Consider the following 115343-nt stretch of genomic DNA (forward strand, 5'->3'; position numbering starts at 1 on the left):
GTGCCGCCCCGCACAGGGGCAACGCTAATAGACCACAAACAAAACAAGGAGAGGCCAAAGAAGCCAGAACAAGGCCAACCCCGCAGGCAAACAGACGATAAGCGCCGCGCAACCGAAACCAAAACCAAAACCAAAACCAAAACCCTCTTAAACTACAAAACCACAGCCTCCCCACTCTGCAGCGACTGCCGCAACGCCATCCCAATACGCGTAGCTTCAAGCGCATCGGCCAGCGTGGCCCCCGCTTGCGCACCAGCCCCACCCCCACCCCGCACAGCGGCAACAAACTCCCGCGCCTCATACAAAAACGCCTCCTCGAACCGATCGAAGAAGCTCGGCGTACATTCGTTCCGAATGCCCGTCGCATCATAAATCTCAACACGATTCGCGCGCGGATTACACCCAATGCCCAGCGCCCCCGCCGTGCCAATCACTTCGCTATGCGTATCATTCCCATGCGCCTGCGTGCGCGACGCATAGAACATCGCGAGCTTGCCGTCTTCGAACTCGCAGATCGCCACGCCGTTGTCGACGTCGCCGAATTCACGCAGCCCCTCATGCAATGCGACCGCGCCCGCCGCAAACACGCGTTTAGCCCGCGGCTTACCGAGCAGCCAGCGCGCGACATCGATATCGTGCACGGTGCAATCCAGAAAGATGCCACCCGAGCTCTCCGAGAAACGCACAAAGAAGCCGTCAGTATCGTTCTTGTCGGTAGTTTGCGAGCGCACAAGGAAAGGTCGACCAATCGCACCAGACTGGATCTTGTCGAACGCATCCTTATAGCTCGGATCGAAACGCCGCATGAACCCGATGGTCGCCTGCAAATGCGGATAACGCGCGGCTTCGGCCAATACACGCTCACACTCGGCCAAATCCAGCGACAGCGGTTTCTCGCAGAACACATGTTTGCCGGCGCGCAACGCATCGATAATCTGCTGCGCGTGCAACGACGACGGCGTCACGAGCCATACCGCGTCCACATCGCGATCGGCCAGCAGGTCCGCATAATCATCATAAAGACGCGGTTCGGGCAACGCCTCGCGCGCCCACGCACGCTCCTCTTCCAGCGGACTGCAAGCGGCCACAAGCGACGCTCCCGGCACGCGATACGCCAGATTTTCCGCATGTCGCTTGCCCAGCCGCCCCAAGCCGACCACGCCCAAACGAAGCCGCCCCGTAGTCACCTTCATCACAATGCCTCGCCGAGTTTCACCGCTCGGCCCTCGCGCCACGAACGCGTCGCGGCATCGGCGAGTTCGAGTGCTTTCAGGCCGTCGGCAACCGTGGTTCGCACCGGTTTGCCGTGCGTGACCGCATCGAAGAAATGTGCGATTTCCAATGCGTACGCCGCGCGATAACGCTCGAGGAAGAACGCCTCGGGCACGTCACTCGACACTTCGGTTCTCGAGTAGGCAGTCACCTCAGTGGGCCGCACGTTGCCCGCCTGCAGCATGCCCGTGCTGCCGAGCACCTCGAAGCGCTGGTCGTACCCATAGGCCGCCCGCCGCGCCGTGTTGATCTGGCACAGCCGTCCGCGCTTCGTGCGAATCGTCACCGCAGTCGAATCGATATCGCCCGCGTCGGCAATGGCCGGATCGGAAAGGCAACTGCCGGTGGCGTGCAGCGTGTCGGCTTCGTCGTCGAGAATCCAGCGGAAGATGTCGAAGTCGTGAATCAGCATGTCCTTGAAGATGCCGCCCGAGTGCTTGATGTACTCGACCGGCGGTGCGCCCGGATCGCGGCTCGTCACCACCAGCATTTCCGGCGTGCCGATTTCGCCCGCATCGATGCGCGCTTTCAATGCGGAAAAAGTCGGGTCGAAGCGGCGCTGAAAGCCGATCATGCAAACCACGCCCGCCCGCTCCACCGCCTCGGCGCACGCACGCGTGCGCTCCAAAGTCAGATCGACCGGTTTCTCGCAGAACACATGTTTCTTCTGCGCAGCCGATTTCATGATCAGATCCGCGTGCGTGTCCGTGCTCGAACAGATCACCGTCGCGCCGATCGACCCGTCGCCCATCGCACCGTCAATATCGGCAACCTGCGCGCCGTGCTCGGCGGCGAGCGCCGTAGCCGCCTCGCGATTCACATCGACCACATATTTGAGCCGCACACCCGGCTGCCGGGCGAGATTCGCCGCATGAATCTTGCCGATACGTCCCGCACCAAATACCGCCACGTCGATCGTCTTTACCGCCTCAGTCATCGTATCCTCCAGTCTCTTTGGATTCTTCTACGTTCAGTTCGAGCTTGTACGCGAGCGCGATGAACAACGCCTGGCACAAACAGATCGTGCTGGTCAGCGAGCGGAACGCAAACGCGCTGCCCTCTTTCACATACAGTTGCGTGGTGGCGTAGCGCGCCAGCGGAGAAAGTTGGCTATCCGTAATAACCAGCGTCTTGGCCTGGTGATGATGCGCGACACGCAGGCAATACTGCGTTTCCTTGCCGTAAGGCGCGAAGCTGATCGCGATCACCACGTCGCCCTTCTTCACGCTGCGAATCTGTTCGCGGTACATCCCGCCAAAGCCGGACACCAGGTGCACGCGCTTTGGCGTGTGCTGCAATGCGTAGACGATGTAACTCGCCACCGGAAACGAACGCCGCACGCCGATCACGTAGATGTTGTCGGCCTGTTGCAGCATCTTCACGGCTGCATCGAACTGCTGATCGTCGAGACCGGCTTCGAGTTCTTCGAGTCCGCCACGTGAGGCCGCGATGAATTCGCGCGCCACCGAGCCTCCCGATAACGCGCCGGGTTTCTCGTCGATCAGCTTGCGAATCCGCTGCTGATAACTCGGCGAAGACGTACCCTGACCCGTATAAGCCTGCCTGAACACCGACTGCAAATCGGAGAAGCCGGAAAAACCGAAACGCTGCGCAAAACGCACCACCGCGGACGGATGCACACCGCAGCTCGCGGCGATGTCGCTAGTGCGATCCACCATCACGCTCGAACGATGCTGCTCGATATACGTCGCGACATTCTTCAACTGACGCGGCAGCGTCTCGTAGTTTTCCGCGATGCGCTGCATCAATTCTTCGACGCTCGGCAAGTCTTCGGTGCTCTCTTCCGCCATGGCTCTCTCTTCGTTGCTTTATTGCAGTGCAGAAGGCATTTCCAACGCCCGCCGCACAGGCTCCTGACGCTGCCGATTATAGGCAGGCGTCGCGTCAAATGGAACGTATTTTCCATTTTTATTTGTCATGAAATTTTCATTGCAACGCTTCGGAAGATGGCCTAATCTTGATCGTGAGCGATGGTGCAACGGCTAACGCATGCCGCAACGCACGCAATCGGAAGGCCGCCCGCCAGACGCTCCCTTCAATAACGACAGACCGAGAAAGGTGGAGACAATGAGACTTTGCAAGGGCAAGGCTACGCTCAGGATTCTGGCGACGGCATTGACGTTGACGATGGGATTCGGTGCGGCATCGGCTGCCCGCGCGGCTGACGCTCACTTCGTGCTGATCAGCCACGCGCCGGATTCGGATTCGTGGTGGAACACCATCAAGAACGCCATCAAACAGGCCGACGAGGATTTCAACGTCGAGACCGACTACCGCAATCCGCCGAACGGCGACATCGCCGACATGGCGCGCCTCATCGAACAGGCGGCCGCGCGCAACTACGACGGCGTGATCGTCTCGATCGCCGATTTCGACGTGCTCAAGAGCTCGATCTCCAAGGTCACGGAAAAACACATCCCGCTCGTCACGATCAACTCCGGCACTGAAGAGCAAAGCGCGCAGCTCGGCGCAATCATGCACGTCGGCCAGCCTGAATATGCAGCGGGCAAAGCGGCGGGCCAAAAGGCGAAGGCCGCGGGCATCAAGTCGTTCCTGTGCGTCAACCACTACGCGACCAACCCGGCTTCGTTCGAACGCTGCCGAGGCTTTGCCGACGCGATCGGCGTCGACTTCAAGACCTCCACGCTCGACGCCGGCCAGGACCCGACCGGTGTGCAATCGAAAGTGAGCGCGTATCTGCGCAACCATCCGAACACCCAGGCGGTGCTCACCCTCGGTCCGCTGTCGGCGGCGCCGACGATCAAGGCGCTGCAGCAGATGGGCCTCGCGGGCAAGCTCTGGTTCGCGACGTTCGATTTCGACAATGACATCGCGAAGGGCATTCAGGACGGCACGATCCAGTTCGCAATCGACCAGCAACCCTACCTGCAAGGCTATATCCCGGTTGCCGTACTGGCCATCGTGAAAAAGGAACACACCACCGATCCGGCCAAGATCCGCCAGATCCTGCAGGCCAATCCGAAGTTCCAGCAACGTCTCACCACGTATGGCCTGCAACCCGCCTATGGGCCGCGCAATATCGGTTCCGGCCCGGGCTTCATCACCAAGGCCAATATCGACAAGGTGATCAAGTACGCAGGGCAGTACCGCTAACGCATTTCGCTGGAAATACGGACACGGGAGAGCCGTTCCGGCAGGTATGAAGAAAGTGGACGCGGCCGGCCGTAACTGGCCAGGCCGCCCCACGTCCGCATCCGTCACGTTTTGTGTGCATTACGCGCCAGGGGCGTCCGACCCGGTCCACCGCGGGCCGATCGCGACTGCCATCCCCAGGCGCATCAAGGAGAGCTTCAATGGGCGTAGCCAACCCCTTCCACCCTCATCCCCGCAAGCAGCCCCCTTCCAGCACCGACGCGGCGTCGACGCCCGGTGGCGCGCCTGCGGCGGCCGATGAGCGCGTGCGTCAGGAATCGTGGTTCCGGCATCTGCTGAACCGTCCGGAATTCGCCGCCCTCGCCGGCACCGTGATGGTGTTCCTCGTGTTCGGTGTGGCGGCCGGCGGCTCCGGCATGTTCAACCTCGACGGCGTGATGAACTGGTCGCAAGTGGCCGCTTATCTTGGCCTGATCGCAGTCGGTGCGTGTCTGCTGATGATTGCCGGCGAGTTCGATCTGTCGATCGGTTCGATGATCGGCTTCTCCGGCATGATGGTCGCGCTACCCACGATGTACTTTCACTGGCCGATCGCGTTGTCGATCCTGTTTGCGTTCGCCGGATCGATGTTGCTCGGCGCCCTCAACGGTTATCTGGTGATGCGCACGCGCTTGCCGTCGTTCATCGTGACGCTGGCGTTTCTGTTCATCCTGCGTGGGCTCACGCTGGCGCTGTCGGTCATGTTCGCCGACCGCACGATCATCTCCGGCGTGGGCGACGTTGCCGCTCACGACTGGTTCGCCCATACCTTGTTCCAGGGTGTCGCGTTCAAGGGTCTGTTCGTCTGGCTCGGCCACATCGGCGTCGTGAAGCTGCTCGACAACGGCAATCCGCTCGTGCCGGGCATTCCGAAAGTGCTGCTCTGGTGGTTCGCGCTGGCCGCGGTCTGCGCGTTCACCCTCGCCAAGACCCGCTTCGGCAACTGGATTTTCGCGGTCGGCGGCGACGCCAACGCGGCAAAGAACGTCGGCGTGCCGGTACGGCGCGTGAAAATTTCGCTGTTCGTGCTGACCGCGTTCTGCGCGTGCCTGTTCGCCGTGCTGCAAGTGTGCGACATCGGCTCGGCTGCGGCCGACCGCGGTCTGCAGGCCGAATTCGAAGCCATCATCGCGGCGGTGATCGGCGGCACGCTGCTGACCGGCGGCTACGGCTCAGTGATCGGCGCCTGCTTCGGCGCGCTGATCTTCGGCGTCGTGCAGATCGGCATTACCTACACGAATGTCGACTCCGACTGGTTCCGCGTGTTCCTCGGCGTGATGCTGCTGATCGCCGTGCTGTTCAATCACTACGTGCGCCGCCGCGTCGCGCAATCGTAACGAGGAGACGACCATGTCCGACATGAATACCGTGAACACCGCGGCGCAACCGCAGGACGACGTGATCCTCGCGCTCGAAAACGTCAGCAAGTATTTCGGCCAGGTCATCGCGCTGAGCGGCGTGACTTTGCGCCTGAAGCGCGGTGAAGTGCACTGCCTGCTCGGCGACAACGGCGCGGGCAAATCGACGCTGATCAAAACGCTGGCCGGTGTGCATCAACCTTCTTCCGGCGAATATCTGGTCGACGGCAAACCCGTGCTGTTCGATTCGCCGAAAGACGCGCTCGATCTCGGCATCGCCACCGTCTATCAGGATCTCGCGCTAGTGCCGTTGCTCTCGGTCGCCCGCAACTTCTTTATGGGTCGTGAGCCGCAGAAGAAGCTGTTCGGTTTCCTTAACGTGATGGACCTGGAAACCAGCGCGATCACCGCGCGCGACAAGCTGGCCGAGATGGGCATCAACGTGCGCGACGCGCACCAGCCGATCGGCACCATGTCTGGTGGCGAGAAGCAATGTCTGGCGATCGCGCGGGCGATTCACTTCGGCGCGCGCGTGCTGATTCTCGACGAGCCCACCGCCGCGCTCGGCGTCAAGCAGAGCTTCAACGTACTGAAGCTGATCCACACGGCGCGCGCAAAAGGCATCTCGGTGATCTTCATCACGCACAACGTGCATCACGCGTATCCGATCGGCGACTCGTTCACGCTGCTCAATCGCGGCAAATCGCTAGGCACGTTCACGAAGGACACCATCAGCAAGGACGAAGTCCTCGACATGATGGCCGGCGGCGCCGAAATGCAGAAGATGATCGGCGAACTCGACGGCGCGACGATCTGATTTATTCGTGCGAGTTTGCGGCGCTTACCGCGCCTCGGGCCCGCGCTCAGCTATTCAGGAATATTCATGGCTCATTCCAGCACATCCAGCGGGACCGGAATCGGAAACGCGAACGGCATTGGCTCCACGTCCGCCTCGGCGGCGACGCCCAGCCGTTTCGCGCCGGACCGCGGCCGCGACATCATCTGTCTTGGCCGTCTTGCGGTCGATCTGTACGCGCAGCAGGTCGGCGCGCGGCTCGAGGACGTGTCGAGCTTCGCGAAGTACCTCGGCGGTTCGTCGGCGAATATCGCGTTCGGTTGCGCACGGCTCGGACTTGCGTCGGCGATGCTGGCGCGCGTCGGCAACGATCATATGGGCCGCTTTCTCACCGAGACCTTGACGAAGGAAGGCTGCGACGTCAGCCATGTACGTGTCGATCAGGAGCGCCTGACGGCGCTCGTTCTGCTCGGCCTGAAAGATCGCGATACGTTTCCCCTGATCTTCTATCGCGAGAACTGCGCGGATATGGCGGTGGATGAAGCGGATTTCGACGAGGCGTATGTCGCATCGTCGAAAGCGCTGCTGATTACTGGCACGCACTTTTCCACCGAACAGGTGAATCGCACGAGCCGCCGTGCACTGGATTACGCACGGCGCAACAACGTACGCACCGTGCTCGATATTGATTATCGTCCTGTGCTGTGGGGTCTCACCGGCAAAGCGGACGGCGAAACCCGCTTCGTCGCGAGCGAAGGTGTGACTGCGCATCTGCAGCGCATTCTGCCTTTGTTCGATCTGGTGATCGGCACCGAGGAAGAATTCCGCATCGCCGGCGGCAAAACCGAGCTTGTCGAAGCCCTCGCCATGGTGCGCGCCGTGACGCCGGCCACGCTGGTCCTGAAACGCGGGCCGATGGGCTGCCAGATCATCGACGGCAAAGTGCCCGCATCGCTCGACGAACTGCCGATTCATGGCGGCGTCGAGGTGGACGTGTTGAACGTGCTCGGCGCGGGCGACGCTTTCGCCTCGGGTTTTCTCTCCGGGTGGTTACGCGATCAACCACTCGACGCCTGCGCGCGTGCGGCAAATGCCAGCGGCGCACTGGTGGTTTCGCGTCACGGCTGCGCGCCCGCGATGCCGACGCCCGCCGAACTCGACTACTTCCTGCGCGAAGCCAAGGCCGATCCACAGCGCATGCGCCGCCCTGACCGCGACGCGACGCTCGCACGCCTGCATCGTGTCTCCCCGGCTCGCAAGCAATGGGACGAAGTACTCGGCTTCGCGTTCGACCACCGCAACCAGTTCTTCGAACTCGCGCAACAGACCGGCGCACACGAGGCGCGTATCGCGCAACTGAAGAGCCTGTTTGTCGACGCCGTCGCGCAGACGGAGACCGCTTTGGGCTTGCAGGGCTGCATCGGCGTATTGAGCGACGACCGCTACGGCCAGGACGCCTTGAACGCCGCCACCGGACGTGGCTGGTGGATCGGCCGGCCAGTCGAACTGCCTGGCTCCGTGCCGCTGGTGTTCGACCACGGCCGCTCGATCGGTACCACGCTGATCGCATGGCCGCAGGAACACATTGCCAAGTGCCTCGTGCAATTCCATCCCGACGAACCGGTCGAACAACGCCTCGAACAGGAAGCCCAACTGCGAGCGCTCTACGATGCGACGCAAGCGAGCGGTCACGAATTACTGCTTGAAGTAATTCCGCCGAAGCACGCGCATCTGCCGCAAGCGCCGGACACCGTCTACCGCGCATTGAAGCGGCTGTACAACATCGGCATCTATCCGGAATGGTGGAAACTCGAGCCGATGGACGCCGCCCAATGGCAAACCGTCGACGCGCTGATCGCCGAGCGCGATCCGTACTGCCGGGGCGTGGTGCTGCTCGGCTTGTCGGCCGGGGTCGAACAATTGAACGAGGGATTTCGCGCGGCGTCGCAATCGGCGACATGCCGAGGCTTTACCGTGGGCCGTACGATCTTTCACGAACCGAGCCACGCCTGGCTCGCCGGTGAGATCGGCGACGACGAACTGATCGCGCGGGTGCGCCGCACGTTCGAAACGCTGATCGCGTCGTGGCGCGCCACGCGCGGCGCGGCACGCGCACAGCCCACCGCGACGAGCCATGCACATCAGGAGCAGGCGGCATGAACCAGCGTGTATTGCATCACGACGCGGCGTCGGCCAACGACGCGACCCAGGCACACGTACCGTCGGGCGGCACCGTTCGCTTGACGACCGCCCAGGCGCTGGTTCGCTACCTCGCGGCACAACGTGTCACGACCGAAGACGGCACCGGTACCGAGCCGCTCTTTGGCGGCGTGTTCGCGATCTTCGGGCACGGCAATGTGGCCGGCATGGGCGAAGCTCTGCACCAGCATCGCGAAGCGCTGCCCACACTGCGAGCGCATAACGAGCAGGCGATGGCGCACAGCGCGATCGCCTATGCGAAAGCGCATTTCCGGCGCCGCATGATGGCCGTCACGACGTCGATCGGCCCTGGCGCGACCAATCTGATCACCGCGGCCGCGCTCGCGCATGTGAACCGTCTGCCCGTGCTGCTGCTCCCCGGCGACGTCTTCATCTCGCGCGCACCCGATCCGGTATTGCAGCAGGTCGAGGATTTCCATGACGGCGGCGTCTCCGCCAACGATGCGTTCAAGCCGGTGTCGCGCTACTTCGATCGTATCGTGCATCCGGCGCAATTGCTCAACGCGTTGCCGCGCGCGCTGCGTGTGCTCACCGACGCAGCGTTGTGCGGTCCAGTCACGCTCGCGCTGCCCCAGGACGTGCAGGCACAGGCATGGGACTTCCCAGCCGACTTCTTTGCGCCGCGCGTCGTCACGTTTCACTCCCCTGCTCCGCGCGCCGAAGAGTTCGACGCGGCGGTTGCCCGTTTGCGCCGCGCGAAGCGTCCGTTGATCGTTGCTGGGGGTGGCGTACTCTATGGCCGCGCGACGGATGAGCTGCACCGCTTCGCCGCCGCGCACGGTATTCCGGTGGCGGAAACGCAGGCCGGCAAGGGTTCGCTCCCATGGAACGATCCGCTGAACGCCGGCGCGTTGGGCGTGACCGGCTCGCCTGCCGCCAATGCGCTCGCCCATGATGCCGACTGCGTGCTTGCAATCGGCACACGCCTGCAGGACTTCACCACGGGTTCGAATACCCTGTTCACGCAGGCCGATGTGATCGCCATCAACGCGAATCCGTTCGACGGCCTCAAGCATCGCGCGCTGGTGGTCGAAGCGGATGCACGTCTTGCTCTGGATGCGTTCGCCGAACCCCTGCAAGGCTGGCACGCGGAGCGCACATGGACCGCGCGGGCGCACAAACTCGCGGCGAGCTGGCGCGATACCGTGGGCACACTCACGCATGCGCCGCAACGCGACACCGTCCTCCCGTACGAAGGCGACGTGATCGGCGCGGTGCAGCGTTCGAACGCGCGTTCCGCGACTGACGATATCGTCGTTTGCGCAGCGGGCACTTTGCCGGCCGAATTGCACAAGCTATGGCGCGCGGGCAAGCCGGGCGCCTATCACGTCGAGTACGGCTACTCGTGCATGGGTTATGAAATCGCGGGCGGCCTCGGCGTGAAGCTCGCGCGGCCGGCGCGTGAAGTGATCGTGATGCTCGGCGACGGCAGCTATCTGATGATGAACAGCGAGATCGCAACGTCGGTAATGATCGGCGCGAAGCTGATCGTGGTGGTACTCGACAATCGCGGCTACGGCTGCATCAACCGCTTGCAGCAGGCCTGCGGTGGCGCGCCATTCAACAACCTGCTCGACGATTGCATGCAGGGCCCGCTCGGTGCGCCCAAAATCGACTTCGCCGCGCACGCGCGCGCGCTCGGTGCGCAAGCTGAGCATGTCGCGAACATCGCTGAACTGGAAAGCGCGCTGCAACGGGCGCGCGCCGCCGATCGCACCTATGTGATCAGTATCGACACCGACCCGGCCCGTACCACTGACGAAGGCGGCTGGTGGTGGGAAGTCGCCGTGCCCGAAGTTTCGGCGCGCGACACCGTGCGCGCCGCGCGTTCGCAATACGATGCGCAGCTCGCCGCGCGCGCCGCGCCCGCCGACCCCGGTGACCGCTCCCGCCATATCGACAACGAATGAGGATGCTCGCATGACTGCTTTCGACGTACGTATCGGCATCAATCCCTTGTCGTGGATGAACGACGACCTGCCTTCGCTCGGCGGCGAAACACCGCTTGACGTCGCGCTGACCGAAGGACGCCAGATTGGCTACCAGGGATTCGAACTCGGCAACAAATTTCCGCGCGAACCGCAGGCATTGAAGGCGCTGCTCGCCCAATACGATCTGGCCTTGGTATCCGGCTGGTACTCCGGACAACTCGCGCGACGCAGCGTGGCAGAGGAAATCGCCTCGGTCGGCCCGCATCTCGAGTTGCTCGCACAGAACGGCGCGACCGCGATGGTCTACGGCGAAGTTGCCGATTCGATCCAGGGCGCGCCCCAACCGCTGTACCAGCGCCCCCGTTTTTTCAGCGAAGCGCAGTGGGCCGCGTATGCCGCGCGCGTCGACGAGTTCGCGCGCTATACGCTGAGCCGCGGCGTGCGGCTTGCGTACCACCATCACATGGGCGCGTATGTCGAAACGCCGGCTGACGTCGATCAGTTGATGTCGCGCACGAGCGACGCCGTCGGCCTGCTGTTCGACGCAGGGCACATCACCTTTGCCGGCGGCGATCCGCTCGCGGTACTCGACAAACACATTGGCCGCGTCTGTCATGTGCACTGCAAGGACGTTCGACCGGCGGTGATGAAGCTGGCGCGCAATCGCAACTGGAGTTTTCTCGACGCCGTGATTAACGGTGCATTCACGGTCCCGGGTGATGGGGCGGTGAACTTCCCGGCGATCATCGATCGATTGAAACGGCACGGTTATCGCGGCTGGCTGGTGGTTGAAGCAGAACAGGACCCGGTGGTGGCGCCGTCGTTTGAATATGCGCAGAAAGGCTTCAGAACGTTGCGATCATTGGTTGACGCGCCGCTCGACGCCGCTGGCAAGACTGAGCAGGAGGCAGCATGAGCTTATTGGTGAAGGCGCAGCGCGAGGGCCAGACGATCGCGCGGGTGACGCCCGAGTCGGCGTGTTGGCGGTATGTGGGATTTGCTGCTTACCGGTTGGGCGCGAGTGAAGTCGTTCACGTGTTCGAGCCATCGCGCGAGGTTTGCATTGTGGTGCTTGCGGGGGCCGTGGATATTGAAACGGCTGACGCCACCTGGAGCTCGCTGGGTTCACGCGATAGCGTGTTCGAGGATGCCGCCCCGTATGCGGTGTATTTACCGCCTGGCGTGCGGGTGACGGTTCGCGCTTGCCGCGATGCCGAGGTTGGCGTGGCGAGTGCGCCTGCCAGGGGCGAGTATCCGGCGAGGTTGATCGAGCCTTCTACGATGAAGCGCTCCACGCGCGGGAAGGGACTGAATACGCGATACGTATGCGATATTCTTCCGCAGACCGAGCTTGCGGAGTCTTTGCTGGTGGTTGAGGTTCGGACGCCCGGTGGGCACGCGTCAAGCTATCCGCCGCATAAGCACGATACGGATAATGTGCCTCATGAGAGTTCGCTCGAAGAGACTTACTATCATCGGCTCGATCCGCCGCAAGGGTTTGCGTTTCAGCGCGTGTACACCGATATGCGCGATATCGATGAGTCGATGGCCGTTGAGAATCACGATGTCGTGATGGTGCCGCGTGGGTATCATCCGGTTGTTGTTCCCTATGGGTATGAGTCTTACTATCTGAATGTTATGGCTGGGGGGCAGAGAGTTTGGCATTTTCGCAATGATCCTGCGCATGAGTGGATTGTTAATAAGGATGGTTGATTGTTTTTTTTGCCTGCGCGGCGCTTGGGTGTTTTATTGTGGTGTTGGTCTTTTCTTGATTTTTTGTGGTCTGTTTTGGCTGTGCTTTTGTGGTTTTGGCCTTTCCTTGCTTTGTTAGTGGTCTGTTTTGGTTGTGCTTTTATGGTTTTGTGCTTTTATGGTTTTGGCCTTTCCTTGCTTTGTTATTGGTTTATTAGCGTTCCCCCTGTGCGGGGGGGCACCTACTTTTCTTTGCCTGCCGCAAAGAAAAGTAGGCAAAAGAAAGCGGCTCAAACCGCCAGCTCATAAGCAGGTCCCCCGCGCAGCCACGGTAGTGGTGCATCTGGAATCCGTGCTCTCGCACATTCCGCGTGAGTGACAAAGGCGTCATACTTCCGGCGGCGCTGCGCGCGCCGATGCCCCCTTCATAAAACCACCGCCTGCGTTTTCGCGATCACGCCTCATCCCGCGAAGTGGCTCGGCCGGTACCCGATCGGTGGCTTCTATGGCCAACATTTCATTCGAAGTACGGACTTCAAACTGTGTGGACCTCCGACTTGCCGGCCAGCCCAGGTAAAGTCACGATATTTCCGAAAGCACTGCAGCACTTGCGCAATCGAGGCACCGCCGAGGCAAAGCCGATGGCTCCCACCACACCGAAACGAAGGGTTTGAATGATGAACCCTGCTGGCGAGCACGTAGTGCGAGGCGGGAAGCATGATTGCCTTGTCACCGGCGCGGAGTACGCGAGAGCACGGATTCCAGATGCACCACTACCGTGGCTGTGCGGGGGACCCGCTTAAGAGCTAGCGGTGTGAGCCGCTTTCTTTTGCCTACTTTTCTTTGCGGCAGGCAAAGAAAAGTAGGTGCCGCCCCGCACAGGGGCAACGCTAATAGACCACAAACAAATCAAGGAAAGGCCAAAAAAACCAGCCCAAGAAAAGGCCAACGCCACAGACAAACAACCACCAAGCGCCGCGCAGGCAAAACCCCACCCCTACTTCCTAACAGCAAGATCAACCTCCAACCCCCCATCCTCCCCCATCCTCACAGTCCCTTTAGAAACATCCCGCCGATACCCATAAAGATCAAACTTCATCACCCCAGAATTCGAACTATCCTTAATAAAAGTCCGAGCATTCGTGACCAACGAATTAAACATCTTCACATCCCCGGACTCGATCCACACAAAACTCTTTGCCGCGCTAGCAGGCGGCCTCGCAGCCACAACCGAACTATCCCGCTTGAACTTCAACACCAACCCTTCATCAGTCACTGTCGCACTAGCCAGCCGCCCCTGCAAAACCGGAGGCGGAAACACGGTGTACTGATCGAACACCAGTTCGTTACCCTTCAACGCAACACCCTTGCGCGTAAAAGGCGTCAACGACGCCAACGGAATATCCAGCGCCCGCAACAAACCCGCCTGCGGCACCCCCAGCACCTTCACCGAGGTCGGCGCATAGACCAGATGCCGCTCATCCTTCGCCATGATCGTGCCGCTCATCGTCGTGGGCAACCACACGCCAGGAAAGTGATTCCACAATTTGATCCCGCCCGTCACTTCCAGCTTGCCGTCCACCGGCTTCAACTGCAAATCGTTCAGCGAACGCGGCGCATAGTCGAGCAGATAATCATTGAACAACGCCGCCATCGCGGGCCACGGCTCGACCACTTCGCCGCCAATAATGCGAATGTCGTACTGGTCGGGATCATCGAGATCAACCGGCTGCCCCGGCTTCTTCGGCACCATCTGCGCATCCAGCCAACGCACATGAAAACCAATTCGACCCGATACGTAAAAATCGACATTCTCAACGTGAATCAAGGGCGCGGGTCCCGGCGAGTGCCGCTCGTCGCCAATCGCGGAACCGGGGGTCGCCATGCTCTGACCGGAAAACGCCGCGCGTGTGCCGACCGGAATCGCGCGCGCAACCGACGCGGTCCGCAAGATCTGCGGCACGTGCTGCCACACAAGACGTGCCCGCGCGAGCGACGCCTGCTGCGCACGAATGAAGCTGTCGTTAAAACGCGCGCCCGCACTGCCCGTCTGCATCGGCGCATTTTTCGCAGCGCTGGCCAGCGTCGGATACGACGGTAAGTGCACGTCCAGAGCGCCCGCTTCGTCGAAGGTGAAGTACCCGGCCGCCATCTGGTCTCGGTAGTGGTAAAGATCGAGCACGAACGGCGCGTTCGTATCGAGCGGGGTCAGCGCCATGTCGATGTTCATCGGCATCGAGCGCATGAACTTCACGTCACCGCCCTGCACCAGCATCCCGCGTGGCGGCATCGTGGCGGGCCATTCGATCTTCTGCACCGTATGGTCGTCGAGTGTGAAACGCACGCCCGCGGCACTGGTGTCGACCCGCGTGATCGTCATGCGCAACGCGGGCGGCGGCGTGAGTCTGGCCACCTGCATCACGACGTCGTCACCGTCGAGACGCGCAATCGGCGTGTCCACTTTCAGCAGGTCGGCCATCCTCACGTGCGCGGCCTGCATCAGCTTGTCGGCGCCGACGCCGGCCACTTCGACGTGATCGGCATGGAACACGAGTTCGTCGGCATTGCGCATCGACAGCGAGCCAGTCAGCACAATCGGGACCCATGTGTCGCGATGCATTTCGCCCGTGATGCGCAACGTGCCGCCGTCTTGCGGTACCACCCGCATGTTGCGCAGCGGCGAGCCCTGATACTGGAACAGGTAACGGTCGAAAATCGCGGTGAGCTTCGCGCTGTCGAGCGTGACCTCGCCACGGTGGACGTTGATCGTCACGCTGGTCGGATCGTCAAACACGATCGGCTGGCCGGCGTGCGCCGGCGTCAGCGTCGCCGCCATGTCGTGAATCATGAAGCCGATCTCGCCGGTCACGCGAAAATCGACGTCGCGCGCAAACATCAACGAACCGTCGATGCCGGAATCGCGCAGCGTCAACGGACGGCTACGCTTCTCAGTCATGCCGCTGGCAGACGGCACACGCCCGGCGACACGCTGTTCGGCAGCCAGTTGTTTGGCCTTCGCAAGTTCGAGCGAGGGACGCGACGCGGAGGCGAGTTGATCGGCACTCGCAGCGGCGGCGTTGGTGGTACTGCCGGCGTCGGTGACGCCGCTGGCAAGTCCGGCGCCGGGCTGCGACTTTGCGGTCAGCGGGCTATCGTTGTTGCTCACGGCGTTCGCGGCCGCGCTCGTTTGTGTCGACGGCGCGGATGCCGCGTCGCCAGTCGTGGAACTCGCGTCGGCGCAAGCGGACATCAGCAGAGCGGCCGTCACCAGCGCGGCGCCCGCCCCCGCGCGCGTACGCCAGGTTTCTCCGAGCGGCGCTCGCGCCATTCGAAGCGTCCGCAGCCCTCGAGGCGATCGCAACGAGGCCCCCGCCTGCACGCCGCCCACCGATTCTTCGCCCAATGCGCCTGTTCTTTTCACGATGTCTCCTCCTTGAGCCGCGGCGCGTCTTTCGTGTGTCCGGCACGGCATGATTGGTCGCACATACGCGGGCTTTAAACACCGCTCCGCCGTTGCGCGCCTTTAACCTGATTGTCTTGATTTGTCGGCGCGCTGCCGACAAGATTTCTGGAGGACGCTCACCAAACGATCAAGCGTTTGAATCGCTATAACGAATCATTGGAGAGCCCCACGCGCCGGGCCTGAGCGAGCGCCGCGCAGACAGGATTCAAACAGCATTCAGGAAGCGATCTGGACGCGCGGCGAGCCGCGCGTGCATCGCGCGGTTAGTGACGTGTACGTCAGGACAACAAAATGGTCGGGATTTCGAATGCGGCGCTGCAATAAAACGCGCGCAGAGGCTCACCGCCTGATCGGGCACATGGCGCACGAAGACGCGCCGACAATGCGCCAGCGGCGTAGCTATCGAGGCCCGCTACGCCACGCTGCGGTACGCCCTGGCTAACCCACGCCGAGCCATTCCTGCATCACGTCCGGCCGCATCGCAAACGACGCGAGCGTGTCATCGAAGACAATTTCGCCATGCCCCATTACCGCAACCCGGCTGGCAATGTCTTGCGCGATCACCAGCCGCTGTTCGATCAGCAGTATCGCCACGCCTCGATCGCGCAGCATCCGCAGACACTGCGCGACCTGCCCCATCACCTGGGCCGCGAGCCCCTCGCCGGGCTCATCGATCACCAGCAGGTCGGGGTCGCCGAGCAAGGCGCGGGCGAGCGTCAGCATCTGCTGCTCGCCACCCGATAACGCGCCGGCGCGCGCGCGCCTTCTTTCGCGCAGGACGGGGAACAGTTCGTAGGCGTCGTCAAAGGTAAAACGCGGGATGTGGCCGCGTGCACGCGGCGCCACACCGAGTTGCAGATTCTCGTGGACGCTCAGCGTCGGGAAAACGTCGCGATGTTCGGGCACGTAGCCGAGTCCCAGGCGAGCGATCTCGAAGGTGCGAAGTCCGCCGAGCGCATGGCCGGCAAAACGCAACTCGCCCTCGCTGCGCACGAGCCCCATGATCGCGCGCGCCAGCGTCGAGCGTCCGGAGCCGTTGCGCCCGACCAGTGCGACCACTTCGCCTGCCGCGATCTGCAACGCGACACCATGCAAGGCCTGGCTTGCGCCATACCAGGCGTTCAGTTGCCCAATGTCGAGCAAGGCGGTCATATAGGGAAACCGTCGCCAAGATAAGCGGCACGCACGGCCGCATCCGCGCGAATCGCCGCCGGCGTGCCGGTCGCGATGATGCGGCCGTGCGCCAGCACGGAAATGCGGTCGGCGATCGCGAACACGGCGTCCATGTCGTGCTCGACCATCAGCAGCGTACGCCCCGCGGTGGTCGCGCGAATCAGTTCGATAGCGCGCGCCGCTTCGGCACGGTTCATGCCGGCGGTGGGTTCATCGAGCAGCAAGGTGTGCGCGCCTCCCGCGAGCGCGAGGCCGAGGTCGAGCGCACGCTGCTCGGCGTAGCTCAGGGTGCCGGCCAGGCGATGCCGCCGCGCGCTCAGGCCGACGGCTTCGAGCACCTGCTCGGCGCGCGCGTCGACCGTGCTTGAGCCGCTGAAACGCTGCCACCAGCGCGTGCGGTCGCGTTCGGCCAGCATGGCCGCGCAGCGCAGGTTGTCGAACACGCTGAGGCGGGCGAATACGCTAGTGGTCTGGAAGCTGCGCGCAAGGCCTCGGCGCGTGATTGCGGCCGGCGCAAGACGCGTGATCTCCGCGCCGAACAGATCGATGCGCCCGGCGTTCGGCCGCACGCCTCCGGCGATCAAATTGAAGAGCGTCGACTTGCCCGCGCCGTTCGGCCCGATCAATGCATGGCGCTCGCCCGGTTCGATCGCCAGATCGACACCGCGCAGAATCCGCGTGGCGCCGAAGCGTTTTTCGATGCCGTAGACCGCGAGGGCGGGGATCATCGCGCGTCTCCGGTAATCGGCGTGACGGCGGCGCGAACGGCGAGGCGTGCGTGTGCGCGAAGCGCATAGCGCGCGGCAAGTGCGCCTGGCGCGGCCAGCATGAACACCACAAGGCCGAGCCAAAGATGCCGGGAACCTGTCTCCAGCGGTACGCCGACGATGCTGAAAAACGCGCCGTCGTCCGCGCCGAACTGCACGGCGTACGCCCATTGCACCGCGAGCACGACGGCCAGCGTCCACAGCGCCACTGAGGCTGCGCCCCATAGATAAGCCTTGCCGCACATGCGCCAGCCGTGGGCAGCGATGCGAGCCGTGTGCCGCTGCGCGAAGCCCGCCAGTCCATCCGGCGACGCCACCACGACGACGATGAAGAACAGCCCCAGATAGAACAGCCACGCCCGAGTAACGCTCGCCACCGCGACGCTGAAAAACGTCAGGACGATCGCGCCCGCGACCGGCCCGAAAAACGCCGCCGTACCGCCAATCACGGTCGCGATCAGCACGGCGCCCGAGCGCATCATGCCCACGCTTTCCGTCGACACCAGTTCGACATTGATCAACCCCAGGGTACCCGCGACGCCCGCAAAAAACGCCGACATCACCACCACGCCAAAGCGGATGCGGCGCGGATAGCAGCCGATCGCCGCGGCGCGCGCCGGGTTGTCGCGCACGGCGTTGGCGAGCCGCATGAACGGTGTGCGCGACAGCGCGAACATCGCCACGCTTGCCAGCACGCACCACAGCGCGATCAGCGCATACGCCTCGCGCGCCGGGCCGAAGCTCCAGCTTCCAGGCACCGGCCCGCTCGCGCGATCGATCGGCACGCCGGCCTCGCCGCCGAACCAGTCGGGCAGCGTCCATGCGGCCGCGGCGACGAGTTCGCCGATACCTAGCGTGATCATCGCGAAAGCCGTCCCGGCACGCCGCGTCGACACAAAGCCGAACACGACCCCACACAGCGCGCCGCCGATGCCGCCGATCAAAGGCAACAGCACCAATGGCACACCAAGGCGATTGAATACTTGCGCCGCGATGAGCGCGCCGAGGCCGGAATAGGCGGCGTGTCCAAAGGACAGCAAGCCGGTTTCGCCAAGCAGCAGGTTGTACGACAGCGCGAACACGATCATCGTCGCGGTCTGCGCGAGATACGCGAGCAGCCAGCTCTGCGGCCAGGTAAAGGGCGGTACGGCAAGGAACAGGACCAGCGCGAGCCACGGCGTGAAGCTACGCAACATCGAGCAAGACGCGGCCGCCGGCGAAGCGAACTGTTCGAGCGGCTCACGCATGTTCGTCACGCCGCCCGAACAGTCCACGCGGGCGCAGCGCCAGCATCGCGACAAGCAGCAGATACGGAATCAGCGGCGCGAGTTGCGCAAGCGTGAGCGTGTCCCAAGCGGGTGGCAGCGCGCCGCCGAATACTGCCGTGAGATCGCCTAGTGACACGGCACTCGCCACCGCAAAGGTCTGCACGCAACCGACGATCAGCGACGCCGCCAGCGCCCCGCTCAGCGAGCCCAAGCCACCAATCACCACCACCACGAACACGATCGAGCCGAGCGACTCCGCCATTGCCGGTTCGATCACGAAGAGCGGTGCGCCGATCACGCCGGCCAGCGCGGCGAGCGCCGTGCCCGCCGCGAACACGCCGGTGAACACGCGCGGCACGTTGTGGCCGAGCGCCTCGACCGCGCTCGCATGCGTGAGCGCGGCACGCACGATCAACCCCGTCTTCGACACACGCAGCACCGCATAGAGCACGGCCAGCATCGCCAGCGACACCGCCATCATGAAGACCCGATAACGTGCGAAGGCCGCGCCGTAGACAGTGAACAGCGGCCCGTCGAGCGCGGCCGGAACCGTGGCGCCAAGCGGACTCAAACCCCAGCCGAGCTTGACCAGTTCGCCAAGCAGATAGGCGGCGCCGAAAGTCAGCAGCAACTCGGGGAGATGACCATGCACACGCACGCGGCGCAGCAGCCAGCGCTCCAGCGCCGCGCCGATCACGCCGACAATCAGCGGCGCGATCACCAGCGCACTCCAGAAACCCGCATGCGCCGCCACCGAAAAACCGACGTACGCGCCAAGCATGTAGAAGCTCGCGTGCGCGAAATTCAGCACGCCGAGCATGCTGAAGATCAGCGTCAAGCCTGCCGACAACATGAACAGCAGCAGGCCGTAACTCACACCGTTCAGCAGATTGATGACGAACGACTGCACGTGCCTATTCCGCCTGCACGGCGACGGCGAGCGGTTCGAGCGCCGCGCGCAGATCGGCGGGCAACGTCACCGGACGGCGCGTCACGCGATCCACATACACGTGCACAAAATGGCCTTGGGCAGCGGGTTGTGCCTCGCCCGCCTTGAAGAGGCCCACTTCGTAGCGCACGCTCGAGGTGCCGAGCCGAGCCACTCGCAGACCCGCTTCGACCTGCTCCGGGAATACCAGCGGCGCGTAGTAATTGCAGTGCGTCTCGACCACGAGTCCGATCGTCGCGCCATGCTCGAAGTCGAGTACACCGGCGCGTATCAGATACTCGTTCACCACCGTGTCGAAGTAGCTGTAATAGACAACGTTGTTGACGTGGCCGTAGACGTCGTTGTCCATCCAGCGTGTTGGGATAACCTGAAAGTGCCTAAATTCATTTCTTTTCAATAATTTAGGCTTAACGAGCCCGCTAGAAGTCCGGCTTTTGTCCATAGATGTCTCGCTGCGCCTGAAACCTTTGCCAGCATTGTCTTCCAGCCGCATTCCCCCTAGACTTCTACCATCGACAAAAATTGTCCATTTTGGCAATCGTCCATGGATCGTCCATCGGAACCACTGGCGCACAAATTATGAGCAAAAAAGTGTCCATTCGAAATCGCCCGAAACTACCGCCCGGAATCTCTTATCACGAGACGTCAATGGGCATGAAGTTCCGCATTCGCATCCGCTCTACTAAGAAGCTGGAACGCATGGGCCGGGTATCAAAGGACAGGTCCGGGACAATTCTATCAGTGCAGGAAGTGGACGAAGTCCACGATACCAGGCAACAGGCGGAGGTCCGGCTTCACAACTTGATCTATTCAACCGAGCGCGCAAAAGAGATCGGCGAACTTATCGAGGAGATGGGGAGCCAGGTGTTCATGCACGAGCTATTACAAACGCACTACGACAAGCAATATGCGAAGCGCCCCACGGCGAAGCAACTGCAAAGCAGAATCAACGTAATCAATAGAACGGTCCTCAGCGGCATCGATCACCGGCCAACGAAGTTCCTAGGGCAGATGTTGCCCTTCGTAAAGAATGACCTCGGCATAGACGAGCAAGTTTTCGGTAATGCCTTAGTCAAAGACTACAAGACAGCGATCGAACAGTTCATCGAGAACCGCCTTTACAAGGACGAGGTAAAACCGCAGACCCTTAGCAACGATCTCACCATCATCTCGTCTGCACTGAAGAACGCTCACCACTACTACACGGAATTCAAAGACGATCCCATCTTGCAGCCGCTAGTTCATGTGGACAAGCGGAAGCTGGAGCCCGTATTGCCGCCGAAGGTTGACAAGAGACTCACGGAGGCCCAACGAGTAGCAGTCGAGAAACTGCTCATCGAGAAAAGCAATAAGGATCACTATCACGAGTTTTTTACATTTTTACTTGAGAGCGGTTGCAGACTATCAGAAGCGCTCAGCATTCAAGCCAATGATGTCGATCTGCCCAACCGAACAATTCGCGTTTCGACATTAAAGAGAAAGAATCAGAGTATTCGGTTCATTGGCATTACGAAGAAAATGATGCCAATTGTGAAAAAGCACATTGACGGAAAGAAGCTTACCGACCGGATGTTCCCTCATAGCAAGCACACGTATGGAACGAAGCTAAAGCAGATGAGGAAGCATTTTGAGGCTGCTGGCGTATCCTTTCACTGGCACAAGACTCGGCATACCTTTGCATCGAACAACGCACCCAGCAAAAACGCTTTCGAACTTGCATATGCTATGGGCATCAACGATACCCAACACCTCGCCAACGAATACTTGCAGGTAATTCATTCCGAAAATCTTGCAAAGAAGAAGGCGCAAGCAGGACTGCTCACCCCGGACGAGCTTCAAACATACCTGGGACACAGCAATCGCAATGAAACACAGAATACTTATGTCCACCTCGATCCGGAGCAAGTATCTACAACAGACCTACTCTTGATTATCAAGCAACTGCAGAGCCAAGTGACGGAACTTAACGCTAAAGTCGGAGGAGGAAAGCCCCAAGCTGACGGCACCACGTCGGACTGCTGAGAACTTCTTTGTGCCACAGGAGGCGAAACTCTCGGCAGACGCGAAAGGTGAGGATATTCGGGATGCCCAACCGGCCGATGCAGTTGCTGCTTGACCATGCATGTCGGACTGTCGGAAGCCTGATACGGCGTGAGTTCGTCCGACGTGTCCAACGTGTCCGGCATAAAACGGAAATTTCGCAATGAATCCTGCTGGCGCGCATTGCAAATAAAATCAGCCCGCGCACAAAAATCGGGCTGAATTCGTTTCGCTAGCTCACGTCGCATCCAATCCTAGAACCTGGGCAGATGCTCAAGATTGTCTTGCAGCATCAAATTGGCTGTCATCGCTTCCTAGTATGCACAATCGGCTTGAGCCTGCTAAGTGGGCAAAGATCTCAAAATAAGACGGACACCGCGGACACCCCGGATACGTTGGACGCGCGCTTATTTGACAAGGGTTTCCGTCGTCCGAGGAACTGACCGGGGAATTTCTCGTCCCGCGTCGCGGGACATAGGCGAAAGGCTACAAGGTGGGATGCACGGTTTTGCTTCTATCAGAACCGTCCTCATCAAGCCAATCAAGTTGCACCGTCAGCTTCGACGGACTTTGCATGCCCACTACAGCAATGAGTTCGACCGACTGAAACCTGTCCAGTGTTTCCAGCGGAAATTTGGCCTCGACCTCTGACTGAAGCACAACTTCGTTGCCGGCAGGAAACGAGATGCGAACATCCCGCGCGGTAGCCTGCCCTTGGTTGAATACTTTCAGCCGGTATTTTGAGCTGCCCAGCTTCATGAATGCGGCGCTCAACTTGGCACGTTTGCCTTCTGCCAGTTCCGACGCTTCCTTGTCAGCCAGTAAAGCGTTCAGTTGCCTCTGACTCTCGATTAGCTGTTCCTGCTTCGTATTGAATTGCAAAGTCTTCAAGGTTGAATAGCAAGACAACGCCAGAGCGAGAATCGCGGCGCAACCGCTGAGATCAATGGACATGGGCCTTACTTGATCGTGAAATTCTTGCTGTTTTTGAACGTGTTTTTCAGCATCTTTTTGAGTTCGTCTGCGACATCCTTGGCTGCCTGCTTCCCGATTTCCTGCACATGTTCATGAATATTCTCGGCGTTTGCTTCCCTCAATTCAGCGCGAGTCATGCTACGTCCACACGATGCACAGGTGACAATGGCTGCATCGTCTTCCGACGAGTCGTCCGATGAGAAGTGAGTTCCTGCGCAAGTGGGGCAATGAACGGGGATCGTTCGGTTGTATTTGGATTCGTCCATTAGGTTTGTCCTCGCTTCAAAAAGGCTCGCCTAGCATACCGTGGATTTACAGCCAATGGTCGCACTAGATCGCGGGCGATACTCACAAGTTTGCTATCCGCATACTGTCGCTACCAACATTATCGATTTATCCTGGACATCCCGGACAGGTCGGACACAACCCTATCTGGCAAGGGTTTGACGTGTCCAGCGTAGCTGGCCGGGGAACTTCTCATTCAGTTTCACTGGACCAGGCGGGCCGGTATTTCGCAACCAACTGGTCCATTTTCATTCGTTCTATGGTGTGCAGTTCAACAACCGCCTGACGCAAATCAACGAACGCATCCCATTGTTCCAATGCAGCCCGGAACGGGCCGTTGATAGCGGTAGCCACCATGCGATACACGCGCTTATCCATATCGTCGTAGACCAGCATGCTCAGCCGCCAGAAGGCGAGGATGCCCGCCAATATCCTGAGCGACGGCGGATTTTCTTCCCTGTATCGGCGCAATGCATCAATCACGTCGCCTTCGCCCTCCGGTTCGTCTGCCAGCCGTTCAACCAGCGCTTCCATCATGCCGATGCGTGTGTAGTGTGGTCTGCCATCCAGCAGGCTATGAGCGAAATTCGGTTGTGCCTCGCATACGACTTCCCAAAGGTCCGTTGATACCTCACCGAAAGCCGCCCAAAGCCTGACCGGTTCACCGTCTTCAAGCGGCCCAATCTCGTAAGCTGCCTGTGTTCCCGGCCACGCCACTTCTACACGCTTCACCGTGTTCGCATTGGGCGACGACTTGCCGTTCGCGTATCGGTAGAAGCGCGGGTCCGACTGCTCACCCCGGACGATTCCCTTAACCGCTTTCAGATAGGCGGATGAAAGCGTTTTGGGCGAAATCTGGTCCTCCCCCTGCGCTATCGCACCGTCTTTACCTGCTTTGTCTGCCTTAACCGTGGCCCCTGCTATAACAGCACGCCGCGCCGCTTCAAGCCAAACCCGAGTGCGACAGGTCGCAATTGCTGAGCGCACCTTGCCCGATCCCGTATCACCGTCGCTCTGTTCCTGCACCAAAGTGCCACCCCCCGTTTTGGTGTTATCACCGCTCATACTATATGAAATAATCGCCGTATATTAAGCAATAACGCTTAATTTTATTAAAGGAAAAATTAAATGAAACTGATTACTTTTGAAATTAAAGCCGAACGGGTAACCCGCTATTCCAGCGTCTATCATGTTGCGGCTGAAACAATGGCTGATGCTGAACGATATTTTATGGCACGGTATCCAGACGGCTGGGCAGAGTATGTAGTAGAGGAAGAGCTAGAAGATGTGGAACTCACCCTGAAAACCATTCAGTGCATTGAGCGATAACCTATAAACGATTAAACGAATTTATACCCGATAACTCTTAGAAAGGAAACCATGAGCACAATTCAAATTGCAAACACCACCATCAAGACCCCGGTCATTGGAAGCATTTCGCAAGCACTGCAACTCGCCCCGACCGCACCGGCCAAGAAAAACATGATGGATGCGCCGGAAATCCGCTATGCGGAAGAGTGTGCGGGCAACAAAAACATCGCGACAGCCGACAAGCAGCTCTACTGTTGGACCGGAAGTCACTGGCACCTGCAATCAGACACGGATGCGATGCAGCATGCCTTGGAATGGCTTCGCCTGAACAACCGCCAACGAGCGACGGCTGATACCGCCCGTAGCTGTATTAAAACCGCGATTCTTCTCGCGAGCAAGTTGCCGCCGAAACCAGACCACATCGTCATTCCGACTGAAAGTGCCTGGTTCACCCTTGACGACCAGTTCGACTGGTGGGCAAACATGCCTAGCCGCCGCATGGGGGTCTGTCATCAGGTCAAGCTCAACGATCAGCCGTTTCCCGGCCTGTATTGGCCGAAGGAAGTGCCCGAGGACTCGCTGTTCGGCCGCTACCTGACGACATCGCTGCCAGACCTTGCCGTTCGTGAACTGGTGCAGGAATACATTGGTTACAGCCTGAGCAATGCGAACTACCAGACCGCCCAGTTTTGGGTCGGCGCAGGCAGCAACGGCAAGTCCGTGTTACTGAACATCGTCCGTGCCTTGCATGAGAAGGCGGTCGCAATGCGACTGGACAAGCTGGACGGATTTGACCTGACAGCCTTGGTCGGGGCATCACTGGCAGTCTGCGACGAAACCCCGAAAGGCAAGGTTAACCAGCAGGCCCTGAAGTCGCTGATTTCGATGGGTGCGATTGAGATCAACCCCAAATACCGCGACTCGTTCACTTACACACCGATGGCGAAGTGGATTATCTGTGGCAACCACCTGCCGTCCATCGGGGACCATTCCGAGGGCTGGTGGCGGCGATTCCAGATCATCGAATGGAATGTGCAGGTCAAGGGCGAAGACATCATCCACGATCTGGACAATAAGATTATCAAGAACGAACTGCACATTGTGCTGGACTGGGCACTTGCCGGTCTGCAACGACTAGCCAAACGCGGTGGCTTTGCTGTTCCCGAGCGGGTTCAATTGGCAAAGCAGGAAGCGGTTCAGGACTCGAACACGGTGGCAAGCTGGATGGACATGGCTGGGGTTCAACTGGATAGCTCTGTCGCCACCAACAAGATGGACCTCTATGCAAGCTATCAGGAATATTGCCATGACAGCGGGTTTCCCGCCTGCAACATGTCGCAGTTCTATAAACGGGTGAATGCCCAGCTTCCGGGTGTCACCGATACACGGGTCACGCTCGGAACGGGTAGCAAAAAGCACCGTGTCCGCTGTGTAAATGTGGCAATGGGACGATTCGATGATGAACAGGCTGAAGCGAATGAACAGGATGTCATGGCGGACTGCCCGTTCTGACAGGTGTAGAAAAGGTGTAGGTCAGGCTGTGGTGTAGGTTCATCATGGCCTTGCAGGAAAACAAACTCTAAATTAAATAAGGATACCAAAATGAGTACTATAAAAAACGAAGATACTATCTGCCGTGCAATTCTCGAAAAGAAGCTCATCGGCTTCTACTATGAAGGGCATCACCGCTGTGTTGAGCCGCATGTCTATGGTGTGGATGATGGCGAAACACGATTGCTCGGCTACCAGGTGAAGGGTAAGAGCAACGGCAGCGGCAACACGAATTGGCGACAGTTCAAGACGGACAAAATGGTCTATGTGCGGGTGTTAGACGAGTCGTTTGAGCAGAGCCGGTTGAAGTCCGAACCGGACAAGTGGGATCGCTACATTGCCATCGTGGACTAATCCAACATGAACCCAGTGAACAAAGAGCCGTGTCCAACGGCTCTTTTTTATTGTCCGGGTGATTCAGCATGCTGGACAGTTGAAACCCCTGTCGCGCTTGGCTGGGTCCGAGGTGCCCAACGTGTCCAGGGTTATTCACTAATGCCCCGACAACAGGGACAGCACCGAGGACTTGATTAGTTCTTTGGCCCCATCTTTAAGAGCATCCTTTCCGACATCGAGGAACACATCGCCGATGCTTCGGTTCCTTTCTTTCAGCGATCTGGGAATTTTCTGAAGCGCCGCGAGCCCCTTGCTTGTCAAGCAGCAGCCACTAACCGGTGTGTATGTCGGGGTAATCGATCCACGGATGTAGCCTTCTTCAAGCAAAAAATATGCTGTGTGATTGTAGAGGTCAACCAGATAGAACCAATGGTTCATTTCATCCTGCCACCGCTGCTCGTCATCCTCTGAGGCGCGCGAATCCGGTGGCATCGGAAAGTCACCGGCGCACAGAGAAATCTTGTTGGGGAAATTGCGATAGAGCTCGGCAAGAATCGTGGCGACGGCAATGTTGAAATCGTCTATGTTGCTGCTCATTTTCGTCGCCAAACTAGGTTGGTGGCCATGGCTAAAATTCATGTATGCTGGATCCTGGAATGCGAGCAATTAAATAAATCCACTGCGCGAAGAAGATCGAAGCATAATCTGATCGGTGAACGCTGGAGACCCAAAATGCAAATGATTCCCGTTAGATCAAGCGCGATTCGCGCGGTGGGCTATGATGCGGCAAGCATGCGGATGACGATATTGTTTCAGCAAGGACACACATACGACTTTTGTCGTGTTCCAGACCAAGTCTATCGCGGATTGATGAGTGCATCGTCTATGGGCAGCTACTACAACAACTTCATCAAGGATAGATACCACTGTTAGCTTTACGTCCGAGCCCTCGCGACGACAAAACGCCTTCAATATGACTGTCCGCTACTTTCTTGACCTGCCCGTCTATCGGATAACAGAAGATCGATACTACAGCGACCGGGCAGCACACGTTGAACGGATACTGTTCCCGCCTGATGCGTCATACAGTGAGCGGCGACGTGCAGACGAGAAGAAGAATCCTGGTTCGCTTGCCGGTATCAGAGACCACTTTGAGAAATCATACGGCGGCTGCTGGCGATACAACGAAATCATCGGCTACATCCGCCTGCATTTTCTGGGGCCACAGGTTCGCGGCGAATACTACGGCGTCAACCGTCGTCGCATTGTGCGGACTCGGACGCGGCGGCTTGAGTATAGAACGTGGAAGCTTGCGCCCGAAATGGACATTCCGCGAGATGCGACAGACGACGATATATTTTCTGCGGTAAAGGAATACGTCAATGACTGCCGCGCCGAAGTTAAGGGGCGGTTTATTGACGATAGTCAGCTAACCATGCTCGGACCACATATCAAGTGGCGAGAGCTTTATCAAAGCGGGATGTAGCGATTGACTTCGACATCGCCCCACGGGCTGACCGATACGAACCTCATCGAACAATGAGCCGCATCCAACGGCTCATCTTCTTTGTCCAATTGATGTTGCTGTGAGACGAACCGTAAGTGCATGTAGACGCTACCTATAACGTCGGCACGCATAACCCAGAAAATGAAGACACTCTTCGAACTCTTCACGTCGCCGCTCAGCGATTGATCCCGGCCCAAACATCCGGTGCATCTCAGGGTGCATGACCGAAATTTCGGCGGTCTTCATAAGACGATTCGCGAGCTCACTCACCTTGGGGTTTGCCTTGCTGCTACGAGCGGCATGGTATGTCTCGACTGCAAGTTCATAGACCCACGGAAAGTCGTCTCGAAACAAGCTGCCCGCCATGAGGATAGCCACCGGATCATCAGGATCTCCACCAGCATGTTCCGCAAGTTCTGAGAGCATCCTTGGGGGCAACCGGCGAAATCGCTTCGTCGGTGGAGGCCTTTCCATACGATGTGCGACGCGACTTGGAAGATCCTGATACATCAACTTGATTTCTTCAAATATCTTGACGACAGACGTCTCGTCGGATTCTGCCTTACTCACTTCAGTTTCAGGCTGATTGCCGTCTAGAATCGTCTTGACCTTGGCCTTAAAGATGACGACTTGGTCCCGGACGACATCTTGGTCCGGCTCTGCATTTGGTATCCGCTTAACGAGTTGGGCAACTAGGCCGATTAAAGAGTGCTCTTCATCATCGCTATTCTGGAACTGAGCAAACGGCCCAGTGCTTGCCTTCGCGATCGGTATTCCCAGAGCCAGGCCATGCACCGGTGTGTCCAACTTACCTTTTGCGACCCCGGCCTCATACAGAATCCATGGTCGGTTCACGCTGGATGGCGTCAAGAGGCAAACCACATCCGATGCAGTCTCAAGCTTCTTCATGATCTCGGGATACCATTCCACCCCGTATTCGATTCCTTGAGTTCCGCGTTTATCCGATGAACGGAACGACTTCAAAACGCCTGCACTCACACTGCTGAGTAGCTTACTAAAAGCCTCTGCAATCGCCGCATCTCGCGTGTCGTGACTTATGAAGACAAGCGCATTTCGGCTCTTCAGCTCTTCGCCAGCACGATTGTCAGCAACAGTAGTTTCGTTCCCCGCCATGTCGGTCATCCCCGTTTTTATGTAATCAAAGCCGCCTGCGTTCAGGTCACCCGGTAGCGGGTATTGGCAATCTACCATAGCTACCATGCATAAACAGCCTGTCCGGGCGATTCCGCCAAGACTTGCGGATGCTACAACGAGAACATCCACCAGCGACTACGAGTCACGTCCCTCAGTCGTTTTCTTGCATCGCGCATCGCAGTCACCTCTTCCTTGAATGTAGTGTCCGCCAATGTTTTCTCGTGAGGATTCAACGCGCCAGACGACTCACCGGCCTCCAGCCTGAGTAGGACCCTTCGAGTCATCTCAATCATTACGGCAACCTGCTTGACCGCATCCACGGATTCAATCTCATGCAAAGGGATTTTGCACAACGTATCGTATGCGAATCTAATTTCCTTTGCGTTCAACGTCACAAAGAAATCGAACGCAATTTCGTCGTCCGGCACGCTCAACCGACGGGTGACGGCCCTGATTCCAAGATCAACGATTGCGGCAAGTCCTTTGATCCTGTTTCTACGTTGTAGTGTGGACTGGTAGTGCAGCAACAACGCACCCGCCAAGATCGCGATAATCGCTCCGACTGCCTGAACCCAAGCTGCCGTCCCAGGATGACATTCAAACCAGCCGCCGCTGCAAACCATGTATACATCCCCTTCTTCGTCTCGTTTTTGGGTTTAAGAATTTTTCGTTGATGCGGTTCGGCCGGTGACAGGATGACCAGGCCGCAACACTGGTTTAAAGGTTCACCTGCACAGCACACGCGAATTCGCTAACACCGAGCTCGGACTGCACTTTTAGATGATGCCCACCCTGTTCGCCGTTGCGAAGCACTAAAATCCTCGTGCCATCTGAAATAGTTGTTCATACCAGACGAACGCATATCCGTTGACTAGCAGGAACGACAGAATGCTTAGCAAAGTCAGCGTGAAACAATTCCTGAGCGGATTCCTATACTTCCTCGTCACAATTGCGAACCATCGCGCGATTGAGCCGGACGAAGAGACAGCAAGGCGCAGCATCGCAAGATAGTGGACGAGCGAAAGCACCATGCGAACCTGCACATAAAACAGCACGAATACACCCGCGACATGTGTGATAAGCCATGTCAGGTCTTTCCACCCGACCCATCGTAAAAACACGCCAATCCGTTCCTGCCTCAATACGTCCTGATACGACCCGAAGGCCTGCGGCGCATAAGTCGGACGCAGTGCGGAATCAAGCAGCACGAAAGACAGGACGCCGACACAGAATGTAAAGAGCAGATACAGGGTCCATCCGCTACGGTCAATCGCATCAATCTTGTGCGCATACAGAGTCGCACCGACGAACAGCCCGATCGAGAAGCAAACGACGGACACAGCAGCCAGCAGAACCTGCTCGCGCCAGTATACGAATCCGAAGCATAGCAACACCATAACGATCTGGCCGAACACCATCGTATCGCTGTCGTCGCCAGACGACGTATTTCTCTGTCGGGTGTAATCGGAACGCGGCACCGGAACTTCAACTACCTTTCCGATGCGGACACTCGCTGCTGGTAGTGTTTCCTGCCTTCCAAGCAACCGTGAATACAATTGCCCAACGGGATAACCCACCAGCAGAAAGAAAAGTCCAATGATGAGGTTGTCCTGGTTTCTGAGTAAGAAATCGAGCATTTGTTTCCCCTAGCCTATTCTGTTTTTCGTCGATGCGTGCGGAAAATCAGTGCGACCGTTGATGATACAAGATCGCCGGACCGATGAGAATTACCGTTTGTCGGATGATCCTTGCAATCACAAAAAAATCCGGTATTGATATAAGAAGCCGAACAGAGCAGAACCTAAGCAAGTTCAACCTTTAACACGATATCCACAGTTTCACAGTGTCATCGTGTTAAAGAATATTTCTGGGTTCCCCAGTCCCATGAACAGCACACCTGCGATACAGGCATGGACAGCGCAACGCACGGCCCAATAACCATAACTACAGGAGCCGAAATGCAATACGAATACAGCGAGGCCGACGCCTCAATCAAGAAACAAGCCGGTCAGTCCGGTATCGACGGAAACATCCACCGAAGAACCAAACGGGTTGAAATCCGTGTCAGCCTGCAAGAACACACGACTCTCGGCGAGAAAGCAATCGCAGCCGGTTACGACAACCTCGCCCAATATCTTCGCGAAACCGGATTAAGGGGCGACGTATCTCACCCGAGCAACGATGAACTCGCATGGTTGCAGACCATCAACCTCATCGGGAATTATGTCGCCGAAATCGCCGTGCAACTGAAGGACGGTCGCGAGCCCGATGAAGAAGTCCTGCTGGTGCTCATGCAAGTTCAGGACATCGCAGAAGAAGTCTGGAAGGAAGTGAAGCAAGGGAGAGCCACGGGCACTGCATGATCGTCCGTGTATTCAAGGCGGGGATTTCGCGCGGCGAGTCCCCTGTCAACTATCTGATGAGTGACCGCGACCATACCGGCCAGCGGCGTGCCGTTGCCCCTGAAGTTTTGGAAGGCAGTCCCGACCTCACTATCGCCGTCATCAACAACATCCAGCGAAAGCATAAATATGTTTCCGGCGCGATTGCGTTTCGCGATAACGAGCAACCGACCCGCGAGCAGATGAAGCAGGTTATCCAGTCGTTCAAGCAGAGCGTGTGCCCCGGCCTTGGACCGAAACACTTCAATTGCCTGTTCGTCATGCATCTGGACAAAGGTAACACCGAGATTCACTTCGTTATCCCCATGACCGAGATGTCCAGCGGCAAGCGAATGAACATCCATCCGCCGGGCAAGCAAAACATACAGCTATACGAAGCCTTCACACAGGTGACGAATCATCAGCTCGGCTATGCCCAGGTCGTGCCCGATCCGCTCAAGCTTGCCCTCAGCGATTTCGAGCGACACACCCCGGAAGGCAAGACCGACCGCAGCAACAAAATGTATCTGCACAAGCGACTGACGAAGGACATCCGTAGCGGACAGATAGCAAACCGCGACCAGTTATGCGAGTTCCTTACCGAACAATACGGCGTTGAAGTCACCAGAAAAGGTCGCGACTATCTTTCGATGAAGTTTCCCGGTGCGGCAAAGGCCAAACGCTTTCGTGGTCCGCTCTATAACGCAAATTCCAACTATGCCGAGCTCGTCACTGCTGCCCGTAACGCGAAGCAGGAGCACCACCTGTCGCCCTCTGAATTCCAGCAGGCATGCACGACATTGGGCCAGCTCGTTGAAGTTCGCCGTCAGTTCAATGTGAAAGCCTACCTGTCACCCCGCGTGCTTCGTAGCCATCGGTTCAAAGCGGCTCGCGAACGGCAAACATACAAACCAATAACAACAAACCGTAAGGAGACCAGCAACATGAAATCACAATTTACCGCCATCAAACTCATCGCTCAGCAGACATTGCAGGAAGCCCGAGCCGTCCACGCAACCCGTCCGACCACCTGGACCACCCGCGACAAGGCCGCCATCATCGGCAGTATGCAAAGCATGCGGGAGCAAGCCATGCACGGTGCCGATACACCATCCGATTCAGGTGTTTTCAGCGATATCGAGGCCGCCATTGGTGAGGTTCAATCAAACATCAACGCGGCGACGGCGGACATGAATTCGGCCAGGACACCGAAGCAGCGTAGCGAGGCTGAACGACGCCTGGCGAAACTGATGGAACAGAAGGCACGGTTGCAGATGCAGCTTGGTCAAGCAAGGATTCGCCAACTGAACAGTCTGTCCGGCATGAAGGGAAATTGACCAACCGACGCCGCGCGGACTGGACAGCGGAAACCTTTATCGAATAAGGCCGCGTCCAGGGTGTCCAACGTGGCCGGGGAAATTCAGAGTCTTGTCGTCATTCGAGTATCATCGCATCTTGATTGCCCTTTCGCCAGAAGCCCGCCAATTTCCGCCAATCGTACCGTTCGGCCGAATGGCGGGTTCAGTCTGGTAGGGTGCATTCCAGCAGCTTGGCCGAACATAATGCTGGGATAAGATGCTTGATTTCTGCGATCCAAAAGGTCTCGGAGATGGTGCCGCCTCAGATTTGCGTATCGATATAATAAAAGCACGCATCAATTTCAATCCGATAACAACGCCGCGTAACACCACGAAAAAGAGGGGCCAATGTCCAGTCTGGAGAATCGCGCTAATGTTCTGGGAGATGTCCGGGCAGAGAATGACCAGCAGATGCTTGATGCGGCGTTCTTCGAATGGCAAGACTATAAGATTCTGTTCGAAGCTGACGATAGATTCGTTGTCGTTGGGCGGCGCGGAACTGGCAAGAGCGCGCTCACTTACCGCCTCGAAAAAGAGTGGCGAGAAAAAAAATATTTTGTGATCGTAGTTGCCCCCGAAGAGGAGGACGTCTTTGGTTTGAGATCGGTCGCCGCGCGATTCGGGACGTCCGTAACTAGGGTTAGAGCAGCGATCAAAACCGCTTGGCGATTCGCCATGGCGATGGAAATCGCTTTGCGGCTTCACAAATATTACAAAACTCAAAAAGCGATCAGCGAGTCAAACGTGCAGCTCCCGATGTTTAAGTGGGAGAGAAGCGGATCGAACATCATTGCCCGCCTCAGAACAACTCTCAAGGAATGCTTGCGACCCGACGAGTCGGCAGACGAAGCCGTAGCGGAGCTTGCGTCGCGGCTTGACGCAAACGCCTTAGTAGCTGAGGTTGACGGAATCCTATCCCGACTGGATCGGAAGGTGATGGTGATCGTTGACAGATTGGACGAGGGGTATGAGTCCGATGACATCGGAATTGGTATTGTTGACGGCATCATATACGGGGCCGACGATCTAAGGAACCGAACCAGCAACATCAAGTCTGTGCTTTTCCTAAGGGACAATATTTTCCGCGCGATACAGGTTGCCGATCAAGACTTCACGCGTAACGTAGAGGGTAGCGTTCTACGCTTGCACTGGGACACACAGGAATTGTTCTACCTCGTATGCAAGCGATTGCGGGTGGGGTTCAGCCTCAACATTGAAAGTGACATTAAGCTTTGGAACAGCATCACATCCAATGAGCTTCACGGGCGAGAAGGCTTCCGGACTTGCTTGAATCTGACGCTGTATCGGCCTCGCGACCTGATTTCACTCTTGAACACCGCTTTTCATAACGCGCGAAAACAGGACCGGCGAACCCTGATTCCAGAGGATTTACAGGTCTCGGCGACCCACATCTCATCGTTGCGATACGACGATCTCCGGAAAGAATATTCATCTGTATTCCCCGGCATCGGCGAGGTCACAAAGGCGGTGGGTCGCTGCGGACCGAAGCTTACGCTTGAGGAGGGTGTCGCAGCGCTCAATGAGCTCACTGAGACAGAGGGCTTAGACCGCGACACGTATCTGCATATGAAGATTCTCGGAGGTTCGGAAGAAGTGTTGAAGACGCTATACGGAATCGGGTTCGTTGGCATAGAAGATGAAATAACGGGCAACTACCTCTTTAGCCATGATGGGAAGAAACCGGAGCGATTGTTCGATCCCCGTGCGAAGTTGCTTGTTCATCCTTGCTACTGGAACGCACTTGGTATACAAGACGACGGTGCTAGTGGCGTAAATGCGCAAGAGATATTTGACGAATACGAGATAACTATTTCTTCCCAAGTTAAGGAGCAACGTGATGTACGAATTGGGAGAATGATTAGTGAACTCAATCAAATTAACACCGGACTGGATGATGCAGCGCAGTTCGAAGACTGGTGCAAACGCGCGCTCGATCTAGTCACTGCGCGACAGCTAAGCAACATCCAACTAAAGCCCAACGGAAATGCGACGTCTAGGCGTGATATCGTCGCGACAAACAATGCGACGGAAGGATTTTGGAGGCGGATTCGCGAAGACTACGGATCGCGTCAAGTAGTATTCGAAGTAAAAAACTACGAACATCTTGGAGTCGACGAGTATCGGCAGGCGAACTCTTACCTAGTCAACGAATATGGACGTTTTGCCTTAATCATCTGCCGTGATAAAAAAAAGGAGCTTTCCAAAGGCGCGGACTTGGACGCATTCCGAGAGTTCTATCAACTTCATAACGCTATGATTATCAAAGTGACTGCAAGCTTTATCGTATCGATGCTGTCGAAGCTTCGGAGCCCACAGAAATACGATACCGCTGATGAGCAACTAGAAAAACACCTTGACACCCACATCCGACTTTATGCTTCTGGACAATCGGATGTTGCTCCGACGAGAAAGAGTCGTCGCAAGGTGTGACCGGCTGCCCAGCATTCAAATCTGCGGGGATCAAGCGTCTGTATTAGGAATTCGGCAGACGTTCAGTTTCAAGCCGTGAGTGACTCCGTTGGGTTGCGGATTCAACCGCTCAAACACAGTCTATCACTCTAATTCTTGAATTTTCCTTGGACACGTTGGACACGTTGGACCCAGCCATATGCAGCAATGCTTTGAGGTGTCCGAGGTAGCCGTCCGGCATAACGAACCGGTTTGTAGTTGGACAAGATAGCGGCGTTCCTTGCCCTCACCACGGCGACCGCCTGTCGCTCTTTCCGAAATGCAGCACGCGATGTTGAGCTTCAGCCACTGCATACACCGGGGCACTTGAAAGCTGTTGTTCGTGCAGATCAAGAATCCTGGTAATCGCCAAACAATCGGCCTCTTCAATGACCCAGATTTCCTTTCTTGCATTGTTTGCGGCAGCATCCAGAATCCGCTCTGCATCCAGATACAACTCGTCGTTCGCAGCACCGAACCCTGCCTCCTGAAGATACCAGGCCAGATAAAGTGCTTTCACCAGTTCCGCGAGCAAATTGCCGTTACCTTTACCGGCCCGAAATGCTGCTAAAGCAAGATGCCAGTGCAACGATTGCTCGCGCACATAAGCAGCCGGATGCGGCAATAGCATGGCCTTGCCCAGCGGCTTTCTGGGCGACTGACCGGTTGCTGGCCGTTTTTTGCGATTCTGTGGCATGGATTGGGCGATCCGGCTCGGGCCGTTTAAAACCGGGCATCGTAATCCATTTATTAACCGAAAGAATGTCTGGAAACTTATCTAACGAAATTTACAGATATGCGACCCGCATAGTCAGATTCAAAAGTTCATGCACCTCACACTTACTGACATTGAATAGCTGGCCGATTCATCTGAAGTTTCGTAAAATCGCGCGATAGCGGGTGGCTTGATTGGCTAACAAGAAGAGGCGGTATGGGTGCACAGGACATCATCGGGGCGATAACTGGCGGACTCGTCCAGAGTGACCGCCTGCTGAAGCTGGATACCTCACTGGGAAATAATGTCCTGGTGCCCCAGCGGGTCGTCGGTCATTCTCGAATCGGCCGTCATTACGAGTTCACGGCGGATGTCGTTTCCACATCCGGCACGGTTGAACTCAAGGCGCTGATTGCCCAGCCGGTTACGCTTTGGGTCCAGCAAACGGACAGGTCTTATCTGCATCATCATGGATACGTGCACACCGCCCGCCGCCTTGGATCCGATAGCGGGCTCACGAGTTATCAGATCGGCTTTGCGTCCTGGATGCATTTTCTTCGTTTCCGCAAGGATGCACGGATATGGCAGGACAAGCCGGCCGACGAAATTCTGACCGATGTCTTCAACATGCATCCGCAAGCCCAAGGTGCATTTCGCTTTGCATTGAGCAAGCCGCTGCCCTCACGTTCATTCTGCATGCAATACGAGGACGACTGGAATTTCGTCCACCGGCTGATGGAAAACGAGGGGCTATTCGGCTACTTTGAGCAGGCGAGCGACGGCAAATCGCATACCCTCATCGTCACGGACAGCCTTGACACGTTCCAGCCTCTTTCACCGCAGACAGTTCAGTTTTACCGCGCCGGCACGAACAGCGAAGCCGATGCCCTGGTTCAGTGGTCGGGCACGCGAACACTGCAAAGCACGACACTCACAACCCGCACCTTTGATTACAAGGCACCCGCCTCCCCCACCTTTGCCAAGGGCACGAACGTCCCGACGCTTCCTACGCAGGGAAACTTGCCCCAGCAGGCTGAAGTATATGAATACACCGGGGCCTACACCTACGGCAAGCAGGATCGGGGCGATGCCCTTTCCAAAATCCGCATGGAAGAATGGGAATCGCGGGCAAAGCGGTTCTCTGGCTCGGGTGGCGTGCGTGGTGCGGATGCAGGTCGCTGGTTTGAGCTTGACGACAACCCCGGCCATGCGACAGACAGCCAGCAAAACCGCCAGTTCGCAATTATCGAGACCAGATGGTTCATCGAGAACAATCTGCCGGTGTCCAGTCAGGCAACCGATTTCCCGCACGGTCTGAAAAGCGAATTCGCCGCTGCGAAAGGTAACCGTGCCGGCCTGAAAGTCACACACGCGGACGGCAGCGAAGGTTTCTTCCTCGTTCAGATCGAAGCCCAACGCAAGGTGGTTCCGTATCGCAGCCCGTTTGAACATAGCAAGCCGGAAATGCATTTGCAGTCAGCGATTGTCGTTGGCCCTGCAAACGCGGAGGTCTATACCGATCCGCTGAATCGCATCAAGGTCCGTTTTCATTGGGATCGCCTCAACGAGGCTGACGAGAAAGCATCGTGCTGGGTGCGTGCCGCGATGTCTGATACGGGCGGTGGATACGGCGGCGTGCATGTCCCAAGGATCGGCGAAGAAGTGCTGATTAGCTGGGTAGACGGTGATTGCGATAGACCACTAGTCACGGGCCGCGTCTACAACGGCCAAACGCAACCTCACTGGCATTCCAACGGCCTGTTATCGGGCTACAAGTCCAAGGAATATCAGGGCAGCGGCTACAACCAGATGGTAATGGACGACGCTACCGGCCAGAACCGCGTTCAGCTTTATTCAACGAGCACGAATGCACATTTGCATTTGGGTTACCTGATCGACCAGACCGGGAACAGCAGGGGCAGCTATCTGGGTAGCGGCTTTGACCTTAAATCGGATGCCTACGGTGCGATGCGTGCGGGCCAAGGTTTGTATGTCACCACGTATCCGGCGACCAGCCAGCCGCTGGATGCACGGCAAACGACCTCGCAGTTAGTGAATTCGGAAAGCGTGCTGGAAGCGATGTCGAATGCCAGCACGACGCATCAGGCAGAAAGTCTCAAGGATGGTTACGACTCTCTGAAGTCATACACGGACGCGACACAGAGCAGCGTGTCGGGTTCGTCGTCGGGCGGAAATACGGCTGGCGGTGGAACCGGGAACGCCAATGCGTTCAAGGAACCGGTCATGCTATTCGGTAGTCCGTCAGGCATTGCCCTGTCCACGCAGAAATCGGCCCATATTTCCGCCGACCAGCATGTCAACTTCGTGAGCGGTCAAAGCACACACATCGCGACCGGCAAGTCGCTGATCGCAAGCGTTGCCGAAAAGCTTAGCCTATTTGTGCAGAATGCCGGGATGAAGCTCTTCGCGGCCAAAGGTAAGGTCGAAATCCAGGCCCACTCGGACGATATCGAACTAACCGCTCAAAAGACGGTGAAACTGCTGTCTGCAACGGAAAAGATTGAGGCGGCGGCGAAGCAGGAAATCCTGCTGACATCCGGTGGTGCATACATTCGCATCAAGGACGGCAACATCGAAATTCATGCACCGGGCAAGATTGATATCAAGGGTGCACAGCATAGCTTCAATGGGCCTGCGAATATGAGTTATGCGTTGCCGTCTCTTCCTCTTTCTTCGGACGAGGAGATCATTGAACAGAGCTACGTATTGCTGGAGAACGGAACCACGCCGGTCGAAGGTTATCACTATGACCTTTATAGCGATGGTGGACTCCATACGAAAAAAGGCCAATATTCTTCCGGCGAAACGGTGAGCGTTTCAGGGCAATCTTCCCTGAAACTAGTCACATGGATCGCAGGCGACTCAGCAAGGAAAAGCGTATGAGCAGTTCCAATCCCTCGGACGCACAGCTACCCGCCAGTGCTCCAGCGGCGGCACAGCCTATCGATGCGCAGACGAGACTACTTGCGGCGATGGCATACGGAGAAGCATCTTTACAGGACAATTCCGATGAAATGATGGCTATCGCTAGCGTGCTCGTGCGGCAACGTGATGCTCGCGGCTATTCCGACATGTCCACGTTTACAAAAAATGATCCAACGTTTTCGTTCGTGGTTGGTGATGGCAACGCTCGCTACAACAAAATGATGAAGGCGACAGAAGTCCAGATCGGGAAGGATCCTGCCATGCAGGCCGCAATCGCCGCCGCACGCAACGCGTTGGCAAACGGCCCAGATAAATCGAACGGTGCTTACTTTTGGGATGGTGCCGACATTAAGACAAATTACGAAAACCATTTTAAAGTACGGCACGGGATAAAAATTACCGATCCGAGTCACAATATTTATGACATCAAGGATTCCACTAAGCTGGTAATTTTATACAAAATTGTAAAGACAAAGGATAAAAAAACCAAAAAGGTGAAAACCGAAAAAGTGGAAACAGGGCGTTATGATCACGTTTATGATTCAACGGCAGGAATTGGCGGCACAATTTTTTGGAAATACAATCAGCAATACTTGGACGTTACGGGCGGGAGTGAGTATCGATGAAGAGCGGATTCGCAGCACTGATCATGGTTGCGTCCAGCATAGGGTGGGCCGCCTCTCCGAGTGAAGACTTGGTTAAAAGCTGCCTTCTGGCGCGGCCGGTTGCGTCCTCTATCACCCTCCGAAACATCAACGCGGACGAGGTCTTGCAAGAGGATGACTACGCAGACGGATTCAATGCAAGCTATATCGTTAAATACAGAGGATCCGATATAGGTTACGCCGAAGGAAAGTCGGATCAGGCGTTGATATACTCTGGGAAGCTCTACCGGCTGTCAAAATCTACACCCATAGGGAATAACAACGAGATAAAGCCAACGGCATTTAATCCAACGTTGGCACAATGGAGTCTCGCCAAAGAAGGAAAATACCAGTATTTATGTGTTGGCTTCAATTTCGACGGACTCGGACAGAGCGGCTCTTTTCAAAACGTGCATGGCGGCTATCTCTTGAATTTGAAAAATAAAGATTTATATTTTGCCGTGCGTGATGTCGGCCAATAATTACGCCACAGAGCCCACACTGAAAATTTCCATGGATACTCGTTCGGCAGTGCCGGAAGCTGCGCGAGCCCGCTGATGGCACTCTGGGACGAATTATTCGGTTCCGTAAAGAAACGGTAGGCGAAAGCATGAGGCGATATCTCATCTTGAATGGCGACAAGACGACAGCCAATGGTACCGTCGAGGCCACGGCAACCACGATTCAACTGAGCGGACAGGATGTCGCACACGAAGGCGATAGCGTGTCCTGCCCAGCCTGCAACACGACGGGCAAGATTCAATGTGACGGCCCCCGCCAGGTGATGACCGCGCCGGACGGAAGGCATGCCGCTCTTAGCGATGATCTTTGTATCTGCGGGTGTCATCCCCCGCCCAAGCTGATTGCATCGCAGAACATGATGTCTACCGAAGCGTAGTGCTGGTTTGAGGACTCGTTTGCAGCAAAAAGTATTTCTGGTCCACGTGGACTCATTCGGTTTCCTTCCCTGGTCACCCCATTGGACATGGGATTTCCTTGTCGCATAAGGCTGCGTCCAAGGTGTCCAACGTGTCCAGGATATTTCCAAAGATTGCTTTAGAAGAACCATCAACTGATTTGGACTGCGAATCTTGTAGGTTGGTATTATTTCGTTGATTCTGATTGGACAGGTTGGACACCCTGGACGCGACCTTATGCAGCAAGGCTTCGAGATGTCCGCGAAGTGTCCGACAAGGGATGATATTGTCCTCGCCGGACTCGGCGAAGAAGTCGGAACTGCTTATCCACCCGCTTTCTGTCTATGACGTTGAGGGCAACCGGACAGCTTCAATCCTTGACGAGAAAGCGATCTCTGTTTTTCGCGTCCTTGATCCATGCCGGAGCGCGACCGCGACCGGACCATGTTGCCCCGGTCTTCGGATCATGATACTTCGGCGGGACATTTTCCGGTGCGGACTTTGCCTGCTTTGCCGGCCGACCTCGCTTGCTACTAAAGATATCCTTTTCGGTAATGCCATATTCAGCCACCTTGATACGGATGTCCGCAACAACAGCATCGAATTCGGCAAGGCGAGTCGCTTCAGTTTGCTCAGAAAGTGCTGCGAGTTGAGCCCTAAGCTCTTTGTATGTCGGCATGGTTACTCATTCAGGCGGGCAAGAATGAAGCGTATGATAACGCGAATGTTATCCGGCTAGCGTGAGAGCTGGCGCGACCAACCGATGGCAGGCGATGGATAGGTAAAACGCTTTTGGCACAAGGGTGCGTCCAAGGTGTCCAACGCGGCCAAGGAAATTCAGAATCTTCGCGTCGTCAGCGTATCGTCGATACTCGAAGGTCTAATAGGTAGCAACCGGCTTGCGCAGCGACATTTCCCCGTTTCCAGCCATCGCCCTGCTGAACAGACGGCCTGACCGATAGCGGTAATCTGGGGCGCCTTCAGTTGGGCTTGGGCCTAGGCTGCAAGCGACAGGCTCCGTCGACGTCTAGTTACCTTAACTGATCAATAAACTAGCGATTAGCTACCAAAAATGTTGAATCCAGAGTTGCCGAGTAGGGACCACTTCGCTCAAGACCCGGCAGGCTATAGCCGTTCTGCGTGGATGCGTTGGGCAATCCTCGCTAACTTGAACGGGAAAGATATCGACCCCTTCCAGTCGCCAACGAGCGAAGATCTCAAAAGTCCACTCTTATGGTTGACGCAGGCTGAAGCGATGACGCATGCGGCTGTGGTCCTTTTGAAGAACGAACCGGGGTTCGACAATATGCCCACGGCATTGCGGGGCATCTGCGACTCGCAGTATTGCGCCGTTGCATTGATGTTGGTCGGCTATAGCCTAGAGGTTTGTCTGAAGGCGATGATCATTCTCAAAGGCGGGGTCGACGCATATACCCAAGCGGAGGGCAAATATCAAAACCACGACCTCGGAAAGCTCGCGTCCTTCATTGACACATTGGGCGCGAAAGAACTTGCAATTCTTGAAGTGCTGACTCACTTCGTTTATTGGGCTGGACGGTATCCTGATCCTGGACGAAGGCATATCGCCAAACACGACCAAGTTTTTTCTATTGCGGAGCAGCACAAAATCTCCGGACCGGACCTTTTTCGGCTTGCCGGAAAGGTGATGGGCCACGTCCGTGCAGTGATCGATAACAATGAGGGCGCGCCGGTCTAGGGATAGTTCGCGATGGAACGCACTGCGCATACAGCAGCATCAACAAATATACAACAGAGTTCGACCATGAAAAGATGTGCGTATTGTAATGTTGCGAGTATCAAATTTACAAAAGAGCACATTTGGCCTGACAATATAATTAAAAAATGCATCCCCCTTCTAACTTACAACCCGCGAAATGACGATTTTTACGAGGGCGATCCGGTTGTTAAAGATGTTTGCGAGCAATGCAATAATACTCATCTCAGTGAGATAGACGTGCATCTAGGAAATGTATTTGATCGTTACTTTTCAAACTACATTGAGGCCGGGCAGTCGACTGAGTTTTCCTATGATTACAATATGCTGGTTCGCGGTTTGCTGAAGATTTCCTACAACTCGACACGTTCGACAAAAAACCAGAAACAACAGAAACTGTTAGCGCGATTCGCGAAGCAAATACTGCGTGGCGGAGCATTCCCGTCTGTTATGGTGCGTTTACAGATCGTAACCACATCGAAGGCTGTTACCTTGATAGGGCATGAGGTTGGAGCTTTGCAGCCGGGCGTATTGCGATGCGCTGTCGTTGCGTATGACGGACGATTTAGCAATAGGTTCTGCATTCGGTTGGTCGGGTTTAGGAGTTATTGGTTTTACCTGGTCATCCCCTATAAAAGCGAGCCTCGCCATATCTGGAAAGAGTTAACTCAAAACATTGAAAATTGGGTGACGCCAATGGGGGTGCAGCTGGATCCAACTGAAAAAATAATATCTATTCCGGCTGACAAAACCACTTGGGTCACGCCTACTCTCCTCAGCAAACTCTCTCGCGGTCTGGAAGAACTCGAACTGTAGCTCTTGGCTCCGATCGCGATTTCGCCAAATTACGCAAATCGCGTGTCCGGCTTAAAAAAATTATCGAAACGGATGAATTAGACGCATTGGGCGAGAGCAAGACCCAAAGGAAAAAAGGAAACGTAATGCCCCGGGGTAACAATGTCATCGCTGAACTGCTCAGGCAAAACGAAGGAAATTCGAAAATGTTTGTTTGTCAACAATGTCTGGGCGACGCAATGCTCAGAATGCTTAACGGACAATTGCACGATGAGAAAGTCTGTGCGGCGTGTGGCAAGCCAACAATGAACGCACTCACACCGGAACGCATTGCGAATTTCATACGAAAAGACCTTCCCAGTCACTTTATCCTGGACGATGATTTGCATCCGGGTTATGCGCTAAGTTTGTCACAAATCGTAAGCGCGGCGATTCACTGTGCGGATGAGTCAGTATGTGAAGGGGTTGCTGCATATCTGGTAGACACCGAAGCAAATGAAGAGGATTTTTACTGGGATGGACAAGAGTACCGACGGACACCCAGTCCATTCGAATCCGAAGAGCATGAACGCTGGTATGTCGTAGGCGACTGGAATCACATCGCATACGAGCTAACTCACGGCCAGAGATTTTTCAACGATAAGGTCAAGAATTTTTTTGATGAGCTCACCTTCGAAGCGCTTCAGGCCGAAGCACCGGATCATCCGGGTAGCCGTCCGGTTATCAGCATGCTGCCAGCAGGCACACACTTTTACCGCGCACGCAGGGCGAACAACGCCGCTGAGGCAAAGGTCATTTGCAAAAATCCGGCGATTGAATTAGGCGCACCGCCCAAAGAAAAATGGACTAACAATCGTATGAACCCGGCGGGCATCCCTCTTTTATACGTGGCTAAAGATGTGAAAACCTGTATCGCAGAGGTCCGCCCCTCTATTGGGGATGAGGTCATAGTAGGACAATTTAAATCGACAAAAAGCCTAACGTTCTTTGACTTCACTGCGCTATCCAGCGGTCTATTTCATACACCTATCAGTCTTTTCGATCCAAAGTTCAAAGAACGAATGCAACGTAGAAGGCTCCTTGATTATCTACATGAGGAAATTTCAAAACCAGCAAGAAAAGACGATACTGATTACGTGGTAACTCAAGCATTAGCTGAATTCATTCGTTATAAAACCTCGCCTACTTTTGACGGGATTGTCTTTCAGTCAGCTCAAAATGAAAAAGGAGTTAACTATGTCCTTTTCGGTCAAAAAGATGATCTAAACAGCATGCTTGCTCCCGACTGGTGCCCTCGATTCGATTTAGAAGTTATTACGGAAACCATTGGTGTCCATACTGTAACTTCGATTGACTATCGGGTCGATGACACACCGCTGTCCTAAATCAGAGATTTCATGGACACGTTGGACACCTTGGACGCAGCCATATGCAGCAACGCTTCTACGATGCCCATCCTCGGTCCAACGAAAAAAACCCACCTCAAAGGTGGGCAAAACTGCGTCCGAGACAGCTCGCAGTTACAACGCCGCACTACATAGGCGGGAACGGCTTATCCACCGTTTTCTAGCTCATGGCCTGCATAGGTGGCCGCTTCGAAAACCGTGGATAAGCCGTTCAGAATGGAACAACCATCCGCATGGCTTCGTTTGCTGCCGATCACGCTAGCTCGCGAACCAGCCCACAGATGCTTGCAGCAGTGTTGCCACGCATTTCCTTCGTGATCGGGACTTTCTTGCCACCGCTCATCATCGCGTAGGCGACAGAATCGGTCATGCTGAGATAGCCACCTTTGCCAGATCGTTGCGAAGCTTCCCAGCCGAAATCGTAGACGTCTTTGTAGCTCAGGGATTGACTGCCCCAGCGGATGCCGACACCTGGTTCAATGACGATCGTATGGTCTCGCCAGTTGAGGCGATGAACCACCAGCATTGGCGTCAGAACCGCCACGGGCATCAGCAGGATGCCAACGAGCAGGTTATCGTTGACGCAGACATAAAGGCACCCTCCAAGTCCTGCAAGAATTGCCCCGATAACGGGCACTACCGTCACGATATCGGCGACAACGAAATTCAGCCGTCGCTGCCGGAACGTAACCGCGACCTTGCCATCAGCCAGTTGAGTGCGCTCATAGGCCGGCCTGGACCCAATCCCATGCTTCGCCGCTTTATCGGAACGTCGCGACAATCGCACAACGCTTCGCGCGGCCTGATAGATAAACCACGGCACGCTGGTCCACCGCAGCAGGTTCATCAACAGGAAATTCAACCCGAAGGGAACATAGCGATCACCATATCGCCCCAGGATCAGCAACGGCACGACGAACGGAAAGAAGCGGAATGCCAGCCGGATCGCCGCCGACGCATAGTCCAGCACCCGCTCAAGACCATCCGTGACATCCATAGCCGGACCTGAATATGCAGCGGAACCGCTTTCGGTTTGTGGCACATTGAATCGATGCATGCCGAGTTTGAAATTGGCGGCGGCTGGTCCATCCGTTGGCAATACGCGAGCCTTGATCTGCTCATCAACGCTTCCGAGCACGCCATCCTGTCCATCGATGTAGTAGCTGCCTGTCTTTGCCTGGTTGTCGTCGTTCTGCATACGGTTCCCCGATGTAAATACCCGTCGCTTCAAAGTGCGGGACAGGTAGCCGCAAGCCCAACCCTTACCGGGCGATGGTCATGTTGCCAATGACAGTCATCGGCGGATTGGCATAGAGCGTTTTCAAGACGGGATAAGTTCGGTCCGTGCAAATTGCGCCGTTGCAGTTGCCACCACTTCCCTGTCCGAAACCGTCAAAGTGATTGGTCAGGCCGAGGGCATGCACGAGCTCATGCTCAACAAGTGGCTCGAAAGGTGCGCAATTGGCATTGCTGAAATCGACGTCCACATTGAAGGTCGGGCGGGGATCGATGAGCGGGCTGGAATCAACTTCAGCTTGCCAGTCGGCAGCAAGCGGCGGATCAATGGAATACGTCGGATCAACCCATTGGCTAAAAATATTCTGACGGTTTGCGTATAACTGGCCGCAGTTGTTCGGCTCGGATGCACTGGCAGTCGGCGGCGTCGCATTGTTGAAAATCACCCCTCGCGTGACCGATGCCGGACTCGTTGACGTCGGGAGCCGGTTGAACACGGTTTTGCCGATCGCCGCTTCCAGATTGTTCAGAGCGGTCGTCACCGTCGCACTGTTGCTCGTGTCCAAGAACGGAATCAGGCCGTCGCGCTCGATGTTCCAGCGATACGAATGCAGACCGTCCACGCCGCCTTTGAAGGGGTTGCCAATTGCGCCAAAAGCCCCTGATGTATCCCAGACGGGCGTGTTAGTCGTCGTGCCTTGGCTGATGGCGATGTCGGCCCGGATTTGTGTGTCGGTCGGAACCACCGCAGAAGGCGTGCTGCTAGTCGCCGAACTTGATTGATTGTTGCCGCTACCGCCCCCGCCACATGCGGCCAGCGACGCCGCTATCACTGCTGCAGTTAATTTGCCTCGCATATCGCACCCGTAATGTTTTGTCGATCAAATGAGCACATCACTGCTCGGGCGGATAATAACGCAAATAGGCCAAAATGGCCTATTCAGATGTAGCAGGGAGCATTGCGGCATGCTTCCATCCGTCCATCATCCCCGTTACAAGGCTCTTCGAGCCCACCTGAAAACTCTGCGGAAAAGCGCTGGGCTTACACAGGTCGACTTGGCCAAACTACTGAATGTCGATCAGTCTTATTTGTCGAAGATTGAGCGCGGCGAACGCTACATGGACATTTTGTTCTATCTGGATTGGTGCCGAGCGTGCGAGATGGAACCAAACGAAGCCGTCATGAAACTGGTGGAAGCAGGAGCTTAGAGGAAAACCTGCCAATCTCGAACCCGAGCTATTCCAGAAGACCAGTCCAGCCCCGGCGGCTTGTCCGCGTTGACCGCTTCCAAAGAGGGCAAACTCGAAATGTTATTAAAATGAAAGAATGTTTGGTGTTTTTTGTCCATTGATGGACAATTTGGCTATCCATGATGTGAACAATATTTCTGTCTATTCAATGACATAAAAATTTGCAACGTCGTTGTCCATCCAGCGCGTGGTGATAACCTGAAAGTGCCTAAATTCCTTTCTTTTCAAAGCATTAGGCTTAAAAACCCCACCGGAAGTCAAATTTTTGTCCATAGATGTCTCGCCGCGCCTGAAATCTTTGCCAGTATTGCCTTCCAGTCATGAACAGCCCCGGGAATGGTGGAGGCTGGTTGGTTCAAGTTAATGCCAGCACAGCGATGGTATTGCTGAATTGCCGGTAGTAGTTTGCCTCAGCTTTAGCGGGCGGGATATAGCCTGGAAGTTCCACTAGCCGATGATGGTTGAACCACGCCACCCATTCCAGCCTAACCAGTTCGACAGATTCTCGAGTTTTCCACGGAGCACGCCGCGCAAACCATGTTGTTTCATCAGCCGCTCGACCGTGCAACGTGCCACCGCAATACCTTCCTGGTTCATCTGCCTCCAGACTTTATCGGCTCCATAGACCTGCATGTTGGCCTGCCAGACGCGCTTGATTCCGGATGCAGACTCATCGCGTTTCGCTCGGGCACAGCGCCGCGACGGGCCACGAAGCTGTGCGGCATGACGCCGATAGCCCGACGGGACAATCCGCAAGACCTTGCAGATCGGCTCGACCTCGAAGCTGTCGCGATGCTGATCGATAAAGGCCTTCAGAACTTCAGGCGGCGGTCGAGCTCCACCGGGGCGAAGAATGCGCTCGCCAGCTTCAGGATCTCATTGGCACCGCGCAGTTCCTTAACCTCACGCTCCAGTGCCTTGAGGCGTTCACGTTCCGGCGTGGTGACGCCCTCACGCTCATCGCTATCGACTTCTCCCCACTTGCCCCATCCCAGCAGTGTCTGGCTCGTACAGCCGATCTTTGGCGCAATGGATTCGATCGCCGCCCACTGTGAGGGATACTCGCCCCGATGCTCTTGCACCATGCGCACCGCACGTTCGCGGACTTCAGCAGGAAACTTGTTCGACTTGTTCATAGCTCTATTCTCTCAAGAGTGGAGCCTCCACCAAATCCGGGGCAGTTCAATATCGCATGCGTTCGGGAAGTCTTCGCGTTGGACGACTCCCGATGGCAGAATCGAGCCACCCGGTTGGCTACGAATGCTTGCGCTACGATGTGGGATAGATAAAAATCAAACAGTCTGGGGTAGATTAGATATGCTGAATTGGGGCACTGACTGTGTTGAGTTAGAGTCATTTCAATATCGACGACAATCAGGTCGAATGCGGGCGATGCAGAAAAATAAGATTACCATCAATTGGATCGCATAAGCATTCATTATTTAATAAAACTTTTTATACGTATATTTCAATAAAATTTAGGAAATTAAATATATGGCCACCTTAAATCCTGCCGCCCCCGAAGAAAAGCTTTTAGCTGACGTGCTTCGCCATATTACATCACGAAATGCAATATTGTTTTTAGGATCTGGATTTTCCGCTTCCGCACGCGGCATAGACAACGAAGAAATGCCCGTCGCGTCTGATTTAGCACAAAAAATTGCAGATCTTCAGAATTTTGATGCTGAAAAAGACTTGCGTTATGCGTCGTCCCGTTATTTAGATAGCGACGGAGATAAGAATGCTTTAATTAAACTCCTTCGCGAGACATTTTCTGTCAGGTCGGTGGAAGATCATCACGTCACTCTTGCATCTGTGCCTTGGCGAAGGGTGTACACCACCAATTACGACATGTGTTTCGAACGTGCCGCCGAAAAAGCTGGAAAAATATTCGACACCGTTGATCTGTCTTCAAATCCTTCTGAGTTTTCAGCACGAAATAATATCTGCGTGCATTTGAACGGCTCGCTTAAAAATTTAAATTCCGAAACGCTCAACAATGATTTCAAACTGACGAATTCATCTTATCTTTCACCTGATTCGTTTTTGACATCGAGCTGGCGTTATCCGTTCCAACGAGACATTGACTTTTGCTCGGCAATTGTCTTTGTTGGATACTCCATGTACGACATCGAAGTTCAAAAGATTCTTCATTCTGACCCTGCATATCGAGACAAGACATTTTTTATCACGCGATCCTTAAAGAAGGGAAGAGATCAATTTACGATCGAACAATTTGGCTCGATTTTGCCAATCGGTGCCGAAGCCTTCGCCAAGGCTGTTGCCGGAGAGTCGGATGTTTTAATTGCCGAGCCGGAAGAACTGGTGCTGGCAAGTCTTTGGGAGTATCAGTTTAGTGAGGAGGATGTTGAAATACGCGATGCTCATGTTGACGCATTTCTCATGCGGGGTGAGGTGTCTGACGAAATTATCGACGCTACCGCAATGGGAGCAAAGGGAGCAAAGGGAGCAAAGGGAGCGCCTATTCTGATCTCCCGTGACGATATAATCTATGCAAAACAATTACTAGATGCGGATGCAAAGGTGGTCGTCATTGCTGAGTTCGGCAATGGGAAATCCACATTTATCCGCGCTCTAAGAAGTCAACTGGCCATGAGTGGCGTTCGAGTGTTTACAGCAGATCAGGCAGACGCGCATCAACACGACGACCTTGAAAAAATTATTAAAAAAGATATTAAAGGATGTTTAATTATCGATTCTTATGAGCAAAATATTGCTTTGCTTAAACACTACGCGGAGCTACACCCTGCGAAACTTAAACTCGTCATTGGCGCACGAACGAGTATCCACGAACGTTTTCGGCCTTGGCTAGTCAAGTCGGGCTTAGAACTAAACGAGATAGCGTTGGATGACCTATCGTCGCAAGAGGCGGACCAGTTCATCGAAATCATGGATAACGTTGGGTATTGGGGTGAGAAAGCAGCCTTACCTCTTTACTCTAAACAATCCATCGTGAACAACGATCATCATAGGCAACTTTCGTTGAATTTATTATCGCTTTTATCATCCCCCCAAATGATAGAGCGCGTGCGAGAGCTTCTGAGCGGTTTGCTATCAAATCCGCAGCACAGGGATACGATATTTTCTATTGCACTACTTTCTGCGAATGACAAACCTCTCACTTCAAGCCTGATTTCCGAAATCGCTTTAAACGACGCGATTTATTCTTCCGAGTTGCGCAGCAACGAAAGCTTTCGACAGATTTTCCAAATTCAAGGGATCAAAATTTCCGCAAAATCGAGCGTATTTGCTATTGCGCTTATTTCCCAGCAATTTCAAGCAACATACATTGTAGATCAACTGTTGAAGATCGTTTCGGCCATTGATGATGGAATGGCTGATCTGCGAGATATCCAAAAAAGCTTATTGCGATTTTCTGTGGTCGAACGATTTTTGCCCGCAAAGCAACGCATGCAAAATCTGGTCCGATACTATGAAAATCTAAAACGCGAAATTTCCTGGCTTAAAGGTGATCCACACTTCTGGTTGCAGTATGGAATGGCTCAGCTTACATATAAACATTATGACAAGGCCCAAGGATACTTCGACCAAGCCTATGCATTGGCAGAAAAAAAACATAATTATCACACTGACCATCTTGACACTCAACAAGCACGCTTATTTCTTCTGCAAGCCGTTTCGGTTGAAGATCCTGCAAGATCATTTCAATTGTTCGCCGACGGTCACAAGCTTCTACGTGCATTAACGGATGACGTTCATAAGTACCGACAAGTTGAAATATACAAAGAGGTTTTTGACAAGAGATTCGCAATATTTACCAAGGCCCAAAAAGCAACATTTGAACGATCATGCAAAAATCTGCTTGCTGAATTGACACAAGTGATGTCGGATATCTGGCCAGGTAGCCGTCCACGTATAATAATTCGAGTCATCGATATGCTTGAAGCGATCCTCAGCAAGATCAACGACGGCAAGAAGTGAGCAAGAAATAGCAATTGACGCTGTATGACTTTCTGTTTGCGTTGAGATGCGTTAGGCCTCACAGCCATCGGTGCCCGCCCTTGGCTGTGCCCCGTCTGAACTGAAGATGGATGGGCAAGCTCATGTCGAGCTGCACTTGTGCCTTCGCATTCTCCTTGACTATTCCAAATGACGACCCGCAAGCGGTCGACCGCGTTGATAAATTCACTGAGTGAGGGCGCAGCGATGTTTCCATGAATCGTATTATCCCGATCCGCCTTATTGCGGACACTTGAACGAGTATCGTCGAACGACCGCACAATCCAACAATTCGCACAAGGCGCTCGATCACAAAAATGGCCGCTGTGACTCTTGGAAGCGGATGTCGGTCAACCAATGTGACGAGCGGCCGAGTCGGGTCGAGGGCAACCGGTCACATTAATTCCTGGACTCCCCCGACACGTCGGACACCTTGGACGCAACGATATACAGCGGACCTCCCCGATGTCCAACCTCAGGTCCAGCGAAAAAAGTCCATCGCGAGAGTGGGCAAAACTGCGTCCAAGGCGATTCGGAGTTACAACACGGCACTACATAGGCAAGAACGGCTTACCCATGGCTTCCTTGCCCAAAGCCGTCGAAATGATTTGTCAGACCGAGGGCATGCACAGGCTCAACGAGCGACTCAAACGGCGCGCAATTGGCGTTGCTGAAATCGACATCCACATTGAAAGTCGGGCAGAGGTCGATGAGCGAGCTGGAATCAACTTCGGCTCGCCAGTCAGCGGCGAGCGGCAGATCAATGGAATAGGTCGGGTCAACCCATTGGTCGGAAATATTGTGACGATTTGCATACAACTGACCGCAGTTATTTGGTTCTGCCGCACTGGCAGTCGGCGGCGTCGCATTGTTGAAAATCACCCCTCGCGCGACCAATGCCGGGTCCGTCGTTGCCGGAAACCAGATGAACACGGTTTTGCCGATCGCCGCTTGCAGGCTGTTCAGAGCGATCGTAACCGTCGCACTGTTGCTCGTGTCCAGAAACGGCATCAGGCCGCCCCGTTACAGGGCTCTTCGAGCCCACCTGAAAACTCTGAGGAAAAGCGCTGGGCTTACACAGGTCGACTTGGCCAAATTACTGACTGTCGATCAATCTTATTTATCGAAGATTGAGCGTGGTGAACGCTACATGGACATTTTATTCTATTTGGATTGGTGCCGAGCGTGTGAGATGGAATCAAACGAAGCCGTCATGAAGCTGGTGGAAGCAGGAGCTGAGGAAAAGCCTGCCAACGTTTCGCGGATCCAGCAATTCAAGAAGACCAGCCAAGCCCCTGCGGCTTATCCACGTCAACTGCTTCCAAAGAAAGCAAACCCGGAACATTATTAAAATGAAGGAATATCCCGAGTTTTTTGTCAATTTATGGACAATTCATATACCCATGATGTCAACAAAATTCCCCTTTATTCGACGACATAAGAAATTACAACGTCGTTGTCCATCCAGCGCGTAGTGATCGGCAGAAAATGCGGGTAGGCGCTGCGCGCGGCGGGAGTGGGTTTGTTCATCGCTTATTGCCCCGGTTTTTCGACAAACTCGAACGGCAAGCCGCGCCGCCGCATCCATTCACCTAGCGCCTGACCGGTACCCGCACGCCACGGACGCAGTTTGACCGGTTCGATCAGCCGGTATTCGAGCAATTCCGGCGACAGCGCGACCGTGCCATACGCCTTCACGTGATACGCGATGATCAGTTCGTTTTTGCGGATGAATTCGTACACGCCGATCAACTCGACCGTCTCCGCGTGCAGCGAGGTTTCTTCCAGTACCTCGCGGGCAATGCCCTCTTCCGGCGTTTCGCCGTTTTCCAGAAAACCGGTGATCAGCGCGAACATGCCTTCGGGCCAGGCGGCGTTGCGCGCGAGCAGGATCTTGCCCTCGTATTCGACGATCGCCGCGACCACCGGCAGCGGATTGTTCCAGTGGACGTAGCCGCATTCCGTATCGGGACAGCTCTGGCGAATCCGGCCGCCTTCATGTTCGGGATCGGAGCGCTCGATCAAAGACTTGGCGCAACGCGGACAAAATTGGTATTCGGTCATGGCGAGTGGGTCGTTTCTTATGTTCTGTGTCTGATTGTCTTGTTCCAGCGCGGACGTCACACGGTTTCAGGCCATGCACGGTACACACACTTCGGCGGCGGCACGCTCGACGGTTTCGGGCTGCGTGTCCCACGCGCACATTAGCCGGCAACCGCCCGCGCCGATGAACCCGGAGGACTTCCAGACGCCGGCATGGTTATCGGACGCGCAATGCTGCATGGCTGGCCGCGCGCCCGGCAACAGGCGCACTGAGATGACAGGAAAGCGGTCATTTTAGTGCGCCGGTGGATTATTTGTTTTCCGGCGATGGGGATTGGCGGGGCGAGCGCCCCTGAGTCGAACGGAAAGGCCGTTAGTTGCAACCGCAGTCGGGCATCCGGCCGCGGCCACGCGGGATGTGCGCCACAATCGTCAAGCCGGCCGCGCCCAGCAGCAACGCTCCCGTCGCCAGCCACAAAGCAGGCGAAAACGACCCCGTGTGTTCGGCTATCGGTGCGGCCACCAGCGGGCCGATGATCTGGCCCACGCCATACGCCGCGGTCGCATAGCCCATCAGACCGGCCGCATTGTCACCGTGCAAACGCCGCGCTTCGCGCATTGCGAACAAGGTGATCGCCGTAAAGGGCAGACCGATCAGGATGCTGCCCAACGAGAAGCCGCCCGCCGTGGGCCAAACGATGCCGCACGCGATGCCGCCTGCCTGCAGCACGTAGCAGCCGGCCAGCAATGTGCGATTGTCCCAGTGCACCGGCAGGCGCGCCGCGAGCAATGCCCCGACGATCAACGCCGCCCCGAACATCGGCCAGAACAGATCGGGCCAGGGCGAGCCTGGCAGCGCGTGGCGCGCGATCACCGGCAGGAACGTCGCAGTGATGATGTAGCCGAAACCGGGCACGCCATATAGCAGGACCAGCCAGAAGGCATCCGCGCGGTGCCGGGGATGGCGTGTGGGAGCGCGTTGACCGGCTGCCGGACTTGCGCTCGACTGATTGGCGGCGCTTGCCTTGCCCGTGGCAGCCGCCGCGCCTCCTGAAACGATATGGGTCACGGTCCCGAACGCGGGCCAAACCACGGCCGAAAGGATCGCGGCGATCAGTCCGAAACCGATCCAACCCACCATGGCGCCGTAACCGCTCGCCGCGCTGACCAGCAAACCTGTCCCGACGATGCCCACGCCCGGGCCCGTATAGATCACCCCGCCCCACCCATGCGCGCCGAGTTCGGCAAGCCGCCGCAAGCCCCACTGCGAGGCGAACACAAAGGTCCAGGCACTGATCGCGCCGGCGACGAAGCGCACAAGGGCCCAGAGCCAGAATTGGCTTGTTACGCCCATTGCCAGCGTCAGCAAGACGGTTGCAACAAGGCCCATGCGCACCATGCGTGCCGGCTCGACCCGCAGCGCCGCACAGGTGAGCGCACCGACGAAATAGCCCGCGTAGTTGAACGAGGCGAGCCAGCCGCCATGCTGGATATCGATCTGCGGTTGACCAAAGACACTGCCGTGAAGCATCAGCGGCAAGAGCGGCGTGAACGCAAAACGCCCAATACCGAGCGCCACGGCCAAGGTGACCATGCAGGCAAGCGCTGCGCGGCGGGCAGCATGACGTTCGGCAGAGGTGTCGTGCGCGCTGGAAGCAAGGTCGTTCATGACATGAGCAGACGGTAAATGGATTCGGGCCGGCGGTCGCCGGCTTCCTCAATCCATATTAGCTTGACCTTTCAATCACGAAAAATGAATAATTAGGATACTAACCATCGTCCCGAGAGAACCATGGATCTGGCCGCTTTGACCATTTTTCGTGCCGTCGTGCGTGAAAACGGCGTGACGCGCGCCGCTGCCAAGCTCAATCGCGTGCAATCGAACGTCACGACGCGCATCAAGCAGCTCGAGGAACAACTGGGGACCGACCTGTTCATCCGCGATGGCCGGCGCCTTGTTCTGACACCGGCCGGTGAGACGCTGCTGCCCTACGCGGAGCGTTTGCTCGCACTCGCCGACGAGGCACGCCATGCGCTGCGCGAGGATCGTCCGAGCGGGCGCCTGCGTTTGGGCACGATGGAAAGCGTCGCGGCGACGCGTCTGCCTGGCCTGCTCGCGCGTTATCACCAGCAGTGGCCGGATGTTGCACTGGAACTCGAAACCGGCACGACGGGCAAGCTGATCGAGCGGGTCCGCGAATTCGAAGTGGATGCAGCTTTGGTGGCGACGCCGCTGGATCCGGCCGCGCTCGGCGAATTGTTCGAAACAGTGCCGGTTTTCCGCGAAGAGCTGGTGATGCTGTCGCCGCGCGGTCATCGACCGATTCACGAAGTGCGGGATATTGCTTTATCGACGCTGATCGCGTTCGAGCGTGGATGTGCTTACCGGTCGTATATCGAGAAGTGGTATCTGGAGCATGGCGTGAGGCCGGCTCGCGTGCTGGAGCTTGGCTCGTATCATGCGATCGTGGCTTGTGTCGCTGCCGGCGCGGGAGTGGCCGTGGCACCGCGATCCGTGCTCGATCTGCAAACCGATGCGAGCAATATCGCCGTTCATGAGCTTCCCGAGATTGGCGTGATCGAGACGCTTCTCGTCTGGCGGCGAGGGCATTTTTCGTCTGCGCTCAATGCGCTGCGGCAGACGCTTGTGTCGGGAGAGGATGCCGTACCGTTACCGGCCGCAGCACCGGTATGCGTGGCTTGATGCTTTGCCTGCGCGGCGGAGAACGCTAACCGCCGCCGCAACCGGCCAACGTGAGGCACGGCAAGGCACGCCAACGAAAAAACAACTTGGGCCACGTGGGACGCAAAAACCACCAGCGCCCCACGTGGCCCACGTGGTCCAATCAAACCCGAATCAAAGCTGGGCTTCGACCCAACCCTTCACGCCTGCCAGCGCCGCAGCAAGATTCGCCGGCTCGGTACCGCCCGCTTGCGCCATGTCCGGCCGCCCGCCGCCCTTGCCACCGACTTGCTGTGCAACGAAGTTGACCAGTTCACCGGCCTTGACCTTCTTGCTGGCGTCCGCCGTCACACCGGCGATCAGACTCACCTTGCCGCCCTCGACCGAGGCCAGCACGATCGCTGCGCTCTTCAGCTTGTCCTTCAGCTTGTCGACCGTCTCGCGCAGCGTTTTCACGTCCGCGCCCTCGAGCGTGGCAGCCAGCACATGCACGCCGGCCACTTCGATGGCCTGACCGGCAAGCTCGTCGCCCTGGCTCGAAGCCATCTTCGACTTCAACGCGCTGAGTTCCTTCTCCAGCGACTTCACCTGATCCTGCACCTGCACGATCCGCTGCGTCAGTTCCGACGGTTGCGCCTTCAACACGGCCGCAGCCGCATTGATCCGCGCGTCGAGATCCTGCACGAAGCGCACGGCGTTATCGCCCGTGATCGCTTCCACGCGACGGATACCGGCCGCCACGCCGCCTTCCATCACGATCTTGAAGAGGCCGATGTCACCCGTGCGATGCACGTGCGTACCGCCGCACAACTCGCGCGAGAAACCGAGGTCGAGCACGCGCACTTCGTCGCCGTACTTTTCGCCGAACAGCGCCATCGCACCGCCCTTCACCGCGTCGTCGAACGGCATGACCTGCACGATGCCCGGTGCGTTCGCCAGCACTTCCGCGTTGACGATTGCTTCGACCTGACGGATCTGCTCGTCGGTCATCGGCGCGTTATGCGCGAAGTCGAAACGGGTCTTGTCCGCATCGACCAGCGAGCCCTTCTGCTGCACGTGCGAACCGAGCACCTCGCGCAACGCCTTGTGCATCAGGTGGGTGGCCGAGTGGTTGCGCTCAGTGCGGGCACGACGCACTGCATCGATTTCCGCCTTCACGACGTCGCCGACCTTCAGCGTGCCCTGCTCGAGCGTGCCGTGATGGCCGACCACGTCCGCCTGCACCTTCAGCGTATCGGTCACCGCGAAGCGCACGCTCGCGTTAGCCAGCACACCCTGGTCGCCGACCTGGCCGCCTGACTCCGCGTAGAACGGCGTGTGATCGAGCACGACGACCGCCTGCTGGCCGTTGTTCACTTCTTTCACCGAAGCGCCGTCGACATACAGCGCGATCACTTTCGCGTCGTCGAAGATGATTTCTTCGTAACCGTGGAACGTGGTCTTCGCGCCCGTGTATTCGAGGCCCTGCGCCATCTTGAACTTGCCGGCCGCGCGAGCCTGCTCGCGCTGACGCGCCATGGCTTCGTCGAAGGCGGCCTCGTCGACCGTCACTTCGCGCTCGCGGCACACGTCTGCCGTCAGATCGAGCGGGAAGCCGTAGGTGTCGTGCAGCTTGAACGCGAGTTCGCCGTCGAGCGTCTTGCCGCCCTTCGCCTCCAGATCGGCCAGCGCGCTTTCGAGAATCGACATGCCGTGCTCGATGGTCTCGAAGAAGCGCTCTTCTTCCTGACGCAGCACGTCGGTCACGCGTTGTTCCGCGTCCTTCAGTTCCGGATAGGCGTCACCCATTTGCGCGACGAGGTCCGGCACCATGCGGTGGAAAAACGAACCTTTCTTGCCCAGTTTGTAACCGTGGCGGATCGCACGGCGCACGATACGGCGCAGCACATAGCCGCGGCCTTCGTTGCCGGGAATCACACCGTCGACGATCAGGAACGAGCACGCGCGAATGTGATCGGCGATCACCTTCAGCGAGTTGTTGGTCAGATCGGCCACGCCGGTTTCGCGGCCCGCGGCCTTGATGAGCGCCTGGAACAGGTCGATCTCGTAGTTGCTGTGCACGTGCTGCAAGACGGCTGCGATACGCTCCAGACCCATGCCGGTGTCGACACATTGCTTGGGCAGCGGCGTCATGTTGCCTTGGGCGTCGCGGCTGAATTGCATGAACACGAGATTCCAGATCTCGATGTAGCGGTCGCCGTCTTCTTCAGGCGATCCAGGGGGGCCGCCCCACACGTCCGGGCCGTGGTCGTAGAAGATTTCCGAGCACGGACCGCATGGGCCGACGTCGGCCATCTGCCAGAAATTGTCCGACGCGTAGCGCGCACCTTTGTTGTCGCCGATGCGGATGATGCGCTCGACCGGCACGCCCACTTCCTTCGCCCAGATGTCGTGCGCTTCGTCGTCTTCGTGATAGACGGTGACCCACAGCTTGTCTTTCGGCAACTGATACACGCCCGTCAGCAACTCCCACGCGTAGTGGATCGCGTCGCGCTTGAAGTAGTCGCCGAACGAGAAATTGCCCAGCATTTCGAAGAACGTGTGGTGACGCGCGGTGTAGCCGACGTTTTCCAGATCGTTGTGCTTGCCGCCGGCGCGCACGCTGCGCTGCGCGGTCGTGGCGCGCGAATACGGACGCGATTCGGCGCCGAGGAACACATCTTTGAACTGCACCATTCCCGAATTGGTGAAGAGCAGTGTCGGGTCGTTACCGGGCACAAGGCTCGACGAACGAACGATCGAATGGCCCTTCGATTCGAAGAACTTGAGGAATTTCTCGCGGATTTCGGCGGCTTTCATAGCGTGCGGGGGACGGGTTTGCCAGTTCCCTGGCTGTTACCGGCGGCATCATGGAGATGCGCCAACTGTTTGTTTCTTAAACGACTGATTATACGGGATCGGCGAGCGTGCGCGGCAGCGCCCCTGCCCCGGCCTCGTCGCGTTAGCCATTCGGCCAGGTTTGGCCGGGTGGCGGGCGACACGCCAGGGCGTGCCGCGCGTCCTATGCCGTTCGGCTGACTGCGCCGACGCGCAGGAATCGCTTAAGATTGCCCACATCCGCGGCGCCATGCGCGCCGCTCTGGCTACATTGGAGACAACGAAAAATATGGGCGCTCTCAGTCATATCCGCGTGCTGGATCTCACACGCGTGCTCGCCGGGCCCTGGTGCGCACAGACGCTCGCCGATTTCGGCGCGGACGTCATCAAGATCGAACGCCCCGAAGTCGGCGACGATACCCGCCACTGGGGGCCTCCGTACCTGAAAACACCAGAGGGCGCCGACACGCCTGAAGCCGCCTATTACCTCGCGGCGAATCGCAATAAACGCTCGGTCACCGTCGATATCGCTTCACCTGAAGGCCAGCGGATCATCCGCGAACTGGCCGCGCAAAGCGACGTGGTGCTGGAAAACTACAAGGTCGGGCAGTTGAAGAAATACGGCCTCGACTACGCGTCGCTCAAGGAAGTGAAGCCGGATCTGATCTACTGCTCGGTAACCGGCTTCGGGCAAACCGGGCCGTATGCGCAGCGCGCCGGTTACGACTTCATCGTGCAAGGCATCGGCGGCTTCATGAGCATTACCGGCGAGCGCGAGGGCCAACCGGGTGGCGGCCCGCAAAAAGCCGGCGTCGCGATCGCCGACCTGATGACCGGCATGTATTCAACCATCGCCGTGCTGACGGCCCTCACGCATCGCGATCGTACGGGCGAAGGCCAGTACATCGACATGGCGCTGCTCGACGTGCAGGTGGCGATGCTGGCCAACATGAATTCGAATTACCTGGCGAGCGGCCAGCCGCCCGTGCGCTGGGGTAACGCGCATCCGAACATCGTGCCCTATCAGACCTTTCAGACGAGCGACGGCTGGATCATCGTCGCGGTCGGCAACGACGGCCAGTTCCGCAAGTTCGTTGAGGCAGGCGGGCGCGCCGAACTCGCCGACGACGAGCGATTCGCCACCAACCCGGCTCGCGTGCGCCATCGCGACGTGCTCGTGCCGATCCTTGCCGACATGGTGCGCCTGCAGGGCAAGCAGCAATGGATCACGGCGCTGGAAGCGGCGGGTGTGCCGTGCGGGCCGATCAACGATCTGGGTGAAGTGTTCGAAAACGAGCAGGTGGTGGCGCGCGGCATGCGGGTCGATCTGCCGCATCCGTCGGGCGGCACGGTCAAGCTGGTGCGCAATCCGATCAATATGACCGGCACGCCGCCTGAAGCCTTGACTCATCCGCCGACGCTCGGGGAGCACACCGACAGCATTCTGCGCGACGTGCTCGGCTATGACGAGGCGCGGATTGCGGCGTTGCGGGACCAGTCGGTGATTTGAGGCGAGCTGAGGCCGCGCCGGTTTTCAGTGAGGCCGGCGACGGTGCCCGCACAAATGAGGGTTCACGTCCGCGCGCCTAACGAAGCCAGCCAGCGCCGCCCCTCGTCCCAATCGCCGAGCCCGCTGTCGGCATTGATGTGGCCGCGCGGGCCGATATCGATCCAGCGGCTGCCCCACGCGCTCGCGCAAGCTTGCGAGAACGGCACGCTGCCGTACGGATCGTCGCTGCTCGCCACCACCATGCTCGCAAACGGCAAACGCGTCAGCGGCACGGGTGCGAAGCCATGGGCGTCTTGCGGAAAATGGGCCCCGGACGGATCGGGCACCGCTACCAGCAACGCGCCCGCCACCTTCGCCAACTGCGCAACGCTCGCGTACTGCGACGCCCAGAAGGCGGCCGTCAGACAGCCAAGGCTGTGTGCGGCGAACACCACGGGCGAGCCGGCTGCGGCGACCGCGGCATCGAGCGTTCGGCACCATGCGTCGCGCGCCACACGCTCCCAGTCCGGCATCTGCACGCGCACGAAGGCGGGATCGAGCGCCTCCCAGCGCGTCTGCCAGTGGCCCAGTCCGGAATTCAGGTAGCCCGGCAGCACGAGTACGTTTAGTTTTTGCCCGCTCATTGTGTTCCCCGTTGCAGTTCGTTTTTCGAGCGCATTCAAAGTGCGTTCACTACGTGTGTTCCCGCAAAACGCTTTACGCTCGGCGGCCCGCTTCCCCAAAAGATCTGCTTCGCCGTGCCGCGCAAACCAAACATCAAGGCATCACGCGGCCCACACCTACGCCACGCGGATCGGCCGCCGGTTCGGGCTTGGCCCCTTCGACGCGAATCATTTGCACGTCGCCGTTGAACGACTGCCCTTCCAGCGTGTAGCCCTCGGCTTTCAACTGGTCGGCCAGTTCGCCCGTGATCGGATGATACGGCTCAAAGTAGATCGTCTTCGGCGGCAGCAGCTGATGATGGAATCGCATTGCAGCCAAAGCGTCGGCCGGCGTCATGTTGAAATCGTACAGGTTGGTCATGACCTGGAAAATCGACGTAAGGATTCGCGAGCCGCCGGGTGTGCCGATCACGAGCGACACCTTGTTGTCCTTCAACAGGATTGTCGGCGTCATCGACGAAAGCGGCCGGCGTCCTGGCGCCACCGTGTTCAGATCATTCGCCGTTGCACCCGGCGGGCTGGCGGCAGCCGGTTTGGTCTCGAAGTCGTCCACCGCGTCGTTGAGCAGGAAGCCGCCACCGTCCACCACCACGCCGGAACCAAACGACCCATTCAGCGTGTAGGTGTTCGACACGGCGTTACCCCACTTGTCGACCACCGAGAAATGCGTGGTTTGCGCCTTCTCCGGCAGCGCGTCGCCGAGGCCGCCTTTGACCGGCGTCGCGCCCGGCACTTCGTCGGGTTTCACTTCGTCGGCGCGTTGCGCGAGGTAGGCGTCACCGGTCAATTTGTCGACCGGTATCGTGTACGAGTCGGGGTCGCCGATGTATTGCCGGCGATCGGCGAACACGCGGTCTTCAATCTGCGCGATCAGGTGAATATACGGCGCGGAGTTCAGCTCGAGACCGTCGAACGCCTGCTTCAGATCGGCTTTCATCTTCAGCATCTGGATCAGTCCGATCCCTCCTGAGCTCGGCGGCGGCGCGGTCACGACGCTGTAGCCGTTCCAGTCGGCGGTGAGCGGTTGGCGCCACACGGCCTTGTATTGGATCAGGTCCTGCTTCGTAACCAGACCGTGGCCGTACATCTGCTGGGCGATCAGATCCGCGGTGCGACCCTCGTAGAACTCGCGGCCGCCGTCGCTGGCAATGCGCGAGAGGGTTTGCGCGAGTTCAGGCTGGCGCAGCATCGCGCCCGCTTTCAAGCTCGAGAAATAGGCGTCGAAGTTGGTCTTGCCGGCGAAATTCTTCGCCGCAGCGTCATGACGCTGCTGCAACCCCGGTCCGACCTGAAAGCCGTCGGTGGCGTAACGGATTGCAGGCGCCAGCACCTGCTTCCATTTCAGCTTGCCGAAGCGCTGCTGCGCTTCCCACATGCCCTCGACGGTGCCGGGCACGGCTACCGCGCGATGGCCGACGAGGCTCATACCCGGCACGAGGTTGCCTTTGTCGTCGAGATACATGTCACGGGTCGCCTGCTGCGGTGCGCGCTCGCGGTAGTCGAGAAAATACGGTTTGCCGTCCATGAACGCCGTCATGAATCCGCCGCCGCCGAGATTCCCCGCGTCCGGACAGGTCACGGCCAGCGTGAAGGCGATCGCGACAGCGGCGTCCACCGCGTTGCCGCCGGCTGCAAAGATCTGTTGCGCGGCGTCAGCGCTGTACCGATCCGGCACGGCAACCGCCGATGCCTCCAGTACGGCCTTGGGCGGGGGCGTTTTCGCGAGCGCGGGGACCGGTGCGACGAAGCTGCCGGCGAGCGCGGCGAACACGGCCGTGGCCGTCACGATCCGGGCGAAAGGCAGAGAGGCGAAAAGCATAGGGACGAAAGGCACGCGAGGCGCGTCATGCGACGGAATGGACATCCGAGAAACTCCGGGAACTGAGGGCGCCATGTTGCTCGAACGGTAGAAGCTCGTGCAAAACGACAAAGGGGAGCGAGACCTGAACAGACTGCACGGCGCAGACTGCACGGCGGCTCCACTGCGCCGCGGCTGCGCGGCCGCGCGCCGCGCGGCAGGACGTGGGCAGCGCCCCGTCAGAAAAGGTAGAGCGGCGCGCGGGTGGCGAGTATGCCGCCCGCATCCTAAGTCGCCGGCGCGTGCGTCAACAAACCGTTTTACCTCCTGTTACAGCAGCTTAAATGCAGCTTGCAGGATCCCGCCCGACCCTAAAAAACAGTCGAAACCGCTCAAACGTTGGCTGCGCGCCGCACTCGCCTGCCGCAGGCGAACGCGTCAGGTAGAATTGACGGATAAGTGGGCGTATTGCGCGCCCCCGGACCGACTTTCACCTTCTCGCATGAATACCGAACGCAACGACGCGCCAGCGGCATCCAATTTCATCCGCAACACCATTGACGAAGACAACCGCACCGGCAAATGGGGTCAGCGCGTCGAAACGCGCTTTCCGCCTGAGCCGAACGGCTACCTGCACATCGGTCACGCCAAGAGCATCTGCCTGAACTTCGGTGTGGCGCGTAGCTACGGCGGCGTGTGCCATCTGCGCTTCGACGATACGAATCCGGAAAAGGAAAGTGTCGAGTACGTCGACTCGATCATTGATTCCGTGCGCTGGCTCGGTTTCGAATGGGAAAAAGACGGCAAGGAACAGCTTTATTTCGCAAGCGACTACTACGACAAACTGTACGAATTCGCTGAACTGCTGATCGAGCGCGGCAAGGCGTATGTCGATAGCCAATCGGCCGAAGAAATCCGCGCGAACCGCGGCTCGGCTTCCGAAGTCGGCACGCCATCGCGCTTCCGCGAGCGTTCGGTGCAGGAGAATCTCGACCTGTTCCGCCGCATGAAAGCCGGCGAGTTCAAGGAAGGCGAGCATGTGCTGCGCGCGAAGATCGACATGTCGTCGCCGAACTTCAACATGCGCGACCCGGTTATCTACCGTATCCGCTTTGCGCATCACTACCGCACCGGCGACACGTGGTGCGTGTACCCGATGTACGACTACACGCACTGCATCTCGGACGCGCTGGAAAACATCACGCATTCGCTGTGCACGCTCGAATTCGAAGACCACCGCCCGCTCTACGACTGGATTCTGAACGAGCTGGCCGAGGCCGGAATCTTTACGCGCCCGCTGCCGCAACAGATCGAGTTTTCACGCCTGAACCTCACCTACGCGATCACCAGCAAGCGCAAGCTGCTGCAACTCGTGACCGAAGGCCATGTCGAGGGCTGGGACGATCCGCGCATGCCGACCATCGTCGGGGTGCGCCGCCGCGGCTTCACGCCGGAAGCGATCCAGTTGTTCTGCGAGCGCATTGGCGTCACCAAGGTCGATTCGTGGATCGACATGAGCGTGTTCGAAGGCGCGCTGCGCGACGATCTGGACGATAAGGCACCGCGCACCGCGGCCGTGCTCGACCCGCTCAAGCTGATCATCGACAACTTCCCTGAAGGCGTGAGCGAACCGTGCAGCGCGCCGGTCCATCCGCATCATCCGGAACACGGCGTGCGCGAATTCCCGATTTCGCGCGAACTGTGGATCGAACGCGATGACTTCAGCGAAGCACCGCCAAAGGGCTACTTCCGCTTGTTCCCGGGCAACAAGGTGCGCCTGCGCTACGGCTATGTGATCGAGTGCATCGGCGCGGACAAGGACGAAAACGGCAACATCGTCGCAGTGCACTGCAACTACTTCCCGGACAGCAAATCGGGCACCGAAGGCGCGAACAACTACAAGGTCAAGGGCAACATTCACTGGGTCAGCGTGGCCGCCGCGTGCCCGGCCGAAGTGCGCATCTACGACCGTCTGTTCAAGGAACCGCAGCCGGACGCCGGTGGCCGCGATTTCCTCGAGGCGCTGAATCCGGATTCGAAGCGCGTGGTCAACGCCTACCTGGAACCGGGTGCGCGCGACACGCTGCCGGAACAACGTTATCAGTTCGAGCGCCATGGCTATTTCGTCGCCGACCGCGTCGATTCGAAACCGGGCAAGCCCGTGTTCAATCGCATCGTCAGCTTGCGCGACAGTTGGGGCAAGCCGGCGTAAGCTGGAGGCACTACGGCGCGAAGCGCGTCTGACGTTGTGCATTTGAACTTGCGCAGCTAACGTGCCTTATCTGACGTTGAACACGGCGTGCATTTCGCGAGCGGGATGCACGCCTTTTCGTTGCATCGATGTTCCATCGACATGTGACAGCGCGGCCCACAGGCCCGCGCCAGTCCGGGAGACACGATGAAAGTTGCAGCCCGCCGCGGGGCAAGAACATGGGCGAGCACAGCACAAGGCACGCATCACGCGCGTACCGTGCCTGCTGCGCGCATGAATCGCATCGCACTCGTTGCAAAAAACACGCGTAGCGCGCTCGTCGCGCTGGCCGCATTCGGTGCGGCGTCGCTCCTCAACCCCGCTCACGCGGACGAACTCACCGGCACGCTGAAGAAAATTCACGACGACGGCGTGGTCGTGCTCGGCGTGCGTGAAGCGTCGATTCCCTTCTCATACTTCGACGGCAAGCGCACGGTCGGCTACTCGCAAACCATCGCGCTGCAGATCGTCGACGAAATCAAGAAAACGCTCGGCCTGCCGCAACTGAAGGTGCACGAGATCACGGTGACCTCGTCGAACCGCACGCCGATGTTGCTGAACAACCAGATCGATCTGGAATGCGGCTCGACCACGCACACAGTGGAACGCGAAAACGTCGCCGCCTTCTCGAACAGCTTTTTCCAGTACGCGGTACGCATAATCGCGCGCAAGAGCAGCGGCATCACGGATTTTCCGGACCTGGCCGGCAAGGCGGTGGTGACGACCGCGGGTACCTCCGATGAACGCCTGCTGCGTCGCCTGAACACCGAGAAACATCTGAACATGCGCATCTCGAGCGCGCGCGATCATCAGGAAGCTTTCACCGCGCTCAAGGATGACCGGGCGGCCGCCTTCGTGATGGACGAACCGATCCTGTACGGTTTCAAGTCAACGGACCCGCACCCTGAAGACTTCGTGGTGACCGGCACGCCACTCGGCTACGAGGTTTACGCCTGCATGTTTCGCAAGGGCGACGAGCCGCTGCGCACGCTTGTGAACGGGGTGGTCGCGCGCGGCCAGACTTCCGGCGACGCGGAGCGTCTGTATAACCAGTGGTTCACGCAGCCGATTCCTCCTCGCGGCATCAACCTGAATTTTCCGCTGTCGGAACAGAACCGCACGCTATTCGCGCATCCGAACGACCGAGCGCTCGACTGAGCGCTTCGGCAACACGCGGGCGTTGCGATTGCCAGTGCAGCCCGCGCTGCGGCGAAAGCGGCACGCGCTATAGCGTTCGATGCAGCTCGGCAAGCGAAAGCGTGGTTTGAAAGAGCCTCGTGAGGCTACGGCTCGCGTACCGCTCGACTTCGTCCAGTGTGACCCAGCGGTATGCGTCCATTTCAGGAATGAGCGTGCCGTCAGAGCGGCGCGGAAACAGCGACGTGCAGGTGCACGCGCTGAGATCGAGTTCGTCGGCAGTTGCACGCACCGCGAACAGATGCAGGTCCTTGTCGCGCCGGTAGACGAACAGTCCGAGGTCTTTCAGGCGCTCAGGCTCGATCACGATACCGGTCTCCTCGACCATTTCGCGCAAGGCCGTGACGTGAGGCGCCTCGCCCTCTTCTCCGTGGCCTTTCGGAACGTCCCAGTGAGATGTTTCGGTGGCGTGTGCGAGCAGCACCCGCCCTTCCGGGTCGAGCAACACGACGCCACACGAGACGACCCGCGCGCTCATCGACGCAACGCGCCGCAAGGACGCACGGCTTCAGTCCGCACCGACGGCAAGCCGGCGCGCATTGTCATACCGGCCCGCATGTTTAATGCTTTTTCTGCAATTGCCAGTTGCCGCTGCCCTGTTTGCAGAACTGCGGACGCAGGTTCATTGACTGCCCTTTCGCATTCAGGACGACACCGACGTCGCGGCAAGTGCGCTCGCCGTCCTTCGCGGTGCTGGCCATGGTGATTGTCGCGTCGATCTTGACGCTGTTGCCAGTGCCTTCGTTGACCCAACTCGCACTTTCGCCGTCCTGCTTGTCATTCAACGCAGTGACGACAGCGCTCTTGATCGAATCGATATCGCGTTGCTTCATGTAGCTAATCGGCGTGTCGTTCAGGAAACCGAGGTTCGCCGCTTGCGCGCCGATGGCGCCGCCGAGCAGCAGGCCACCGACGGTCAAGTGAAACAGGGCACGGGTTCGCATCGACATGAAGGGTTCTCCTCGAAGAGTGGTTCGGCTCTCTCGAGCGCGCTCACGGCGGCTCGTGATCTGGACCTCAAAAGCATAGCATGTCCCCCTCGAAGTGACCGTGCGGATGCGGCCTCGCAGCAACGCGCGGCGGCCAGTTGCCGCCTGTCGGGAACGCACCAGCCGGCGACGCGTGGCACTTTTAGGAGCAGTCTCATATTTTTTAATGAGACGCCTTCTTAAGATAGGTTTGTTGCGCTGCTGCGCTGATCAAGCTTCCAACGGCCGCCTTATGAACCTCTCGTTTGCTCTCGAAACCGTCACTGTCGCGCTGGCGCTCTTTTGCGCCGCGCTGGTGCCGTTCGCCATCGTCCGTGATCCCGGTCTCGCGCGGCGCGTCGTGCAAATGGACAACCTCCCCCGCGCGCGCTGGCCCAATCTGCTGACACGCGTAGGCATGGCATGCGTCATGATGTCGTTCGCACTGCTGCTGGTCGGCTGCTATTACATCCTCGCCGACGCGGGCATGTAACCGCACCCGCGGCGGCGCGGTCACCGCCCGGCGATCAATTCGCGGCTGCTGTATTTTCCGGCTTTTCTTCCGGTTTTTTTCCCGGCTTATTTTCCAGTTTGTATCCATCCGTGAGCGTATTCAGAAACGCCACGACGTCCTTGATTTCAGCCTCATCGAGCGCCGGCTTGTCACCCGGCTTGCGATCGAACGGCGGCTCGGTATTCAGATTAGCCCAGTAACGCTGCGGCAGATCGTCGAACTTCTGTACTTTGCCCTTCGAGACCGGATAGAACTTTTCCGGATTCGTGTCGCGCTGCGCATAAAAGCGCATGACCTGCTCGAGAGAATGGTAGACGCCGTTGTGAAAGAAACTCTTCTTCAACGCGACATTACGCAGCGTCGGCGTGCGGAAGATGCCACAGAACTCGGCGCGGCCCTGCAGATCCTTGCGCTCCGGCCCGCACGCGCCGAGGTCGTAGAAATGCGGATCGCGATTCACCGGCAGCGCGCGATTGCGCGGCACGCCGATCGCAATCAGACCGAAGTCGCTGAACTGCGGCGGCGCGCCGTCCATGGTGCGCTGGCTGATGTGGCAGCTCGCACAATTGCCCTTCTTTTCGTCGTTGAAGACCTCCAGACCGTGTAGTTCGGCCTTGGTCAACTGTGCTTTGCCCGCCAGATACGCGTCGTACTTGCTGGTGTACGGGTAAAAAATCTCGGGGGTCTGCTCGAAGGTTTCCAGCGCCTGCAGCACGGCATTGAAGGTGGCTTCGTCATTATCGAAAATATGCTCGCCGAATGCCGCGCGGAAAGCGTCGGCATACGGCGCGGTCTTCACCGCCGCCGTGACCTTCGCCGGCGAACTGCCCATTTCGAACGACGACAGCAGTGGAATGCGTGCCTGGTCCGAGCCGCGATCAACCCGGCCGTCCCACGTCAAACCGCCGGTCGGCCCTGCATCGACGCTTTCGTCGCCTTCATCGTCCGACTCGTGATAGTGCTCGGCAAACGCCGGCACCGATTGCAGGTACTTGAGCGTCGGCGCGGCGCGCATGCCGGTGCGATGCATATCGTTGCCGCCCAGTTGCACAGACAGCGAATTCGCGGGCGAAAAAGCGTGATCGGGACTGTGGCAAGACGCGCACGCCAGCTTGCCCGAACCGGACAGCGACGGGTCGAAGAACAACTGCTTGCCCACCGCCGTCATCTTGCGCACGGATTCGTAGACTTGCGCGCGGGTCTGGCCCCCTTCCGGGGCAGCCACTTTGACGGCTGAAGCTACGAGGGGACCAGATACAGGCGATGCACTCGTTTTAGCCTCAACGCCCATATTTGCATTGGCGTTCGGATCCGTCCCGGCATTTACCCGCGCATTTATTCCTTCATTATCATTTCTATTACTTTCATTAACATTACTGCTTCCTGTCGACGAACCCGCATCGCACGCCGCCAAGGTCATGATTATTGCCGCGAGCGCGAGCGCCAGCCCTGCGCCTGCAGCCGCCGGCACCCTGCGCCGCAGCGCCTGCGGCTGAATCGCCGTTTTCCGAATCCCCGTGAGACCAAGCCGCATATGAATGATGTGAAGTCGCGATATTGAAGTCCGCGAGCGTATTTCATCTGCATGTCGTTTAAATGACATGTAGCCGACGGAAATTTCAAAACAAAGGCTATTCGTAATTATTTACATCTTTCTGTCAAATTCCTTATTCAAACTTTCGCTCGCGGTCAGTCGTGTAAGCAATGCACGCGACCCATCCCCAACGCGAGAGAGAGAACACATACCCAAATGAACAAAAAACTGATCTGCGCGACGCCTATCGCGATCGCAGCAGCGCTGAGCCTATATGCGTGCGGCGGCGGCGATGTGACCGCTCAGCCGGACATCACGTCGATCAAGACGGTCGTGGTGATCTACGCGGAGAATCGCAGCTTCGACAATCTCTACGGTAACTTTCCGGGCGCCAACGGCCTGCAGAACGTGACGGCAGCAAGCGCCACGCAGATCGATCGCAACGGCACACCGCTCGCCACACTGCCCCAGGTGTGGAACGGTCTGACGCAAACCGGTGTGACACCGGCGGTGACGCAAGCGATGACGGCCAACCTGCCGAACAGCCCGTTCGCTATCGACGATCCGAACGGCTTCAACACGCCGATCACGGCCACGACGCGCGATCTGTATCACCGCTTCTATGAAAACCAGATGCAGATCAATGGCGGCAAGAACGACAAGTTCGCCGCGTGGGCGGATTCCGGCGGCCTCGTCATGGGTCACTACACGCTCAACGCCGACAAGCTGCCGTTGTGGAAGGTCGCCCAGCAGTACACGCTGGCCGACAACTTCTTCATGGGCTCGTTTGGCGGCTCGTTCCTGAATCACCAGTGGCTGGTTTGCGCGTGCACGCCGACCTATCCGAATGCGGACAAGAGCCCGGCGGCCGGCTCGATCTCCGCGGTCGAAAGCGACGGCGTCACGCTGAAGCTCGCGACCAACTCGCCGGCTTCGGCGCTGAGCGGCCCGCCGAAGTACGTGCTCTCGGGCAACCTGACGCCTGACTTCTTTGCGATCAACACGATGCAGCCGCCGTATCAGCCGAGCGGTAACAAGGCGGCATCGGGCGGTGACGCCAATCTGGCCGACCCGGGCGCGGCGACGACCCTGCCGGGCCAGACGCAACAGCACATCGGCGATCTGCTGAACAACGCCAAGGTGTCGTGGGCGTGGTACGGCGGCGCATGGGGTGCGGCTGTGTCGGCGGCGCAAACCGGCACGGCGAACGTGATCTACGGCGCAAATCTGACGGCGCCGAACTTCCAGCCGCATCACCAGCCGTTCAACTATTTCGCCGACCTCGCACCGGGCACCGCGAACCGTTCGCAGCATCTGCTCGACGGCGGTCTGGCAGGTTCCGAGTTCATCAAGGCGATCGACGGTGGCACGCTGCCGCAAGTGTCGTTCTACAAGCCGCAGGGCAACCTGAACGAACACGCGGGTTACACCGACGTCGCGTCGGGCGACCAGCACATTGCCGACGTGATCTCGCATCTGCAGAAAAGCCCGCAGTGGGCCAACATGCTGGTAGTCGTGACGTATGACGAAAACGGCGGCTTCTGGGACCACGTGGCGCCCCCTAAGGCCGACCGTTGGGGTCCGGGCACGCGGATTCCGGCGCTGATCATCTCGCCGTACGCGAAGAAGGGGTTCGTCGATCACACGCAATACGACACGACGTCGATTCTGCGCTTCATCACGCGCCGCTACTCGCTGCCGACACTGCCGGGCATCGCCACGCGCGATGCCGCGCTGGTCAGCAATGGCAGCAAGCCGATGGGCGACCTGACGGCTGCGTTGAATATCAGGCAGTAAATGGCTAGCGATGAACGGACGGCAACCCGCGCCCGGCAGTTGAGCGGCCGGCCTCAAGCCGTTCGCGATTCGCAGACAGACAGAGTCAGTAAGCAACAGTCCGCTCGATGATGGGACTTTGACAGGGCAGCTTCGGCTGCCCTGTTTCATTTTCGTCGCGCGGGGAACAGGACGGCGCAGAAGGCCGCACGCGCCGCGCCACAACTCAAGTAGCGACACAACGCGTTTTCATGAGCGGCGTATGCTTCGACGCAGTACGCGAGCATTCGCGCCGACGGCGGCTCGAAACCCTTCGCAACGCAACGTATTGCGGGTTTGTCCATTCATCCAGGAGTTCGACAGCATGACTGAAAAAACCATCAAGGTCCCCGGGCCCGATCATCCGATCACAGTCGAGCCGGACCAGGCTCGCGTGGTGGTCACGGTCGCCGGCCGCGTGATCGCGGATACGCGCAATGCGCTCGTGCTGCGTGAGGCGTCATATCCGGCGGTGTATTACATTCCGCGCAACGACGTCGAGATGACGCTGCTGGAACGCACCGATCACGCGACTTATTGCCCGTACAAAGGCGACTGTGCGTACTACAGCATTCCGATTGGCGGCGAGCGGGCAGTGAATGCGGTTTGGACCTACGAATCACCCTACGCGCCGGTGAAAGAGATCGCGCAGCATCTGGCGTTCTATCCGAACCGGGTCGATTCCATCGATGTGCAACCGGCGGGATAACGCGCAAAGCGCGCATCGCGGCTGAGAGGCGTCGATGCGCGGCGCAAGGCATTTGAAGTACGGCAGGAGGGACTCGAACCCCCCACCCTCGGCTTAGAAGGCCGATGCTCTATCCAGCTGAGCTACTGCCGTAATGAAGTGAGGCGATGCTACACGAACGTGTACAACGTGCATCGCCCGCAATGGGAACCCGTAACGGGTATTGGAGCCTGTGCAATATCACTGCGACAGGGTCCGTCGGATACCGAAATTCTAACTGACCGGGCCGGAGGCTGTGAAAATCCGATCCGGCTCAACGACCCTGAGCGCTCGTCACGTCACAAAACGAACGGGCCCGGCGAGTAAAGCCGGGCCCGGATTATAACCGATCGCTTCTGGTCCGCCAGGCGCATATCAGCACTCAGCGGACAACTGCGGCCATATCGAGCGCAATCAGACCGGCTGCGGATGCAGCATGAACCAGCCGAGGAACACGATCCCCGCGATCACGCAATACACGCCGAACGACGCCAGACGTCCACGGCCTTCGAAATAACGCATCAGGAAACGCACGCTGAGATACGCGGCGATTGCGGTCAGCACGCCGCCGAGCAATGCATCGGCGAGTTGGTCCGGCGCGTGGAACAGTTTCGGCAATTCGAGAATCCCGGCCGCGAAGATGATCGGCGTGCCGAGCAGGAACGAGAACTCGGCGGCCTTCTCCGTCGTCAGGCCAGCCGCATTGCCGGCAATCATCGTCAGACCGCTGCGTGAGAAGCCCGGAATCAACGCGCCGACTTGAGCGAGGCCGACAAAAAACGCCTGACGGAAGGTCAGCTTCTCCGGCGGCTGATGCGCGCGCGAACGTTGCAGGCGATCACCAAACCACAGCAGCACGCCGTTGACGATCAGCGCGATTGCGACGATGCGCAGATCGTGAAAAATCCGCTCGAGACGCTTCTCGAGGATCAGCCCAACGAGGCCCGCCGGAATCGTACCGATGATGAGCGCCCACATCATGTGCGCATTGTCATTGGGACGGCCGCCGAGCGAAGCGAAGAAGCCGCGCACCAGCTCGCACCAACGCTTGCGGAAGTACCACAGCAGCGCGAAAGCCGTACCGAGGTGCAACGCGACGAGGAACGGCAGCAACTGCGGCGCATGCTTGTCGACATGCATACCGAACAACGCAGGCACGAGCAGCGTATGACCGAGGCTGCTGACCGGGAACAGTTCGGTGACGCCTTGCAGCACGCTCAGGAAAATCAGAAACGACAGGTTCACGCGGCGGTCCTTGTAAGGAAAATGTCGGGGAACAGCGCGCCGCAATAGAAAATCGACAGCGCGTCAAAAGCGCACCGATTATGCCTGGCTGCAAAGTCAGCGCCAAGCGTTTGAGCCACATTCGGGGAAATATTGACGCACCGCGTCACAACTGGAAACCGTTGTTACGCCGCGGAAAAGAATCGGGGCGCCGCCGTCGGCCGCCCCGTCATGACGAGGAACTTACGAGGAATTCGGTGCGCTGAACGCGCTTGACTCGCGCCGGGCCTATGTTGATGGCCCAGCAGAAAATGAAAAGCAGGTTACGGCTGGATCAGCGCTCGAGCTTGTAGAAGAAGTAGACGGTGCTTGCCGCGAACATGCCGAACAGCGCCACACCCATTGCCATTGCCAGATCCATAACACCTCCTCAGCCTGTCTCGCCCGGTCGTCAACCGATCGTCGACGTCACCAGGCAGTCAGCGGATTATCGACAAGGTTAGTGCTTCTCCGACACCCGCAATTTCCCCAGAAGGGTTTCCCCGTAGCGCAAAGCAGCGCAAAATCGTTCCGTCGCGAGTCGCCGTGCGGCGCGTTCGAACGCCCTCTACCCGCGCTCGAGCCGTGCTCAGCTCACGTGTATCGCGCACCCGAGCCGCCTTCAAACCGCATTCAACCCTTCATCAACCAAGCCCATCGACCATGCCCCTCTCCCCGCAACAGGACATCCTCGAGATCGCCCAGGACGCCTCCGTGCTCCGTTTCGCGCCGCAAGCCGGTGGCCGTCTCCTGTCGTGGACCATCGACGACAAAGAGGTCATTCATTGGCCCGAAAACGCCGACTGGAGCCAACCCGCGAGAATTCGCGGCGGCAATCCGCTGCTGTTTCCGTTTCTCGGCCGGCATCGTGTCGACGGCAAGATCGGCTACTGGCGTGACGCACACGGCACGGTGCGCGAATTGCCGATGCACGGCTTTGCCCGCGATCTGCCCTTCGAAGCCCACGCGGACGTGCACGGCGCCGGCTTGCGCATGACCCTCGCCGACAGCGACGCGACACGCGGCGGCTATCCGTTCGGCTTCCGCTTCGAGGCGACGTATCGGCTTGTCGATACGCATACGCTGGACGTCACGCTAAGCACCACCAATACCGGCGACACGCGGCTGCCCTATTACTCGGGCCATCACTTCTATTTCACGCTGCCGCATACACAGCGCGCCGAGACCTCGCTGGAACTGCCGCGCACCGAACGGCGCTATCAGCAAGACGACGGTTCGATCAGCGCGGCCGAGCCGGGCGCGGCGCGCTACACGTTCGACGAGGCGCGCATTCAGGATCGCTTCCATTGTCTCGTCGGTGCGCCGGATCAACCCGTGCGCCTCGTCGCGCCCGGCCTGAACCGGCTCATCACGATCGATCTGCAACGCCCGGACTCGCTGCCCTGGTACGCAGTCACGACATGGACCGAAGCCGCGGAGTCGGACTTCTACTGCGTCGAGCCGTGGCTGGGTCTGCCGGATGCGATCCACAACGGCATGGGACTGCGCTGGCTCGAAGCGGGGCAAACCGAGACCGCGGCGCTACGTATCACCGTCACTGAGAACGTCTCTGGAAACGTCACTGAGAACGCCGGCAAGCCGCGCTGATTGCAGGTTTTCCACCCATGGCGACGTAACGGGTTACGCGCAGATCGCGCGCGTTTGGCCGCGTAACCCACCGTGCGCGCCGCCTTCGTACCCGTTTTTCGGATGCTGCAGCGCAAAACCGTTAGAATCGGACGCTTTGCATCCACCTGCCGCGTGATCAGGATCGGCGCGCGGCAGCGCTTTGCGAGGTCCAATGCTTAACACAACAAGAATGGTGAAACGGCTCGCCTGCGCGTCGTTGTTGGCGGTGCTCGCCGCCTGTGGGTCCGCTCCGGTGGGGCCCGGCTTTTATCGCGTCGAACGGGGCGATACGCTGTCGAAGATCGCACGCAGCAACCGGCAATCGGTGCCAAGCATCGTGCGCTGGAACAACCTGACCAACCCGGACAGCATCGAGGTCGGCCAGGTGTTGCGCGTCGCGCCCCCGGGCAATGCTGCGTCGTCCACCAGCGGTGCGGTTCGCAGCAGCGGCGCAGGCAGCGCGAGCGCTTCGGCCGCGCCGCGCCCGGCGCCCGCCGATAGCACGCCGTCGCCCGCGCCGGCTTCGACAATCTCGCTGGTGTGGCCGGCCGACGGCACCGTAATCCGGCGCTTCGACGGCAGCAACTCGAAGGGCATCGACATTTCGGCGGCCGCGGGCACGCCGGTGATCGCCGCTGCCGCCGGCACGGTGGTCTACGCGGGTAACGGCTTGCGCGGCTACGGTAACCTGCTGATCATCAAGCACAACGCCGAGTATCTGACTGCCTACGCACACAACCGCGCGTTGCTGGTGAAAGAGGGTCAGTCCGTCGCTCGCGGCGAGAAGATCGCCGAAATGGGCGACACGGACACCGATCGGGTCATGCTGCACTTTGAACTGCGTTATCAGGGCCGCTCGATCGACCCGTCGCGGGCACTGCCACCGCGTTAGCCGCCCCGCTTCAGGCACGCGCCCTGCAAAGTCGAGGGAACCCGGCGCGCTGTAAAACGCCCAATCCTATGCACGACGTGGCTTCGCGCCACGTCTTCCCCCGTCATCCGCAAGGAATTTGAAATGAAAAGCGCACTCGCGTCCTTAACAACGGCCGCGGCGATCGGCCTCGGCCTGGCGGTGCTCGGCAGCCTCGGCGGCTGCTCCAGCACCACCACGATGACCTACCTGCCGAGCGGCGACACAGGCTTTGCGATTAACTGCAGCGGCAGCGACGCAAGCTCCAGTTGGGCCGAATGCTACAAACGCGCGGGCGAAGTCTGCGGCAACTATGGTTACGACGTCGTTTCGAAGGACGTCGACAACGGCGCCACCTCGGGCGGCACGGTCGGCGGGATTTTTGGAGCGAACGTCAAGAACCGGTCGATGGTGATTCGCTGCAAGCAGTGAAGGCAAGGTAAAACGCCATAGCAGAAAGCGCTGCGACGCTAGCGCGAGCGGCGCCGCCAGCGTCCCGAGCGCGGGTCGATGCGTGCTGCGAACGCGAGCAGCAGACCGAGCGCAATCGGCCAGACGCCTAAAAAGATGCTCAACCAGGCCATGATCAATGAAAGCAAAAAGTAATTTTCAATGATCCGTGTCGCGTGTGAATCGCTAGTGACGCTGGCTTGAAACTGCTGTGACCGGGCAGAAAAAAAGCCCGGCACGAGGCCGGGCGAACGGGGGTTCGGCGCATATCGGCAAAGGACCGGTTCACCATGCGCCAAAACGAAATCTAACAACCTGCATTTACAAGTGCAATCTATTAATTTCGTGGAAAATGTGACGCGCCGTACGGAATCCGCATTATGTGAAGGAAAATGTCGGAAATAAGCGAGGTAAATACCCCAATCCGTTCCAGGCGAAGCGCCATAAAAATGGCTGGTGAAAAAACCGAACGCCGCTCGCAAAACCTTATGAATCAATCACCTGACCGCACGCTATTGGAAAGGCCTGACAAAAGCCCGCTAGCCGGTTCCCGCCATGCGCGCCCAGCATGAACCAGACGCTTTATGCATTGCGAACCTTTAGTGCGCCAACGCACCATCGCGATGTATTAGCGGATATTGAGCGATGCAAATAATCAACCGTACTTCCTGCACCGCATTCGCGAATGGCGAAGATATTTAAATATCTTCAGATCAACTGACAAATTGCGAAGCTTAAAATCGGCTGCGGTTAATGAATCGATAAATCGGATGATAGGCGCGGGCGGCCATTCGTTCAAGCTGGCCGAATGGCTAAACCCGGCCAGCCTGAACAGCGCTCACATGACTCGCAGGCCCAGTTCGGTCACGAGCACCGCCGCCTGCTGATGCGAAATCGTCGCGCCCTTGAAAAGCGCGGCGTCGACGAGCCGCACACCGCTCAGATCGGCCTCGCGCAGGTCCGCGCCGTCAAAGCGCGCGCCTTTCAGATGCGCATCCTTCAGACTGCCGCCGTCGAAGACCGCCTCGCGGAAATCGACTCCGGCCAGATCAGCGTCGGAGAAATCGAGTTGCTGGAGCGTGGCCTTGCGAAACGACAGGCCGCGCAAATGCGCGCCCACCAGCAGGGTTTCGACGAAGCTCAACCCGAGTGCCGTGCAGGCTTCGAAATTGGCGCCGGTCAGCTTGCAGCTATGAAACGACGCCGAGGCAAGTTTGGTGCGCCGCCAACTGGTGTTGTTCAGATCGCTCGACTGGAACGCTGCGTCGACCAGATCGGCCGACGCGAAATCCGCCTCGCGGCCGCGACAGCGGACCCAGCGCGTGTGTGCCAGCATCGCGCCAAAGAATGACGTTTCGACGATCGTGCAACGATGAAATTCAGCCCCACGCAGATCGAGTCGCGACAAATCAGCGCCTTCGAAATCGCAATCGGTGAAATGAAGCGGCTCTTTGGTCCCCGCCACGCTCGCGGCAATGAGACGCTCTACGTCAGCGCGCGTGAGTGTGGCGCCGGTCAACCCATGAGCTTGCGCGCCCGAAACCGGCGCCGTTGAATCCAGTGACATGAAGGTTCAGAATGAATTTCGAAAGACCTCAAGCGTACCGGAACGCGCGCCGTCATGGCGGTCCGCGCTGATGGTTTATAGTAACGGCCCCGCCAGAACCCGCTTACGATGACTTCCAACGACGCCACTCATAGCCCGCTGTACGCCAAGCTGCTCGGCGAAACCGCCAAAATCGGCTGGGCCGAACTCGAACGCTTTTTTGCGCGCGGCATGCTGCTGCGCGTTGCACGCGACATCGATCTGGTGAGCGTCGCCGAGGCCATTGCCAGCGACGACGCCGCGCAGGTCACGCAATGGCTGTCGTCCGGCCTCGTCGAGCGCGTGCAGGCGGAAACCGCCGCGGATTTCGCCGCGCGCGATCCCGATCTGTGGGCGGTGGTCGTCTCGCCCTGGGTGTGCGTGCAGGAACGTAGTTGAGCGACCCCGCGCACGCCCCGAAGGAAGTCCCCTTGGGGGGCGCCCCGAAGGAAGTCCCGCCGGGGGCAGGCGCACCCGCGACACCTCCCGCCGTTCCCGTACGCTGGCACCGCCGGGTGCTGACGCTGGCATTCCCAATCGTCCTCGCCAATCTCACGCAGCCGATTCTCGGTGCGGTCGACACCGCCGTTGCCGGCCATCTGGACGGCGCGTCCTATCTCGGCGGCGTGGCGCTCGGTGGCCTGTTTTTCAACTTCGTATTCTGGGGCTTCGGCTTCCTGCGCATGGGCACCACGGGTCTCGTCGCGCAAGCGCACGGCGCAGACGACCAGGCCGAGTTGCGCAACAACGTCGTACGCGCACTGTTGCTGGCGGCGGTGATCGGTGCAGCGGTGCTTTTGCTGCAAATGCCGCTGATCGGCTACGCGTTGCGCGCGATCGGCGGCAGCGACGCGGTGCAGCGCCACGCGCAGATCTACTGTCACGCTCGCATCTGGGCCGCGCCGCTCGCGCTCGGCAATTATGTGGTGCTCGGCTGGCTGCTCGGCACGCAAAAAGTACGCCTCGCGCTGCTCTCGCAAGTGTTCATCAACAGCGTGAACATCGCAGCGGTGCTGCTATACGTGTACGGTTTCGATTGGGGCGTGGCCGGCATTGGCGCGGCCACGGCCACGGCCGACGCGCTCGGCTTCGTACTCGGCGCCGCATTGTTGTGGCACGGCAGACCGCACGGCCTGCCTGCGTTGAACCGCGCCGCCCTCTTCGACGCCGCCGCGCTCAAGCGTCTGGTGGTGCTGAATCGCGATATCTTCGTGCGCACGCTTTGTCTGCTTTCGTCGTTCGGCTGGTTCGCCCACCTCGGCGCGAGGCAAGGTGACGCCACGCTGGCCGCCAACGCACTGCTGCTCAATTTTCAGACCTTCATGGCCTATGGGCTCGACGGCTTCGCGCATGCTGCCGAAGCGCTGGTAGGCGCCGCGATCGGCGCACGCGACCGGCACGCTTTCGCGCAGGCTATCAAGGTGACGGCGCTGTGGTCCGCGCTCGGCGCGCTGGGCTTCTCACTCGTGTACTGGGGCGCGGGATCGTGGATCATCGACGCTCTGACCAATCAGGCTGCCGTGCGCGCCACGGCCGAGACTTATCTGCCGTGGGCCGCGCTGTTACCGGTGATCTCTGTGTGGGGATTTCTGCTCGACGGTGTGTTCATCGGCGCGACGCGTACGCATGAGTTGATGGCGTCGATGGCGATGTCGTTTGCCTTGTTCGTCGTGGCTTCGTGGAGCTTGCTGGCGCTGTATGGCAATCACGGCTTGTGGGCCGCGATGCTGATCTTCATGGCAGCGCGCGGCATCACGCTCGCGCGTTTTTTGCCGGGCGTTGTGCGAGGCATGGCAGGCGTCGCCGCCTGATCTTTACTTCAGCGTCCGGCGTGCAGACGCCGCGCACCCGCACTCCCGCACTCGGTTACGGCTTGAAACAAGCGCATACATATCATGCGCGCAGTGCGCTCTAGAATAACCACAGCCCGCGTCGTCCGCGCAAACAGTCTGCGCGGGTCAGAAGCGCCGACGTGCCCGCGCCGGTGCTTCGCTTTCACTCAGAACAGGCGCTCAGGGCGCGGGCGCCATCATTGGCGGCCGGTCGTCGGTGAGTACGCCGTGGTAGTCGACGGGATCTTTCGGCGGCGGCCCGCCATGGTGCCCGGAAGGATCGTTGGCACAGCCGGCGAGTCCAGCAGCCAGCATCAACGCAATCAACAAAACGCGATTCATAGACTCTCGATACAGAATGACAATAACGGCGGCAAAGCGCCGAGAGTCTACCTGCAATTCGCATTCGACGAGATCGACGTAAGCAGTCTCCCCCTCCCATTTTGCTATGCGTGACCTACTATAGAGGCACAGTGCATGTCATAGGAGACTGCCATGGACGCTGAATCGATCGCAGGTCTGATCGGACTTGCAATAGGTCTGCTCGTGTTACTCGCCCTGTCGATTTTTGAAGCGAGAACCTATCGGCGCGAACATGACGGCGAAGGCATGCTGCACCACTGGGTAGCGCACCAGCACATGCCGCACTGGATGCGTCGCCGGCATTGAGGAAAAACCTCGCAGAAACTCTTTTTTCACTCCGGCGCAATTCGTGGTTGACTCTGGCACCTAATGCCACGTAGAATCTCGGATTCGTCGGAGCGTAGCGCAGCCTGGTAGCGCATCTGATTTGGGATCAGAGGGTCGAAGGTTCGAATCCTTTCGCTCCGACCATAGATACAAGGGTTTGAAGTCCTCGGACTTCAAACCCTTTTTCTTTTTCTGCTCCCTCCCGACCTCCAAATGGGCCGCAACGAATTGCGAGGCCCGCCTCCACATGGCGCTGTCCCGCCTTGTCGCCGCACATGCCGTCATGCGACAGTGCTATAAGGCAATGTCGGCTTCCCCGCTGCCGCAAAGACAAGGAGCTCAACATGAATCTGATCCTCTGGCGTCACGCCGAAGCCGAAGACTTCGCCCCGAGCGATCTGGCCCGCGCACTGACCACGAAGGGCCGCAAGCAGGCGCAGAACGTCGCCAAATGGCTACGCGCGCGCCTGCCCGACGACGCCGTGATTCTCGCGAGTCCCGCGGTGCGCACCATCCAGACCGCGGAAACGCTGAGCGACCAGTATCGCGTGGTGCGCGAACTCGCGCCTAACGCCAGCGCGAACGACGTGCTCACCGCCGCCGGCTGGTCAAAAGGCATTGCGCCGACCGTCGTGATCGTCGGCCATCAGCCGACCCTCGGCCACGTTGCCGCGCGCCTGCTCGGCAACAGCGAAGCAAGCTGGCCCTTGAAGAAAGCCGGCCTCTGGTGGATCGAAAGCCGCGAACGCGACGGCGACGACCAGGCCGTACTGCGCGCGGCGATGAGCCCGGATCTGGTCTAAGCCGGTCGCGCGGAAACAACACATCCCGCGAGCATCACTCGCCCGGCCCGCGACATTACAAGCCACGCGCGCGCAGCTTACGGGCAGTCATCTAATCGTCATGGCTTTGCCATGCGAGCGTCACCAGGCGTTACTACATTGGCGAAAAAAGAAATCTCCCTCTTTTCGACCAGGACGCCACATGCGAGAACTGCCGACGCCTACCCTGCCCCTGGCTTCCCTCTTCGAAACGCGCCGTCTGCCACGCGCCGAAGAGACGGTCACTGCCCAGCATCGCCTGCAAGTCACATGGGCCCGCACCGACGAAGAACTGCGCGAAGCCCAGCGCCTGCGCTATCGCGTATTCGCCGATGAAATGGGTGCGCGTCTGACGGGTCCGGCCGGCCTCGACGTCGATTCGTTCGATTCATACTGCGATCATCTGCTGGTGCGCGATCTCGACACACTGAAGGTGGTCGGCACCTATCGCGCACTGCCACCGCATCAGGCCGCCCGTATCGGGCGCCTGTATGCCGAAAGCGAGTTCGACGTGTCCCGTCTCACGCACCTGCGCGCGAAAATGGTCGAAGTGGGCCGCTCATGCGTGCACCCGGACTATCGCAGCGGTTCGGTGATCATGTCGCTGTGGGCAGGGCTTGCCGCGTACATGAAGCACAACAACTACGAGACGATGCTCGGCTGCGCGAGCGTCGCGATGGTCGACGGTGGCCACTACGCAGCGAATCTTTATTGCGCGCTGCGCGACAACGCGCTGACCGCGCCGGAATACCGCGCGTTCCCGCACACGCCGCTGCCGGTCGAAGAATTGCAAACCGGTGCCGACGTCGCCCCGCCGCCGCTCGTGAAAGGCTATCTGCGCCTCGGTGCGAAGATTTGTGGCGCGCCGGCCTGGGACCCCGACTTCAACACCGCGGACTTTCTGACGCTGTTGCGTCTGACGGATATCAACGCGCGTTACGCGCGGCACTTTCTCGGCGACGCGTCGCCGCGCTGAACGGCGCGCAAACCACCCGGCACAGTTAGCCGGAGACGCGAGCGAGATAAAAAAAGCCCGGCGAATTTGCCGGGCTTTTCATTTACAACGCATGAATTTCAATCGTCCGTGTAGACCACGCGATACGGAATGCCAACCTTCTCCCACTCCGCAGCCTCCTGAATCAGGCTGTAATCGGTCAGCGGATTGTTAGCCACCCACTCGTTCGGCAGACGCACCTCATAACCGCCGTTGACCTGCGCAACCGCGATACCCGGCAAGCCGACATCCGCACGCCGGCGGCACAGCAACGCCGCGAGCCGCAAGCAGAACAACAGCGGCCATTCCACTTCGCGCGTTTGCGACAACTTGCCGAGCTTCCCCGCGTGGCCGAGCACTAGCGCGGCGAGCCGCGCCTGGTCGGTGCGCGAAAAACCCGGCATATCGGCGTTGCTGGCGATATAGGCCGAATGCTTGTGATAGGCGCTGTGGGAAATCGACAGCCCGATTTCGTGCAAGGCCGCGGCCCAGCCGAGAAACATATGGTTCTCGGCGCGGCGCTCCTCATCCGGCTCGGCAAACTGGTCGTAAAAGCGCACCGCAAGTTCGCCGATGCGCCCGGCCTGCGCCCGGTCCACGCCATAACGGCGCATGAAGCCTTCCACCGTCAGCGTGCGCATGTCCTCGTGCTGCGCACGGCCCAGCAAGTCGTACAGCACGCCAAGGCGCAGCGCACCATCTGTTGTATCGACGTAATCGACGCCGAGTTCGTCGAACACCGCGATCATGATCGACAGGCCGCCTGCCAGCACGGGAATGCGATCCGCCTTCAATGCGATCAACTTCAGACGATTGACGTTTTCCGCCTTGATCAGCGCGCGCTTGAGACGCTCGAGCCCACCACGCGAGATGCCGTGCGTGACGCCCGGATCATTGAAGCCGTTTGCCTCGACCAGTTCGGCGAGCGCCCGTGCGGTGCCGGACGAACCGATGGCCTGTTCCCACCCGGTTTTCTTGTACTCGGCAGAAATGATCTGGATTTCACGGCTCGCGGCGAGCTCCGCCTGGCGCATCGTGTATTCGTCGACATTACCCGCCGGGAAGAAAGCGCGGCTGTGGCTCACGCAACCGATATACAGGCTCTCCATTTTGATCGGCGTGTAATGCGAGCCGATGATGAATTCCGTCGAGCCGCCGCCGATATCCACCACAAGACGCTTGCCCGCGCTCGCGGGCACGGAGTGTGCAGCGCCTGCATAGATCAGACGCGCTTCTTCGCGCCCGGCAATCACTTCGATCGGGAAGCCGAGCGCGGCTTGCGCCTCGCCGAGAAACTCGCCGGCGTTCTTGGCGATGCGCAGCGTATTGGTGGCGACGGCGCGAACGTGGTCGGGATGAAAATCGCGCAGCCGCTCGCCGAAGCGCTTGAGCGCATCCCAGCCGCGCACTTGCGAGGCGCGATCGAGCATCTTGTCGCGCGACAGACCGGCGGCAAGACGCACCGGCTCGCGCAATGCGTCGACCTGATAGATCTGGCTGCCCGCTTCGGTTTCTTCGACCCGGCCGACAATCAGCCGAAAGCTGTTCGAGCCGAGGTCGACGGCAGCAAGCAGTTGTGGGGTATTGACCATCGAGTAAGCGAACTCCGTGCGCGCGTGAGCGGCGGCGTTGAATGCGGAAGGTGCCAGATGTCCATTCGGCGCCTTGGACGCCTTATGGCCGGCCGCGCGGTTGAAAGACGCCATTCTAAGCGTACCGGGCCTCACGATGTCGCCTCGCAATGATGGGGGTGCCCTATGGTCCCACACACACTGCGTCACAATTACGACACGCGACCAATACGGCGTAGAATTTATAACATTCCGATTGTCATAACAACGTCATCATACTGTGAGAATTTCCGAGCGTCTTTTCGTCTCCCCTCCTGACATTCCATTCTCGCTGCCGATGTCCATCCGCTACCCCCTATTGAATCGCGAGCTGGGCATTCTGGGTTTCAACGAGCGTGTGTTGGCGCAAGCCGCCGACCCCGCCGTCCCTTTGCTCGAACGCCTGCGCTTCATCTGCATCACCAGTAGCAATCTCGACGAATTCTTCGAAGTCCGCATGGCCGGACTGCAGGAACAGATGCGCGACAACCCCGGCGCAATGTCGCCGGACGGTATGTCGTTGCAGCACGTATACGACCTCGTGGTCGAGCGCGCGCAGCGGCTCGTGCATCGTCAGTACACCATGCTGAATGACACGGTGTTCCCGGCGCTCGAAACTGAAGGCATCTATTTTCACGGCACTGAGGCGTGGAACGAAGCGCAGACCGAATGGGCGCGCAACTACTTCTTCGACGAATTGCTGCCGGTGCTCACGCCGATCGGTCTCGATCCGGCTCACCCGTTTCCACGCGTGCTCAATAAGAGCCTGAACTTCGTGGTCGAACTCGAAGGCAAGGATGCGTTCGGCCGTCAGGCGATGATGGGCATCGTGCAGGCGCCGCGTGCCCTGCCCCGGCTCGTGCGCATGCCGCAGGACCTGTCGGGCTATCCGCATGGATTCGTGCTGCTGAGCTCGTTGCTGCAACGCTTTGTCGGCGAGCTGTTCCCGAATCTGGTGGTGCGCACCTGCAACCAGTTTCGCATCACGCGCAATAGCGAACTGTTCGTCGACGAAGACGAAATCACCAATCTGCGCGTCGCGTTGCAGGGTGAACTGCCGGCGCGGCATCTGGGCAACGCGGTGCGGCTCGAAGTGTCGGCGGACACGCCCACGCACGTCGTGCGGCGCCTGCTCGACGAAAGCAGCCTGTCCACCAAGGATTGCTACTTCGCCAACGGCCCCGTCAATCTGGTGCGGCTAATGCAATTGCCGGAGATGGTGGACCGGCCCGATCTGAAATTCGTGCCGCATATTCCCGCGATTCCGGCACCGATCGCCAACAGCGCGAGCATGTTCGACGTAATCGATCAGGGCGACGTGCTGCTGCATCATCCCTACGAGAGCTTTCAACCGGTGCTCGAGTTGCTGCTGCAAGCGGCGAAAGACCCGAACGTGATGGCCATCAAGCAGACCATCTATCGCACCGGCACGGACTCGCCGCTGATGGACGCGCTGATGCAGGCCGCGCGCAACGGCAAGGAAGTGACGGTGGTGGTCGAACTGCTCGCGCGCTTCGACGAGGAAACCAATATCAATTGGGCGTCCCAGCTTGAAGCGGTGGGTGCGCACGTCGTGTACGGCGTGGTGGGCCACAAGTGCCACGCGAAGATGATGCTGATCGTGCGGCGTGTATCGTCGGGCGGCAAGACCACGCTCAAGCGTTACGTGCATCTCGGCACCGGCAACTATCATCCACGCACCGCGCGTCTTTATACCGACTTCGCGCTGATGACCGCCGACCAGAAAATCTGCGAAGACGTGCACCACGTGTTCCAGCAACTGACCGGCATCGGCGGCGAACTGAAGCTGCATGAGTTGTGGCAGTCGCCGTTCACGCTGCATCCGAAACTGGTCGAGGCGATTCGCGCTGAAGCGGTTCACGCGCGCGCCGGCAAGAAGGCGCGCATCGTCGCGAAGATGAACGCGCTGCTCGAACCTACCGTGATTGCCGAGTTGTACGAGGCGTCGCAGGCCGGCGTGAAGATCGATCTGATCGTGCGTGGCGTATGTTCGTTGCAACCGGGTGTGCCGGGTTTGTCGGAGAACATCACGGTACGTTCGATTGTCGGGCGCTTCCTCGAACATCATCGCATTTTCTATTTCTACGACGACGGCAAGGAACAGGTCTATCTGTCGAGCGCCGACTGGATGGACCGCAACTTCTTCCGGCGTGTAGAAGTGGCGTTTCCGATCAACAATCGCCGCCTGAAGCGCCGTGTGATTGCCGAAGGCCTATCGGCGTTTCTCGGCGACAATCAATCCGCTTGGCTCATGCAAAGCGACGGCCACTATCGGCGCCGGCGGCCGGGCAAATCCTCGCGCAATGCGCAGATGAGTCTGCTGGGGAAATTCTGTCCGTAAGCGCCTGATCGTGTTCGTCGCCGTTGCGGCGACCCGCACAAAAAAAGCCCGCCTTTGCCACAGGCGGGCTTTTTTTCAGGGCAACATTTTCAAACCGGCGCCGGTTGCCTGCGTGCCGTGCGGTACACCGGGAAGCGCACGGTGAACGTGCTGCCGCGCCCCTCTTCGCTCTTCACATCGAGCTGCGCATCGTGCCGTTGCAGCACGTGCTTGACGATGGCAAGCCCGAGGCCCGTGCCGCCGGTGTCCCGTGAACGGCTGCGGTCGACGCGATAGAAGCGTTCGGTCAGACGTGGAATGTCCGCGGCCGGGATCCCCAGACCGCTGTCCGTGACCGAAAAAACCGCACTGCCGCCGTTGCCGCGCCAGGTCACCGTGATCGCGCCGCCGTCCGGCGTATAGCGGATCGCATTGGTCACGAGGTTGCCAAGCGCACTGAGTATTTCCGTTTCCACGCCGGTGACGGTGAGCCCTTCGTCGGCATCGAACACGATGTTGTGATGGTCGCTCGACAGGCTTTGCGCGTCGTCTTTCAGATGGCGCAGCACCGCGCGCATGTCGATCATCTGATCGCTCGGCGGCTTGTTGTCGCCTTCGAGCTTCGCGAGCACCAGCAAGTCGTTGACGATATGGCGCATCCGCGAGGCTTGCTGCTCCATCAGTTCGAGGTAGCGCCCGCGCTCGGCTTCGCTTAACGGCAGTTCCCGCATCGTTTCGAGAAAACCGGAAAGCACGGTCAGCGGCGTCTTCAGTTCGTGCGAGACATTGGCGACGAAGTCGCGCCGCATCGCGTCGGTACGCTCCAACTCCGTGATGTCTTGCGACAGCACCAGCTTGCGGTTTTCACCGTACGGGAACACCTGCACCGACAGCACGTTCTGCCGCTTGTCGCCCATGCCGCGCATGATCAGCATCTGTTCGTAGCGCTGCGAATTCAGATAACGCACGAAATCGGGCTGGCGCACCAGATGCGTGATGTGCTGACGCAGATCGCGTTTCGCATCGAGCCCGAAATGCAGTTCGGAGATCGCGTTGCACCACTCGATCTGATCGTGATCGTCGAGCATCGCCACGCCGTTCGGCGAAGCCTGGATCGCCTGGATGAAACGCGAATGTTGTTGCTCGACCTGACGCACCTGCGCATGCCAGCGCTTCGCGAGCTTATGCAGACGGTAATAGATTTCGCCCCAGATGCCGGGGGCGCTCGGCACTTCGCCGTAGACCGGCGCGTCGAGCAAACGCCACAAACGCTGTTTGTGGAAGGTGCTAAAGAGGCTCTGCGCGAGCAGCATGAGAATCGCGAGAACCAGCCCTGCCTTGACGTTCACGAGTGCGCCGACCACCACGCACAGAACAGCCAGCAGCACGACCGACACGATGGAGCGCGCCCAGATGATGTTCATGTTCTAGCGATCGAAGAGAAAGGTGCTACCGCAAACTCAGGCGCTCTTCGCGAGCCGGTAGCCGCTGCCGCGGACCGTCTCAATCATAGCATCGCATCCGGCCGGCTTGAGCGCCGCGCGCAAACGCTTGATGTGCACGTCGACCGTGCGCTCTTCGACGAACACGTGGTCGCCCCACACCTGATCGAGCAATTGCGTGCGGCTGTGCACGCGCTCCGGGTGCGTCATGAAGAAGTGCAGCAAACGAAATTCGGTCGGGCCGAGGTCGAGCTTGATCTCGCTGCCTTCCGCATGGGCGGCGACACGATGCGTTGCCGGGTCGAGCTTCAGACCGTTGATCGCCACCAGGTCTTCGGTCAACTGCGGCGCACGGCGGCGCAACACCGCCTTGATCCGCGCCATCAGTTCCTTCGGCGAAAACGGCTTGGTGACGTAGTCGTCCGCGCCGATTTCGAGGCCGAGCACCTTGTCCTGTTCATCGCCACGCGCGGTCAGCATGATGATCGGAATGTGCTTGGTCCGCTCGTTGTTGCGCAGATCGCGAGCGAACGCGATGCCTGACTTGCCCGGCAACATCCAGTCGAGCAGCACGAGGTCAGGCAATACGTCGCTGATCAGGTTTTGCGCCTGCTCCGCGTTGTACGCGCGAATCGGGCAGTGTCCGGCGTGTTGAAGATTCACCGAAATCAGTTCGGAAATGGCGGGCTCATCTTCAATGACGAGAATGCTGCTGGGCATCGGCACCTCTGATCCTTATAACTGATTAACTGAGTGCTTCGCGTTCGAGCGCGTCGCGCGACTTGTGCCGCACGTCGGTGCCCTTGACGATGTAGATGATGAATTCAGCGATGTTTTTCGCATGGTCGCCGATCCGTTCGATCGCCTTGGCGATGAACAGAAAATCGAGGCCCACCGAAATCGACCGCGGATCTTCAGTCATGTACGAAATCAGCTTGCGAACGAAAGCGCGGAATTCTTCGTCGATCGCCTTGTCGTCGCGCATAATCTGCGCGGCGGCGACCGTGTCCAGACGCGCAAAAGCGTCCAGCGCGCGGCGCAGGATCGACACCGCCATTTCGCCCGACAATTTGATCTCGGCGATATTGATGCTGCGCGAAGCGCCGTCTTCCATCAGACGCTTGGTGCGCTTGGCGATTTTTTCAGCTTCGTCGCCGGCGCGCTCGAGATTCGTGATGGTTTTCGAAATCGCGATCAGGAGGCGCAAGTCGCGCGCGGCCGGCTGACGGCGCGCGATGATGTTGCTGCACTCTTCGTCGATCTCGACTTCCATCGAATTCAGACGGTCTTCAGCGGCAATCACCTGCTCGCATACGTCGAGGTCGAAGTTGTTAAGCGCGATCATCGCGTTGACGATCTGCGACTCGACCAGGCCGCCCATTTCGAGCACCTTCGAGGAAACGAGGTTCAGGTCGGCGTCGAACTGGCTGGACAGATGTTTATCGGACATGTCGTACTCCGTTGTTTTGCTCGGCGGCTTAGCCGAAGCGGCCAGTGATGTAGTCCTCGGTTTCCTTGCGGACCGGCTTGATGAAGATCTTTTCGGTGTCGCCGAATTCGATCAGTTCACCGAGGTACATATAGGCAGTGTAGTCCGAACAGCGCGCGGCCTGTTGCATGTTGTGAGTGACGATCACCACCGTGTAGTCGCTCTTCAACTCGGCGATCAGCTCTTCGATACGGCCCGTGGAAATCGGGTCGAGCGCGGAGCACGGCTCGTCGAGCAGCAGGACTTCGGGGCGGATCGCGATACCGCGCGCGATACACAGACGCTGCTGCTGGCCGCCGGACAAACCGTAGCCGCTCTGGCCCAGCTTGTCCTTCACTTCGTTCCACAACGCGGCCTTGGTCAGCGCCCATTCCACGCGGTCGTCCATTTCCGAGCGCGGCAGCGTTTCGAACATCTTCACGCCGAACGCAATGTTGTCGTAGATCGACATCGGAAACGGCGTCGGCTTCTGGAACACCATGCCGATCCGCGCGCGCAGCAGCGAAATATCGCGCTTGGAGGTCAGCAGGTTTTCGCCGTCCATCAGGATCTCGCCTTCGGCGCGTTGCTCCGGATAGAGCGCGTACATCTTGTTGAGCGTGCGCAGCAAGGTGGACTTGCCGCAACCCGACGGGCCGATGAACGCGGTCACCTTGCCTTCGGGAATCCGCAGATTGATGTTCTTCAGCGCGTGATACTTGCCGTAGAAGAAATTCAGGTCGTTGATCTCGATCTTCGGAGCCGACGGCGCTTGCGCCTGGCCGCTTTGGACGGGATCGAAACCGGCGGGCGCCGTCGGACGCGCGGTCTGATTGAGTTGAGTTTCTGCCATATTCATCGGATTACACTCCGCCCTTACTTATTCGAAAAGATCGACCGCGCAAGGATGTTCAATCCCAGCACTGCGAGCGTGATCAGGAAGACACCGGCCCATGCAAGCGATTGCCATTGCGCAAACGGGCTCATCGCGAACTTGTAGATCGTCACCGGCAGGTTCGCGACCGGCTGGTTCATGTCCATCGAGAAGAATTGATTCGACAACGCCGTGAACAGGAGCGGCGCGGTTTCGCCGGCAATCCGCGCGACGCCGAGCAGGACGCCGGTGATAATGCCCGCGATCGACGCCTTCAGCGTGATCGACATCACCATCTTCCACTTCGGCGTGCCGAGTGCGAAAGCGGCTTCACGCAGTGCATTCGGCACCAGCTTCAGCATGTTCTCAGTGGTGCGGATCACGATCGGAATCTGCAGCAGCGCGAGCGCGAACACACCCGCCCAACCACTGAAGTGCCCCATCTTCGCCACAACCAGCGCGTAGACGAACAGACCCACCACGATCGACGGCGCCGACAACAGGATGTCATTGATGAAACGCGTGATACTGGCAAGCCAGCCCTTCTGACCGTACTCGGCGAGATAGACGCCCGCCAGAATGCCGATCGGCGTGCCGACGAAGGTTGCGAGCGCAACCAGCATCAGGCTGCCGACAATCGCGTTGGCGAGACCGCCGCCATCGGTGTTCGGCGGCGGTGTGGACTGTGTGAACAATTCGATCGACAGGCCGCCGATGCCAAGGCGCAGCGTCGTATAAAGAATCCACACCAGCCACAACAGGCCGAACGCCATGGCTGCGAGCGACATGGTCAGCGCAAGCGCATTCTTCGCGCGGCGGCGGCCTTGCAGACGCACGCGCATCGCTTCGAGCGCAACGGCGTCGTTCGAACCCGGCATATTCAAGGTGGGCTGGCTCATTTCGCGCCCTCCCCTTTTTCGAGGCGAAGCAGCATGATCTTCGAGATTGCCAGCACGATGAAAGTAATCACAAACAGGATCAAGCCGAGCTCCATCAGCGCCGACGTATGCAGGCCCGGATCGGCTTCCGCGAATTCGTTGGCGAGCGCCGAGGTAATGCTGTTACCCGGCGAAAACAGCGAGACGTTATCGAGCAGATTGGTGTTGCCGATCACGAACGTGACCGCCATCGTCTCGCCGAGCGCGCGGCCGAGGCCGAGCATGACGCCGCCGATCACACCGCTCTTGGTGAAGGGCAGCACGATCTTCCACATCACTTCCCAGGTCGTGCAGCCGATGCCGTACGCCGATTCCTTCAGGAGAACAGGCGTGACTTCGAACACGTCGCGCATCACCGAGGCGATATACGGGATGATCATGATCGCGAGAATCACGCCCGCGCACAGGATACCGATGCCGATCGGCGCCCCCTGAAACAGCGCGCCGACGAACGGGATGCCACCCAAAACCGCGCCAAGGGGTTTTTCGAACCACGCCGCGAAAATCGGCGCGAACACCAGCAGACCCCACATGCCGTAGACGATCGACGGGATCGCGGCAAGCAGTTCGATGGCGATGCCGAGCGGACGGCGCAGCCACGCGGGCGCGAGTTCGGTCAGGAAAAGCGCGATGCCGAAGCTGACAGGCACCGCGATGATGAGTGCAATGAGCGAGGTCGCGATCGTGCCGTAAATGGGCACCAGTGCGCCGAATTGCTTGCTAGGTGGATCCCAGTCGGCGGTCCACAGGAACGCGAGCCCGAACTGCTTGATCGACGGCATGGAGGCGACGATCAGTGAAACGATGATGCCGCCGAGCAGCAGCAGGGTGATGATGGCGGCGAGACGGGCAAGGCCGCCGAAAATGACGTCACCGGCGCGGCTGGGAGCTTTCTGCTGCGACGCGCTGCCGGGCGGTGTCGACCTCGACGCGCCAGACGCTAATTGGATATCGGACATGAGAGCCTGATGGACCTGTTTCCAGTTGCCGCATGACACTTGTCGTGCGGCGAATGATGCTGGCGAATGCTGGCTAATGTTCGCTGATGCTGGCTAGTGCCGGGGTAATGCCATTGGCCGTCCTCGACTGAGGACGGCCAATGTCTTGCGCAATGCCTACCGCTTACTGTGTCGCTTAGTCAGCGATAGCCTTGCCTGCCGTGTCCTTCACCTGCGCCTTCCACTTCGTGCGGATTTCCGACACCACCGATTCCGGCAGCGAGATGTAGTCCAGGTCGTTGGCGGCCTGCGAGCCATTCTTGAACGCCCAGTCGAAGAACTTCAGCGTTTCCGTACCTTGCGCCGGCTTGTCCTGCGCCGTGTGCAGCAGCACGAACGTTGCGCCGACGATCGGCCATGCGTTCTTGCCCGGCTCGTTCGTCAGGATCTGGTAGAACGACTTCGACCAGTCCGCGCCCGCTGCCGCTGCCTTGAACGTGTCCGTCTTCGGCTCGACCACCGTGCCCGACGAGTTCTTCAGGCCGACGTACGTCATTTTGTTCTGCTTCGCGTACGCCCATTCCACGTAGCCGATTGCACCCGGCAGGCGTTGCACGAAGGCTGCGACGCCGTCGTTGCCCTTGCCGCCCGTACCCGTCGGCCAGTTGACCGTCGAACCTTCACCGACCTTCGACTTCCAGTCAGCGTTGACCTTCGACAGGTAGTTCGTCCAGATGAAGCTGGTGCCCGAACCGTCGGCGCGGCGAACCACGGCGATGTCGGTATCCGGCAGCTTAGCCTTCGGGTTCAGCGCAACGATCGCCGGATCGTTCCACTTCTTGATCTTGCCCAGGTAGATGTCGCCGAGCACTTCGCCCGACAGCGTCAGTTCGCCCGGCGTCACGCCCGGCACGTTGACAACCGGCACCACGCCGCCGACAACCGTCGGGAACTGGAACAGGCCTTCCTTGGCGAGGTCGTCGTCCTTCAGCGGAGCGTCCGAACCGGCGAAGTCGACCGTCTTCGCGATGATCTGCTTGATACCGCCCGACGAACCAATACCCTGGTAGTTGACCTTGCCGCCACCCGACTTCTGGTAGGCGTCAGCCCACTTCGTGTAAATCGGTGCTGCGAAGGTGCTGCCCGCGCCGGTGATGTCTGCGGCTTGCGCTGCGATCGCGAAAAGCGCGCCAGCGACGCCAGCGAACACGGTTTGCATCAATTTCATGAGACCTCCAAGGGTGTGAGCGGTGTGAGCGAATAACACGAACACCGCGAAGCTTAGGGTCTCTTTGTGACAGTAACGTGACTAACCGTGAAACGGATGTGACAGTAGGATTACTAAGGTGAAAGGCGTTTGCACGGAAAAATTGCCGATCTGGCGGAGTTGCGAGCGTCGTTTTACAGATTAGATGAAAAAGATGAGGCGCGAACGTTTGCGTGCGGGTTGGCGGGCAAACACGGGCCGATTTGCGGGTCGGCGGGCTGAAGGAGCGGTACGGGGTTGGCAGCTCGACTCGTACAGAGATCGGCTAGGTGGCGGATGACGGGTGGCGAGTGGCGGTGCGGCTCACTTGGCCCCGTCCCGCCACCCCGCGGGTATGTGCAGGTCAGACCGTCGCCTGCTTTACCGCCTCGGCAATCGTTTCGGCATGGCGAACCGCGTCGTTGACGTTTTCCGCTTCGACCATTACACGCAGCACCGGCTCGGTGCCGGATGCGCGGATCAACACGCGGCCACGGCCGTTCAACGCTTCCTCAGCCTTGCTGATGGCGCCCCGAATCGCAGCGCTGCCCTTCCAGTCGGCGCCGGGTTGCATCCGCACGTTGATCAGCTTCTGCGGGAACAGCGTGACGCCGTGGAGCAATTCGGCAAGCGTTTTGTCGCTGCGCTTCATCGCGGCCAGCACCAGCAGGGCCGACACAATGCCGTCGCCGGTGGAATGGCGGTCAAGGGAGAGAATATGGCCGGAGCCTTCCGCACCCAGTTGCCAGCCGTGCTCGCGTAACTGCTCGAGCACGTAGCGATCGCCCACCGCCGCGCGGACAAATTTCACACCGGATTCCTGCAGCGCGACTTCGACCGCCATATTGGTCATCAAGGTGCCGACCGCGCCTTCCACTTTGCCGTCGGTCGCCATGCGGTCCTTGACCAGCACGTACAGCAGCTCGTCGCCGTTATACAGGCGGCCCGCCGCGTCCACGATCTGCAGCCGGTCGGCGTCGCCGTCGAGTGCGATACCGAGGTCCGCGTGGTTCGCGCGCACCGCGCGCACCAGTGCATCCGGAGCGGTCGCGCCAAAGCCGTCATTGATGTTGAAACCGTTCGGCGCGACGCCGATCGGGATCACATCGGCACCGAGTTCGTGGAACACGTGCGGCGCAACGTCGTACGCGGCGCCGTGCGCGCAGTCGACCACCAGCTTCAGGCCGCGCAGATCGAACGCCGCCGGAAAAGTGCTCTTGCAAAATTCGATGTAGCGCCCGGCTGCATCGTCGAGGCGACGGGCCTTACCGAGCTGCTCGGAGGCGGCACATGCGAGCGGCAGATCGAGTTGTTCCTCGATCTGCAATTCCACTTCGTCGGGCAGCTTGTTGCCGTCAGCGGAGAAAAATTTGATGCCGTTGTCGTAATAGGGATTGTGCGACGCGCTGATCACGACGCCCGCGGCAAGCCGCAATGCGCGCGTCAGATAAGCGATGCCCGGAGTCGGCATCGGGCCAGCCAGCATGACGTCGACGCCGGCAGCGGAAAACCCTGCTTCGAGCGCAGCTTCGAGCATGTAGCCCGATACCCGTGTGTCCTTACCGATCAGCACCGTGGGCCGCGCACCCGTCCTTGCCCAGCGATCCGCGCCCGCTAGCACTTTACCGGCGGCGTAGCCGAGCCGCAGCACAAACTCCGGCGTAATGGGCCCTTCGCCGACCTTGCCTCGAATCCCGTCCGTTCCGAAATAACGACGTGCCATCTTTTATGTTCCTCCTTGGCTTTTGGGGGTCAGCCACGCGCGCGGCTGTGGTTCGCCGCGTCGCGCATGGCTGCCCATACTTTCAATGCATCCACTGTTTGCGCGACATCGTGCACGCGCAGAATGGCCGCGCCGCGCCCGGCGGCGCACACTGCCGCAGCGATGCTGCCGGCGACGCGCTCCGGCGCCGGCCGTCCAATGACCGCACCGACCATCGACTTGCGCGACATGCCGGCGAGAATGGGATACGGCGGCTCGGCGCGCGGCGCCGTATCCGGCAGGTGCGCAAGCAGTGCGTAATTGTGTTCGACCACCGACTTGCCGAAGCCGAAGCCCGGATCCACGCTGATACGCGCACGGGCAATGCCCGCCTGCCGCAAGCTCGCCACCCGTTCTTCGAGAAACTGCCGCACCTCGCTCACTACGTCTTGATAGTCGGGCTCGCGAAGCTGCATGGTCTGCGGCTCACCCAACATATGCATCACGCACAAACCGCACGCGCTGTCGCGCACGGCATCGACGGCGCCCGGCATCCGGAAGCCCCAGACGTCGTTGATCAGATCGGCACCCGCGGCCAGCGCGCGACGCATCACTTCCGGCTTATACGTATCGATTGACAGCGGCACATTCGCGCCGTGCAACTGTTCGATCAGCGGGATCACCCGCTCCAGTTCTTCGTCGAGCGGCACGGGCGGTGCGCCCGGGCGGGTCGACTCGCCGCCGATGTCGATGATGTCCGCGCCGTCGAGCAGCATGCGCTCAGCCTGCCGCAATGCATCGCCACGCATCGCGTACTTACCGCCATCGGAAAAAGAATCCGGTGTGACGTTCAGGATGCCCATGACCAGGGGGCGTTCAAAGGTCAGCTTGAAGCGGCCGCATTGCAGCGGTTCGGGGATGGGAAGAGAAGGAAATTCGACTTTCGGCACGTAGCGTTCAATCACGTAAAACAGATAAATGCAAAACGGGCCGGTGTGAAACACACCGGCCCGCACTTTCTACTGGTCGCCTATCAGGCCGGCGCGGTCGCGCTGCCCGGCTTGACCTCGGTGCCCGGGCTGCCACCCGACGAGGCGTCGCCAACCGACGGCGGCGAGCTCTTCGGCGAGCGCGGCGGACGGCCTGCCATGATGTCGTTGATCTGATCGGCGTCGATCGTTTCCCACTCCATCAGCGCGGCGGTCATCGCTTCGACCTTGTCGCGGTTCTCGTCCAGCAGGCGCTTCGCGAGGTTGTACTGCTCGTCCAGCACGCGGCGGATTTCCGCATCGACCTTTTGCTGCGTCGCTTCCGAAATGGTCCGCGTGAAGCCACGGCCAAACGGCGTTGCGTCGTTTTCGTCGTCGACGTAGACCATCGGCCCAAGCGCGTCGGTCATGCCGAAGCGAGCCACCATGGCGCGGGCCGTAGCCGTTGCCTTGTTGAAGTCGTCCGATGCGCCGGTGCTGATCAGGTTCAGGAACAGCTCTTCTGCGACACGGCCACCGAACAGGATCGCCAGGCGGTCCAGCAGGTAGTCCTTCGAGTACGTTTCGTTGTCATGTTCCGGCAACTGCCACGTCACGCCCAATGCACGGCCACGCGGAATGATCGTGACCTTGTGCACCGGATCAGCCTTCGGCAACAGCTTGGCGATGACTGCGTGACCCGATTCGTGATACGCGGTGGCGCGCTTCGATTCCTCGCGAATCACGGCCGACTTGCGCTCCGGACCCATGAAGATCTTGTCCTTCGCGTCTTCGAAATCCGCCATCTCGACGATGCGCTTACCACGGCGAGCCGCGAACAGCGCTGCTTCGTTGACCAGGTTCGCCAGATCGGCGCCCGAGAAGCCCGGCGTGCCGCGTGCGATCACCGCTGCGTCGACGTCGTTCGAAATCGGCACCTTGCGCAGGTGAACCTTCATGATGTGCTCGCGGCCGCGGATGTCCGGCAGACCAACGTACACCTGACGGTCGAAACGGCCCGGACGCAGCAGCGCCTTGTCCAGCACGTCCGAACGGTTCGTGGCGGCGATCACGATCACGCCCGAGTTCGCTTCGAAACCGTCCATCTCGACCAGCATCTGGTTCAAGGTCTGTTCGCGTTCGTCGTTACCGCCACCCATGCCGGCGCCACGATGACGGCCGACCGCGTCGATTTCGTCGATGAACACGATACACGGCGCATGCTTCTTGGCCTGCTCGAACATGTCGCGCACCCGAGCCGCACCGACACCTACGAACATTTCCACGAAGTCCGAACCCGAAATGCTGAAGAACGGCACTTTCGCTTCACCGGCGATGGCACGCGCCAGCAGTGTCTTACCGGTTCCCGGCGGGCCTACCAACAGCACGCCGCGCGGGATGCGGCCACCCAGCTTCTGGAACTTCTGCGGATCACGCAGGAAGTCGACCAGTTCGGAGACTTCTTCCTTGGCTTCGTCGCAACCGGCGACGTCAGTGAAATTGATTGCGTTGTTGTTTTCGTCGATCAGACGTGCACGGGATTTACCGAACGAGAACGCACCGCCTTTCCCGCCCCCCTGCATCTGTCGCATCATGTAGAACCAGAAGCCGATGATCAGGATCGTCGGTCCGAGGTAATACAGCGCGGACACCAGCGCATTCGGTTCGTCGTCAGCCTTGCCGCTCACCTGAACGCCATACTTCATCAGATCGCCAACCATCCAGATGTCGCCCGGCGACACGATCTGGTACTTCTGGCCGTCTGCTGGAGTGACCGTGAGGTTCCGCCCCTGGACAATGACGTTCTTGACTTTGCCGTTCTTCGCGTCGTCCATGAACTGCGAATAGGAAACACCTTCCTGGACACGGGGCTTGTCGAACTGCTTGAACACCGTAAACAGCACCAGTGCGATAACCAGCCACACTGCTGCCTTCGAAAACATATTGTTGTTCAAAGCACCACTCCTTCACTTAGACGGGCGCCTACATTTGCCTTGCGGCACCACGAAAGCATTCTAATCCAGTCCGCAGACCCCTGCCATAAGGTTTCACTACCACAGAAATAGCGTAGCGGACCATCACAGCGCCAATTTCCAGCGCCATGGGCACCTTATCGGCAGATGCGGGACCTTCCTGCAGCACGCCTATGCGGGCCGCTTGAGATGCTTACCCAAAATAAATGTTTCTGACGACTTGTCCCGCGAGGCTTTCGGCTTGCGAGCCGCCACCACCTTGAACTGGCGCTTGAACTTTTCGACAATCTGGCTATAACCGCTGCCATGAAAACATTTGACTAAAAGGGCGCCATCTGGCTTCAGATGGTTTTGCGAGAATTCCATCGCGATATCGCACAGATGCTCGATTCGCGCGGCATCCGCCAACGCCACTCCCGACAGGTTGGGCGCCATATCCGAAATTACAAGGTCGACCTGGCGTTCCCCGACTAATTCTTCGAGTTGCTCAAGAACCGAGTCTTCGCGGAAGTCGCCCTGGATGAAATGAACGTCGGCGATCGGCTCCATTGGCAGCATGTCCAGCGCGATAATCGTGCCGTCGATGCCGCCCTCGCGCTCGGCGTCGCGCTTCGAGCCCTTCGCAAGCTTGTTACGGGCGTACTGGCTCCAGCTGCCCGGCACCGAGCCGAGGTCGACAATCACCTGGCCCGGCCGGATCAACTTGTCCTGCTCGTCGATTTCCTTAAGCTTGTAGGCCGCGCGGGCGCGATAGCCCTCCCGCTGCGCCATTTTGACGTACGGGTCGTTGATGTGATCATGCAACCACGCCGTGTTGAACTTGTTTTTTGCCATTAAAGGTGAACTCTTGCTGCGAAATGTGGCGCTTTAGGGGATAATACGCGGTTAATTCGCGCGGCCACCGCCAAAACTGGCAGTCATCCGCGATTCTGTTGTTCTGACGCGCCGCCCTGCGCTATTGGCCGAATCTCTCGGAAATGCAGGTGCCGCCATTTTAGTCGAGTCTCCCACTTTCCATGCCAGCCCTTAAAGTCTCTTCCGATCAACGCGCCGAATTGCGCTCCCAGGCACATGCGCTCAAACCGGTCGTGCTCGTCGGCGCCGAAGGCTTGACCGACGCTGTGCTGTCGGAGATCAAGGTCCACCTTGGCGCGCATCAACTGATCAAAATCCGCGTATTCGGCGACGAACGCGAAGAGCGCCTTGCCATCTACGAACAGATCTGCGACCAGCTGAACGCCGCTCCGATCCAGCACATCGGCAAGCTGCTGGTGATCTGGAAGCCGGAAGCAGCAGCACAACCGGCCGTGAAGGCCAAACGCGGCGCCCTGCCGAGCGCTCGCGAAGCGGCTGTCGAAGCCAAACCGGGTAAAGGCCGCGCACCGCGCGTGGTCACGGTGGTCAAACCCAGCGAAATCCCGATGCGCAAGCCGAAGGCAAAAGCGGTCGTGGTGCGCGGCAATGAACGCGTCACACAAGGCGGCAACATCAAGCGCGCCAAGAAGCGCCAGACCAGCGCGAAGCGCGCGCATCAGTCGTCGAAGTAAGCGAATGATGAAGGGTGCGGACAGTGTCCGCACCTTGGCGTGAACTGCTCGGGCAAACCGGTTAGGTAATGCCGCTCGGGCGCCTCTACAGGCAAACCCGCCTCAGCGAGCGGCAACCTCGCCACTCAACTGACTCAACCGATTACTTTCCCCGCGGCGCTGCGAGTGCCCTGCTCCGCTGTCACGACGCCGACGCTCGCTGGCAGCTTCCACACCAGCGCCACAGCCAGCAGGCTTTCGACCAGGTAAAACAGACTCGACACGCCGTGCAGGATGCCAAAGCGCGTCGCATAAGCGGAATGCCCGACATCACTGCCCGCCTCCAGCGCGGCAATGCGCATTGCGTTCATGAACGGCTGCAACGCAAAGTAGCCCACCAGGACGCACACCAGCATACCGGCAATCAACCAGCGCAAGCGACGATATACGTCGCTGCCGCGGCGAACCAGGACGTTCGCCAGACCCAGCAGCAAAATGCCGCAAACCGCGCCCAGCACACCCTCGATGCGAAACAGTTGCGCCGCCACGGCGCCTGCCGTCATGCGGTCGAGTGACGTAAACAGCACCGGCGCGACGGCATAGCCGATAGTCAACAGACTACCGACCCACACCACCGTCAACAGACGGAACAGTCGATGCGGCATCAAGGACACCGGGGCCGCCTTCAAACGTAGCTAACCGCGATAATTTCGTACTCGCGCACGCCGCCCGGCGCCTGCACCGATGCAACGTCGCCTTCCGACTTGCCGATCAGCGCGCGTGCGATCGGCGAGCTGATCGAGATCAGACCGTGGTCGATGTCCGCTTCGTCGTCGCCGACGATCTGGTATTTGACCTTCGCGCCCGAATCGAGATCTTCCAGCTCGAGCGTCGCGCCGAATACGACGCGGCCGTCCGCCTCCACCTTGGACGGGTCGATAACCTGCGCACCGGCCAGTTTCGATTCGATTTCAGCAATGCGGCCTTCGACGAAACCCTGCTTCTCTTTCGCCGCGTCGTATTCCGCGTTTTCCGACAGATCGCCCTGGGCACGCGCTTCCGCGATCGAATTGATCACCGAGGGACGCTCAACCGATTTCAGGCGCTGCAATTCATCGCGCAACATTTCCGCGCCGCGCTTCGTCAATGGAACAGTGCTCATAAACAACTCTATGCAAAAAACAGCCGTAAAAAAAATCACCGCGGTTAAGTGCATTCCGCGGGGCTGACGTTCCGGGCAAAAACCCGGGCCACAGCACCTGCGGAACGCCGCTTAACCGCGGCACTTACATCTTAGACAGGTATTCGAAGCCTTAGTTTAGGCGAGCGTGGAGTCCTTGTAAATCATAGACTTCCAGGTTCTTCAAATAGCGCAACCCTTCAACTGCGGCCCGTGCGCCCGACATGGTCGTGTAGTACGTGACCTTGTTCGCCTGCGCGCTCATGCGGATCGAGCGCGAGTCGGCGATCGCCGCGCGGGTTTCGTCGACGGTCGTGAAGACCAGCGCGATTTCGCCGTTCTTGATCATATCGACAATGTGCGGACGACCGTCCTTCACCTTGTTGACCACCTTGACCGGCACGCCGGCCGCTTCGATCGCGGCGGCCGTACCCTTGGTCGCGACGATCGGATAGCCGAGTTCGTGCAGCATGCGCGCGACTTCGACGGCCTTCGGCTTGTCGGCATCCATCACGGTCAGCAGCACCGTGCCTGACTCCGGCAGACGCGAACCTGCGGCGAGTTGCGACTTGAACAGCGCTTCGCCGAAGGTCTGGCCCACGCCCATCACTTCGCCGGTGGAGCGCATTTCCGGTCCGAGTACCGGATCGACTGCCGGGAACTTGACGAACGGGAACACGGCCTCTTTCACGCTGAAGTACGGCGGGTTGATTTCCTTCGTCACGCCCTGTTGTGCGAGCGTCTGGCCGACCATCGCGCGCGCCGCGATCTTGGCGAGCGGCAGGCTGGTCGCCTTCGACACGTACGGCACCGTACGCGATGCACGCGGATTCACTTCGAGCACGTAGATCACGTCCTCTTTCGAACCGTCCGCCTGCGGCACTTGCTGGATCGCGAACTGCACGTTCATCAGGCCGATCACGTTCAGCGCCTTCGCCATTGCGCCGGTCTGGCGCTTCAACTCAGCAATGGTTTCCTGCGACAGCGAATACGGCGGCAGCGAGCAAGCCGAGTCGCCCGAGTGGACGCCCGCCTGTTCGATGTGCTCCATCACGCCGCCGATGAACACAGCTTCGCCATCGGAGATGCAATCCACGTCGCATTCGATCGCGTCGTTGAGGAAGCGGTCGAGCAAGACCGGCGAATCGTTCGACACCTTCACGGCCTCGCGCATGTAGCGCTCGAGGTCACGCGGCTCGTGGACGATTTCCATCGCGCGGCCGCCGAGCACGTACGACGGACGCACCACCAGCGGATAGCCGATTTCCTCGGCGAGCTTCAGGGCTTCGTCTTCGGCACGCGCAGTGCGATTCGGCGGTTGACGCAGGCCGAGGTCTTGCAGCAGCTTCTGGAAACGCTCGCGGTCTTCCGCGGCGTCGATCATGTCCGGCGAGGTGCCGACGATCGGCACACCGTTCGCTTCGAGATCGAGTGCAAGCTTCAGCGGCGTCTGACCGCCGTACTGCACGATCACGCCGACCGGCTTTTCCTTGTCGACGATTTCGAGCACGTCTTCGAGCGTCAGCGATTCGAAGTACAGACGATCGGACGTGTCGTAGTCGGTCGAAACCGTTTCAGGGTTGCAGTTGACCATGATCGTTTCGTAGCCGTCTTCGCGCATGGCGAGCGCGGCGTGCACGCAGCAGTAGTCGAACTCGATACCCTGGCCGATCCGGTTCGGGCCGCCGCCCAGCACCATGATCTTCTTGTTGTTCGTGGGGTTTGCTTCGCACTCTTCCTCGTAGGTCGAGTACATGTAGGCGGTTTTCGTGGCGAACTCGGCTGCGCACGTGTCGACGCGCTTGTAGACCGGGCGCACGTTCAACTCGATACGGCGTTGACGCACTTCCGCCGGCTTCGCGCCAAGCAGTTTCGCCAGACGGCGGTCCGAGAAGCCGCTTTGCTTCAGATACTTGAGCTCTTCCTTCGACAGGCTTGCCAGCGTACGGCCGGCCAATGCCTTTTCCTTCAGGACGATCTGTTCGATCTGCGCGAGGAACCACGGGTCGATCGAGGTTTCTTCGAAGATCTCTTCGGCCGTCATGCCGATACGGAACGCGTCGCCGACGTACCAGATGCGATCCGGACCGGCTTCGCCGATCTCGCGGATGATCTCGTCGCGGTTGTTGGTCTTTTCGTCCAGACCGTCCACGCCGACTTCCAGACCGCGCAGCGCCTTCTGGAACGATTCCTGGAAGGTGCGGCCAATGGCCATCACTTCGCCGACCGACTTCATCTGCGTGGTCAGGCGCGCGTCGGCCTCGCGGAATTTTTCGAACGCGAAACGCGGGATCTTGGTGACCACGTAGTCGATGGTCGGCTCGAACGACGCCGGGGTCTGACCGCCGGTGATTTCGTTCTTCAACTCGTCAAGCGAGTAGCCCACCGCCAGCTTCGCCGCGATCTTCGCGATCGGGAAGCCGGTGGCCTTCGACGCCAGTGCCGACGAACGCGACACGCGCGGATTCATTTCGATCACGACCATCCGGCCATCTTTCGGATTGATCGAGAACTGAACGTTCGAACCGCCGGTGTCCACGCCGATTTCGCGCAGCACGGCGAGCGATGCGTTACGCAGGATCTGGTATTCCTTATCGGTGAGCGTTTGCGCCGGCGCGACGGTAATCGAGTCGCCGGTGTGGATGCCCATCGGGTCCAGGTTTTCGATCGAGCAAACAATGATGCAGTTGTCCTTCTTGTCGCGGACCACTTCCATCTCGTACTCTTTCCAGCCGAGCAGCGATTCTTCGATCAGCAGCTCGCGCGTCGGCGACAGGTCGAGACCGCGTTTGCAGATCTCTTCGAATTCGTCGCGGTTGTACGCGATGCCGCCGCCCGAACCGCCGAGCGTGAACGACGGGCGGATCACGACCGGATAACCGCCGCTGCCCGTTTGCACAGCGATGTCGGCCTGCACCTGCAGCGCTTCTTCCATGGAATGCGCGGTGCCCGACTTGGCCGAACCGAGGCCAATCTTCGTCATCGCGTCTTTGAACTTCTGGCGGTCTTCCGCCTTGTCGATCGCTTCCGGCGACGCGCCGATCAGCTCGACCTTGTACTTGTCCAGCACGCCGTGCGCGTGGAGATCCAGCGCGCAGTTCAGTGCGGTCTGGCCGCCCATGGTCGGCAGGATCGCGTCCGGGCGCTCCTTGGCAATGATGCGCTCCACCACTTCCCACGTGATCGGCTCAATGTAGGTCACGTCGGCCGTGTTCGGGTCGGTCATGATCGTCGCCGGATTGCTGTTGACGAGAATGACCTTGTAGCCTTCCTCACGCAGCGCCTTGCATGCCTGCGCGCCCGAGTAGTCGAACTCGCACGCCTGGCCGATGATGATCGGACCCGCGCCGATGATAAGGATGCTTTTAATGTCTGTCCGCTTGGGCATAACGCTCTCGCTAATGTATTCCTGAATTCTTTCCGTCGGCGCGCTGCGTTAATACGTTGCGCGCTCTGCTCTGTGTTGTGCGGCTCGCCGTGCTTCGCGTTGATCACATTGATCGCGCTGATTGCGTGGCGAGCCGCGCGCCGCCGGGGCGCTTCACAAGCTATTTATGCCGCTGCGGTCTTGCCGGCCTTCTTTGTGTCCATCAACGCGGTGAAGCGATCGAACAGATAGGCGATGTCGTGCGGACCGGGCGACGCTTCCGGGTGGCCCTGGAAGCAGAACGCGGGCTTGTCGGTCAGCGCGAAGCCTTGCAGCGTGCCGTCGAACAGCGAGATGTGCGTGACTTTGGCATTGGCCGGCAGCGTGTCGGCGTCGACCGCGAAACCGTGGTTCTGCGACGTGATGACGACGCGGCCGTCGTCAAGATCCTTCACCGGATGGTTCGCGCCGTGGTGACCCGTCTTCATCTTCATGGTCTTCGCGCCGACGGCGAGGCCCATGATCTGGTGACCCAGGCAGATGCCGAAAGTCGGGATGCCGCGCTCAATCAGTTCCTTGGTGGCGCGAATCGCGTAATCGCACGGCTCCGGATCGCCGGGGCCGTTCGACAGGAAGATGCCGTCCGGGTTGAGCGCCAGCGCGTCAGCCGCGGAGGCTTGCGCCGGCAGCACGGTGACGTGGCAGCCGCGCTCGGCCAGCATGCGCAGAATGTTGTACTTCACGCCGTAATCGAACGCGACCACGCGGTACTTCGGCGCGCTCTGCGTGCCGTAGCCGGAGCCCAGACGCCATTCGGTCTGGTTCCATTCGTAGGTTTCTTTCGTCGACACGACCTTCGCGAGGTCCATGCCCGACAAACCCGGGAACGAGCGCGCGAGTTCGATTGCCTTCGCTTCGTCATCCGAACCGGCCAGAATGGCGCCGTTCTGCGCACCCTTGTCGCGCAGCACGCGCGTCAGCATGCGGGTGTCGAGACCGGCGATGGCGACCACGCCTTCGTCCTTCAGGTATTGCGGGAGCGTGCGCTCCATGCGGAAGTTCGACGCGAGAACCGGCAGATCACGGATGATCAGGCCGGCGGCATGGACTTTCGTGGCTTCGACGTCTTCGGCATTCACGCCGACGTTACCGATGTGCGGATACGTGAGGGTCACGATCTGGCGCGCGTAGCTCGGGTCAGTCAGGATTTCCTGATAGCCGGTGATAGCGGTGTTGAACACGACTTCGCCGATCGTATGCCCGGGGGCGCCGATCGAGTAACCACGAAAGACCGTGCCGTCGGCGAGTGCGAGCAAAGCGGGAGAAAATGACGGCAACACGGGAGACTCCTTGGGGAACACCCTGTTGCCGACCTGTCTATCCGACTGCGAGCCGCAGCGAAACGCATCGACAGGATGCGCGCGCAGACTCGCTCGCGTACTGCTGGTGACGTCGCAAGGGGCGCGATAGGTCCATTGTGTGGACGGATCGGCCAGGGTGCGGGGCGTCAAAAGCGCGCGGCGGATGAACGGTATGGGAGAGGTAGGCGCTAGGGTGCGGGTTGATAAGCTCAAACCTTGAAATTATAGCGCGAAACACCCCTTCCCTCCAAATCCGAGATGGGGAGCCAGCGTAGCCGGGTACGGCCTGAAACAGGTCGAAGCCTTGCTGAGCATGACGACGAAGCGGCCGGACAAGGTTTGCACGGGTCAGAATCGGGATAAGAACGGTAAATATGACACCGCCCTGCAAACCACGCGCGACGGCCTTAAACCTGCTGTTCCGCAGGCACGTGCGCGGGCTGAAGTCGTGCGCGGCCCGGCAATACGTACCAGATCGCACTCAACACCTGCAACGCCACCAGGATGCCCCAGGCGCTCAGATGCGCGGCGGCCGGATAATGGCCCTCATTGGCCGGCCAGCGCGACAGCACTGCCCCAACGCCGATCTGGAAGCCGAAAATCAGCAGAAAGATGATCAGCGTCAGCGTGGTATTTACCCGGCCGATCATCTGCGCCGGAAAATGGCGCGCCATGACCGCGTAACTGAGAATGCCGGTGCCGCCGAAAACCCCATATGCCGCCCACAGCAGGCTCGCGGGCAGCGGCGCGTTGAACATGATCAGCAGTTGGGTCAGCACGTAGAGCGCCATGCCGATGCCACAAAACACATATAACGAAATTCCACGCCGCTCCAGCCCACGCGCCGCCGCGCCGAAACCAACGCAACCCGCCATCATCGCAAAGCCAAGAATCGACACCAGCGACGCGGCTTCACGCGGCGCAAAACCCTGCACGTCGCGCAGCCAGGCGCCGACCCATAGCGACTGCATCGCGTAGAACACGCCTTGCGTGACGATGGAAAACGAGCCGATCTTCCAGAACGCCCCGCTTCTCAAGATATGCAGGGTGCCTTTGAACTGAGCGCCGATGCTGGCCTGGCGGTGCGTTTCCCGGGCGTCTGGTGCAAGCGTCCACTGCGCTACCGCCACCACCACCGTCATCAGGCCCAGACCGACACAGACGGCACGCCAACTGGCGAAACCCAGTACCCACGTAAGCGGCGAGCCGACCATCACACCACCGAAGCCACCGATCGCCATCACGAGCCCGTTCATCAACGGCAGACGCCCCGGCTCGAAATGCTGCGCCAACGCCTTAAAGGCAGCGCCAAGACATACCGAGACGCCGACGCCGATCAGCAACCGCCCGAACATCATCATGCCGACGCTGTGCGCCGCGCCGAACACCCAAATTCCGAGCGCGGCAAACAGCATGGTGACCGCCGTCACCCGACGCGCGCCGTAATGATCGAGCAGCACGCCGGCCGGAATCTGAGCGCCCGCGAAACCGAGGAAATACAGACTGGTCAGCAAACCGAGATCCGTGGCCGACAAACCGAGATCGTGTGTGATGAAGGGGGCAAAGCCGAGATTGACGCCGCGAAACACGTAAGAAACGAAGTAGCCGGCGGAAAACAGGAGAAAAACGCGCAACTGGGTCGACGACAGGACTTTTGAAATGAGCGACCGGGTTTGGCCTAAGCACGCAAGATAAATGAAACAGGCGAACTTCGCCTGAATTGATCTGCAGAATGAAAAACGCCGTCACCACGGGTGACGGCGTCGGAATAACACGGTGCGTGATCGGAGCGCAATTCACGCGTTGCCCCCGCAACGCATGGGGTCACTACCGTGGTGGCCGCTTTTGGTCTACTTACCCTTCTTCGCGTTGGCCGCGGTCTTCGGGCGGCTATCTGCCGCGGCCTTCGACGCCTTGCTGGACGTGGAAGCCGATACCTTCGTCACCTTGCCCTTGCTGGCGCTGGACGTTGTCGGCTTGCTGGTTTTACCCACCGGCTCGGACACCTTGACCACGGCGGCACGGCCACGACCCTTCTTCTTATCGTAGCGCGAATCGCCCCTCGTGTCTGCGACACGGGTGCCGATCTTCTCGACGCCGCCGCCTTGCACGTCGGTCGCGATGCGCTCCGGACCCGGTTCGCTCGGCATGGCCTTACCAACCGGCACGTGCAGCACGATCACTTGCCCACGCGAAACCTGATCGCGATGCGTGCGATTCCACGCCTTCAACTGACCGATCGAGACGCCGTAACGCACCGCGATGGCGGCCATCGACTGATTGCGGCGCACGCGAATCAACATCTTGCGGGTGTCGGGGACATCCGGCTCCATGGCCAGCACCGCGCTTTCTGCGACATCGGCGCTAATGTCTTCGTCGTCGTCCGAACCACGCGGCACCACGATCGTCGAGCCTGGCTTCAGACGCATGCCGGCCGGAATCTTGTTCACTTCCATCAGCGTGTCAGCGTCGACACCGATCTTTTGCGCGATCGCCGCCGGTGCGGCACGCTCGGTGACCGTATAGGTGGTCCACGACGACAGCGAACCGGAGTACGCCTTCAGATTGCGTTCGAACGCACTGGCATTGTCGAACGGCAGCAGGATCTGCGGCTGCGTAGCGCCGAGAATCACCGGCTTTCTGAACGACGGGTTCAGCGAGCGGAATTCATCAGGGGAGAGATTCGCGAGTTTCGCCGCCGTGTCCACGTCGATGTCGTGCGAGGTCGTGACCGTGACGAAATACGGGTGGTTCGGGATCGACGGCAGCGTGAGCCCGTACATCTGCGGGTTCATCACAATATTCTTTACTGCCTGCAGCTTGGGTACGTAGTTGCGCGTCTCGTTCGGCATGCGCAGACTGAGGTAGTCGGTAGGCAGCCCCGCCGCCTCGTTGCGCGCGATCGCACGCTGCACGTTGCCCTCGCCCCAGTTGTAGGCGGCGAGCGCCAGTTGCCAGTCACCGAACATGTCATGCAAACGCGACAGATAGTCGAGCGCGGCGCTGGTCGAAGCCAGCACGTCGCGCCGCTCGTCCTGCCACATGTTCTGCTTGAGATTGTAGGTACGGCCCGTGCCCGGCATGAACTGCCACATGCCGGCTGCCTTCGCCACCGACAATGCCTGCGGGCTATACGCGGATTCGATGAACGGCAGCAACGCGAGCTCGGTCGGCATGTGGCGCGCTTCGAGCTCTTCGACGATGTGGTACAGATATTTCTGCGAACGCTCGGTCATGCGCTGCACGTAGTCCGGGCGCTGCGCATACCAGTTGACCTGCATGTCGACGAGGTCGGTTTGCAGATCCGGCATTTGAAAACCACGACGAATACGGCCCCAAAGATCGGCGTCCGCGCTCGTCAGTTGATTGACGGAGCCCTGGTCGACGTTGATTGTCTCTTTGGCGGTGGCTGTCTTGCGAAGGGCGTCAGCTACGGCTTGCTGACTGGCGGGGTTGGTTGCGGCGGTAGGGCTATTCGTCGTCGGTCCCTGACTCGCGCAAGCGGCGAGTGTCAGAACCAATAACGCACTAAAGATAAATCGCATGAACGTCTCGGCTTCCACAAGGGCTGGAATTTGCAGCCGATAGTACGAAACGGCAACGTTTACGTCAATCGGAATATGACGAAAAAAATCAAGGAAATCTAAGACTTGGCGAATTTTTCCGATTCTTCGCGTGAGGAATACCCTGATGGCAGTCGGGTCAACGGAAGCGATTTTTCCATTCGCGCATCAGCGTAAATGCCGTTAAACGATCGGGCACTTTTTCATGCAACTGTTCTTGCAGGCTCGCCTGAATCGCCGGATTGTCCGCGCGCAAAAATGGGTTCACGGCACGTTCGTGGGCAATGGTGGTCGGCAACGTCGGCACATGACGCGCGCGTAATTCGCTCGCCTTGTCACGCCAGGCTTGCAGTTCGACGTTGCCCGGCTCGCAGGCGAGCGCGAAGCGGATGTTCGACAACGTGTACTCGTGCGCGCAATGCACTTCGGTCGCGCCCGGGAGTGCGGCAAGCGAATCCAGCGATGCCAGCATCTGCGTGGGCGACCCTTCGAACAACCGGCCGCAGCCGCACGCGAACAGCGTGTCGCCGCAAAACACGTGCGGCGTGCCGCGCGGATCAGCCGCCTGAAAATAGGCAATATGACCGCTCGTGTGACCGGGCACGTCGAGTACATCGAATTCGAGTGCGGGCGCCGCAATCGTCACGTGATCGCCATTTTCAAGACGGTGCGTGAGATGCTGGATCGCTTCACCGGCGGGGCCGTACACGGGAACAGCCTGGCCGTTCAGCAGATCGGCCACCCCACCGACATGGTCTTGATGATGGTGCGTGAGTAAAATAGCGCTCAGCCGCCAACCCCGTTTCGCCAGATATGCGCGCACAGGGGCGGCCTCACCCGGATCGACGACCACCGCATGATGCCCGTCGGAGACGACCCAGATGTAATTGTCTTCAAACGCCGGGACCGGTACGTACTCGAGCGCATTCATAGGCGACGCATTCTCTGATATGACTGATCGAGCGATTATAGACTGGCCTGCCTGGACCGATTCGCCACCCGGGCGCTACGTACTCGAGTGGGAACAGACCCAGCTCGATCGCGTGGTGTCCGACGTGTTCGGTTACCATGCGCTGCAACTCGGCCTGCCGCAGCTCGACGCCTTGCGCGAAAACCGCATGCCGTGCCGCGGGCTCGTGCTCGACGCAGCGAGCGGCGCGAGTGCGCCCTATACGTTGCCGCTCGGCTCGGGGCGTGCCGGGAATGGCGCAGGGAATGGTTTGCGGAGCGGCGCCACGCAAGGTCTGCCCGCGGGTCTGCCGGCACCCACGGGGCGTAGCGCGGTCTGGTGCGATCTGCTCGATCTGCCGTTCGAAGCACAGAGCGTCGATCTGATCGTCATGCCGCATACGCTGGAATTCACGAGCGACCCGCACCGGCTGCTGCGCGAAGCCGAACGCGTGCTGATGCCCGAAGGCCAACTGATCATTCTCGGCTTCAATTCGCTGTCGCTGTGGGGCGCGCGCCAATCGGTCGGCAAGATGACCGGCCGGCCGTTCGTGCCCGCGGCAGTCGACCTGATCGCCTTCACGCGCCTGAAAGACTGGATCAAACTGCTGGGCTTCGACCTTGAACGCGGGCGCTTCGGCTGCTATCGTCCGCCGCTCGCCAGCGATCAATGGCTGTCCCGCTATGGTTTCATGGAAGCCGCCGGCGACCGCTGGTGGCCCATTTTCGGCGCCACCTACATGATCAAGGCGATCAAGCGCGTGCGCGGCATGCATCTCGTCGGTCCGCTGAAAGTGAAGAAACCTGTCCTCGCCGCGGGCCTCGCGCCCGCCGCCACCCCGAACACACGCAACCACACTCAATGACTTCCGACATCATCGACATTTATACCGACGGCGCCTGCAAGGGCAACCCAGGCCCCGGCGGCTGGGGCGCGCTGCTGCGCTTCGGCGACCAGGAAAAAGAATTGTTCGGCGGTGAACCCAACACCACCAACAACCGCATGGAGCTGATGGGCGTGATCGCCGCGCTCGAGGCGCTCAAGCGTCCCTGCAAAGCCGTCGTGCACACCGACTCGCAGTATGTGCAGAAAGGCATCAGCGAATGGATTCACGGCTGGAAGAAAAAAGGCTGGATCACCGCCGCGAAGCAGCCGGTGAAGAACGCCGATCTCTGGAAGCGGCTCGATGCACTCGTCGCGCAGCACGAGATCGAATGGCGCTGGGTGCGCGGTCACAACGGACACCCGGAAAACGAGCGCGCGGATCAACTGGCCAATCGCGGCGTCGCGTCACTCGCGCAAGTGTGATGCGTGCCGTCATGCCCGCTGCAGCACTGGCGCGCGCCCTCCTTCTTTTGCTGATTTTTTAGAGCAGGCTAATCCGACATGCGTCAACTCATCCTCGACACCGAAACCACCGGCCTGAATGCACGAACCGGCGACCGGATTCTTGAACTCGGTTGCGTCGAAATGGTGAACCGCCGGCTCACTGGCAACAACCTGCATTTCTACATCAACCCGGAACGCGACAGCGATCCGGGCGCTTTGGCCGTTCACGGGCTGACCACCGAGTTCCTGAGCGACAAGCCGAAGTTCGCCGAGATCGCCAATCAGATTCGCGACTTCATTCAGGACGCGGAGCTGATCATTCACAACGCGCCGTTCGACATTGGCTTTCTCGATGCCGAATTTGCGCTGCTGGGTTTGCCGCCGGTGAAAACCTACTGCGGCGAGATCATCGATACATTGGCGCGCGCCAAGCAGATGTTCCCTGGCAAGCGCAATTCACTCGACGCGCTGTGCGACCGCTTCGGCATTAGCAACGCGCACCGCACCCTGCACGGCGCACTGCTCGACTCGGAACTGCTCGCCGAGGTGTATCTGGCGATGACGCGCGGCCAGGAAAGCCTCGTCATCGACATGCTCGGCGACTCACACGGTGGCGGCGACGCGCACGCACCGCGCATCGCGATCGACTCGCTGAATCTGGTCGTGATTGCCGCGAGCGACGCTGAGGTCGCCGAGCATCAGGCCGTGCTCGACGGCCTCGACAAAGCGGTCAAGGGCACGAGCGTGTGGCGTCTTGATCCGTCGCCGGCTGCGGATGAGCAAACCGCTTAAAAAACACTAGACGAGTCGAAAAATCCCTGACATAATTCGGTTCTCTTCGGGTGGTTAGCTCAGCGGTAGAGCACTGCCTTCACACGGCAGGGGTCACAGGTTCAATCCCTGTACCACCCACCAGAATTCGCTGGTTTCCGAAGAACCGCAAAAGAAAGCCCTCGAACTTGAGTCGAGGGCTTTTTTGTTTTTGCCTCGGCTTTGCGCCCACACGGCAGAACGATCACTCAGGTGTACGCACGTTATTAGGTGCCCTCATGCGCACATGCGCATGCTGCGCGTCGAAGTCAACACCGAACTTTCGTACGATTGCGGTCGCCAAATACTGCTGATATAGTCAGTCTTCGGGCACTCGCCCCGTCTACTTTTCTCATCTCTTACGACTACAGGGAGGCGCCACATGTTCGCAGTGCATATCGCCGTCCCTGGGATGGCCCCACGGCCATCTTCGCGACCTTAGGTTCGTCGCGTCGTCGCTCACGCGGTTCGGCCTGAACAGGCCATCCGCGAATTTCCCTGACAGTCCGTAGTCTCATTGCCGGTGTCGTTAACGACCTATTCCGGCTTGCCTGACTGTCTCTTCCTTTCGCTTCTGACTGGAACCTCGGTGCGCTCGCGCGTCACCGGGTCGTGGCAAATGACCAGAAAAAAACTCGACCTTCGTGGACACGCCTTCAGGAATGTCCTCGGCTTCACCTTCCGTCACTGGGTCAAACAGCCCTGGCGCATCTTCGCGATTACCGCGCTGGTGTTGCTCTCGGCATTGGCCGACGTACTCACGCCGCTGTTCGCCGGACGGCTCGTCGACGCAATCGCGTCCGGCTCTGCCGGCGACGACGTCGCGTGGAACGCGGCCATCACGGCCTTCGGCGTGCTGAGCGCGCTGGGGCTCGGCGCTGAGCTGCTTCGCCAGGGCACATACTTCAACCTCATCAGGCTGACGCTCAAGATGATGAGCGAGATCGCGTCCAACGCGTTTCATCGCGTGCAACGCTTTTCGACCGACTGGCACGCCAACAGCTTTGCCGGATCCACCGTGCGCAAGATCACGCGCGGCATGTGGGCGCTCGATCTGCTCAACGACACGCTACTGGTCGCGCTATTGCCGTCGGTGGTGATGCTGGTCGGCTCAACGGTACTGCTCGGCTGGCGCTGGCCGATGATGGGCGCGGTCGTCGGTATCGGTTCCGTGTTGTATATCGCGATAACCGTGATTGTGTCGCTCGGTTTCGTGGCACCCGCCGCACGCCTCGCTAACGCATGGGACACCCGCATGGGCGGCGCCCTCGCCGACGCGGTCAGCTGCAATGGCGTGGTGAAAGCGTTCGGCGCCGAAGAGCGCGAAGAAGCCCTGCTTGACCGTGTGATCGTCAAGTGGCGTCATCGCACGCGCCGCACATGGATTCGCGGCACGATCAACGGTGGCTTGCAAGGCAGCATGCTGGTGGCCATCCAGGCTGCCATTCTCGGCGCCGCGTTGCTATTGTGGGTGCGCGGCGAAGCGGGCGTCGGCGACATCACGTTCGCGTTGACGATGTTCTTCATGCTGCAAGGCTATCTGCGCGATGTCGGCATGCACATCCGCAACCTGCAGCGTTCGATCAACGACATGGAAGAACTGGTCTCGCTGGAGAGCCAGCCGCTGGGCATCGAAGATCGGCCCGGCGCGGGCCCGATCGCAATCGGCAAGGGCGAAATTCGCTTCGAGCACGTCACCTTCCACTACGGTGCGAAGGCCACGCCGCTCTACGAGAATTTCTCCGTGCGCATCGCGCCGGGAGAACGCGTCGGGCTGGTCGGGCACTCGGGTTCCGGCAAGACAACCTTCATCAAGCTGATCCAGCGGCTGTACGACATTTCGGAAGGCCGGATCACGATCGACGGTCAGGACATCGCCCGTGTGCGGCAGGCTTCGTTGCGCAGCCAGATCGCGATCGTTCAGCAGGAGCCGGTGCTGTTTCACCGCACGCTGGCGGAGAACATCGCCTATGCGCGGCCCGGCGCGAGCCGCGCCGAGATCGAACGGGCCGCGAGGCTCGCCAGCGCGCACGACTTTATCGCGACGCTGCCGCAAGGTTACGACACGCTGGTGGGCGAACGCGGTATCAAGCTCTCCGGTGGCGAACGTCAACGCGTGGCGATCGCACGGGCGTTTCTCGCGGACGCGCCGATCCTGATTCTGGACGAAGCGACCTCGAGCCTCGACAGCGAAAGCGAAGTGCTGATCCAGCAAGCCATGGAGCGGCTGATGATGGGCCGCACGACGCTGGTGGTGGCACACCGTCTTTCCACCGTGCGGGCACTTGACAGGCTGCTGGTGCTGGACAAGGGCAAAGTCATCGAGGAAGGCAGTCACGACGCCTTGATCAGAATCGAGAACGGTCTTTACAGGCGATTGTTCGAACGTCAGGCGCTGGAGTTGATCAAGGGGCTGGGCGATTCGGAGCTCACGCGCAAGACCGATAGCGCAAGGGCGAATCGGCTCGATGATTCAAGCTTGATGGTCGAGAAGTAAATTGCGGAGAAGCGTGCGCAACGTCATGCGGAAGGCGCCGGTAACAGGCGTTTCCGCTGGCGTGACGCACGCCCTGACCAGCACCTCAACGCGCGACTAAACCACCCCTGTGGGCAGTCCAATGCCGCGCGCCATGCCACTCGCCGCGAACACCATCAACACCAGCAGCACGGTCTGGATCACGCTGAAACGCGCATACGTACGCGCTTTCTTTAAATCGGGCGGAGCGCCGTTTCTGATCGCGGCACGCCACCGCATCAAGCCGAGCATTGTCGGGACTTCGAGTATGAGGATCAGCACGAGCAGCGTCATCTTGACGTGAAAGAGCGGCTCGTGAAGGTAATAGTCGGCGCCCTTTTCGAAACCACCAAAGGCGCGCATGAGGCCGGTGACGACCAACACCAATGCTGAAATACCCCACCGGGCGTCAGAGCGGAATACGGATCGCAAAGCAGCGGGTACGCTGGCTCGCCGCAATGACCAGGTGCGCCTGAGAATCGACGCGAGGGCAAAGCCATAAGCAAGCAGATGAATGGCGGCAAGCAACCAGCGAACCAGCATAGCGACTCCTGGAAACGACGCAATACGATCGATGTATGTTTCACCCGCCCACCGAAACGCCGGGTGGCAGCGGGTGACACATCTTATTATCGGCTACCCCGTACTTTACGATGCCTGCTGCGACCGTGGGGCGTGGCCAGCGGCACAAAGCGACAGATTCAGACTTGCTGCAACGATGTATCGAGCGCGCGCGCCGCGACCCGATCGCCCTCGGTAGTCAGTGTGGTGCGGAAAATGGTTTGCCGATTGTGGCCCGCCGCAGCCGGTGAATCCCACAGCAACTCGATTTTTGGACGTCGGCCGAAGCTACCGCGGACCAGCGCAGGCGCTCCGGCCTGCGCCACAGGGCCGGCCGGCTCACCGGCGACACCAAAAGCCACGACAGGAGCAGGCGTCGGCGGTGCGCTCACGCCCGGGGCCGCCGCCCATCGCACGGACAATTCGCGAGCATCGTACTGCCCCACCTTGCGACGCTCGGCCCAGACGACCACCGTGCGCGTGGCCGGATCGAGCGCGACCGCATAGCGGCCGATCGCAAAGCGTCGCGCGGCGATATTGGTTCGCCACAGCGCGCGCGGCCGGCAAATCCACACGACCGCCGCATATAACGCCGGCGCCGCCACCAGCCAGCCGTTGGTGGCGGCCACCGCCTGCACGGCACGCCGCCAGCCAGCGCTCGTTGCAAACGCGCCAACCGACCAGGCGGCAAACAGGAATCCAAGGAAAGCAAATAGACGCAGTGCCTGCCGCAGCCATTGCGGCAACGGATGCAACGGGCGCTCGGCCACGGCGCGCGCGCCTGGCAGGAAGATCAGCAGGAACAGGAATACCAGGTTCACGCACGCCCACGGCGAGGACACCATCGCCGACAGCGACGCGCCCAGGTCCATCTGCGCCATCGAAAAAAGCCAGCGAGTGAGGAGCACGAGACCGATGGCGCGCAGCGCGAA

At 59.3% G+C, this 115343-nt stretch carries 100 protein-coding genes, 3 tRNA genes, 4 pseudogenes and 1 other annotated feature (1 of these 108 running past the window's edge); of the genes and pseudogenes, 49 read left to right on the forward strand and 58 right to left on the reverse strand.

Annotated features, from left to right (window positions below):
* Positions 1-152 precede the first annotated feature (152 nt).
* From PQR67_RS06120 to PQR67_RS06130, 3 genes are read right to left on the reverse strand one after another with little or no spacing between them, the layout of a single operon-like run.
* On the reverse strand, positions 153-1193 hold the full coding sequence (locus PQR67_RS06120) for a Gfo/Idh/MocA family oxidoreductase (RefSeq protein ID WP_408455913.1): 1041 nt from the start codon (positions 1191-1193) through the stop codon (positions 153-155).
* Positions 1193-2209, reverse strand: coding sequence for an inositol 2-dehydrogenase (gene iolG / locus PQR67_RS06125; protein ID WP_408455916.1), 1017 nt, complete (start codon positions 2207-2209; stop codon positions 1193-1195). The genes PQR67_RS06120 and iolG overlap by 1 nt, the downstream gene beginning before the upstream one ends.
* Positions 2202-3083 carry a MurR/RpiR family transcriptional regulator gene (locus tag PQR67_RS06130; protein WP_408455918.1) on the reverse strand — a complete coding sequence of 294 codons (882 nt, stop codon included), beginning with the start codon at positions 3081-3083 and terminating at the stop codon, positions 2202-2204. Before PQR67_RS06130 ends, iolG begins: the two co-directional genes overlap by 8 nt.
* 277 nt (positions 3084-3360) lie before the next feature.
* Here PQR67_RS06130 and PQR67_RS06135 point away from each other — a divergent pair, with 277 nt between their 5' ends.
* The 7 genes from PQR67_RS06135 to iolB all read left to right on the forward strand — a co-directional run bounded on the left by PQR67_RS06135 (position 3361) and on the right by iolB (position 12464).
* Positions 3361-4407, forward strand: coding sequence for a sugar ABC transporter substrate-binding protein (locus PQR67_RS06135; protein ID WP_408455920.1), 1047 nt, complete (start codon positions 3361-3363; stop codon positions 4405-4407).
* A 200-nt stretch (positions 4408-4607) separates the two neighbouring features.
* The gene (locus tag PQR67_RS06140; protein WP_408455922.1) at positions 4608-5783 is read left to right on the forward strand and encodes an ABC transporter permease; all 1176 of its coding nucleotides are present in this window, start codon (positions 4608-4610) and stop codon (positions 5781-5783) included.
* 13 nt (positions 5784-5796) lie between these two features.
* Positions 5797-6621 (forward strand): ATP-binding cassette domain-containing protein, encoded by an 825-nt coding sequence (locus tag PQR67_RS06145; RefSeq protein ID WP_408455924.1) that lies wholly within the window; start codon positions 5797-5799, stop codon positions 6619-6621.
* A 66-nt stretch (positions 6622-6687) separates the two neighbouring features.
* Entirely contained in the window at positions 6688-8760 is a 2073-nt protein-coding gene (locus PQR67_RS06150; RefSeq protein WP_408455926.1) for a bifunctional 5-dehydro-2-deoxygluconokinase/5-dehydro-2-deoxyphosphogluconate aldolase, read from the forward strand.
* Positions 8757-10730, forward strand: coding sequence for a 3D-(3,5/4)-trihydroxycyclohexane-1,2-dione acylhydrolase (decyclizing) (gene iolD, locus PQR67_RS06155; protein WP_408455928.1), 1974 nt, complete (start codon positions 8757-8759; stop codon positions 10728-10730). Before PQR67_RS06150 ends, iolD begins: the two co-directional genes overlap by 4 nt.
* A gap of 10 nt (positions 10731-10740) precedes the next feature.
* Positions 10741-11667: a myo-inosose-2 dehydratase gene (gene iolE, locus PQR67_RS06160; RefSeq protein ID WP_408455930.1), complete on the forward strand. Its 927-nt coding sequence runs from the start codon at positions 10741-10743 to the stop codon at positions 11665-11667.
* Complete coding sequence (gene iolB / locus PQR67_RS06165; protein WP_408455932.1) at positions 11664-12464, forward strand: 5-deoxy-glucuronate isomerase; 801 nt, start codon at positions 11664-11666, stop codon at positions 12462-12464. Before iolE ends, iolB begins: the two co-directional genes overlap by 4 nt.
* A 976-nt stretch (positions 12465-13440) precedes the next feature.
* Here the strand turns inward: iolB and PQR67_RS06170 are convergent.
* The 6 genes from PQR67_RS06170 to PQR67_RS06195 all read right to left on the reverse strand — a co-directional run bounded on the left by PQR67_RS06170 (position 13441) and on the right by PQR67_RS06195 (position 20505).
* The gene (locus PQR67_RS06170; protein ID WP_408456531.1) at positions 13441-15771 is read right to left on the reverse strand and encodes a hypothetical protein; all 2331 of its coding nucleotides are present in this window, start codon (positions 15769-15771) and stop codon (positions 13441-13443) included.
* A gap of 573 nt (positions 15772-16344) precedes the next feature.
* Positions 16345-17058, reverse strand: coding sequence for an ABC transporter ATP-binding protein (locus PQR67_RS06175; RefSeq protein ID WP_408455934.1), 714 nt, complete (start codon positions 17056-17058; stop codon positions 16345-16347).
* On the reverse strand, positions 17055-17807 hold the full coding sequence (locus PQR67_RS06180) for an ABC transporter ATP-binding protein (protein WP_408455936.1): 753 nt from the start codon (positions 17805-17807) through the stop codon (positions 17055-17057). The genes PQR67_RS06175 and PQR67_RS06180 overlap by 4 nt, the downstream gene beginning before the upstream one ends.
* Positions 17804-19093 carry a branched-chain amino acid ABC transporter permease gene (locus tag PQR67_RS06185; RefSeq protein ID WP_408455938.1) on the reverse strand — a complete coding sequence of 430 codons (1290 nt, stop codon included), beginning with the start codon at positions 19091-19093 and terminating at the stop codon, positions 17804-17806. Before PQR67_RS06185 ends, PQR67_RS06180 begins: the two co-directional genes overlap by 4 nt.
* Positions 19086-20024, reverse strand: coding sequence for a branched-chain amino acid ABC transporter permease (locus PQR67_RS06190; RefSeq protein WP_408455941.1), 939 nt, complete (start codon positions 20022-20024; stop codon positions 19086-19088). The genes PQR67_RS06185 and PQR67_RS06190 overlap by 8 nt, the downstream gene beginning before the upstream one ends.
* A 4-nt stretch (positions 20025-20028) precedes the next feature.
* A complete protein-coding gene (locus tag PQR67_RS06195) occupies positions 20029-20505 on the reverse strand; it encodes an acyl-CoA thioesterase (RefSeq protein WP_408455944.1) in 477 nt (158 codons plus the stop codon).
* Positions 20506-20711: 206 nt separating this feature from the next.
* Here PQR67_RS06195 and PQR67_RS06200 point away from each other — a divergent pair, with 206 nt between their 5' ends.
* The gene (locus PQR67_RS06200; protein WP_408307582.1) at positions 20712-22085 is read left to right on the forward strand and encodes a tyrosine-type recombinase/integrase; all 1374 of its coding nucleotides are present in this window, start codon (positions 20712-20714) and stop codon (positions 22083-22085) included.
* A gap of 504 nt (positions 22086-22589) precedes the next feature.
* Here PQR67_RS06200 and PQR67_RS06205 read toward each other — a convergent pair.
* The 3 genes from PQR67_RS06205 to PQR67_RS06215 all read right to left on the reverse strand — a co-directional run bounded on the left by PQR67_RS06205 (position 22590) and on the right by PQR67_RS06215 (position 24428).
* Positions 22590-23057 (reverse strand): hypothetical protein, encoded by a 468-nt coding sequence (locus PQR67_RS06205; protein WP_408307585.1) that lies wholly within the window; start codon positions 23055-23057, stop codon positions 22590-22592.
* A gap of 5 nt (positions 23058-23062) precedes the next feature.
* Positions 23063-23344: an ECs_2282 family putative zinc-binding protein gene (locus PQR67_RS06210; protein WP_408307587.1), complete on the reverse strand. Its 282-nt coding sequence runs from the start codon at positions 23342-23344 to the stop codon at positions 23063-23065.
* Between the two features lie 211 nt (positions 23345-23555).
* The gene (locus PQR67_RS06215; RefSeq protein WP_408455948.1) at positions 23556-24428 is read right to left on the reverse strand and encodes a hypothetical protein; all 873 of its coding nucleotides are present in this window, start codon (positions 24426-24428) and stop codon (positions 23556-23558) included.
* A gap of 63 nt (positions 24429-24491) precedes the next feature.
* Between PQR67_RS06215 and PQR67_RS06220 the strand changes: the two genes are divergently transcribed.
* The 3 genes from PQR67_RS06220 (at position 24492) to PQR67_RS06230 (ending at position 26579) form a co-directional block, all read left to right on the forward strand.
* Complete coding sequence (locus tag PQR67_RS06220; RefSeq protein ID WP_120306229.1) at positions 24492-24692, forward strand: hypothetical protein; 201 nt, start codon at positions 24492-24494, stop codon at positions 24690-24692.
* A 51-nt stretch (positions 24693-24743) separates the two neighbouring features.
* Complete coding sequence (locus PQR67_RS06225; protein ID WP_408307591.1) at positions 24744-26186, forward strand: DNA primase family protein; 1443 nt, start codon at positions 24744-24746, stop codon at positions 26184-26186.
* A gap of 90 nt (positions 26187-26276) precedes the next feature.
* The gene (locus PQR67_RS06230; RefSeq protein ID WP_120306227.1) at positions 26277-26579 is read left to right on the forward strand and encodes a WYL domain-containing protein; all 303 of its coding nucleotides are present in this window, start codon (positions 26277-26279) and stop codon (positions 26577-26579) included.
* A gap of 138 nt (positions 26580-26717) precedes the next feature.
* On the opposite strand, the gene PQR67_RS06235 is transcribed toward PQR67_RS06230, so the two are convergent.
* The gene (locus tag PQR67_RS06235; RefSeq protein ID WP_408455951.1) at positions 26718-27158 is read right to left on the reverse strand and encodes a hypothetical protein; all 441 of its coding nucleotides are present in this window, start codon (positions 27156-27158) and stop codon (positions 26718-26720) included.
* Positions 27159-27299: 141 nt separating this feature from the next.
* Here PQR67_RS06235 and PQR67_RS06240 point away from each other — a divergent pair, with 141 nt between their 5' ends.
* Positions 27300-27494, forward strand: coding sequence for a KTSC domain-containing protein (locus tag PQR67_RS06240; protein ID WP_286165978.1), 195 nt, complete (start codon positions 27300-27302; stop codon positions 27492-27494).
* A 40-nt stretch (positions 27495-27534) separates the two neighbouring features.
* On the forward strand, positions 27535-28047 hold the full coding sequence (locus PQR67_RS06245; protein ID WP_408455954.1) for a hypothetical protein: 513 nt from the start codon (positions 27535-27537) through the stop codon (positions 28045-28047).
* 129 nt (positions 28048-28176) lie between these two features.
* Here the strand turns inward: PQR67_RS06245 and PQR67_RS06250 are convergent, their stop codons facing one another.
* The 3 genes from PQR67_RS06250 to PQR67_RS06260 form a co-directional block, all read right to left on the reverse strand.
* Positions 28177-29289, reverse strand: coding sequence for a toll/interleukin-1 receptor domain-containing protein (locus tag PQR67_RS06250; protein ID WP_408455957.1), 1113 nt, complete (start codon positions 29287-29289; stop codon positions 28177-28179).
* A 44-nt stretch (positions 29290-29333) separates the two neighbouring features.
* The gene (locus PQR67_RS06255) at positions 29334-29846 is read right to left on the reverse strand and encodes a hypothetical protein (RefSeq protein WP_408455960.1); all 513 of its coding nucleotides are present in this window, start codon (positions 29844-29846) and stop codon (positions 29334-29336) included.
* A gap of 189 nt (positions 29847-30035) precedes the next feature.
* Entirely contained in the window at positions 30036-30860 is an 825-nt protein-coding gene (locus PQR67_RS06260; RefSeq protein WP_408455963.1) for a hypothetical protein, read from the reverse strand.
* 321 nt (positions 30861-31181) lie between these two features.
* Here PQR67_RS06260 and PQR67_RS06265 point away from each other — a divergent pair, with 321 nt between their 5' ends.
* The 3 genes from PQR67_RS06265 to PQR67_RS06275 all read left to right on the forward strand — a co-directional run bounded on the left by PQR67_RS06265 (position 31182) and on the right by PQR67_RS06275 (position 35413).
* Positions 31182-31586 carry a plasmid mobilization protein gene (locus PQR67_RS06265; RefSeq protein ID WP_408455966.1) on the forward strand — a complete coding sequence of 135 codons (405 nt, stop codon included), beginning with the start codon at positions 31182-31184 and terminating at the stop codon, positions 31584-31586.
* Positions 31583-32941: a relaxase/mobilization nuclease domain-containing protein gene (locus PQR67_RS06270; RefSeq protein WP_408455969.1), complete on the forward strand. Its 1359-nt coding sequence runs from the start codon at positions 31583-31585 to the stop codon at positions 32939-32941. Before PQR67_RS06265 ends, PQR67_RS06270 begins: the two co-directional genes overlap by 4 nt.
* 369 nt (positions 32942-33310) lie before the next feature.
* Complete coding sequence (locus PQR67_RS06275; RefSeq protein ID WP_408455971.1) at positions 33311-35413, forward strand: P-loop ATPase, Sll1717 family; 2103 nt, start codon at positions 33311-33313, stop codon at positions 35411-35413.
* Positions 35414-35678: 265 nt separating this feature from the next.
* Here PQR67_RS06275 and PQR67_RS06280 read toward each other — a convergent pair whose 3' ends face one another.
* Positions 35679-36128, reverse strand: a complete 450-nt coding sequence (locus PQR67_RS06280; protein WP_408455974.1) for a hypothetical protein — start codon at positions 36126-36128, stop codon at positions 35679-35681.
* A gap of 234 nt (positions 36129-36362) precedes the next feature.
* On the opposite strand from PQR67_RS06280, the gene PQR67_RS06285 reads away from it, so the two are divergent.
* The 4 genes from PQR67_RS06285 to PQR67_RS06300 all read left to right on the forward strand — a co-directional run bounded on the left by PQR67_RS06285 (position 36363) and on the right by PQR67_RS06300 (position 40634).
* Positions 36363-39050 (forward strand): type VI secretion system Vgr family protein, encoded by a 2688-nt coding sequence (locus PQR67_RS06285; protein WP_408455977.1) that lies wholly within the window; start codon positions 36363-36365, stop codon positions 39048-39050.
* Positions 39047-39718, forward strand: coding sequence for a hypothetical protein (locus PQR67_RS06290; RefSeq protein WP_408375519.1), 672 nt, complete (start codon positions 39047-39049; stop codon positions 39716-39718). Before PQR67_RS06285 ends, PQR67_RS06290 begins: the two co-directional genes overlap by 4 nt.
* Entirely contained in the window at positions 39715-40218 is a 504-nt protein-coding gene (locus PQR67_RS06295) for a hypothetical protein (protein WP_408375518.1), read from the forward strand. The genes PQR67_RS06290 and PQR67_RS06295 overlap by 4 nt, the downstream gene beginning before the upstream one ends.
* 128 nt (positions 40219-40346) lie before the next feature.
* Complete coding sequence (locus PQR67_RS06300; RefSeq protein ID WP_408455980.1) at positions 40347-40634, forward strand: PAAR domain-containing protein; 288 nt, start codon at positions 40347-40349, stop codon at positions 40632-40634.
* A gap of 389 nt (positions 40635-41023) precedes the next feature.
* On the opposite strand, the gene PQR67_RS06305 is transcribed toward PQR67_RS06300, so the two are convergent.
* Positions 41024-41332: an H-NS histone family protein gene (locus PQR67_RS06305; protein WP_408455983.1), complete on the reverse strand. Its 309-nt coding sequence runs from the start codon at positions 41330-41332 to the stop codon at positions 41024-41026.
* A 393-nt stretch (positions 41333-41725) separates the two neighbouring features.
* Between PQR67_RS06305 and PQR67_RS06310 the strand changes: the two genes are divergently transcribed.
* From PQR67_RS06310 to PQR67_RS06320, 3 genes are read left to right on the forward strand one after another with little or no spacing between them, the layout of a single operon-like run.
* Positions 41726-42370, forward strand: coding sequence for a HEPN domain-containing protein (locus tag PQR67_RS06310; protein ID WP_408455986.1), 645 nt, complete (start codon positions 41726-41728; stop codon positions 42368-42370).
* A 12-nt stretch (positions 42371-42382) separates the two neighbouring features.
* Complete coding sequence (locus PQR67_RS06315) at positions 42383-43204, forward strand: hypothetical protein (protein WP_408455989.1); 822 nt, start codon at positions 42383-42385, stop codon at positions 43202-43204.
* A complete protein-coding gene (locus PQR67_RS06320) occupies positions 43144-44568 on the forward strand; it encodes an RES family NAD+ phosphorylase (protein WP_408455992.1) in 1425 nt (474 codons plus the stop codon). Before PQR67_RS06315 ends, PQR67_RS06320 begins: the two co-directional genes overlap by 61 nt.
* A 274-nt stretch (positions 44569-44842) precedes the next feature.
* Here the strand turns inward: PQR67_RS06320 and PQR67_RS06325 are convergent, their stop codons facing one another.
* Positions 44843-45787 (reverse strand): hypothetical protein, encoded by a 945-nt coding sequence (locus tag PQR67_RS06325; protein WP_408455995.1) that lies wholly within the window; start codon positions 45785-45787, stop codon positions 44843-44845.
* 64 nt (positions 45788-45851) lie between these two features.
* Positions 45852-46682 carry a hypothetical protein gene (locus tag PQR67_RS06330; protein WP_408306213.1) on the reverse strand — a complete coding sequence of 277 codons (831 nt, stop codon included), beginning with the start codon at positions 46680-46682 and terminating at the stop codon, positions 45852-45854.
* A gap of 109 nt (positions 46683-46791) precedes the next feature.
* Here PQR67_RS06330 and PQR67_RS06335 point away from each other — a divergent pair, with 109 nt between their 5' ends.
* Positions 46792-47034: a helix-turn-helix domain-containing protein gene (locus PQR67_RS06335; protein WP_035547139.1), complete on the forward strand. Its 243-nt coding sequence runs from the start codon at positions 46792-46794 to the stop codon at positions 47032-47034.
* A 549-nt stretch (positions 47035-47583) separates the two neighbouring features.
* Here the strand turns inward: PQR67_RS06335 and PQR67_RS06340 are convergent.
* Positions 47584-48212 (reverse strand): annotated as a pseudogene (locus PQR67_RS06340) (IS3 family transposase); the annotation flags it as partial.
* Positions 47818-47934, reverse strand: a sequence feature (AL1L pseudoknot). (Overlaps the previous pseudogene by 117 nt.)
* Before the next feature lie 358 nt (positions 48213-48570).
* Between PQR67_RS06340 and PQR67_RS06345 the strand changes: the two are divergent.
* Positions 48571-51039 carry an SIR2 family protein gene (locus PQR67_RS06345; protein WP_408455999.1) on the forward strand — a complete coding sequence of 823 codons (2469 nt, stop codon included), beginning with the start codon at positions 48571-48573 and terminating at the stop codon, positions 51037-51039.
* Between the two features lie 588 nt (positions 51040-51627).
* Here PQR67_RS06345 and PQR67_RS06350 read toward each other — a convergent pair.
* On the reverse strand, positions 51628-52068 hold the full coding sequence (locus PQR67_RS06350; RefSeq protein WP_408456565.1) for a hypothetical protein: 441 nt from the start codon (positions 52066-52068) through the stop codon (positions 51628-51630).
* Here PQR67_RS06350 and PQR67_RS06355 point away from each other — a divergent pair.
* Positions 52067-52291 (forward strand): annotated as a pseudogene (locus tag PQR67_RS06355) (helix-turn-helix transcriptional regulator); the annotation flags it as partial. The gene PQR67_RS06350 and the pseudogene PQR67_RS06355 overlap by 2 nt on opposite strands.
* 215 nt (positions 52292-52506) lie before the next feature.
* Here the strand turns inward: PQR67_RS06355 and PQR67_RS06360 are convergent.
* The 4 genes and pseudogenes from PQR67_RS06360 to PQR67_RS06375 form a co-directional block, all read right to left on the reverse strand.
* Positions 52507-52587, reverse strand: a pseudogene (locus tag PQR67_RS06360) (acyl-CoA thioesterase); the annotation flags it as partial.
* A gap of 3 nt (positions 52588-52590) precedes the next feature.
* Complete coding sequence (locus PQR67_RS06365) at positions 52591-53121, reverse strand: NUDIX domain-containing protein (protein ID WP_408456002.1); 531 nt, start codon at positions 53119-53121, stop codon at positions 52591-52593.
* A 66-nt stretch (positions 53122-53187) separates the two neighbouring features.
* Positions 53188-53304, reverse strand: a pseudogene (locus PQR67_RS06370) (threonine aldolase); the annotation flags it as partial.
* A 169-nt stretch (positions 53305-53473) separates the two neighbouring features.
* Positions 53474-54769: a YbfB/YjiJ family MFS transporter gene (locus PQR67_RS06375; protein WP_408456004.1), complete on the reverse strand. Its 1296-nt coding sequence runs from the start codon at positions 54767-54769 to the stop codon at positions 53474-53476.
* A gap of 123 nt (positions 54770-54892) precedes the next feature.
* On the opposite strand from PQR67_RS06375, the gene PQR67_RS06380 reads away from it, so the two are divergent.
* Entirely contained in the window at positions 54893-55804 is a 912-nt protein-coding gene (locus PQR67_RS06380) for a LysR family transcriptional regulator (RefSeq protein ID WP_408456007.1), read from the forward strand.
* A 153-nt stretch (positions 55805-55957) separates the two neighbouring features.
* On the opposite strand, the gene alaS is transcribed toward PQR67_RS06380, so the two are convergent.
* Entirely contained in the window at positions 55958-58582 is a 2625-nt protein-coding gene (gene alaS, locus PQR67_RS06385; protein ID WP_408456014.1) for an alanine--tRNA ligase, read from the reverse strand.
* Positions 58583-58889: 307 nt separating this feature from the next.
* On the opposite strand from alaS, the gene PQR67_RS06390 reads away from it, so the two are divergent.
* A complete protein-coding gene (locus PQR67_RS06390; RefSeq protein WP_408456017.1) occupies positions 58890-60110 on the forward strand; it encodes a CaiB/BaiF CoA transferase family protein in 1221 nt (406 codons plus the stop codon).
* A 62-nt stretch (positions 60111-60172) separates the two neighbouring features.
* On the opposite strand, the gene PQR67_RS06395 is transcribed toward PQR67_RS06390, so the two are convergent.
* The gene (locus PQR67_RS06395) at positions 60173-60733 is read right to left on the reverse strand and encodes an RBBP9/YdeN family alpha/beta hydrolase (protein ID WP_408456019.1); all 561 of its coding nucleotides are present in this window, start codon (positions 60731-60733) and stop codon (positions 60173-60175) included.
* A 133-nt stretch (positions 60734-60866) separates the two neighbouring features.
* Complete coding sequence (gene ggt / locus PQR67_RS06400) at positions 60867-62636, reverse strand: gamma-glutamyltransferase (RefSeq protein WP_408456021.1); 1770 nt, start codon at positions 62634-62636, stop codon at positions 60867-60869.
* A 436-nt stretch (positions 62637-63072) separates the two neighbouring features.
* Here ggt and PQR67_RS06405 point away from each other — a divergent pair, with 436 nt between their 5' ends.
* Positions 63073-64782 carry a glutamine--tRNA ligase/YqeY domain fusion protein gene (locus tag PQR67_RS06405; protein WP_408456024.1) on the forward strand — a complete coding sequence of 570 codons (1710 nt, stop codon included), beginning with the start codon at positions 63073-63075 and terminating at the stop codon, positions 64780-64782.
* 273 nt (positions 64783-65055) lie between these two features.
* Positions 65056-65979 (forward strand): transporter substrate-binding domain-containing protein, encoded by a 924-nt coding sequence (locus PQR67_RS06410; protein WP_408456533.1) that lies wholly within the window; start codon positions 65056-65058, stop codon positions 65977-65979.
* 67 nt (positions 65980-66046) lie between these two features.
* On the opposite strand, the gene PQR67_RS06415 is transcribed toward PQR67_RS06410, so the two are convergent.
* Positions 66047-66496 (reverse strand): NUDIX hydrolase, encoded by a 450-nt coding sequence (locus PQR67_RS06415; RefSeq protein ID WP_408456027.1) that lies wholly within the window; start codon positions 66494-66496, stop codon positions 66047-66049.
* Between the two features lie 82 nt (positions 66497-66578).
* Entirely contained in the window at positions 66579-66968 is a 390-nt protein-coding gene (locus PQR67_RS06420) for an RT0821/Lpp0805 family surface protein (protein ID WP_408456030.1), read from the reverse strand.
* Positions 66969-67239: 271 nt separating this feature from the next.
* Here PQR67_RS06420 and PQR67_RS06425 point away from each other — a divergent pair, with 271 nt between their 5' ends.
* Positions 67240-67479, forward strand: a complete 240-nt coding sequence (locus PQR67_RS06425; protein WP_408456033.1) for a hypothetical protein — start codon at positions 67240-67242, stop codon at positions 67477-67479.
* Between the two features lie 34 nt (positions 67480-67513).
* On the opposite strand, the gene PQR67_RS06430 is transcribed toward PQR67_RS06425, so the two are convergent.
* A complete protein-coding gene (locus PQR67_RS06430) occupies positions 67514-69034 on the reverse strand; it encodes a cytochrome-c peroxidase (protein ID WP_408456036.1) in 1521 nt (506 codons plus the stop codon).
* Between the two features lie 216 nt (positions 69035-69250).
* Between PQR67_RS06430 and PQR67_RS06435 the strand changes: the two genes are divergently transcribed.
* Together PQR67_RS06435 and PQR67_RS06440 are read left to right on the forward strand one after the other, a co-directional pair.
* Positions 69251-70831: an acid phosphatase gene (locus PQR67_RS06435; RefSeq protein ID WP_408456039.1), complete on the forward strand. Its 1581-nt coding sequence runs from the start codon at positions 69251-69253 to the stop codon at positions 70829-70831.
* Between the two features lie 343 nt (positions 70832-71174).
* The gene (locus PQR67_RS06440; RefSeq protein ID WP_408456041.1) at positions 71175-71558 is read left to right on the forward strand and encodes a DUF427 domain-containing protein; all 384 of its coding nucleotides are present in this window, start codon (positions 71175-71177) and stop codon (positions 71556-71558) included.
* A gap of 58 nt (positions 71559-71616) precedes the next feature.
* On the opposite strand, the gene PQR67_RS06445 is transcribed toward PQR67_RS06440, so the two are convergent.
* Positions 71617-71690, reverse strand: a tRNA-Arg gene (locus tag PQR67_RS06445).
* Positions 71691-71990: 300 nt separating this feature from the next.
* Complete coding sequence (locus tag PQR67_RS06450) at positions 71991-72821, reverse strand: undecaprenyl-diphosphate phosphatase (protein WP_408456043.1); 831 nt, start codon at positions 72819-72821, stop codon at positions 71991-71993.
* Between the two features lie 681 nt (positions 72822-73502).
* Here PQR67_RS06450 and PQR67_RS06455 point away from each other — a divergent pair.
* From PQR67_RS06455 to PQR67_RS06465, 3 genes are all read left to right on the forward strand, one after another.
* The gene (locus tag PQR67_RS06455; protein WP_408456045.1) at positions 73503-74447 is read left to right on the forward strand and encodes an aldose epimerase family protein; all 945 of its coding nucleotides are present in this window, start codon (positions 73503-73505) and stop codon (positions 74445-74447) included.
* A 193-nt stretch (positions 74448-74640) separates the two neighbouring features.
* Positions 74641-75360 carry a peptidoglycan DD-metalloendopeptidase family protein gene (locus PQR67_RS06460; protein ID WP_408456047.1) on the forward strand — a complete coding sequence of 240 codons (720 nt, stop codon included), beginning with the start codon at positions 74641-74643 and terminating at the stop codon, positions 75358-75360.
* Between the two features lie 123 nt (positions 75361-75483).
* Complete coding sequence (locus PQR67_RS06465; protein WP_408456049.1) at positions 75484-75810, forward strand: hypothetical protein; 327 nt, start codon at positions 75484-75486, stop codon at positions 75808-75810.
* A gap of 38 nt (positions 75811-75848) precedes the next feature.
* On the opposite strand, the gene PQR67_RS06470 is transcribed toward PQR67_RS06465, so the two are convergent.
* Complete coding sequence (locus PQR67_RS06470; protein WP_408456052.1) at positions 75849-76325, reverse strand: hypothetical protein; 477 nt, start codon at positions 76323-76325, stop codon at positions 75849-75851.
* Between the two features lie 341 nt (positions 76326-76666).
* Positions 76667-77395 carry a pentapeptide repeat-containing protein gene (locus tag PQR67_RS06475; RefSeq protein ID WP_408456055.1) on the reverse strand — a complete coding sequence of 243 codons (729 nt, stop codon included), beginning with the start codon at positions 77393-77395 and terminating at the stop codon, positions 76667-76669.
* Positions 77396-77503: 108 nt separating this feature from the next.
* Between PQR67_RS06475 and PQR67_RS06480 the strand changes: the two genes are divergently transcribed.
* Entirely contained in the window at positions 77504-77812 is a 309-nt protein-coding gene (locus PQR67_RS06480; protein WP_408456057.1) for a DUF2288 domain-containing protein, read from the forward strand.
* Between the two features lie 32 nt (positions 77813-77844).
* A complete protein-coding gene (locus PQR67_RS06485) occupies positions 77845-79224 on the forward strand; it encodes an MATE family efflux transporter (RefSeq protein WP_408456535.1) in 1380 nt (459 codons plus the stop codon).
* 201 nt (positions 79225-79425) lie between these two features.
* On the opposite strand, the gene PQR67_RS06490 is transcribed toward PQR67_RS06485, so the two are convergent.
* On the reverse strand, positions 79426-79587 hold the full coding sequence (locus PQR67_RS06490) for a hypothetical protein (protein WP_408456060.1): 162 nt from the start codon (positions 79585-79587) through the stop codon (positions 79426-79428).
* A 153-nt stretch (positions 79588-79740) separates the two neighbouring features.
* Between PQR67_RS06490 and PQR67_RS06495 the strand changes: the two genes are divergently transcribed.
* From PQR67_RS06495 to PQR67_RS06510, 4 genes are all read left to right on the forward strand, one after another.
* Entirely contained in the window at positions 79741-79914 is a 174-nt protein-coding gene (locus PQR67_RS06495) for a hypothetical protein (RefSeq protein ID WP_408456062.1), read from the forward strand.
* Positions 79915-80002: 88 nt separating this feature from the next.
* Positions 80003-80079: transfer RNA gene (locus PQR67_RS06500), tRNA-Pro, on the forward strand.
* A gap of 200 nt (positions 80080-80279) precedes the next feature.
* A complete protein-coding gene (gene sixA / locus PQR67_RS06505) occupies positions 80280-80738 on the forward strand; it encodes a phosphohistidine phosphatase SixA (protein ID WP_408456065.1) in 459 nt (152 codons plus the stop codon).
* Positions 80739-80919: 181 nt separating this feature from the next.
* Entirely contained in the window at positions 80920-81732 is an 813-nt protein-coding gene (locus tag PQR67_RS06510; protein WP_408456067.1) for a GNAT family N-acetyltransferase, read from the forward strand.
* Positions 81733-81830: 98 nt separating this feature from the next.
* On the opposite strand, the gene ppx is transcribed toward PQR67_RS06510, so the two are convergent.
* Positions 81831-83456, reverse strand: coding sequence for an exopolyphosphatase (gene ppx, locus PQR67_RS06515; RefSeq protein WP_408456069.1), 1626 nt, complete (start codon positions 83454-83456; stop codon positions 81831-81833).
* Positions 83457-83658: 202 nt separating this feature from the next.
* On the opposite strand from ppx, the gene ppk1 reads away from it, so the two are divergent.
* The gene (gene ppk1, locus PQR67_RS06520) at positions 83659-85722 is read left to right on the forward strand and encodes a polyphosphate kinase 1 (protein WP_408456538.1); all 2064 of its coding nucleotides are present in this window, start codon (positions 83659-83661) and stop codon (positions 85720-85722) included.
* 89 nt (positions 85723-85811) lie between these two features.
* On the opposite strand, the gene phoR is transcribed toward ppk1, so the two are convergent.
* The 11 genes from phoR to PQR67_RS06575 all read right to left on the reverse strand — a co-directional run bounded on the left by phoR (position 85812) and on the right by PQR67_RS06575 (position 98084).
* The gene (phoR, locus tag PQR67_RS06525; RefSeq protein ID WP_408456071.1) at positions 85812-87125 is read right to left on the reverse strand and encodes a phosphate regulon sensor histidine kinase PhoR; all 1314 of its coding nucleotides are present in this window, start codon (positions 87123-87125) and stop codon (positions 85812-85814) included.
* A 36-nt stretch (positions 87126-87161) separates the two neighbouring features.
* Positions 87162-87863 (reverse strand): phosphate regulon transcriptional regulator PhoB, encoded by a 702-nt coding sequence (phoB, locus tag PQR67_RS06530; protein WP_028199153.1) that lies wholly within the window; start codon positions 87861-87863, stop codon positions 87162-87164.
* 25 nt (positions 87864-87888) lie between these two features.
* Positions 87889-88593, reverse strand: a complete 705-nt coding sequence (phoU, locus tag PQR67_RS06535) for a phosphate signaling complex protein PhoU (RefSeq protein WP_408456073.1) — start codon at positions 88591-88593, stop codon at positions 87889-87891.
* A gap of 28 nt (positions 88594-88621) precedes the next feature.
* The gene (gene pstB / locus PQR67_RS06540) at positions 88622-89470 is read right to left on the reverse strand and encodes a phosphate ABC transporter ATP-binding protein PstB (RefSeq protein WP_408456076.1); all 849 of its coding nucleotides are present in this window, start codon (positions 89468-89470) and stop codon (positions 88622-88624) included.
* Between the two features lie 17 nt (positions 89471-89487).
* On the reverse strand, positions 89488-90384 hold the full coding sequence (pstA, locus tag PQR67_RS06545; protein ID WP_408456080.1) for a phosphate ABC transporter permease PstA: 897 nt from the start codon (positions 90382-90384) through the stop codon (positions 89488-89490).
* Positions 90381-91382, reverse strand: a complete 1002-nt coding sequence (gene pstC, locus PQR67_RS06550) for a phosphate ABC transporter permease PstC (protein WP_408456083.1) — start codon at positions 91380-91382, stop codon at positions 90381-90383. Before pstC ends, pstA begins: the two co-directional genes overlap by 4 nt.
* A gap of 175 nt (positions 91383-91557) precedes the next feature.
* The gene (gene pstS / locus PQR67_RS06555) at positions 91558-92589 is read right to left on the reverse strand and encodes a phosphate ABC transporter substrate-binding protein PstS (protein ID WP_408456086.1); all 1032 of its coding nucleotides are present in this window, start codon (positions 92587-92589) and stop codon (positions 91558-91560) included.
* Between the two features lie 382 nt (positions 92590-92971).
* The gene (gene glmM / locus PQR67_RS06560) at positions 92972-94330 is read right to left on the reverse strand and encodes a phosphoglucosamine mutase (RefSeq protein WP_408456088.1); all 1359 of its coding nucleotides are present in this window, start codon (positions 94328-94330) and stop codon (positions 92972-92974) included.
* Positions 94331-94359: 29 nt separating this feature from the next.
* Positions 94360-95259, reverse strand: coding sequence for a dihydropteroate synthase (folP, locus tag PQR67_RS06565; protein ID WP_408456540.1), 900 nt, complete (start codon positions 95257-95259; stop codon positions 94360-94362).
* An 83-nt stretch (positions 95260-95342) separates the two neighbouring features.
* A complete protein-coding gene (gene ftsH / locus PQR67_RS06570; RefSeq protein WP_074282683.1) occupies positions 95343-97232 on the reverse strand; it encodes an ATP-dependent zinc metalloprotease FtsH in 1890 nt (629 codons plus the stop codon).
* A 189-nt stretch (positions 97233-97421) separates the two neighbouring features.
* A complete protein-coding gene (locus PQR67_RS06575; protein WP_408456091.1) occupies positions 97422-98084 on the reverse strand; it encodes an RlmE family RNA methyltransferase in 663 nt (220 codons plus the stop codon).
* Between the two features lie 182 nt (positions 98085-98266).
* On the opposite strand from PQR67_RS06575, the gene PQR67_RS06580 reads away from it, so the two are divergent.
* Entirely contained in the window at positions 98267-98797 is a 531-nt protein-coding gene (locus PQR67_RS06580) for a YhbY family RNA-binding protein (RefSeq protein ID WP_408456094.1), read from the forward strand.
* Between the two features lie 134 nt (positions 98798-98931).
* On the opposite strand, the gene PQR67_RS06585 is transcribed toward PQR67_RS06580, so the two are convergent.
* From PQR67_RS06585 to gloB, 7 genes are all read right to left on the reverse strand, one after another.
* Positions 98932-99441, reverse strand: coding sequence for a DUF4149 domain-containing protein (locus PQR67_RS06585; protein WP_408456097.1), 510 nt, complete (start codon positions 99439-99441; stop codon positions 98932-98934).
* A gap of 20 nt (positions 99442-99461) precedes the next feature.
* The gene (greA, locus tag PQR67_RS06590; protein ID WP_097389983.1) at positions 99462-99938 is read right to left on the reverse strand and encodes a transcription elongation factor GreA; all 477 of its coding nucleotides are present in this window, start codon (positions 99936-99938) and stop codon (positions 99462-99464) included.
* 151 nt (positions 99939-100089) lie between these two features.
* A complete protein-coding gene (gene carB / locus PQR67_RS06595; protein ID WP_408456099.1) occupies positions 100090-103344 on the reverse strand; it encodes a carbamoyl-phosphate synthase large subunit in 3255 nt (1084 codons plus the stop codon).
* Positions 103345-103508: 164 nt separating this feature from the next.
* Complete coding sequence (carA, locus tag PQR67_RS06600; RefSeq protein ID WP_408456543.1) at positions 103509-104663, reverse strand: glutamine-hydrolyzing carbamoyl-phosphate synthase small subunit; 1155 nt, start codon at positions 104661-104663, stop codon at positions 103509-103511.
* Between the two features lie 428 nt (positions 104664-105091).
* Positions 105092-106333: an MFS transporter gene (locus tag PQR67_RS06605; RefSeq protein ID WP_408456545.1), complete on the reverse strand. Its 1242-nt coding sequence runs from the start codon at positions 106331-106333 to the stop codon at positions 105092-105094.
* 201 nt (positions 106334-106534) lie between these two features.
* Positions 106535-108229: a transglycosylase SLT domain-containing protein gene (locus PQR67_RS06610; RefSeq protein ID WP_408456101.1), complete on the reverse strand. Its 1695-nt coding sequence runs from the start codon at positions 108227-108229 to the stop codon at positions 106535-106537.
* Between the two features lie 157 nt (positions 108230-108386).
* The gene (gene gloB, locus PQR67_RS06615; RefSeq protein WP_408456103.1) at positions 108387-109178 is read right to left on the reverse strand and encodes a hydroxyacylglutathione hydrolase; all 792 of its coding nucleotides are present in this window, start codon (positions 109176-109178) and stop codon (positions 108387-108389) included.
* Between the two features lie 19 nt (positions 109179-109197).
* Here gloB and PQR67_RS06620 point away from each other — a divergent pair, with 19 nt between their 5' ends.
* The 5 genes from PQR67_RS06620 to PQR67_RS06640 all read left to right on the forward strand — a co-directional run bounded on the left by PQR67_RS06620 (position 109198) and on the right by PQR67_RS06640 (position 113832).
* Positions 109198-110061, forward strand: coding sequence for a class I SAM-dependent methyltransferase (locus PQR67_RS06620; protein ID WP_408456106.1), 864 nt, complete (start codon positions 109198-109200; stop codon positions 110059-110061).
* On the forward strand, positions 110058-110504 hold the full coding sequence (rnhA, locus tag PQR67_RS06625; RefSeq protein WP_028199171.1) for a ribonuclease HI: 447 nt from the start codon (positions 110058-110060) through the stop codon (positions 110502-110504). The genes PQR67_RS06620 and rnhA overlap by 4 nt, the downstream gene beginning before the upstream one ends.
* A gap of 78 nt (positions 110505-110582) precedes the next feature.
* Complete coding sequence (gene dnaQ, locus PQR67_RS06630) at positions 110583-111317, forward strand: DNA polymerase III subunit epsilon (protein WP_408456108.1); 735 nt, start codon at positions 110583-110585, stop codon at positions 111315-111317.
* A gap of 48 nt (positions 111318-111365) precedes the next feature.
* A tRNA-Val gene (locus PQR67_RS06635) sits at positions 111366-111440 on the forward strand.
* A gap of 514 nt (positions 111441-111954) precedes the next feature.
* A complete protein-coding gene (locus PQR67_RS06640) occupies positions 111955-113832 on the forward strand; it encodes an ABC transporter ATP-binding protein (RefSeq protein WP_408456110.1) in 1878 nt (625 codons plus the stop codon).
* Between the two features lie 96 nt (positions 113833-113928).
* On the opposite strand, the gene PQR67_RS06645 is transcribed toward PQR67_RS06640, so the two are convergent.
* Together PQR67_RS06645 and PQR67_RS06650 are read right to left on the reverse strand one after the other, a co-directional pair.
* Entirely contained in the window at positions 113929-114393 is a 465-nt protein-coding gene (locus PQR67_RS06645) for a DUF2214 family protein (RefSeq protein ID WP_408456112.1), read from the reverse strand.
* A gap of 158 nt (positions 114394-114551) precedes the next feature.
* Positions 114552-115343, reverse strand: partial view of a hypothetical protein gene (locus PQR67_RS06650; RefSeq protein WP_408456115.1) — the 3' portion only. Its footprint extends 54 nt past the window's final position; only the last 792 of its 846 coding nucleotides appear in the window; its start codon lies beyond the right edge, outside the window; the stop codon is at positions 114552-114554.

Source organism: Paraburkholderia fungorum (assembly GCF_046026025.1).
Classification (GTDB): Bacteria; Pseudomonadota; Gammaproteobacteria; order Burkholderiales; family Burkholderiaceae; genus Paraburkholderia; species Paraburkholderia fungorum_E.

Excerpts from the sequence above, each read along its gene's own strand:
- PQR67_RS06120 (WP_408455913.1), bottom strand. The coding sequence starts at position 1,193 with ATGAAGGTGACTACGGGGCGGCTTCGTTTGGGCGTGGTCGGCTTGGGG.
- iolG (WP_408455916.1), bottom strand. The coding sequence starts at position 2,209 with ATGACTGAGGCGGTAAAGACGATCGACGTGGCGGTATTTGGTGCGGGA.
- PQR67_RS06130 (WP_408455918.1), bottom strand. The coding sequence starts at position 3,083 with ATGGCGGAAGAGAGCACCGAAGACTTGCCGAGCGTCGAAGAATTGATG.
- PQR67_RS06135 (WP_408455920.1), top strand. The coding sequence starts at position 3,361 with ATGAGACTTTGCAAGGGCAAGGCTACGCTCAGGATTCTGGCGACGGCA.
- PQR67_RS06140 (WP_408455922.1), top strand. The coding sequence starts at position 4,608 with ATGGGCGTAGCCAACCCCTTCCACCCTCATCCCCGCAAGCAGCCCCCT.
- PQR67_RS06145 (WP_408455924.1), top strand. The coding sequence starts at position 5,797 with ATGTCCGACATGAATACCGTGAACACCGCGGCGCAACCGCAGGACGAC.
- PQR67_RS06150 (WP_408455926.1), top strand. The coding sequence starts at position 6,688 with ATGGCTCATTCCAGCACATCCAGCGGGACCGGAATCGGAAACGCGAAC.
- iolD (WP_408455928.1), top strand. The coding sequence starts at position 8,757 with ATGAACCAGCGTGTATTGCATCACGACGCGGCGTCGGCCAACGACGCG.
- iolE (WP_408455930.1), top strand. The coding sequence starts at position 10,741 with ATGACTGCTTTCGACGTACGTATCGGCATCAATCCCTTGTCGTGGATG.
- iolB (WP_408455932.1), top strand. The coding sequence starts at position 11,664 with ATGAGCTTATTGGTGAAGGCGCAGCGCGAGGGCCAGACGATCGCGCGG.
- PQR67_RS06170 (WP_408456531.1), bottom strand. The coding sequence starts at position 15,771 with ATGGCGCGAGCGCCGCTCGGAGAAACCTGGCGTACGCGCGCGGGGGCG.
- PQR67_RS06175 (WP_408455934.1), bottom strand. The coding sequence starts at position 17,058 with ATGACCGCCTTGCTCGACATTGGGCAACTGAACGCCTGGTATGGCGCA.
- PQR67_RS06180 (WP_408455936.1), bottom strand. The coding sequence starts at position 17,807 with ATGATCCCCGCCCTCGCGGTCTACGGCATCGAAAAACGCTTCGGCGCC.
- PQR67_RS06185 (WP_408455938.1), bottom strand. The coding sequence starts at position 19,093 with ATGCGTGAGCCGCTCGAACAGTTCGCTTCGCCGGCGGCCGCGTCTTGC.
- PQR67_RS06195 (WP_408455944.1), bottom strand. The coding sequence starts at position 20,505 with ATGGACAAAAGCCGGACTTCTAGCGGGCTCGTTAAGCCTAAATTATTG.
- PQR67_RS06200 (WP_408307582.1), top strand. The coding sequence starts at position 20,712 with ATGGGCATGAAGTTCCGCATTCGCATCCGCTCTACTAAGAAGCTGGAA.
- PQR67_RS06205 (WP_408307585.1), bottom strand. The coding sequence starts at position 23,057 with ATGTCCATTGATCTCAGCGGTTGCGCCGCGATTCTCGCTCTGGCGTTG.
- PQR67_RS06210 (WP_408307587.1), bottom strand. The coding sequence starts at position 23,344 with ATGGACGAATCCAAATACAACCGAACGATCCCCGTTCATTGCCCCACT.
- PQR67_RS06215 (WP_408455948.1), bottom strand. The coding sequence starts at position 24,428 with ATGAGCGGTGATAACACCAAAACGGGGGGTGGCACTTTGGTGCAGGAA.
- PQR67_RS06220 (WP_120306229.1), top strand. The coding sequence starts at position 24,492 with ATGAAACTGATTACTTTTGAAATTAAAGCCGAACGGGTAACCCGCTAT.
- PQR67_RS06225 (WP_408307591.1), top strand. The coding sequence starts at position 24,744 with ATGAGCACAATTCAAATTGCAAACACCACCATCAAGACCCCGGTCATT.
- PQR67_RS06230 (WP_120306227.1), top strand. The coding sequence starts at position 26,277 with ATGAGTACTATAAAAAACGAAGATACTATCTGCCGTGCAATTCTCGAA.
- PQR67_RS06235 (WP_408455951.1), bottom strand. The coding sequence starts at position 27,158 with ATGAGCAGCAACATAGACGATTTCAACATTGCCGTCGCCACGATTCTT.
- PQR67_RS06240 (WP_286165978.1), top strand. The coding sequence starts at position 27,300 with ATGATTCCCGTTAGATCAAGCGCGATTCGCGCGGTGGGCTATGATGCG.
- PQR67_RS06245 (WP_408455954.1), top strand. The coding sequence starts at position 27,535 with ATGACTGTCCGCTACTTTCTTGACCTGCCCGTCTATCGGATAACAGAA.
- PQR67_RS06250 (WP_408455957.1), bottom strand. The coding sequence starts at position 29,289 with ATGGTAGCTATGGTAGATTGCCAATACCCGCTACCGGGTGACCTGAAC.
- PQR67_RS06255 (WP_408455960.1), bottom strand. The coding sequence starts at position 29,846 with ATGGTTTGCAGCGGCGGCTGGTTTGAATGTCATCCTGGGACGGCAGCT.
- PQR67_RS06260 (WP_408455963.1), bottom strand. The coding sequence starts at position 30,860 with ATGCTCGATTTCTTACTCAGAAACCAGGACAACCTCATCATTGGACTT.
- PQR67_RS06265 (WP_408455966.1), top strand. The coding sequence starts at position 31,182 with ATGCAATACGAATACAGCGAGGCCGACGCCTCAATCAAGAAACAAGCC.
- PQR67_RS06270 (WP_408455969.1), top strand. The coding sequence starts at position 31,583 with ATGATCGTCCGTGTATTCAAGGCGGGGATTTCGCGCGGCGAGTCCCCT.
- PQR67_RS06275 (WP_408455971.1), top strand. The coding sequence starts at position 33,311 with ATGTCCAGTCTGGAGAATCGCGCTAATGTTCTGGGAGATGTCCGGGCA.
- PQR67_RS06280 (WP_408455974.1), bottom strand. The coding sequence starts at position 36,128 with ATGCCACAGAATCGCAAAAAACGGCCAGCAACCGGTCAGTCGCCCAGA.
- PQR67_RS06285 (WP_408455977.1), top strand. The coding sequence starts at position 36,363 with ATGGGTGCACAGGACATCATCGGGGCGATAACTGGCGGACTCGTCCAG.
- PQR67_RS06290 (WP_408375519.1), top strand. The coding sequence starts at position 39,047 with ATGAGCAGTTCCAATCCCTCGGACGCACAGCTACCCGCCAGTGCTCCA.
- PQR67_RS06295 (WP_408375518.1), top strand. The coding sequence starts at position 39,715 with ATGAAGAGCGGATTCGCAGCACTGATCATGGTTGCGTCCAGCATAGGG.
- PQR67_RS06300 (WP_408455980.1), top strand. The coding sequence starts at position 40,347 with ATGAGGCGATATCTCATCTTGAATGGCGACAAGACGACAGCCAATGGT.
- PQR67_RS06305 (WP_408455983.1), bottom strand. The coding sequence starts at position 41,332 with ATGCCGACATACAAAGAGCTTAGGGCTCAACTCGCAGCACTTTCTGAG.
- PQR67_RS06310 (WP_408455986.1), top strand. The coding sequence starts at position 41,726 with ATGTTGAATCCAGAGTTGCCGAGTAGGGACCACTTCGCTCAAGACCCG.
- PQR67_RS06315 (WP_408455989.1), top strand. The coding sequence starts at position 42,383 with ATGGAACGCACTGCGCATACAGCAGCATCAACAAATATACAACAGAGT.
- PQR67_RS06325 (WP_408455995.1), bottom strand. The coding sequence starts at position 45,787 with ATGCAGAACGACGACAACCAGGCAAAGACAGGCAGCTACTACATCGAT.
- PQR67_RS06330 (WP_408306213.1), bottom strand. The coding sequence starts at position 46,682 with ATGCGAGGCAAATTAACTGCAGCAGTGATAGCGGCGTCGCTGGCCGCA.
- PQR67_RS06335 (WP_035547139.1), top strand. The coding sequence starts at position 46,792 with ATGCTTCCATCCGTCCATCATCCCCGTTACAAGGCTCTTCGAGCCCAC.
- PQR67_RS06345 (WP_408455999.1), top strand. The coding sequence starts at position 48,571 with ATGGCCACCTTAAATCCTGCCGCCCCCGAAGAAAAGCTTTTAGCTGAC.
- PQR67_RS06350 (WP_408456565.1), bottom strand. The coding sequence starts at position 52,068 with ATGCCGTTTCTGGACACGAGCAACAGTGCGACGGTTACGATCGCTCTG.
- PQR67_RS06365 (WP_408456002.1), bottom strand. The coding sequence starts at position 53,121 with ATGACCGAATACCAATTTTGTCCGCGTTGCGCCAAGTCTTTGATCGAG.
- PQR67_RS06375 (WP_408456004.1), bottom strand. The coding sequence starts at position 54,769 with ATGAACGACCTTGCTTCCAGCGCGCACGACACCTCTGCCGAACGTCAT.
- PQR67_RS06380 (WP_408456007.1), top strand. The coding sequence starts at position 54,893 with ATGGATCTGGCCGCTTTGACCATTTTTCGTGCCGTCGTGCGTGAAAAC.
- alaS (WP_408456014.1), bottom strand. The coding sequence starts at position 58,582 with ATGAAAGCCGCCGAAATCCGCGAGAAATTCCTCAAGTTCTTCGAATCG.
- PQR67_RS06390 (WP_408456017.1), top strand. The coding sequence starts at position 58,890 with ATGGGCGCTCTCAGTCATATCCGCGTGCTGGATCTCACACGCGTGCTC.
- PQR67_RS06395 (WP_408456019.1), bottom strand. The coding sequence starts at position 60,733 with ATGAGCGGGCAAAAACTAAACGTACTCGTGCTGCCGGGCTACCTGAAT.
- ggt (WP_408456021.1), bottom strand. The coding sequence starts at position 62,636 with ATGTCCATTCCGTCGCATGACGCGCCTCGCGTGCCTTTCGTCCCTATG.
- PQR67_RS06405 (WP_408456024.1), top strand. The coding sequence starts at position 63,073 with ATGAATACCGAACGCAACGACGCGCCAGCGGCATCCAATTTCATCCGC.
- PQR67_RS06410 (WP_408456533.1), top strand. The coding sequence starts at position 65,056 with ATGAATCGCATCGCACTCGTTGCAAAAAACACGCGTAGCGCGCTCGTC.
- PQR67_RS06415 (WP_408456027.1), bottom strand. The coding sequence starts at position 66,496 with ATGAGCGCGCGGGTCGTCTCGTGTGGCGTCGTGTTGCTCGACCCGGAA.
- PQR67_RS06420 (WP_408456030.1), bottom strand. The coding sequence starts at position 66,968 with ATGTCGATGCGAACCCGTGCCCTGTTTCACTTGACCGTCGGTGGCCTG.
- PQR67_RS06425 (WP_408456033.1), top strand. The coding sequence starts at position 67,240 with ATGAACCTCTCGTTTGCTCTCGAAACCGTCACTGTCGCGCTGGCGCTC.
- PQR67_RS06430 (WP_408456036.1), bottom strand. The coding sequence starts at position 69,034 with ATGCGGCTTGGTCTCACGGGGATTCGGAAAACGGCGATTCAGCCGCAG.
- PQR67_RS06435 (WP_408456039.1), top strand. The coding sequence starts at position 69,251 with ATGAACAAAAAACTGATCTGCGCGACGCCTATCGCGATCGCAGCAGCG.
- PQR67_RS06440 (WP_408456041.1), top strand. The coding sequence starts at position 71,175 with ATGACTGAAAAAACCATCAAGGTCCCCGGGCCCGATCATCCGATCACA.
- PQR67_RS06455 (WP_408456045.1), top strand. The coding sequence starts at position 73,503 with ATGCCCCTCTCCCCGCAACAGGACATCCTCGAGATCGCCCAGGACGCC.
- PQR67_RS06460 (WP_408456047.1), top strand. The coding sequence starts at position 74,641 with ATGCTTAACACAACAAGAATGGTGAAACGGCTCGCCTGCGCGTCGTTG.
- PQR67_RS06465 (WP_408456049.1), top strand. The coding sequence starts at position 75,484 with ATGAAAAGCGCACTCGCGTCCTTAACAACGGCCGCGGCGATCGGCCTC.
- PQR67_RS06475 (WP_408456055.1), bottom strand. The coding sequence starts at position 77,395 with ATGTCACTGGATTCAACGGCGCCGGTTTCGGGCGCGCAAGCTCATGGG.
- PQR67_RS06480 (WP_408456057.1), top strand. The coding sequence starts at position 77,504 with ATGACTTCCAACGACGCCACTCATAGCCCGCTGTACGCCAAGCTGCTC.
- PQR67_RS06490 (WP_408456060.1), bottom strand. The coding sequence starts at position 79,587 with ATGAATCGCGTTTTGTTGATTGCGTTGATGCTGGCTGCTGGACTCGCC.
- PQR67_RS06495 (WP_408456062.1), top strand. The coding sequence starts at position 79,741 with ATGGACGCTGAATCGATCGCAGGTCTGATCGGACTTGCAATAGGTCTG.
- sixA (WP_408456065.1), top strand. The coding sequence starts at position 80,280 with ATGAATCTGATCCTCTGGCGTCACGCCGAAGCCGAAGACTTCGCCCCG.
- PQR67_RS06510 (WP_408456067.1), top strand. The coding sequence starts at position 80,920 with ATGCGAGAACTGCCGACGCCTACCCTGCCCCTGGCTTCCCTCTTCGAA.
- ppx (WP_408456069.1), bottom strand. The coding sequence starts at position 83,456 with ATGGCGTCTTTCAACCGCGCGGCCGGCCATAAGGCGTCCAAGGCGCCG.
- ppk1 (WP_408456538.1), top strand. The coding sequence starts at position 83,659 with ATGTCCATCCGCTACCCCCTATTGAATCGCGAGCTGGGCATTCTGGGT.
- phoR (WP_408456071.1), bottom strand. The coding sequence starts at position 87,125 with ATGAACATCATCTGGGCGCGCTCCATCGTGTCGGTCGTGCTGCTGGCT.
- phoB (WP_028199153.1), bottom strand. The coding sequence starts at position 87,863 with ATGCCCAGCAGCATTCTCGTCATTGAAGATGAGCCCGCCATTTCCGAA.
- phoU (WP_408456073.1), bottom strand. The coding sequence starts at position 88,593 with ATGTCCGATAAACATCTGTCCAGCCAGTTCGACGCCGACCTGAACCTC.
- pstB (WP_408456076.1), bottom strand. The coding sequence starts at position 89,470 with ATGAATATGGCAGAAACTCAACTCAATCAGACCGCGCGTCCGACGGCG.
- pstA (WP_408456080.1), bottom strand. The coding sequence starts at position 90,384 with ATGAGCCAGCCCACCTTGAATATGCCGGGTTCGAACGACGCCGTTGCG.
- pstC (WP_408456083.1), bottom strand. The coding sequence starts at position 91,382 with ATGTCCGATATCCAATTAGCGTCTGGCGCGTCGAGGTCGACACCGCCC.
- pstS (WP_408456086.1), bottom strand. The coding sequence starts at position 92,589 with ATGAAATTGATGCAAACCGTGTTCGCTGGCGTCGCTGGCGCGCTTTTC.
- glmM (WP_408456088.1), bottom strand. The coding sequence starts at position 94,330 with ATGGCACGTCGTTATTTCGGAACGGACGGGATTCGAGGCAAGGTCGGC.
- PQR67_RS06575 (WP_408456091.1), bottom strand. The coding sequence starts at position 98,084 with ATGGCAAAAAACAAGTTCAACACGGCGTGGTTGCATGATCACATCAAC.
- PQR67_RS06580 (WP_408456094.1), top strand. The coding sequence starts at position 98,267 with ATGCCAGCCCTTAAAGTCTCTTCCGATCAACGCGCCGAATTGCGCTCC.
- PQR67_RS06585 (WP_408456097.1), bottom strand. The coding sequence starts at position 99,441 with ATGCCGCATCGACTGTTCCGTCTGTTGACGGTGGTGTGGGTCGGTAGT.
- greA (WP_097389983.1), bottom strand. The coding sequence starts at position 99,938 with ATGAGCACTGTTCCATTGACGAAGCGCGGCGCGGAAATGTTGCGCGAT.
- carB (WP_408456099.1), bottom strand. The coding sequence starts at position 103,344 with ATGCCCAAGCGGACAGACATTAAAAGCATCCTTATCATCGGCGCGGGT.
- PQR67_RS06610 (WP_408456101.1), bottom strand. The coding sequence starts at position 108,229 with ATGCGATTTATCTTTAGTGCGTTATTGGTTCTGACACTCGCCGCTTGC.
- gloB (WP_408456103.1), bottom strand. The coding sequence starts at position 109,178 with ATGAATGCGCTCGAGTACGTACCGGTCCCGGCGTTTGAAGACAATTAC.
- PQR67_RS06620 (WP_408456106.1), top strand. The coding sequence starts at position 109,198 with ATGACTGATCGAGCGATTATAGACTGGCCTGCCTGGACCGATTCGCCA.
- rnhA (WP_028199171.1), top strand. The coding sequence starts at position 110,058 with ATGACTTCCGACATCATCGACATTTATACCGACGGCGCCTGCAAGGGC.
- dnaQ (WP_408456108.1), top strand. The coding sequence starts at position 110,583 with ATGCGTCAACTCATCCTCGACACCGAAACCACCGGCCTGAATGCACGA.
- PQR67_RS06640 (WP_408456110.1), top strand. The coding sequence starts at position 111,955 with ATGACCAGAAAAAAACTCGACCTTCGTGGACACGCCTTCAGGAATGTC.
- PQR67_RS06645 (WP_408456112.1), bottom strand. The coding sequence starts at position 114,393 with ATGCTGGTTCGCTGGTTGCTTGCCGCCATTCATCTGCTTGCTTATGGC.